The sequence below is a fragment of the Variovorax sp. Soil_C_33 genome, assembly GCF_057656935.1.
Genome location: NZ_JBDGJK010000013.1, coordinates 54,484 through 165,658, shown reverse-complemented (window position 1 = coordinate 165,658; position 111,175 = coordinate 54,484). Strand labels below are relative to the sequence as shown.

Here is a 111,175-nt window from a genome sequence, read left to right as displayed (position 1 = left end):
TGAGATTGCCCGCGCCGTCGTCGACCGCGAACTCGAGCAGCGAACGCGCCACACGGCCGTAGACGTCCATCAGCGCGAGCGATTCGATCTTGCGGTCCGCGTGACGCAGCCGCGCAACCAGGCCCCGCATGATGTTGTAGGACATCGAGGAGTTCTCGGGCAGGCAACGTGCAAAGGCTTCGCGGCCGAGCATCAGCACATCGGTCTGGACCTCAGTGCGCACGGTGGCGGAATGCGGCTCGTCGTCGATCATGCTCATCTCGCCGATGTAGTCGCCGGGATGCAACGTCGCGAGGATGACTTCGCGACCGCGGCTGTCCGTGCTCATGACCCGGGCGCGGCCGGTCAGGATGATGTAGAGCGCGTCCGACTTCTTCCCTTGTTCGACCACCGCCTCGGCCCGCTTGAAGCGCTTCTTGATGATCGCGTCGGCAATGCTCGCAGACTGTGTTGGCGTCAGCGCAGCGAACAAAGGTACGCGGCGGAGCAATTCAAGATTGGACAGCATCGACATTCATCAATCCCCGAATTCCGCGCGATTGAGAAGCCCATGCATTAATACAATCGCACGCATTGAAAACAGCCCACGCCCGGTCTTGAACCGAACGGTGATACTCCATATCTATCACCCTGAAAATGTACACGCTGATGCAGCGTCAATCCTAGGTTTTCTACTCATGTCGTCCTCCCCACGCCACGCGAAGGTTCTCATTCTCGGCTCCGGCCCGGCCGGTTATACCGCCGCGGTCTACGCGGCCCGCGCCAATCTCCAGCCCATGTTGATCACCGGCATCGCCCAGGGCGGCCAGCTGATGACGACCACCGACGTCGACAACTGGCCGGCCGATGTGCATGGCGTGCAAGGCCCCGACCTCATGCAGCGCTTCCTGGAGCATGCCGAACGCTTCAAGACGGAAATCGTGTTCGACCACATCAACAAGGTCGACCTGGGCAAGCGCCCCTTCACCCTGACCGGCGACAGCGGCACCTACACCTGCGATGCGCTCGTGATCGCCACGGGCGCTTCGGCCAAGTACCTCGGGCTCGACTCCGAGCAGCACTTCATGGGCCGCGGCGTCTCGGGCTGCGCGACCTGCGACGGCTTCTTCTACCGCGACCAGGAAGTCTGCGTGGTCGGCGGCGGCAATACCGCGGTCGAAGAGGCGCTCTACCTGTCGAACATCGCCAAGAAGGTCACGCTGGTGCATCGCCGCGACAAGTTCCGCGCCGAGCCGATCCTGATCGACAAGCTCCACGAAAAGGCGGCCGAAGGCAAGATCGAGCTCAAGGTGCACAACACGCTGGACGAGGTGTTGGGCGACGACACCGGTGTGACCGGCATCCGCCTCAAGAACACACAGACCGGCGCGACCGAGCAGATCGACCTCAAGGGCTGCTTCATCGCCATCGGCCACCACCCGAACACGGACATCTTCCAGGGTCAGGTCGAGATGAAGGACGGCTACATCCTCACCCGCGCGGGCCTTCAGGGCTTTGCGACCATGACCAGCGTTCCCGGCGTTTTCGCGGCCGGCGACGTGCAGGACCACGTGTACCGCCAGGCCATCACCAGCGCCGGCACCGGCTGCATGGCAGCGCTCGATGCGCAGCGCTTCCTGGAGCAGGACGGCACGCTTTGAGCCGTTCGCCGGCCATGAGGCTATAATCCAAGGCTTTGCCGAATTCGGCCTCTTCTTGGGGCCGGAAACTCACGGCAAGCCGGGCTACCGCCACCCGTTTATGGCGAGGTCAAGCTGCAACCCACCCCGCAATCACCTTGCGCCCGGTGCCAGCTGTTCAAGAAAGAGTGTCCACATGGCACGCGTATGCGACGTTACGGGCAAAGGCCCGATGGTCGGAAACAATGTTTCCCACGCCAACAACAAAACCAAGCGCCGGTTCCTGCCGAACCTGCAATACCGCCGTTTCTGGGTCGAGACCGAAAATCGCTGGGTACGCCTGCGTGTTTCGAGCGCCGCTCTGCGCCTGATCGACAAGAACGGCATCGACGCCGTGCTCGCAGACCTGCGTGCACGCGGCCAAGCTTAAGGAGCTGAATCATGGCAACGAGCAAAGGCGGACGCGAAAAGATCAAGCTGGAATCCACCGCGGGTACCGGCCATTTCTACACGACCAGCAAGAACAAGAAGACGATGCCTGAAAAGATGTCGATCATGAAGTTCGACCCGAAGGCGCGCAAGCACGTCGAGTACAAGGAAATCAAGCTGAAGTAATTCGGCTGGTTCAAACAAAAAACCCCGCTGCGATCCAGCGGGTTTTTTGTTGTCTGCGTTTCACCAAACAGCAGACTTCAAGAAAAAGCCGGCCCGCAGGCCGGCTTTGATCGAGGTGCGGAGAACGCCGCCTCAGGCACGCGCCGCGCGCAGGCGGGTCGAGAACTCACGCAACCCTGCGATGCCGCTGGCTTCCGCACGATGGCACCAGGCGGCCAGATCGGCGGCCAGTTGTTCGCGCGACTGCGAGGTGTTGAGCCACAGCTGGCGAAGTTCTTCGCGCATCGTCACCATCTTGTCGAGCACCGGGTGCGCAGCACGCGCCTGCACGAGATTCAAGCGCGCCGCCGCCGGCACCTTGTCGTCGTCGCGGTGCAGCCAGCGCTTGGCTGCCTTCAGCACCGACAGGTCGGCACCCTTCGCCTTCATCGATGCCAGCTCTGCCTTGGTCGCGCGACGCATTTCGCGCGCATAGCCGGCCATCACTTCGTACCGATTGGCGATAACGGCCTCGAGAGTCTTCTGGTCGGCTACCGGCCGGATGTCGCCCAGTTGCATCTTGGGGGGCACCTTCTTGACCTTGGCCCAACCGAGCTTCTGCATCATTCGGATATAGACCCAGCCGATGTCGAACTCGTATTTCTTGACGGAAAACTTCGCCGAGGTCGGATAAGTGTGGTGGTTGTTGTGCAGTTCTTCGCCGCCGATGATCAAGCCCCAGGGCATGATGTTGCGGCTGGCGTCGGGCGCCTCGAAGTTGCGGTAGCCCCAGTAATGGCCGATGCCGTTGATGACGCCGGCCGCGGTGATCGGGATCCAGAGCATCTGGACCGCCCACACCGCCATGCCGAGCGCGCCGAAGAGCGCCAGGTTGATCACCAGCATCAGGCCCACGCCCTGCCAGCTGTAGCGCGAATAGAGGTTGCGCTCGAGCCAGTCGTCCGGCGTCCCATGGCCGTAGCGCTCCATCGTCTCCTTGTTCTTCGATTCGGCACGGTAGAGCTCGGCGCCGCGCCACAGCACTTCGTCGATGCCGCGGACCTGCGGGCTGTGCGGGTCTTCTTCGGTTTCGCACTTCGCATGGTGCTTGCGGTGAATCGCAACCCACTCCTTGGTCACCATGCCGGTCCCCAGCCAGAGCCAGAAACGGAAGAAATGCGAAGGAATCGGGCCCAGATCCATGGCCCGGTGCGTCTGCGTGCGGTGCAGGAAGATCGTGACCGCCGCGATCGTGATGTGCGTGGTGAACAGCGTGTACAGCACGACCTGCCACCACGTGAGATCCCACAAGCCGTGTCCGAGCCAGTCGATGGCCGCGCTCAGAACGGCAGAGTCAGGAAGCAACATTGAGTTCAGTACTCCATGGCGCACGAAGGTGCAGCCTTCAGGTAACCCGTGATTTTAAGGCTTCGGCCCTGAAAAGGGGGCTAAATCCTTGATCCATCGCGAGTTATCTGTCTTCTTTGGGTCTTCCTGCCTACTTCCGGTTCCAGACCGCGGCAAAGAAGCCATCGGTAGCATGACGGTGCGGCCAAAGACGCAGATAGCGCTTGCCGCCTTCCCCGCCGGCGGCCAGGCCCTCGGCGCCGGCGACCTTGAGCCCGTTCAACAGGTCCACGGCGTCCTGCGGCTCGAATTCGGGGTTGGCGGCACCGAAGGCCTCGGCGATGGCCTCGTTCTCCTCCGGCAGCACGCTGCAGGTGGCGTAGACGAGGCGCCCCCCCGATTTCACGAGCCGCGCCGCGCTTTGCAGGATTGCCGCCTGTTTCGCGGTCAACTCCTCGACCGACTTCGGCGACTGGCGCCACTTGAGGTCCGGATTGCGCCGCAGCGTGCCCAGGCCCGAGCAGGGCGCATCGACCAGCACCCGGTCGATCTTGCCGGCCAAGCGCTTGATGCGCTCGTCGCGCTCGTGGGCGATGGCGGCGGGATGCACGTTCGAGAGCTTGCTGCGTGCCAGGCGCGGTTTGAGCGCATCGAGCCGGTGCGCCGAGGTGTCGAAGGCGTAGAGCCGGCCGGTGTTGCGCATCGTGGCCCCGATGGCGAGCGTCTTGCCGCCCGCGCCGGCGCAGAAGTCCACCACCATCTCGCCGCGCTTGGCATCGAGCAGAAGCGCCAGCAGCTGGGAGCCCTCGTCCTGCACCTCGACCGCGCCGCGCGCGAATGCATCGAGCTTGGCGAGCGCCGGCTTGCCGTCGACGCGCAGGCCCCAGGGCGAAAACGGCGTCGCGACCGCCTTGATGGCAGCCAGCGCAAGCTCTTTCTGCACGTCGGGGCGCTTGTCGGTGAGTGTGTTGACCCGCAGATCGAGCGGCGCCGGCTGCTGCAGGCTTTCCGCCAGCCGCCAGAATTCGGCACCGAGCTGCGCCTTGAGCGGTGCCACCAGCCATTCGGGCAGGTTATGCCGGTGGCGCTCCAGCAGGTCGTCGGGCTTGACGGCATCGCAGTTGTCGAGCCAGCGCTTCTCCGTGTCGTTGAGTGCGCTCTTCAGAAAATCGCGCGGGCCATGGAATCCGAGGATGGCCATGCGCCGTTCCTTCGGCCCGCTGCCGGAGGGCGACAGATGATCGAACAGCAGCTTCTTGCGCAACACGGTGTAGACCGTCTCGGCCAGCGTGGCGCGCTCGCGCGGTCCGAACTCACGGTGCTCACGAAAGAAGCGGGAAACGACCTGATCGGCAGGATGATCGAATTTCAGGACGAGGCCGACCAGGTCGGCGCAGGCCTCGAGAAGGGCTTTGGGGTGCATGCCCCCATTGTCTCAGCCGGCCGTGCGCGTCCAGACCGGCCCGAAGGCCTGCCGCTCGATCTCCGCGAGAGTGGGCGAATGGCCGGCCCACAGCACCAGCACGGCACCAGGCAGGTTCAAGGCCTGCTCGAGCTGGCGGCACAAGCCCCAGCGCTCCTCGTCGGGCAGCCCCGGCAGCTCGACGAACAGAACGTAGGCGCGACGCCAGGGGAATTCGCGCAAGTTCTTGCGCACAAGCCAGGCCCGCGAGATCGGGCTGCAGCGCACCAGGTCGGCCCGCAATTCGCCGAGCTCGAACTCGCTCAGGTCATGGCGCGCGATCTGGCTGAAGAAGGGCGTGCTGGTGATCTCCTCCCAGGCGCGCTGCTCGGCCGCCTCTGCCGCCCTGGCCCGTTCGCGCCACAGCTTGAGCGCGGGCTCGTCGTGCGGCCCGGCCTCGGGATCCTCGAGCGCGGCGACGGCGGTCTTGGCGGCCCACCAGCGGCTCGCGGTGCTCGACGCATGCAGCCGCTCCAGCACTTCGAGGCGCGCCGCGCGATCCTTGGGCGGAAGCGTCTGCGCCAGGCCGCGCAGCGCGCCCGGATGGTCGGGCGTGATCTGCAAGGCGCGCTCGTAGCGGCCGCGCACATCGGCGGCGGCGTTGATGCGGCGCTCGCAATCGGCCCACTCGACCATCTCGTCGGCATTGTTGCGTCCCCTGCTGGCCGCCAGCGCGACGACACGTTCCCGCACCCGCGCGAGGTAGGCGTGATGCAGCTTCCAGTCGCTCGCATGCGTGCGGCGCCATTCGCCATCGAAGTGCGCGATCCATTTCGTCTTGTCGGCCAGCAGCTCGAGGGCCGACTTCGCCGACCAGGCCGGCAACGCGGCCTTCTCATCGAGCGCTTCGAGCCGGTCGCGCAGCACCGGATGCGTGTCATCGACATCGCTCACGCGCCGCAATGCGCCGCGCAGCGCTTCGCGTGCCAGATCGGGAGCGACGGGCGCGCACAGCTGCGCTTCCATCGCGGAGAAGGGCCCGGCCGGCAACGGCTCCTGGGCAGCGCGCGCCCAGTGCCCGGACCAGAAGGCATCCGCATACCAGGTGCTCTTGACGGCTATCTCGGTCAATGCGGCAGCGGCCACACCGGGGCCGAGCAGGCGAGCCGAGATGCGGTCGGCTTCGTACTCGTCCTGCCGCGCCAGCGCAAAGGTCTTGGCAGCGAAGCGCGGGAAGTACCAGCGAAAAAAGGCCTGCGAGGCAAGCGCCATCACGCCCTCGTCGTTCTGCAGGCTGGCATCGAGCTTGAGCCAGGACAAGCGCGTACGGTAGATCCAGGCGCTCAGCTTGCCGTGGTTCCCGCGCAGGTGGCCGTACTCGTGCGCCAGCACCGACAGCAGGCGCCGCTTGTCCAGCGCCATCAGGAGCGGCAATCCGACGCTCAGGTAGTTGACCGCACCCCCGAAGAGACCGAAGCGCGGCAGCTGGCGGATGCTGGCGTTGAACTCGCTGTCGAGGTAGACGTGATGGACCGGCGGACCATCGATCTTTTGTCGGATACGGTCGAGCGCCTCGAAAAGCGCCGGCGCATCCTCGCGCGCAAGCTGCACGCCCTCGGGCTCGTCGAAGCGCACCCACAGCGCACGCAGCGTGGCCCACAGCAGGCCGAGCGCGAAGAGCAGAAGCCAGCCGCGCGTGAAATTGAAGCGCCCCTGCCCCATCGACGCAACGACCCAGGCGATGATGCCGACCGCGAGCGCCAGGCACGCGATCACCCACAGATAACCCAATGCGGCGAAAGCGGCGACACCACGCCGATAGCCGCTGCTGTCGTCGGCGCTGGCGTGTTCGCTCAGTCGGACGAGATGAACAAAATCGGCACGATCCATCTCGACCTTTCAATCTTTTGAAGAAAACCGCCAACGTGAACGACGACGACCTGCCACCCCTGATCGAAACACCGCCCGGCCGCTATCGCCACTACAAGGGCGGCGAATACGAAGTGCTCGGCACCGTGCGCCACAGCGAGACGCTGGAGCCGATGACGCTGTATCGAGCGCTCTACGGCGCGCGCGGGCTGTGGGTACGCCCGGCGGCGATGTTCGGCGAGACCGTGGAGATCGACGGCTTGCCACGGTCGCGTTTCGTCAGGCTCGACTAGAAGGCCGGAACGTTCAGCCGCAACGCACGGCCGTCACACGGTTGCGCGCATCGACGACGAGATTGAGCCGGCCACCGCTGAATTCCATCGTGACCACCTGGTTGGGCTTGAGGGTGCGCACGCTCTCCGCACCGGCACGAACGCGGGCCGAAGCCTCGAGTTCCGCCGATGCGGATTGGCCGATCGCGAACTTGGCGCCGTCGGCGTTGCATTGCGCTTGCGGCGCGGGCGCCTGGGCGGCAGCCACCGGTGCGGGCGCAGGCGCCGGAGCGGAAGCCGGTGCAGAAGCAGCACAACCGGACAACAGCGCGGCGACAGCCAGCGCGGACAGCAACAGGTGACGGCTTCTCACAAACGACTCTCCAGGCGGGGAAAACCAGATTGTGTCATTTTGTTTCATCAAGCCAGTCCGCGATAGCCTGCGGGTAAACCCTATGTTCCTGCGCCAGCACGCGCGCTGAAAGCGTCTCGGGCGTGTCGTCCGGCAGGACCGGCACGACCGCCTGCGCGAGGATCGGCCCATGGTCGAGTTCGACAGTCACCTGGTGCACCGTCACCCCTGCCACCCGGCAACCCGCCTCGATCGCGCGCCGATGGGTGTGCAGGCCTGGAAAGGCCGGCAGCAGCGAAGGATGGATGTTGAGCAGCCGTCCTTCATAGCGCGCCACGAAGCCCGGCGTGAGAATGCGCATGAATCCCGCAAGCACCACCAGCGCCGGCGCATGCGCATCGACGGCATCGGCCAGCGCCGCATCGAAGGCCTCGCGGGTGGCGAAGTCCTGGTGCGGGATCACCGCGGTCGCGATGCCCTGCGCCTGCGCCAAAGCGAGACCCGGCACCCCCGCCTTGTTGCTGATGACCGCAGCGACGCGCGCACCGAAGCGCTGCGCCCAGCGCTCGCGCGCGGCGGCGTGCACGATAGCCGCCATATTGGAGCCGCTGCCGGAGATCAGGATCACGATGTTCTTCATGGGAGGCGGGATTATCTGTGCTCGTTTCCACCGATCCCATTTGTCGCCGCGCGGACACCGCGAACTAGCACGACCGTGCTAAAACTATTCGGTCCGACGGACGCGCCGCCCCTGCGGCGCTCGATCAACACAGCGAGGCAAGCATGGATTTGAGCTTCACGCCCGAAGAACAGAAGTTCCGCGAAGAGATTCGCGCCTGGGTCAAAGACAACCTTCCCCAAGAGATATCCCACAAGGTGCACAACGCACTGGAACTCACGCGCGACGATCTGCAGCGCTGGGCCAAGATCCTTGGCAAGAAGGGCTGGCTGGGCTACGGCTGGCCGACCGAATTCGGCGGGCCGGGCTGGACCGCGATCCAGAAGCACCTGTTCGAGGAAGAAACCGCGCTGGCCGGCGCGCCGCGCATCGTCCCCTTCGGTCCGGTCATGGTGGCGCCGGTGATTCAGGCCTTCGGCAATGCCGAGCAGCAGAAGCGCTTCCTGCCCGGCATCGCGAGCGGCGAGGTCTGGTGGAGCCAGGGCTACAGCGAGCCCGGCTCGGGCTCCGATCTCGCTTCGGTGAAGACCAAGGCCGAACGAAAGGGCGACAAGTACATCGTCAACGGCCAGAAGACCTGGACCACGCTCGGCCAGTACGGCGAGTGGATCTTCTGCCTGGTGCGCACCAGCAACGAAGGCAAGCCGCAGACCGGCATCAGCTTCCTGCTGATCGACATGAAATCGCCCGGCGTCACGGTGCGGCCGATCAAGCTGCTCGACGGCAGCCATGAGGTCAACGAGGTCTGGTTCGACAACGTCGAGGTGCCGGCCGAGAACCTGATCGGCGAAGAGAACAAGGGCTGGACCTACGCCAAGCACCTGCTCTCGCACGAGCGCACCAACATCGCCGATGCGAACCGCGCCAAGCGCGAGCTGGAGCGCCTGAAGCGCATTGCGAAGCGCGAGGGCGTCTGGGAAGACCAGCGCTTCCGTGACGAGATCGCCAAGCTCGAAGTCGACGTGATCGCGCTCGAGATGCTGGTGCTGCGCGTGCTCTCGGCCGCCACCTCGGGCAAGAACTCCCTCGATATCGCGGGCCTGCTCAAGATCAAGGGCAGCGAGATCCAGCAGCGCTATTCCGAACTCATGATGCTGGCGGGCGGCCCCTTCGCGCTGCCGCTGATCCGCGAAGCGATGGCCGCCGGCTGGCAGGGCGACTTCCCCGGCGGCCACGCCGAAGTGGCGCCGCTCGCGACGACCTACTTCAACATGCGCAAGACCACCATCTACGGCGGCAGCAACGAGGTGCAACGCAACATCGTCGCGCAGACCGTTTTGGGCTGAACGCAGGCATCAAGGATCAAGACAATGGACTTCAATTTCAGCGATGACCAGCAACAGCTTCGCGACGCCGTCGCCAAGTGGGTCGAAAAGGGCTACGGGTTCGAGCGCCGCCGCGGCATCGAAGCCGCCGGCGGCTTCTCGCGCGAAGCCTGGGACGAGCTGGCCGAACTGGGCCTGGGCGGCCTCTACATTCCCGAAGACGAGGGCGGCCTCGGCATGGGAGCGGTCGAAGGCATGGTCGTGATGGAGGAACTGGGCCGCGGCATCGTGCTGGAGCCGCTGGCCCAGTCCTTCATCGCCGGCGCCGTGCTCGCCGGCCATGCCGACGAGGACACCAAGGACAGCTGGCTGCCGCGCATCGCGGGCGGGCAGGCTCTGGTCGTTCTGGCGCATCAGGAGCGCAAGGCGCGCTATAGGCTCGACGTCTGCGAGGCCAAGGCAGTCAGGGACGGCAACGGCTATCGCCTCACCGGCAGCAAGAGCTTGGTGCCGGCCGGCGACGAGGCCGATGCCTTCATCGTGCCCGCGCAACTGGACGGCAAGATCGCCCTCTTCCTCGTCCCGCGCTCCGAAGACGGCGTGGCCGCACGCGGCTATGGCACGCAGGACGGCAGCCGCGCCGCCGAAGTCGTGTTCGACCAGGCCGCCGCCGTTCTGATCACGAAGGACGGCCTGCCCGCACTCGAGCACGCGGTCGACATCGGCATCGCCGCGGCCTGCGCCGAAGCCGTGGGCGTGATGGACAAGACGCTCGCGCTCACGGTCGAGTACATGAACACGCGCAAGCAGTTCGGCGTGGCGATCGCGAGCTTCCAGGCCCTGCGCCACCGCGTGGCCGACATGAAGATGCAGCTCGAACTCGCGCGCTCCATGAGCTACTACGCCACCCTGAAACTCAACGCACCGGCCGCCGAGCGCCGCCAGGCCGCCGCGCGCGCCAAGTACCAGCTGGGCGTGTCGATGCGCTTCATCGGCCAGCAGTCGGTGCAACTGCACGGCGGCATCGGCGTGACCGACGAGTACATCGGGAGCCACTACTTCCGCAAGCTGACGCAGCTCGAGATGAGCTTCGGCGATACGCTGCACCACCTGGGCGAGGTATCGTCGCGCATGCAGGACAGCGCCGGCGTCTTCGCGTGACACACGACGCTGCTATCTTTTCCCGATAGCACGCGCCCGCCAGCCCTGCGCTCGCGGGCGCATTCTTTTGTCTTGGAGCCTGCCCATGCACACTCGCCGTCACCTGATTGCTCTTTGCCTCGCCTCGACCATGCTCGCCGCCTGCAACACCGCGCCTCTTTCCAGCGCGCGGCCGCCGATCGTCTTCATGCACGGCAACGGCGACTCCGCCGCACTGTGGCAGACGACGCTGTGGCGCTTCGAATCGAACGGCTGGCCGCGCGAACGGCTCTTCACCGTCGACCAGCCCTTTCCACTGGCGCGCGACGACGATGCGGTGGCGCAGCCGGGGCGCAGTTCGACCGCCGAGTCGATGGCCTTCCTGAAAGCGGAGGTCGAGCGCGTGCTCAAGACCACGGGCGCCCGCAAGGTCATCCTGATCGGCAACTCGCGCGGCGGCAACACGATCCGCAACTACGTGCAGAACGGCGGCGGCGACCAGGTCGTGAGCCACGTGGTACTGGGCGGCAACCCGGCGCACGGCATCTGGGCCGTCAAGGGGCTGCGCGAGGGCAATGAGTTTTCCGGCCTGAGCCCCTTCATGCAGCGGCTCAACGCACCGAAGAACGGGGCCGGCGACGAAGTCACGCCCGGCGTGAAGTGGCTGACCGTGCGCTCCGACAACAACGACAAGTACGCGCAGCCCGACGGCGTGTGGATCGGCGCCAAAGGCACGCCCACCAACATCGGATTCGACGGGCCGGCGCTGAAAGGAGCGACAAACGTCGCGCTGCCGCGCGTCGACCATCGCGAGACCTCGTTCTCGCCGGCCGCCTTCGATGCGGGCTGGCGCTTCCTGACCGGCGAGGCCCCGCGCACGCTGCAGCCGGTGGCCGAATCGGCGATCACCCTGTCGGGCAAGGTCACGGGCCTGGGGCTCGATCCGCTCAATCCGGCGAGCGGCGCGTTCGTCAACAACCTGCCGCTCGCGGGCGCCCGGCTCGCGGTCTTCGCAGTCGATGCCGCGACCGGCGCCCGCCGCGGCGCAGCCGCGTGGGAACAGACCATCGCGCAGGACGGCCGCTGGGGCCCCTTCAATGCGCAACCGGCCACGGCCTACGAGTTCGTGCTGAGCGCGCCGGGCTATGCCACCACGCATATCTACCGCAGCCCCTTCCCGCGTTCGAGCGCCGTAGTGCAGCTGCGGCCCGAGCGCATCGCCGAAGCCGACCGCGACGCCAAGGCACTGGTCGTCTTCACGCGGCCGCGCGGCTATTTCGACGCTCAGCGGGACACCATGCGCTTCGACGGCCAGGCCGCCCTGCCGGGCGTGTCGCCGCAGGGCGCGGGCGTATCGAGCTCGAAGCTCAAGCTTTCAAGTGACGCGCCGCGCAGCGTCGTGGCCGAGTTCAATGGCGAACGCGTGGCTGGCCAGAGCTGGCCTGCGGCCCAGGGCAACGTCAGCGTGCTGGAGCTGACCTATTGAGGAGCAAGCAATGGACGCAACAGGCGACTTCGTCCTGCGCTCGCGCGATGCGCGCGGCGTGATCACGCTGACCCTGAACCGGCGGCAGTCCTTCAATGCGCTGTCCGAGGAAATGCTCGCGGCGCTCGCCAGTGCATTCGAAGCGGTCGCCGCGGATGACTCGGCCCGCTGCGTGGTGCTGGCGGGTGCCGGCAAGGCTTTTTGTGCCGGCCACGACTTGAAGCAGATGCGCGCGAAACCCTCGCTCGGCTACTACGAAGACCTGTTCGGCCTATGCGGCGAAATGATGCTGGCCATCCAGCGCCTGCCGCTGCCCGTGATCGCGCGCGTGCACGGCATCGCGACCGCGGCCGGATGCCAGCTGGTCGCCGTTTGCGACCTCGCGGTGGCGTCGAGCGAGGCGAAGTTCGCCGTGAGCGGCGTCAATGTCGGCCTCTTCTGCTCGACGCCCAGCGTCACGCTGTCGCGCAACCTGGGCCGCAAGGCGGCCTTCGAGATGCTGGTCACCGGCGATTTCATCGATGCCGAAGAAGCCATGGCCAAAGGCCTTGTCAACCGCGTGGCGGCGCCCGAAGCGCTAGATGCCGAACTCGAATCGCTGGTCGCTCGCATCGTCGCCAAGCCGAGAACGGCGCTAGCCCTGGGCAAAGCCTTGTTCTACCGCCAGCTCGAGACCGGAATCGAAGCGGCCCTGGCCGATGCGAGCCTGATCATGGCCTGCAACATGATGGATGACAGCGCACAGGAAGGCGTGCAGGCCTTCATAGAGAAGCGGACACCTGATTGGCGCTGACTAGCCGTGCAGCCGCGAGCTGTGCGGCAGGTGCGCCATCAGGAACTCCATCTGGTCGGCCAGGATGCGGCGATTGCGCAGGATGAAGTCTTCCCACAGGCTGGGCACGTAGGGCGCGTAGAGCAGCGGCATGTTGGCCTGCTCCGGCGTGCGGCTGCTCTTGCGGTGGTTGCAGGGCTTGCAGGCCGTGACCACGTTCATCCAGGTGTCGATGCCGTTCTGCGCGAACGGGATGATGTGCTCGCGCGTGAGCTCTTCCTCGTGGAAGTGGCCGCCGCAGTAGGCGCAGACGTTGCGGTCGCGCGCGAACAGCTTGCTGTTGGTGAGGCCCGGGCGCTGCGTGAAAGGATTGATGCGCGGCACGCCCTTGGTGCCGATGATGCTGTTGACCGCGATCTGCGATTGTTCGCCCGTGACCGCGTTGTGGCCCCCGCGGAACAGCGCGACCTGCGCGCCGACTTCCCAGCGCACCTCGTCCGCCGCATAGTGGATCACCGCCTGTTCCAGCGAAATCCACGATTGGGGCAGCCCTTGGGCCGACAGCTTCAAGACCTTCACCACACGCCTCCTCAGCAAAGAAGAACCACGGAAAGACCAAGCATCGCGCCCGCCGGAGGGCTTGCGCGCGACGCACTGCGTCACAATATACCGGCTTTGTGACAAAAAGCTCCGAATGGGCCCATTCGGCGGGCGCAAAGCGCTATCAAAAAGATATCAACCCATGCAGGTTTTCCGGGGTTTCAGGCATCCGGGCGTGGCTCCGGCCTGCGCCCTGACCATTGGCAATTTCGACGGCGTGCACCGTGGCCACCAGGCCATGCTGGGGCTGCTCAACACCGAGGCGCGCCTGCGGGGGCTGCCCAGCTGCGTGCTGACCTTCGAGCCGCATCCGCGCGACTACTTCGCCGCCGTCGCCAAGCGGCCCGAGCTGGCGCCGGCGCGCATCGGCACGCTGCGCGACAAGCTCAGCGAGCTGGCGGCCAGCGGCGTGGCACAGACCATCGTGCTGCCTTTCGACGCCCGCCTCGCCGCGCAGACCCCCGACGAATTCATCCAGCACGTGCTGATCGAGGGCCTGGGCGTGCGCTACGTGCTGGTGGGCGACGACTTCCGCTTCGGCGCCAAGCGTGCCGGCGACTACGCGATGCTCGATGCAGCCGGCGACCGGCATGGCTTCGATGTGGCGCGGATGATGAGCTACGAAGTGCACGGGCTGCGCGTCTCGAGCTCGGCCGTGCGCGAGGCGCTGGCCGAAGGCCGGATGGGTGATGTGCAGGCCCTGCTCGGCCGGCCCTACGCGATCTCGGGCCACGTGGTGCACGGCCGCAAGCTCGGCCGCGCGCTGGGCGCCTCGGCGCCGGGCCGCGACGACGGCTTCCGCACGCTCAACCTGCGCTTCAAGCACTGGAAGCCGGCCGCCAGCGGCATCTTCGCGGTGCTGGTCCACGGCCTGGGCGAGACGCCGATGCATGGCGTCGCCAACCTCGGCGTGCGCCCCTCGCTCGACGCCAACGACGTCAACGCCGGCCGCGTGCTCTTGGAGACCCATTGCCTCGATTGGCCGGCCGACCTCGGCGCCGAAGGGGCCTACGGTAAAATCGTGCGCGTGGAACTGCTGCACAAACTGCACGACGAATTGCGCTACACCAGCCTCGAGGCCCTCACCGCGGGCATCGCGAAGGATGGCCGCGACGCACGTGCTTTCTTTGCTTCCACCCACGCCGAGACCCATCGCCAGACCACGCGCGACCGAATTTAGCCCTGCACGCACCGTGCTGCCGCCCTTCGACAAGCTCAGGGCGAACGGCTTTTTATTCGCACCGACGCCTAACCGTTCGGGCTGAGCCTGTCGAAGCCCTGTTTCGAACTCCATCATGTCTGACGTTGCACCCTCCACCGACTACCGCGCCACGCTGAACCTGCCCGACACCCCTTTCCCGATGCGCGGCGACCTGCCCAAGCGCGAACCGGGTTGGGTCAAGGAATGGAACGACGAGGGCCGCTACCACCGCCTGCGCGATGCGCGCCACGGCGCGCCCAAGTTCATCCTGCACGACGGCCCGCCGTATGCCAACGGCCAGATCCACATGGGCCACGCCGTCAACAAGATCCTGAAGGACATGATCACCAAGGCGCGCCAGCTCGAGGGCTACGACGCGCTCTACGTGCCCGGCTGGGACTGCCATGGCCTGCCGATCGAGAACGCGATCGAAAAGAAGTACGGCCGCAACCTGAGCCGCGACGAGATGCAGGCCAAGAGCCGCGCCTACGCGACCGAGCAGATCGCGCAGCAGATGGGGGACTTCCAGCGCCTGGGCGTGCTGGGCGAATGGGACCATCCCTACAAGACCATGGATTTCGCCAACGAGGCCGGCGAGCTGCGCGCCTTCAAGCGCGTGATCGAGCGAGGCTTCGTCTACCGCGGGCTCAAGCCGGTCTACTGGTGCTTCGACTGCGGCTCCTCGCTGGCCGAGTTCGAGATCGAGTACGCCGACAAGAAGAGCCAGACGCTCGACGTCGCCTTCAAGGCGCATGAGCCGGCCAAGCTGGCAGCCGCCTTCGGCCTGCCGGCGCTCGCCAAGGACGCCTTCGTCGTCATCTGGACCACCACCGCCTGGACCATCCCGGCCAACCAGGCGCTCAACCTGAACCCCGAGCTCGACTACGCGCTGGTCGACACCGAGCGCGGCCTGCTGGTGCTGGCCGCCTCGCTGGTCGAGATGTGCATGAACCGCTACGCGCTCGACGGCAAGGTGCTGGCCACCGTCAAGGGCGAGAAGCTCGGCGGCCTCGAGTTCGAGCATCCGCTGTACGACGTCGATGCCGGCTATCGCCGCCTGTCGCCGGTCTACCTGGCCGACTACGCGACGGCCGACGACGGCACCGGCATCGTCCACTCCTCGCCGGCCTACGGCGTGGACGACTTCAACTCCTGCATCGCGCACGGCGTCGCCTACGACGACATCCTGAACCCGGTGCAGGGCAACGGCTCCTACGCGCCTGACTTCCCGCTCTTCGGCGGCCAGAACATCTGGAAGGCCGTGCCGCACATCATCCAGACGCTGCGCGACGCGAATCGCCTGCTCACGACCGACACCATCACCCACAGCTACCCGCACTGCTGGCGCCACAAGACGCCAGTGATCTACCGCGCCGCCGCGCAGTGGTTCATCCGCATGGACGAGGGCGAGGGCGTGTTCACCAAGGACAAGGCGCCGAAGACCCTGCGCCAGACCGCGCTGGAAGCGATCGAGGAGACCAGCTTCTATCCGGAGAACGGCAAAGCCCGCCTGCACGACATGATCGCCAACCGGCCCGACTGGTGCATCAGCCGCCAGCGCAGCTGGGGCGTGCCGATCCCCTTCTTCCTGCACAAGGACTCGGGCGAGTTGCATCCGCGCACGATGGAGATCCTCGACCAGGCGGCCGGCATCGTCGAGAAGGGCGGCATCGAGGCCTGGAGCCGCGTGACGGCCGAAGAGATCCTCGGCGCTACCGACGCGCCCCACTACACCAAGAGCACCGACATCCTCGAGGTCTGGTTCGACTCGGGTTCGACCTTCTTCCACGTGCTGCGCGGCACGCACCCGAACGTGCACCACGAGACCGGCCCGGAAGCCGACCTCTACCTCGAAGGCCACGACCAGCATCGTGGCTGGTTCCATTCCTCGCTGCTGATCGCCTGCGCGCTCGAAGGCCGCGCGCCCTACAAGGGACTGCTGACGCACGGCTTCACCATCGACAGCCAGGGCCGCAAGATGAGCAAGTCGCTCGGCAACGGCCTCGAGCCGCAGGAAGTCAACAAGAAGCTGGGCGCCGAGATCACCCGCCTGTGGGTCGCGGCCAGCGACTATTCGGGCGACATCGCGGGCGACGACAAGATCCTCGCGCGCGTGGTCGACGCCTACCGGCGCATCCGCAACACGCTGCGCTTCCTGCTCGCCAACACCAGCGACTTCGACATCGCGAAGGATGCGCTGCCGCTCGACCGGCTGCTCGAGATCGACCGCTATGCCTTGAGCCGCGCCGCACAGTTCCAGGCCGAGGTGCTTGCGCACTACAAGGTCTACGAGTTCCACCCGGTGGTGGCCAAGCTGCAGGTGTACTGCTCGGAAGACTTGGGCGCCTTCTACCTCGACGTGCTGAAGGACCGCCTCTACACCACCGCGCCCGGCTCGCACGCGCGCCGCAGCGCCCAGACGGCGTTGTGGCACATCACGCAGGCGATGCTGCGCTGGATGGCGCCCTTCCTGAGCTTCACCGCCGAGGAGGCGTGGAAGTTCGTCGGCAACGGCGAGTCGATCTTCACCCAGGTCTTCAGCGATCTGGGCACCCCCGACGAGGCGCTGCTCGCCAAGTGGAGCCGCATCCGCGAGATCCGCGACAGCGTCAACAAGGAAATCGAAACCGTGCGCGCGGCCGGCCAGGTCGGTTCCTCGCTGCAGGCCAACGTGAAGCTGGTCGCGCCGGCCGAGGACCACGCGCTGCTGGCCTCGCTCGGCGAGGACCTCAAGTTCGTCTTCATCACCTCCGCCGTCGAGCTCACGGCCGGCGACAGCCTGTCGGCCCAGGTGACGGCGAGTTCGGCCACCAAGTGCGAACGCTGCTGGCACTGGCGCGATGACGTCGGGCACAACCCCGCGCATCCGGCCATCTGCGGCCGCTGCACCAGCAACCTCTACGGTGCCGGTGAAGGCAGGAGCGTCGCCTGATGGCCACCCGCTCCCTCGCCGCGCCGCGCACCGGCATCTGGCCCTGGCTCGGCCTGGCGCTGGTGATCCTGATCCTCGACCAGTTCACCAAGACGCTGATCCTCGGCTACTACAAGCTCGGCGACGCCACCTACATCACGAGCTTCTTCAACATCGTGCGCGCCCACAACACCGGCGCCGCCTTCTCCTTCCTCGCGGATGCGGCAGGCTGGCAGCGCTGGTTCTTCACTGCCGTCGGGGTGGCCGCTGCCATCTTCATCGTCTGGATGCTCAAGTCGCACGCCGGGCAGAAGCTGTTCTCCTTCGCCATGGCCGCGATCCTCGGCGGCGCGATCGGCAACGTGATCGACCGCCTGATGCACGGCTACGTGGTCGACTTCCTCGACTTCCACCTCGCGGGGCGGCATTTCCCGGCCTTCAATGTGGCGGACAGCGCGATCACGATCGGGGCGATCTGCTTGATCCTCGACGAGCTGCGGCGGGTCCGCAAAGCGCGCTGAACCCCGTTTCCTGAGTCGCCAAGGGTTTGCCCTTGGCCACCCCATGTCATGACGGGGTCACACTGCGGCGCTGAAATGTAATCGATTACATAACAGCAGCGCCGCTCATGAGCATCCAGTCCGTTGCCGAGAAAGCCGGGGTCTCCGTGGCCACGGTCTCGCGCGTCTTCAACTTTCCCGACAAGGTGACGCCGGCCACGCGCGAGCATGTCGAACGCATCGCCGGCGAGCTCGGCTATCTGCCCAATTCGAGCGCCCGCACGCTGCGCACCCAGCGCAGCCGCGTGTTCGGCGTGGTGCTGCCCACGCTGCTGAACCCGGTGTTCGCCGAATGCCTGCAGGGCATCGCCCAAGCGGCGGTGGCGGGCGGCTACGCCATCATTCCGGTCACCACCGGCTACCAGCTCGACGAGGAACAGCGCGCGGTCAATCTGCTCCTGGCCGGCAATGTCGACGGCCTGATCCTGGTGGTCTCCAACCCGGCCACTTCGGCGGCGCTCGAGCGGCTGCGCGGCGCCGGCCTTCCCTATGTGCTGGTCTACAACCGGCACCCCGAGCACCCCTGCATCTCGGTGGACAGCGAGAGCGCGGTGGCAGGCGCCGTCGCGCGCCTGGTCGAACTCGGGCACCGCCGCATCGCGATGGTCAGCGGCACGCTGGCCGCATCCGACCGCGCGCAGCAACGCTGGCGCGGCTTCCTTCAGGGCATGGCGGCGGCAGGGCTCGAGCCGCCTGCGCTGGTCGAAGTGCCCTTCATCGAAACCGCGGTCGACGAATTGACGCGCCTCCTTCTCGAAGCCGCGCCGCGGCCGACCGCCCTCGTCTGCTCCAACGACCTGCTGGCCATCCGCAGCATCCGCGCCGCCCACCTCAGCGGGCTGCAGGTGCCACGCGACCTGAGCGTGATCGGCTTCGACGGCATCGCGCTCGGCGAGGACTTGACGCCGGCGCTCAGCACCGTGACCCAGCCGAACGGCGACATCGGCCGCCACAGCGTGGAGCTGCTCGTGCAGGCGCTGGCAGGCGGCACGGTCCCGAACGCCGGCGCGAGCCTGGAGCTGCCTCATGCCTTTCGCTCCGGCGAATCCTGCGCACCGGTCTCCTGACCCCACCCTTCCCTCCTCAATCAAGGAACTCCCATGTCACTGCCCCTCCATCGCATTGCTCGCGCCGCCCTGCTGGCCGTCGGCCTCGCCGCCGGCTCGGCCATGGCGCAGACCGCCATCTGCTACAACTGCCCGACCGAATGGGCCGACTGGGGCACGCAGCTGCGCGCCATCAAGGCCAAGACCGGCGTCACGGTGCCGCCGGACAACAAGAACTCCGGCCAGTCGCTGGCGCAGCTCGTGGCCGAGAAGGCCAGCCCGGTCGCCGACGTGACCTACCTCGGCGTCACCTTCGCGATCCAGGCGCAGACGGACGGTGTGGTCCAGGCCTACAAGCCCGCCGCGTGGAAAGACATTCCCGACGGCCTGAAGGACCCTGAAGGTCACTGGTTCACCATCCATTCGGGCACGCTCGGCTTCATGGTCAACGTCGACGCGCTGCGCGGCAAGCCGGTGCCCAAGTCCTGGGCCGACCTGCTCAAGCCCGAGTACAAGGGCCTGATCGGCTACCTCGATCCGGCCTCGGCCTTCGTCGGCTACGTGGGCGCCGTCGCGGTCAACGAGGCGCGTGGCGGCACGCTCGACAACTTCACGCCGGCCATGGACTACTTCAAGGCGCTGCAGAAGAACGAGCCCATCGTGCCCAAGCAGACCTCCTATGCGCGCGTGCTGTCGGGCGAGATCGCGATCCTGCTCGACTACGACTTCAATGCCTACCGCGCCAAGTACAAGGACAAGGCCAACGTCGCCTTCGTGATCCCGAGCGAAGGCACGGTGGTGGTGCCCTACGTGATGAGCCTGGTCGCCAACGCGCCACATGCCGCCGAAGGCAAGAAGGTGCTGGACTTCGTGCTCTCCGACGAGGGCCAGGCGCTCTGGGCCAAGGCCTACCTGCGGCCGGTGCGTGCCGGCGCGATGCCCAAGGAAGTCGAGGCGCAGTTCCTGCCGGCGGCCGAATACGCGCGCGCCAAGGCCGTCGACTACGGCCGCATGGCACAGGCCCAGCGCGTCTTCTCCGACCGCTATCTGAAGGAAGTGCGCTGAGAACGAACCAGAGTTGGCTGCTGCCGGCCTGCCTGGCGCCGGCGGCCGTGTTCTTCCTCGCCTTCTGGCTGCTGCCGGTGGCGCGCCTGCTCGCGTTGCCGGCGGCCAAGGGCTGGGAGACCTACTTCGCCGTCCTCACCGACAGCCGCTACCTGGCGAGCATGCTCAACACGGTCGCGCTGTCGCTGGCGGTGACCGTCGCGACGCTGGTCCTGGGCAGCGCGGTCGGCATCTACCTGGCGCGCCGCGCCTTTCCGGGCCGGCGCCTGCTGCTTTCGCTGCTGACGCTGCCCCTGTCCTTTCCGGGCGTGATCATCGGCTTCTTCGTGATCCTGCTCGGCGGCCGGCAAGGGCTGGTCGCCGACCTGGGCGCGGCCTTCGGCCTGGAGCGCATCACCTTCGCCTACGGCCTGCTCGGCCTCTTCCTGGCCTATCTCTACTTCTCGCTGCCGCGCGCCATCGCCACCTACGCGGCGGCGGCCGAGGCGATGAACCTGCAGCTGGAGGAAGCCGCGCGCTCGCTCGGCGCCTCGCGGCTGCGCGTGGTGCGCGACGTGTGGCTGCCGGAACTCGCGCCGACCACTCTGGCCTGCGGCGCGATCCTGTTCGCCACCTCGATGGGCGCCTTCGGCACCGCGTTCACGCTGGCCAGCAAGTTCGAAGTGATCCCGATCACGATCTACAACGAGTTCACCAACTACGCCAACTTCGCGCTCGCGGCCTCGCTGTCGATCGCACTGGGCCTTGTGACCTGGGCGGTGCTCTTCGCGGCCCGGCATTTCGGCGCCGACCCCACACGCTAGGCAGGCGATGCGCACCACCACACCCGCTCCGTTCCTGCTGACCGTCACGGTGCTCGTGAGCCTCTTCATGATCGCGCCGATGCTGCTGTCGATCATGGCCGGCCTGGTCAACAACTACAGCGCCGGCCTCAAGAGCGGGCTGACCTTGCGCTGGCTCGGCGAAGTCTGGGAGGTCTACGGCAACACCGTCGGCTGGTCGATCGCGCTGGCCGTGGGCTGCGTGATCGGTACGCTGCTGCTCGGCGTGCCCTGCGCCTATGCGCTGGCGCGCAGCCGGACGCGTGCCGCCCGTGCCTTCGAGGAACTGCTCACGCTGCCGGTGGCGGTGCCCGGCCTCGCCACGGCACTGGCGCTGATCCTGGCCTACGGCCAGCTCACCGCCTTCCGCCAGAGCTTCGCCTTCATCCTGGTCGGCCACATCGTGTTCACGCTGCCCTTCATGGTGCGCACCGTGTCTTCGGCTTTCCAGCGCGAAGAACTGCGCGCATTGGAAGAGGCCGCGCGCTCGCTGGGCGCGAACTTCAGGCAGCGCTTCCTGGGCGTGCTGGTGCCGGCGGTGTTCCCGGCCATCGTGGCCGGCAGCCTGATGGTGTTCACGCTCTCGGTCGGCGAGTTCAATCTCACCTGGATGCTGCACACGCCGCTGACCCGCACCCTGCCGGTGGGCCTGGCCGACAGCTACGCATCGATGCGGCTGGAGATCGGATCGGCCTACACGCTGGTCTTCTTCATCGTCATCCTGCCGGTGCTGTGGGGCCTGCAGTACCTGGCCCATCAAGTGCAAAAACGCTATGGAACTTGAGCGCATTCCCGTCGATATCTCCAACTGCGCGAAGACCTATGCCGACGGCACGCGCGGCCTGCTGCCGACCACGCTGCATGTCGAGCCCGGCGAGGTGCTGGCGCTGCTCGGTCCCTCGGGCTGCGGCAAGACCACGCTGCTGCGCCTGATTGCCGGGCTGGAGTCGCCCGACGAAGGCAGCCGCATCGTCTTCGGCGAGCAGGACGTCACGGCGCGGCCGGTGGAGCAGCGCGGCGTCGGCATGGTGTTCCAGAGCTATGCGCTCTTTCCCCAGATGACGGTGGAAGCCAACATCGGCTATGGCCTGCGCATCCGCGGCGTCGCGCCGGCCGAAGAGCGACGGCTGGTCGGCGAGCTGGTCGATCTCACCCGGCTCGGCGGCCTGGAGAAGAAGCGGCCCGCCGAGCTCTCCGGCGGCCAGCGCCAGCGCGTGGCGCTGGCCCGCGCGGTGGCCGTGCGCCCGCGCGTGCTGCTGCTCGACGAGCCGCTGGCTGCCCTCGACGCCAAGCTCAAGGAATCGCTGCGCGACGAACTGGCCGAACTGCTGCGCAGGCTGCACATCACTGCGATCCACGTCACGCACGACCAGCAGGAAGCGATGGCGATCGCCGACCGGCTGGCCGTGATGAGCGCCGGCCGCATCGTGCAGATCGGCCGCGGCGAGGATCTCTACCGCGCGCCGCAACATCCCTTCGTGGCCGAGTTCCTGGGCCGCGTGAACCGGCTGGAACGCACGCCCGATGCGGTCGCCGAGGGCGTGCTGCATCTGGGCGGCGCGGCCTTCACTTGCCCGCCGGCGTGGAAGGCGCACACGACGCTGCTCATCCGGCCCGAAGACCTGGAGGTCGGCGTGCCCCAGGCCGGCTGGGGCGCGGCCACGGTCGAGCTGCGCACCTTCCTCGGTGACCGCGTACAACTCAAGCTGCGCGCGGAGGGACAGCCGCTGCTCGTCGCCGATGTCGGCCGCGACATCGCTTTCCGCCCGGGCGACAGCGTCGGCGTCCGCATCGACCCTGCCCGCCTCATGACCTCCCAGGAGCTCGCATGACCACCTTTCTCGTTCAACTGAGCGACCTGCACATCCGCGAACCGGGCCGCCTTGCCTACGGGCGGCTCGACACGGCCCCCTATCTGCAGCACGCGGTGCAATCCGTCCTGCATCTGAAGCAGCAGCCCGACGCGGTGGTGATCACCGGCGACCTGAGCGACTTCGGCCGCGCCGCGGAGTACGCCCATCTCGCCGAGCTTCTCGCGCCGCTTCAGATGCCGGTCTACCTGATGCCCGGCAACCACGACGACCGCGACCAGCTGCGCCGCAGCTTTCCCGCGCATGGCTACCTGGGCAGCGAAGGCTTCGTCCAGTACGCGGTGAAGGTAGGCGAGCTGCGCCTGCTCGCACTCGACACCTGCGTGCCGGGGCACAGCCACGGCACGCTGTGCGAACAGCGGCTGGCCTGGCTCGCGACGCAGCTCGAACTCTGCCGCGACGAGCCGGTGGTGATCGCGATGCACCATCCGCCCTTCGAGACCCTGATCGGCCACATGGACGAGATCGGCTTGCAGGAAGGCAGCGAAGCGCTCGAAGCGCTGATCGCGCAACACCCCAACGTCGAACGCATCATCTGCGGCCACCTGCACCGCGCGATCGACGTGCGCTTCGGCGGCAGCATTGCCTCCACGGCGCCGTCTCCGGCACACCAGGTCGCGCTCGATCTGGCGCCCGACGCGCCTTCGGCCTGGATGCTGGAGCCGCCCGGCTTTCGCGTCCATGCCTGGGCCGGCAAGCGCCTGGTGACCCACCTCGTGCCGTGCGGCAGCTTCGAAGGCCCCTACCCCTTTCACGACAACGGCGCGCTGATCGACTGAGGCGGCTGGGATGCGCGGCGTATAGTCCTCCGCTTCCATGAAGCATCTGTTGAATCTGCTGGCAGCCGTCGCGCTGCTGGTGTGGGGTACCCATCTCGTTCGCACCGGCGTGCTGCGCGTCTTCGGCGCCAACCTGCGCAAGATCCTGGTGCACAGCATGCGCAACCGCCTCACGGCGGCGCTCTCGGGCATCGGCGTGACCGCGCTGGTGCAGTCGAGCACCGCCACCTCGCTGATGACTTCCTCCTTCGTCGGGCAGGGCCTGGTCACGCTGCCGGCCGCGCTGGCGGTGATGCGCGGCGCCGACGTCGGTACGGCGCTGATGTCGGTGCTGTTCTCGGCCGATCTCTCGTGGCTGTCGCCGCTCTTCATCTTCGTCGGCGTGGTGCTCTTCATCACGCGCGCCTCGACCGCGGCGGGGCGCATCGGGCGCGTGCTGATCGGCCTCGGCCTCATGCTGCTGGCGCTGCAACTGGTGGTGGAGGCCACCGGGCCGCTGTTCTCCTCGCCGCCGGTGCTGGCCTTGCTGGCCTCGCTCAGCAGCGACGTGCTGCTCGAGATCACCATCGGCGCCGCGCTCGCGATCGCGGCCTATTCCAGCCTGGCGGTGGTGCTGCTGGTCGCGGCGATGGCCAGCTCGAACGTGGTGCCGCTCGATGTCGCGCTCGGCCTGGTGCTCGGCGCCAACCTCGGCAGCGGCCTGCTCGCGGTGCTGACCACCGCGAAGGCGGCCGTCCCGGTGCGGCAGGTCACGGTCGGCAACCTGGTCTTCAAGCTGCTCGGCGTGGCGATCGCGGCGCCCTTCGTCGGCCTGTACCTGCGCGAGGTCAAGCCCTACATCAGCGATGCAACGCAGCTGGTGGTGCTCTTCCACCTGGCCTTCAACGTGGTCGTCAGCATCGGCTTCATCGGGCTCACGGACGGCGTAGCGAAGCTGGTGACGCGCCTCTTGCCCGTGGCGTCGGAGCCCGCGGCCATGCAGCGGCCGCACCACCTCGACCCCTCGGCGCTGTCGACACCATCGCTCGCGATCTCCAATGCCGCGCGCGAAGCGCTGCACCAGGCCGACATCGTCGAGACCATGCTGATCGGCATGCTCAAGGTGATCCGCGACAACGACCTGCGCCTGGCCGCCGAGCTGCGCAAGCTCGACGACACGGTCGACGAGCTGTACTCGGCCATCAAGTACTACATGACCAAGATCTCACGCGAGGCGCTAGGCGAGGAGGAAAGCCGGCGCTGGACCGACATCATCAGCTTCACCATCAACATGGAACAGATCGGCGACATCATCGAGCGCGTGATCATCGACATCGAGGACAAGAAGATCAAGAAGCAGCGCAACTTCTCGGACGCCGGCGTGCGCGAAATCGTGGAGCTGCACGAACGCCTGGTCGCGAACCTGCGGCTCAGCATGAGCGTGTTCCTGAACGGCAGCGTGCGCGACGCCCAGAAGCTGCTCGAGGAGAAGGCGCGCTTCCGCGACCTGGAGCGTGCCTATGCCACCACCCACCTGGGGCGACTCTCGGACCAGACCGCGTCGAGCATCGAGACCAGCTCGCTGCACATCGACCTGATCAGCGACCTGAAGCGCATCAACTCCCACATCTGCTCGATCGCCTACCCGATCCTCGATTCGGCCGGCGCGCTGGCGCCGAGCCGATTGCGCGAATCGCGCCTCACCGCCCTCGAATAAGGTTCAGAGCGTAAGGATCGTGCAGCCGGTGGTCTTGCGCGCTTCCAGATCGCGATGCGCCTGCTGCACGTCGGCCAATGCATAGCGCTGGTCGATCGGAATCTTCACCGCACCGCTGGTCACTGCCGCGAACAGGTCGTCGGCCATCGCCTGCGTGCTCTCGCGCGTCGCGATGTGGGTGAAGAGCGTCGGCCGCGTCAGGTAGAGCGAGCCCTTGGAAGCGAGCAGGCCGAGATTGACCGGCGGCACCGGGCCCGAGCCGTTGCCGAAGATGGCGAGCAGGCCGAAGGGGCGCAGGCAGTTGAGCGAGCCCTCGAAGGTGTCCTTGCCGACCGAGTCGTAGACCGCCTTCACGCCCTTGCCGCCCGTGATCTGCTTGACGCGCTCGGCGAAGTTCTCGGTGCTGTAGTTGATTGCGTGCGCGGCGCCGTTCGCCAGCGCCAGCTTGCACTTGGCATCCGTGCCGGCGGTGCCGATCAGTTGCAGGCCGAGCGCCTTGGCCCACTGGCAGGCGATCAGGCCGACGCCGCCAGCGGCGGCGTGGAACACGATGAAGTCGCCCGGCTGCAACCCTTCGACCGGCAGCGTCTTCTTGAGCAGGTACTGCGCCGTCAGGCCCTTGAGCATCATCGCGGCGCCGGTCTCGAAGGAGATCGCATCCGGCAGCTTGCACACGCACGTAGCCGGCATCACGCGCAGCTCGCTGTAGGCGCCGGGCGGCTGGCTCGCGTAGGCGGCGCGGTCGCCGGGTTTCAGATGCGTGACGCCCTCGCCCACCGCCTCGACCACGCCCGCGGCCTCCATGCCGAGCTGCAGCGGCATCGCAAAGGGATAGAGGCCGCTGCGCTGGTAGGTGTCGATGAAGTTGAGGCCCACGGCATGGTGGCGGATGCGGATCTCTCCGGGGCTGGGCTCGCCGACCTCGACATCGACGATCTTCAGCTCCTCGGGACCGCCGGGGCGGTCGATGCGGACGGCTTTGCTCATGTGTTTCCTGAATCGGTGTGCGAAAGAGACACATATGTTAGACAGCTTGGACGTCGGCCGCTCGTTCACACCAACGTCACATGGCCTCGTGACCATCGGCGTCGATGTCGCCCCGATTCCACCTGCTGATCGCCGCGCAAGCGGTTTCGGCGCTGGCGGACAACGCCGTGCTGATCGTGACGATCGCGCTGCTGGAGGCGCGCGGCCTGCCCGGCTGGTGGTCGCCGCTGCTCAAGTTCGCCTTCACCTTGTCATATGTCTTTCTCGCACCGCTGATCGGGCCCTTGGCCGATGCGATGCCGAAGGCCCGGCTCATGAGCCTGATGAACGCGGTCAAGATGGTCGGCGTCGCAATGCTCTTCGCCGGCCTGCATCCTTTCGCGGCCTTCGCGGTGATCGGCTTCGGCGCGGCCGCGTACGCACCGGCCAAGTACGGCCTCGTCACCGAGATCGTCGGCCCGCGCCAGCTGGTGGCGGCCAACGGATGGATCGAGGTCTCCGTCATCTGCGCCGCGTTGCTGGGAACAATGTGCGGCGGGCTGCTGGTGGCCGACCTTGTTCGTTCGTCGGGCGCCAGCTTGGCGCTGCAGGCCTGGCTGGCGGCCAGCGTGCCGGGGACTTCAGCGACGACGCTGACGCTCTCGATCGTGGCGATCTTCTTCGTCTACGTGCTGTCCGGATTGCTGAACCTGGGCGTGCCGGACAGCGGCGCGCGCTACCCGGCCAGCCGCATCCATGCCGTCGAACTGGTGCGCGACTTCGAGCGCGGCAACCGCATGCTATGGCGCGACCGCGACGGCGGCCTGTCGCTTGCGGTCACCACCATCTTCTGGGGTGCCGGCGCGACGCTGCAGTTCGTGGTGCTGCGCTGGGCCGCGGACGTCATGCAACTGAGCCTCGAGCACGCCGCCTATCTTCAGGCCGCGGTGGCGATCGGCGTGATCGCGGGAGCCGCCCTCGCCGGCAGGTACGTCAGCCTCGACCAGGCCAAGCGCGTGCTGCCGGCCGGCGTGGTGCTCGGCCTCCTGATGCCGGCGGTCGCTTCCGCCTCCTCGCTGGCGGTCGCGGTGCCTCTGCTGGTGCTCGCCGGCGCGGTGGGCGGCGTGCTGGTCGTGCCGCTGAACGCGCTGCTGCAGCACCGCGGCCATGTGCTGCTGAGCGCCGGCCGCTCGATCGCGGTGCAGGGCTTCAACGAGAACCTCAGCATCCTGCTGATGCTGGCCGGCTACGCCGCGCTGCTCGCGATCGATGTTTCCATCGTGCCGCTGATGTGGGGCTTCGGCCTGATGATCGCCGCGGCGATCGCGTTGCTGATGCGGATGGAGGGCAGCAGGCCGCGGCCGGTCGCGGTGCCCGAAGCCTAGATGGCGCCTGCGACGGCGCGGCTCGCCGCATCGAGCTCGCGCGCTGCGCCGGCGCCTGCCAGGGTCGCGGCGAAGACCGACTCGACCTGCGTGACGATCCGCTCCCAGCCGAGCTCGTTCGCCGTTTCACGGGCCTTCTGCGCCATGCGCAGCGCATGCTCGCGTTCGGTGGCGAGCCGCACCGCCTGGCCGATGAATCCGGCTTCGTCGCCGAACCGGGCCAGCAAGCCGTTCTCGCCGCTTCGAATCAGCTGTCCCGCTGCTGCATAGTCGTAGGCCAGCACCGGCAGCCCGCTGGCCATGGCCTCGAGCGTGACGTTGCCGAAGGTCTCGGTCATGCTGGGAAAGAGAAAGGCGTCGGCCGACGCATAGTGCGCAGCCAGTTCCTCGCCGTAACGCGTCCCCGTGAAGATCGCGTCGGGAATCGCCGACACCAGCGCTTGCCGGGCCGGCCCGTCGCCGACGACGACCAGCCGTGCCGTGGGCTGCGCCTGCCGCATCGCGAAGAAGGCGGAGGCCAGCGCGCCGAGGTTCTTCTCCGGCGCCAGGCGGCCGACGTAGAGGACCGCGACGGTGCCCGGACCCACGCCCCAGGCGCGGCGAAGTTCCTCGCTGCGCCGTGCCGGATCGAAGAGCGCCGTGTCAACGCCGCGCGACACCAGCACCAGCCGCTGGAAGCCTTTGGTCGCCAGCTCCACGCGCAGGCGCTCGCTCGGCACCATGGTGAAGGCGGTGCGGTTATGGAACTTGCGCAGGTAGCCCATGATGGGCCGCTGCAGCCAGCCGATGCCGTAGTGACGGCTGTAGGCGTGGAAGTTGGTCCGGAAATCGGAGCACACCGGCAGCTTCAGCACGGCGGCGGCCTGCAGCGCCGACCAGCCCAGCGGCCCTTCGGTGGCGATGTAGACCAGGTCGGGCCGCCGCCGGCTCCACAAGGAGACCAGCGCCTTCTTCGACGGCACGCCCATCTTCATTTCCGGATAGCGCGGAATGGGGAAGCCGCGCATCAGCACCTCGTGGAAGCGATCGGCGCGCGAAGCCATGTCCTCCACGGTCTGGCGCGGCCGCACCAGCTGGATGTCATGGTGATGCGCATGCAGCCCCTCGACGATGCGCTGAAGGGTCAGCGCCACGCCGTTCACTTCCGGCGGATAGGTCTCGGTCACAAGCGCGATGCGCAGCGAGCGTTGCGCTGCCGGCATGTCGTCGACCAAGATGGGTGAGAGCGAAGAGGCCATGCGCGGGATGCTGCACAGCGATTGCAACATCGGCGTGACAGCGGCGTCACCGAAGTTTCACGCGCGCTCGTCACCATTCCGTCACGCGTCGCGCTTCTCCGCCATCGGCGCTTCACAGGAGAAAACTTGAAAGACTTCTTCCGCGCCCTCGAAATCCAGCGTTGGGACGACCATCGCTACTACCACCACAGCCGCATCAACCAGTCGCTGCACCTGGTGAGCGCGGTCAGTTTCGTGATCGCCTATGCGCTGCTCTTCGTCGATCCGGTGGCCGCGGCGCTCATCGGCTGGCTGGTCTCGATGACCAGCCGCCAGGCCGGCCATTTCTTCTTCGAGCCCAAGGGTTACGACCACGTCAACCAGGCGACCCACGAGCACAAGGAAGAGATCAAGGTCGGCTACAACCTTCGGCGCAAGGTGGTGCTGATGGGGCTGTGGGCCGCGGCGCCGGTCGTGCTGTGGTTCGACGATTCGCTCTTCGGCCTGATGGTGCCGGCGAGCGGCTTCGAAGGCTATGTGCGGCAGCTCGGCATGGTGTGGCTGGCGCTCGGCGCCGGCGGCTTGCTGTTCCGGACCTTTCATCTCTTCTGGCTCAAGGATGTTCGCACCGGCCTGGTGTGGATGACGAAGATCCTGACCGACCCCTTCCACGACATCAAGCTCTACCATCGCGCGCCGCTGCATCTGATGCGCGGCGAGCTGATCGAACAGAAGGCGTGAGGCCTAGTGCCTCTGCCAGCGAAGCGCGAGCATCTCGCGCAGGATTTCGCGCTTGATCGACTTGTTGGTCAGGCCCGCGTCGTCCCACCACCAGCCGTCGGCCTGCATCGCGCGCGCGGCCACCACGAAGCGCTCAACGACCGCATCGAAATCGGCGTCCGAGTAGTTGAGGCTGAAGATCAGGCGGCCGGTGCCGACCCAGCTCAGCGCCAGCCCCTCGGCGCGCAGGTAGTACTGCAGCATCCAGTTGTAGCGCGAGGGCCGGGTGTAGAAGACCGTCCAGATCGACGACAGGTTCGCCACCTGCACCGGCACGCCCGCCTCCTGCAGGCGCGCGTTGAGCACCCGGGCGCGCCCGTTCCAGCGCTCGTCGATGCCTTCGTAGAGCGCGCGCACCTCGGGCCGTTCGAGCCGGTCCAGGAAGGCGTGCATCGCGCCCATCACGTAGGGATGCGAGTTGAAGGTGCCGCGGGCGAAACAGATGTCGGCCGGACGGTCTTCGCGGAAGCGCTTCATCAGATCGCCGCGGCCGCAGACCACGCCGACCGGCAGCCCGCCGCCGAGTGTCTTGCCGTAGGTCACCATGTCGGCGCGCACGCCGAAGTATTCCTGCGCGCCGCCGCGCGCGAGCCGGAAGCCGACGAAAACCTCGTCGAAGATCAGCACGATGCCGCGCTCGGTGCACACCTTGCGCAAGGCCTTGAGCCAGTCGGCGTAGGCGGCGCGGTCGAAGCCGGCGCGCCGGCCGCTGTCCACCAGCGACGAATCGCCCGGCGCGCCGGCGTTCGGATGCAGCGCCTGCAGCGGATTGACGAGCACGCAGGCGATGTCGCTGCGCTTGCGCAGCACGCGCAGCGCGCGCTCGTCCATCTCGCGCAGCGTGTAGGTCTCGCGCGGCGGCATCGGGTTGCCAAGACCGGGCTGCACATCGTCCCACCAGCCGTGATAGGCGCCGCAGAAGCGAACCAGGTGGGTGCGGCGGGTGTGATAGCGGGCCAGCCGGACCGCCTGCATCACGGCCTCGGTGCCCGACATGTGGAAGGACACCGCGTCGAGACCGGAGATGTCGCGCAGGCGTTGCACGTTCGACGTCACGCACGGGTGATAGGCGCCGAGCACGGGCCCGAGTTCCTGCGCCAGCGATGCGCCTTCGGCGATGCACGCCTTGTAGAAGTCGTAGCCGAAGACGTTGACGCCGTACGAACCGGTGAGGTCGTAGAAGACGTTGCCGTCCAGGTCCTCGATCGTGACGCCGTGCGAGGCCTTGAGGAAGGCGCCGACCTGCAGATGCTCGCGCAGATAGGGGCTGTACTGGAAGGGCACGCGGTAGGCGCCGGTGAACTGCAGGTCGGGCAGCCCGGGCCGCGCCTCGGCCGTCGCCGCGAGCGAGCGTGCATAGCGCGTGCGGTAGAGCTCGGCCAGCGCCCCCAGGCCGGCACGCCGCCGTTCGATCACTTCCGCGGGCGCGCCGTCCGAGACGAAGAAGCGATCGGCATCGTAGGCATAGCCCGGCAGCAGCGCGGCGACACGCTTGGCCATGCGCGAATGGCCGGTGAGCGAGGGATGCTTGGCGCGGGAGAGTTCGAGCCGGCGCAGGCCGAGCGGCAGCATGGCCGCGCCCGCGGCCAGCGCCACGGCGGACAGAAGAAATGTTTCGTTCATGGATTCGAGGTCGGACAGGACCTCCCTGTCTACAACAGCTTCTTGACGGCCCGATGAAACTCCGAAAGCTTCGCGATGCGCTGCTGCAGCAGGAAGACCTGAACTTCCTGCTCACCAACCGCGTGCCGCGCATCCTGCTGACGCGCTTCATGGGCTGGTTCAGCAAGCTGCGCCACCCGTGGGTGCGCGACGCCTCAATCGCCGTCTGGCGGCTGTTCGCCGATCTCGACCTGAGCGACGCGAAGAAAACCCGCTTCGATAGCCTGCACGACTGCTTCATCCGCGAGCTCAAGCCGGGGTCCCGTGCCGTCGATCCCAACCCCTCGGTGCTGGCGAGCCCCTGCGACGCCATCGTCGGCGCCTGCGGTGCGGTGAACGGCACCGAGGTGTTCCAGGCCAAGGGCTTTCCGTATTCGGCGGCCGAGCTGTTCGGCGACGCGCAGGCCGTCGAGCCGTTTCGCGACGGCTGCTATGCGACGCTGCGACTGACCTCGAGCATGTACCACCGCTTCCACGCGCCGCACGACAGCCGGGTCGAGCGCGTCACCTACATGTCGGGCGACACCTGGAACGTGAATCCGATCGCGCTCAAGCGCGTGGAGCGTTTGTTCTGCCGCAACGAACGCGCGCTGATCGAGGCGCGCCTGCACGCGGGCGGCCACCCTGTCGCGCTGGTGCCGGTGGCGGCGATCCTGGTGGCCAGCCTGCGCCTGCACTGCCTCGACGTGCTGCTGAACCTGCGCTTCCGCGGGCCGAAGCGCACCGACTGCGCGGCCGACTATCGCAAGGGTGAGGAGATGGGCTGGTTCGAGCACGGCTCGACCATCATCGTCTTCGCCCCCAAGGGCTTCACGCTGGCCGAGGGCATCGAGACCGGAACGCCGATCCGGATGGGGCACGCGCTGATGAAGTTGCCGTCGACGCCGTAGCCCCCCCGGATCGGCGAGCCGGTACAGTCGCGGCATGCAGCGTCTTACCCCGGGCACCGCCCTTCTTCTCACGGTGCCGCCGCTGCTGTGGGCCGGCAATGCGGTCGTCGGCCGCCTGGTGCGCGAAATGGTGTCGCCGATGACGCTGAACTTCGTCCGCTGGCTGCTGGCGTTCGCGCTGCTGCTGCCCATCGCGGCCGCGGTGATGCGTCGCGACAGCCCTCTGTGGTTGCACTGGAAACGCTTCGCTATGCTGGGCCTGCTTGGCATCGGCTGCTACAACGCATTCCAGTACCTGGCGCTTCAGACCTCGACTCCGATCAACGTCACGCTGGTCGGCTCCAGCATGCCGCTGTGGATGCTCGCGACCGGCACATTGTTCTTCGGCGCCAGGGTGAAGCGAAGCGACATCGCAGGCGCTGTGCTCTCGATGCTCGGCGTGCTGCTGGTCCTGAGCCGGGGCCGGTGGAGCGAACTGCTGGCGCTGCGGCTGGTGCCCGGCGATCTCTACATGATGCTGGCAACCATCTCGTGGGCCTTCTACAGCTGGATGCTGGCGCGCACCCACGAACCGGCGGCCGTGCGCCAGAACTGGTCGGCGTTCCTCATGGCGCAGCTGGTTTTCGGCGCCGCCTGGTCGGGCGCCTTTGCGGCCGGCGAGTGGGCGCTCGGCGACGGATACATCGGCGGGGGTTGGCTCTTGGCCGCCGCGCTGGCCTTCATCGTCATCGGGCCGGCCATCCTCGCCTATCGCTGCTGGGGTGCGGGCGTGCAGCGTGCCGGGCCGCAGGTGGCCGGGTTCTTCACCAACCTCACGCCGCTGTTCGCCGCGCTGATGTCAGCGGCATTCCTGAAGGACATGCCGCACTGGTACCACGGGGTCGCGTTCGTGCTGATCGTGGGCGGGATCTGGGTTTCTTCGCGACGATGAATCAATAAGTCCCCGGATAGGCCCCGCCGTCGGCCAGCACGTTCTGCCCCGTCACGTAGCCTGCCTGCACGCTGCAGAGGAAGGCGCAGATGGCGCCGAACTCCTCCGGCGTGCCGAAGCGCCGGGCCGGGATGTTCTTCTTGCGGCTCTCCATAACCGCTTCGACATCCTGGCCGGATTTCTTCGCCGCGCCGGCCATGGTGCCCTTGAGCCGGTCGGTGTCGAAGGAACCGGGCAGCAGGTTGTTGATGGTCACGCCCTTCGCCGCTACGGGCGTGCGCGCGACGCCGGCGACGAAGCCGGTGAGGCCGCTGCGCGCGCCGTTGGAAAGGCCCAGGATGTCGATCGGCGCCTTCACCGAGCTCGAGGTGATGTTTACGATGCGGCCGAAACCGCGCGCGGCCATGCCGTCGACAGTGCCCTTGATCAGCTCGATCGGGGTCAGCATGTTGGCGTCGATCGCCTTGATCCAGGCCTCGCGGTCCCAGTCGCGGAAATCGCCGGGCGGCGGGCCGCCGGCGTTGGTGACCACGATGTCGTAGTCCTTGTGCAGCGCGAACACGGCAGCGCGGCCTTCCGGGGTGGTGATGTCGGCCGCGACGTGCTTGACGAAAGGCTTGGACCCGCCCGCCAGCGCCGACAGCTTCTTCGCCGCAGCCTCCAGCGCCTCGGCGCCGCGCGCGACGATCACCACGTTTACGCCCTCGCGCACCAGCGCTTCCGCGCAGCCGTAGCCAAGGCCCTTGCTCGCGCCGCAAACCAGCGCGGTCCTGCCTGCAATTCCAAAGTCCATGTTGGTTCCTTCTGGGCTCAGCGGCCCGTGCGAGTGAAGACAAAAATGCCGGCGATCACCAGGACGGTCCCGGCCGCGATCCACGCAGTGAAGGGCTCGCCGAGGATCAGCACGCCCATCAGGATGGTCGACATCGGCCCGACCATACCCGTTTGCGCCGCCATCGCGGGGCCGATGCGCTCGATGGCCATCATCACCGCCAGCACGGGCAGCGCGGTGCACAGCGTGGCGTTGAGCACCGAGAGCCAGATCACCTCGGGCGCCACCTGCAGCGCCGCGCTCATCGGCCGCAGCAGGACGAACTGCGCGATGCACAGCACGCAGGCCACGCTGGTCGCGAGCCCCACCAGCCGCAGCGAGCCGAGGCGCTTGACGAACTCGCCGCTGGCGACGAGGTAGACCGCATAGCTCACTGCGCTCAGGAACACCAGCAGCGTGCCCCAGGCCGCGGCCGCGCTCTGGCCCAGCTGCACCTCGTGCCCGAACACCAGCAGCACGCCAGCATAGCTGACGGCCATGCCCGCCACCTGCCAGCGCGTGATGCGCCGGCGGTAGGCGATCCAGCCGAACAGCAGCACCAGCGTGGGGTTGAGGTAGAGGATCAGCCGCTCCAGGCTGGCCGTGATGTAGGCCAGTCCTGCGAAGTCCAGGAAGCTCGACAGGTAGTAGCCTGAAAAGCCGAGACCGAACACGCCCAGCCAGTCGCGCCGCGTCAGCGCCGGCTTGCCGCGCCCGGCCCACCAGGCCATGAGCGCGAACAGCGGCAGCGCGAACAGCATGCGCAGCATGATCAGCGTGACGGCATCGACGCCGTAGCGGTACGCGAGCTTGACGATGATCGCCTTGCCGCTGAACGCGATCGCGCCGGCGGTGGCGAGAGCCAGGCCCGGTCCGATGCTCCTGTGCGCGAGCTGTCCCGGCGCGGCCTGTACAGACGACATCGACCTCAGAATCCAGCAGCGAGGCCGTCGCGGCGTGGATCGCTCGCGGCCACGTAGCCCTCGACCGCCGGATCGCCCGCGCGGCAGATGAACTGGCCGGCGCCGAAGTCCTGGTAGGAGTCGTTGATCACGTCGACCTTGTGACCGAGCTCCGCGAGGCCGCGCGCCGTCGCCGGGTTCATGGCCGCCTCGACGTTGATCTCGAGCCCGCTGTTGAAGCGCCAGCGCGGCGCATCGCAGGCGGCCTGCGGGCTCTGGCCGTAGTCCAGCATGCGCACCAGCGTCTGCATGTGGCCCTGCGGCTGCATGTTGCCGCCCATCACGCCGAAGCTCATCACCGGCTGCCCGTCCTTCGTGAGGAAGGCCGGGATGATGGTGTGGAAGGGCCGCTTGCGCGGAGCCACCACGTTGGGGCTCTTGTCGTCGAGGCTGAAGCCGTGGCCGCGGTTCTGCAGGCTGATGCCGAATCCGGGCTCGACGCAGCCGGAGCCGAAGCCCATGTAGTTGCTCTGGATGAAGCTCACCATCATGCCGCGCTCGTCGGCCGCCGTGAGGTAGATGGTGCCGCCCTTGACCGGGTTGCCCGCCTTGAAGTCCTGCGCCTTGTTCACGTCGATGAGTTTGGCACGCGAGGCGAGATAGGCGCCATCGAGCATTTGCAGGGGTGTCACCTCCATCGACGACGGCTCCGAGACGTAGCGGTAGGTGTCCGCAAAGGCGAGCTTCATGGCCTCGATCTGCAGGTGCTGCGAAGCGACCGAATCGACCGGAATCGATGCCATGTCGAAGTGCTGCAGGATGCCGAGCGCGATCAGCGCCGCGATGCCCTGCCCGTTGGGCGGGATCTCGTGCAGCGTGTGCTCGCGATAGTTCTGCGAGATGGTCTCCACCCACTCGGGCTTCCAGTTGGCGAGGTCGCGCACCTTGAGGCTGCCGCCGTTGGCGTTGGAAAATTTCTCCAGCGCCTCGGCGATCTCGCCGCTGTAGAAGGCATCGCCCTTGGTCGCGGCGATGGCCTTCAGCGCGCGCGCCGCGGCCGGAAAGCGGAACAGCTCGCCGACCTCGGGCGCACGGCCCCAGGGCAGGAAGGCTTCGGCGAAGCCGGGCTGCGATTTGAGGATCGGCGTGGCCGCGGCCCACTTCTGCTGCACCACTGGCGGCATCAGGTAGCCGCGCTCGGCAATCTCGATGGCCGGCGCCATCAGGTCTTCGAAAGGCAGCTTGCCGAAATGTTCGGACAACGCGACCCAGCCGCCCACGGCGCCCGGCACCGTGACCGAATCGATGCCCCGCTGCGGCGGCGTCGCGGCATCGGCGCCGTACTTGCGGCGGAAGTACTCGGGCGTCCAGGCCTGCGGCGCCGTGCCGGAGGCGTTGAGCCCATGCAGCTTCTCGCCGTCCCACAGGATGCAGAAGGCATCGCTGCCCAGGCCGTTGCTGACCGGTTCGACCAGGGTCATCACCGCAGCCGTCGCGATGGCCGCGTCGGCTGCATTGCCTCCCTGCTGAAGAATGCGCAGCCCGGCCTGTGCGGCCAGCGGGTGCGAGGTCGAAACGACATTGCGTGCGAAGACGGGGATGCGGATCGAGGGATAGGGGTTGGCGTAGTCGAATTTCATGGGGTCAGTCGCCCGTAATTTTTCGTTCGGTGATGATCTTTTTCCACTTGGCGGCGTCCTGCGCCACCATGCTTGCGAACTGCGCCGGCGTGCTGGTCGTCGGCGCAATGCCGAGCTTCGACAACTTGTCGCGCACTTCCGGATCGGCCAGCGCCTCGTTGGCGGCCTTGTTGATGCGCGCCGCCATGTCTGCCGGCAAGCCCTTGGGACCGTAAAGCCCGAACCAGGTGTTGGATTCGAAGCCCGGCAGCGCCTCGGCAATCGCCGGCAGCTCGGGCGCGAGCGGGCTGGGCTTCAGCGTCGTCACGCCCAGCGCACGCAAGCGGCCGTCGCGCACATGCGGCATGCCGGTGGGCAGCGAATCGAAGAGCACGTCGATCTTGCCGCTGATCAGGTCGGGGATCGCGAGCGCGGTGCCCTTGTACGGGATGTGCGTGACGAACACGCCGGCCTGCGACTTGAACAGCTCCGCCGTGAGCTGCACGATGGTGCCGTTGCCGCTCGATGCGTAGTTGAGCCTGCCGGGATTCTTCTTCGCGTAATCGATCCACTCGCGCACCGTCTTCGCCGGCGAGCTGTTGGGCACCAGCATGATGCTCGGCGCATCGCCCACGTGGGCGATCGGCGTGAAGTCGCGCACCGTGTCATAGGGCAGCCTGGCGTTGATCGCGGGGCCAATGGCGTGCGTGCTGGTGGTGGCCAGCAGCAGCGTGTAGCCGTCGGCCGGCGCCTTGGCCGCGAGATCGGAGCCGATGGCGCCGCCGGCGCCCGGCTTGTTGTCGATGACCAGCGTGGTGCCGAGCTTCTCGCCCATCTTCTGCGACAGGGTGCGCGCGAACAGGTCCGTCGCGCCGCCGGCCGGGAAGGGCACGATGAGACGTATGGGCTTGCTAGGATAGGCCTGCGCGAAGGCGGCGGGCATGGCGGCCGCACACAGCGCGAGCGCCCCTGCGCGAAGAAAGTTGATTCTTTTCATGGGCATCGATTCTGACGAGCAGGCAAGCCTAGTTGAAAAACGCAAAGGCCGCCCGAAGGCGGCCTTTGCGTTGCGGGCGGCGAGCTCAGTCCGGCTCGACGAAGGCTTCTTCGCGCTTGGACTTCACCGCGGGCAGCAAGACGATCACGACCATCAGCGCGGCCGCCACAAGCAGGCCGGCCGAGATCGGACGCGTGACGAACACGGCCCACGATCCGCGCGAGAGCAAGAGCGCGCGACGCAGGTTCTCTTCCATCATCGGCCCCAGGATCAGCCCCAGCAGCAGCGGCGCGGGCTCGCAGCCGAGCTTGATGAACAAGTAGCCGATGATGCCGAAGATCGCGACCATCCAGACGTCGAAGGTGTTGTTGTTGGTCGAGTACACGCCGATCGCGCAGAACAGCACGATGGCGGGGAACAGCCAGCGGTAGGGAATGGACAGCAGCTTGATCCAGATGCCGATCAGCGGCAGGTTCAGGATGATCAGCATCAGGTTGCCGATCCACATCGAGGCGATCAGGCCCCAGAACAGCTCGGGGTTGCTGGTCATGACCTGCGGACCGGGCTGGATGTTGTGGATGGTCATCGCGCCGACCATCAGCGCCATCACCGGGTTCGGCGGAATGCCGAGCGTGAGCAGCGGAATGAAGGAGGTCTGCGCGCCGGCGTTGTTGGCCGCTTCGGGGCCTGCGACGCCGCGGATGTTGCCCTTGCCGAAGGGAATCTCGCCCGGCTTGAGCTTCATCTTCTTCTCGAGCGTGTAGGCCGCGAAGGCCGACAGCAGCGCACCGCCGCCCGGCAGGATGCCGAGGCAGGAACCCAGCGTGGTGCCGCGCAGCACCGCCGGCGTCATGCGCTTGAAGTCTTCCTTGGTGGGCCACAGGTGGTGCACCTCGGAGGTGAAGACCTGGCGGTCTTCCTCGGGCCGAGAGAGGTTGGAGATGATTTCGCCGTAGCCGAACACGCCCATCGCGATCACGATGAAGCCGATGCCGTCGGTGAGCTCGGGGATGTCGAAGCTGTAGCGCGCCACGCCCGAATTCACGTCGGTGCCGATCAGGCCGATCAGCAGGCCGAGCACGATCATGCAGATCGCCTTGAGCAGCGAGCCCGAGGCCAGCACCACCGCGCCGATCAGGCCCAGCACCATCAGTGAGAAGTACTCGGCCGGGCCGAACTTGAAGGCCAGCTCGGTCAAGGGCGGCGCGAAGGCCGCGAGGATCAGCGTGCCGACGCAGCCGGCGAAGAAGGAACCCAGGCCGGCGGCCGCCAGTGCCGCTCCCCCTCGGCCCTGCTTGGCCATCTGGTGGCCGTCGATCACCGTCACGACCGAGGACGATTCGCCCGGGAGGTTGACCAGGATCGCGGTGGTCGAGCCGCCGTACTGCGAGCCGTAATAGATGCCGGCCAGCATGATCAGCGCGGCAACGGGCGGCAGCGCGTAGGTGGCCGGCAGCAGCATCGCGATGGTGGCGACCGGGCCGATGCCCGGGAGCACGCCGATCAGCGTGCCCAGCAAACAGCCGACGAAGGCATAGATGAGGTTCTGCAGCGTGAACGCCGCAGTGAACCCGATGGTGAGGTTATTGACGAGATCCATGGTGTTGTCGTTCTCAACCGGTGATGAAGGTAGGCCACACCTGGAACTGCAGCTTCAGCAGGACCACGAAGGCCAGGTAGCTGCCGACGGCGAGGATCGTGGCGAGGATCAGGCTGGACCTGAAGCTGTAGTGCTCGCCCGCAAGGCCGGCAATCAGCACCAGCGCGTAGATGGCAGCGATCAGGCCCATGGCCGGCAACCCGATGCTCGGCAGTCCGCCGAGCAGGATCCCGAACACGAGGTTGGAACCGATGATGTAGCCCAGCGGTCGCCATGCGATTCTTCCGATCGGCTCGCCGTCCACCGTCTCGATGGTGAGCGCCGTGAAGATCACGATGATCCCCAGGATGCCCAGCAGGATGCCCAGCATCAGCGGAAAGTAGCCCGGGCCCATGCGTGCCCCGGTGCCCACGCTGTAGGTCGTCGCGCCCCATGCGAAGGCAATGCCGACGATGGTGAACATCAGGCCCGCAAAGAAGTCCTTCTGACTCTTGATTTTCACGAACAGTCCCCTCGAAAAATTCGAACAGCGGATTGTGTGGTCAGGCAGTGGTCAGCTTGATGTGGATTCCACCTAGCGAGAGCCTAGGGTTATCCCGGGGCGCGAGGGCGCCGCGCCGAAGCGCTTACTCGAGCGGCGGGGTCGCGCTCAGGACTTCGTCGATGGTCGTCAGGCCTTCGGCCACGCGCAGCGCGCCCGCGAGGCGCAGCGGCCGCATGCCGTCGGTCACGGCCTGGCGGCGCAGTCCGGCGAGGTTGGGCTCCCTGTTGACCAGCGCCTTGAAGCCCTCGCCCACGGTGAGCAGTTCGTACAGGCCCATGCGGCCGCGGTAGCCCGTCATGCGGCAGTCGACGCAGCCGACCGGCTTGTAGGCCCGCACCGAGCCGGTGATCTGCCAGGGCTTGACGAACTCGCCGAGCTGCTCGCGCGTGATGCTGTCGTCCGGCGCCTTGCAATGCGGACACAGGGTGCGCACCAGGCGCTGGGCCAGCACGCCGAGCATGGTCGCATTGACGAGGTAGTTGGGCACGCCGAGCTCCATCAGCCGCGTGATCGCGCTCGGCGCATCGTTGGTGTGCAGCGTGCTGAAGACCAGGTGCCCGGTGAGCGCGGCCTGCACCGCCATCTCGGCGGTCGCGATGTCGCGGATTTCGCCCACCATGATGATGTCCGGATCCTGCCGCATCAGCGCGCGCAGGCCCTCGGTGAAGCCGAAGTCGAGCTGCGGCTGCACCTGCGTCTGGTTGAAGGAGGGCTCGATCATTTCGATCGGGTCTTCCACCGTGCTGACGTTGACCTCCTCGGTGGCGACGCGCTTGAGCGTGGAATAGAGCGTGGTGGTCTTCCCGGAGCCGGTCGGCCCGGTCACCAGGATGATGCCGTGCGGGCGCGTCACGAGCTGCTCCCAGCGCTGCGCATCGTGCTGCGCGAAGCCGAGCGCGTCGAGGTCCTTGACCGCGGTGTCGGGGTCGAAGATCCGCATCACCATCTTCTCGCCGAAGGCGGTAGGCAGGGTGGAGAGCCGCATCTCGATCTCTTCGCCGCGCATGTTGCGGGTCTTGATGCGGCCGTCCAGCGGCCGCCGCTTCTCGACCACGTCCATGCGGCCGAGCAGCTTGATGCGCGACACCATCGCATTCATCACGCCCATCGGCATCTGGTAGGCCGGGTGCAGCACGCCGTCGATGCGGAAGCGGATCACGCCCTGCTCGCGCCGCGGCTCCAGGTGGATGTCGCTGGCGCGCTGGTCGAAGGCGTACTGCCAGAGCCAATCGACCACCTGCACCACGCTCTGGTCGTTGGCGTCGAGCTGCTTGTTGCTCTTGCCGAGCTCGACCAGCTGCTCGAAGCTGGCGCCGCCTGCACTGCCGCCGGCCTTCTGCGCCGCGCGCACCGACTTGGCCAGCGAGAAGAACTCCGCCGTGTAGCGCTGGATATCGACCGGGTTCGCGACCACGCGCCGCACCGCGCGGCGCGACTGGCGCTCGACCTCGGCGATCCAGTCGGTCAGGAAGGGCTCGGCGGTGGCCACCACCACCTCGGCCGGCGTGACCTGCACCGGCAGCACCTTGTGCCGCTCCGCATAGGCCGCGCTCATGGTGTCGGCCACCTTGCCCACGTCGACCCGCAGCGGATCGATGCGCAGATAGGCCAGGCCCGCGCGGCCGGCGAGCCACTGGCTCAGCATCTCCAGGTCGAGCGGCTTGCCGTCGCTCTCGCGCGTCATCGCGACATTCGCGAGCCTCACCAGCGGATGCTGGCGGCTCTCGGCCTGCGCGCAGCGCGCCAGCGTGCGCTTGGCCTCCACCGGAGAGATCACGCCGTCCTTGGCGAGCCACTCGATCAGGTGCCGCAGGTCGAGCGGTCCTTCGTGGCGGGACAGAGCGGATGGGGTCGAGGAGGAAACAGCGCTCATGAATCAGCAATGGGTTTGAACACCCGCAGCCACTTCGGCGCGGGCAGGCCCCACCGAGTCTGGATGCTTTGGGCGCGATCGGCAAGCACGGGGCGCTTCGGCCGGCTGGGCGTGCGCTGGGCCAGCACCACGGTGTTGCCCTCGCGCGTGGGCTTGAAGGCCCAGAGCGCGTCTTCTCCGAAGGCGGCGGCGATCTTCTCGAGGCTGCGTTCGTAGCTCGAGGAGCGGCCGAACAGGTTGACCGTCACGCAGCCGTCCTCGGTCAGGAGGGCGCGGCAGTCGGCATAGAAGGCTTCGCTGTCGAGCACCGGCGCGGCGGCCTCGTGGTCGTACAGGTCGACCTGCAGCACATCCACATCGCCCTGCCACAGCGGCCGCCGGATCTCGACCGCCGCATCGGCGACGATCACGTGCAGCCTCGCATCGTCGGCCGGCAGCTTGAACCAGCCGCGGCAGGCCGCGACCACCTGCGGATTGAGCTCGACCGCCGTGGTGCGCATGCCCAGCGTCTTGCGGCAGAACTTGGTGAGGCTGGCCGCGCCCAGGCCCAGCTGCATCGCATGGCGGCTGCGCACGCTCGCGGCATCGACGAAAAGCAGCCAGGCCATCATGCGCTGCACATACTCGAGCTCGATCTCGAACGGCGCATCGAGCTTCATCGAGCCCTGCACCCACTCGGTGCCGAGATGCAGGTAGCGCACATCGCCCCAGTCGGAGAAATTGACTTCCGGAAGTTCGGGCGCCGCGGCTTTCTTCGCCGCCATCAGACCAGTCCGTGCTTCAGGAAGACCTCGCGCCAGGCATCGTGCTTGCGCTCGAAGGTCCACGATGCGTTCGCCGCGCTCGAGGACGGCAGCCGATAGACCGGCACGTCGAGGCCCTGGGTGTGGCGCGCGTGCTTGAAGCTTTCGCCGCCGTTGTGCGCGATCGCGGCCAGCCTGGGCAGCGCGAGGCCGGCGATGTCGTTCGCCTCGCCGTTGCGGATCGCCGAATCGAGACTGCCTTCGCGCTCGCAGGCGGCGTACACGTCCCAGAGGCCGAGGCCGCGCTCGAGCAGCCAGTCGCGGCGGGCGGGATAACTGTCTGCGCCCGCCGGGAGCGGGTGGTCGGGCCAAATCGCTTGCAAGATCTTCCAGAAGTGGTTTTGCGGGTGCGCATAGTACTGCCCCTCGGCGAGCGAACGGCCGCCCGGGAAACTGCCGAGGACCAGAACGACGGTGCGATCCGAGACGATCGGATCGAGGCCGGTGAGCCGCAGCCGCGACGCAGGCGATGCTTTGTTCATGCGCGGAGTAGACACAAAAAAACCCACCGCAGCGGGTTTCCGGCGAAAGGCGAGTTCAGGAACTCAGGGCTTCTTGGCGGCATCGTGCTCGGCCGTGCCGGGCACCTTCTCGCCGATCTTGTGGCCGGCGCTGCGCATGCCGTCGGCCGTCTTGTGGCCGGCGGTCGACACGGCCTCGCCGGTCTTCTTGGCCACGTTCTTGGTGGCGGTGCCTGCCTTCTTGACGCCGCGCTCGGTGGCGCCGACGACCTTCTTCGTCGTGCGCTTGGTGGCGTCGACGGCGTCCTTGCCGGTTTCCTTGGCCTTCTCGGTCATGGTCGGCTCCTGCGTCGCCGGGGCGGGCTGAGGTGCGGGCTGGGTCTGCGCCACGGCCGACAGGCCGATGGATGCGAAGGCCAAAGCCAGCACGGCAGGCAGGGTGCGAATGGACGATTTGTTCATGGGAAAGCTCCTTTGATGAGTTGGAGTGACGAACTTGCCACTGGCCAAGAACGAACACTCGAAGCCCGAGGATGACATCCGGATGGCGCCATCAACGCGCTGGCGCGCAAGTCGGGCACTTGGCCTACGCGTGCTGCGGCATGCCGGCCGACGCTTCGATCAGCGATGACAGACGCGGCAGCGCCGAAACCGCATTGCGCGTGGTCGCCCGGGCGAGCGCATCGAGCGTGATGCCGCGCAGCCCGGCCACGACTTCGGCGATGCGCGGCAGCTCGCCCGGCTCGTTGCGACCCTGCGCCTCGCCCGCCGCACGCTGCGCTTCGGTGCGGTAGAGCCAATGCGGCTGGATGTCGGGCGCATCGGTCTCCATCACGATCGACGCGAGCGGCAGCGTGGCGGCAAGACGCCGCAGCTGCAACGCGCGCTCGAAAGTCACGGCGCCGCCGAAGCCCAGCTTGAGCCCGCAATCGATACAGGCCTGCGCCTGCTGCGCGCTGCCGTTGAACGCATGCGCGATGCCCCGCCAGGTCTGGCCGGGCGCGACCTGCCGCAGGTGTTTCAAGACCTTGTCCACCGACCGGCGCACATGGATGATCACCGGCAGTCCGTGTTTGCGCGCGAGTTGCAACTGAGTGTGAAAGAAGCGCTCCTGCTTGTCGGGGTCCAGGCCCGGCACGAAGAAGTCGAGCCCGATCTCGCCCACCGCCACCAGGCGCGGATCGTCGCGGCGCGCGGCAAGTTCCGCGTCGAGCAGCGTCAGGTGCTCGTCCCGCGCCTCGATGGTGCACATCGGGTGGATGCCCAGCGCGTAGGCATCGTTCTGGGCATGCGCGAGTTCGCGCACTGTTGCGAAGTTGGTGGCCGCCACCGCCGGAATCACGCACAGGGCGACGTTGCGCGCCGCCGCGCGTGCCCGGATCGTGGCCATTTCGGTGCCGAATTCCGGTGCATCGAGGTGGCAGTGGGTATCGATGAAGACGGCCATCGCGCAATGATGCCCGAACGCATGCACGGCGGGGGAAAGCGTGCTACCGTGCCTCTCTCACGCGTCGATATTTTTGCCGGAGGTGCCCGATGCGCAGGCCTGCTTTCTATAGTCGCTCGCCCCGCGCGCCGCAGGATGCGGCCGAGTCTCGAACGCCCGAGGCGTCCGACGAAGCCCAGGTGGGCGCGGCAGCCCCGCCGGCAAAAGCCCCGGCCCCGCGCTGGCAGCCTGGACGCCGCAGCTTCGCGCTGCTGCTTGCGGTCTGCTTCGGCGCCTCGGGCACGGCGATTGCGCTGTGGCCGCAGCAGAACATCCGCCAATACACGCAGAAGGACATCGACGCCGCCGTGCTGCGCACGCTGCAGACCGCCACCCTGCCGTCGCCGGCCTCCAAGGCGGCCGAAATCATCCGTCCCTCGGTGGTGCGGGTGGTCGGCTACGGCCCCGAAAAGAAGACGCCGGAAGCCCAGACGCAGAAGCGCGGCAACAACGTTGCCAAGGGCAAGCCGCCCGAGGCCGACGAACCCCCGGGCGAGGTGGAGCGCGGCGTCGGCACCGGCGTGGTGGTCGTCGACAAGGGCATCATCCTGACCAACCTGCACGTGGTCGCGGGCGCCGAGAAGATCAAGGTCACGTTTGCCGACGGTCTCGAGGCGCCCGCCGTGATCACCGGCGTGCAGCCCGAGAACGACCTCGCCGTGCTGCAGGCGCAGAAGCTGCCCGACGACTTGATCCCGGCCACGATGCGCTCGACCGCCGACCTGCAGCCCGGCGACGAAGTGGCCGCGGTCGGCTTTCCCTTCGGCATCGGCCCCTCGGTCTCGGCCGGCGTGGTCTCGGGCCTCAAGCGCTCGTTCCGCTCGCCCGAGGGCAAGCAGGAGCTCGGCAACCTGATCCAGTTCGACGCCGCTGCCAACCCCGGCAATTCGGGCGGGCCGCTCATCAACATGAACGGCGAGGTGCTCGGCATCGTGACCGCGATCCTCAACCCGACCCAGCAGCGCACCTTCATTGGCATCGGTTTTGCAGTGCCGATCGAGAACGCGGCCTCGGCCGCCGGCTCTCCGCCTTTCTGATGGTCTTTCCGATTCCTCACCGAAAGCAGCAAGCATGAGCACAGAGAACGAACCGAGCTCCGCCTCCGCCTCCGCTTCCACCGCCGAGCTGATGGAGCAGATCCTCTACCAGGTGAAGCGCGTCGTCGTCGGCCAGGACCGTTTTCTCGAGCGCGTGATGGTCGCGGTGCTGGCGGGCGGCCACCTGCTGGTCGAAGGCGTTCCCGGGCTGGCCAAGACCCTGACGGTGAAGACGCTGGCCGATGCGGTGCGCGGCCGGTTCAAGCGCATCCAGTTCACGCCCGACCTGGTGCCGGCCGACCTGGTCGGCACGCGCATCTACAACCAGAAGACCGGCGAGTTCAGCACCTCGCTGGGGCCGGTGTTCGCCAACCTGCTGCTGGCCGACGAAATCAACCGCGCCCCGGCCAAGGTGCAGAGCGCGCTGCTCGAAGTGATGCAGGAGCGCCAGGTCACGATCGCCGGCGAGACGCACAAGGTGCCGCGCCCCTTCCTCGTGATGGCGACGCAGAACCCGATCGAGACCGAGGGTACCTACCCGCTGCCCGAGGCGCAGGTCGACCGCTTCATGATGAAGGTGCTGGTCGACTACCCGACCGACGAGGAAGAGTTCGTGATCGTCGAGCGCGTGATCGGCGCGCCCGTCGAGGCCAGCGCGGTCGCCACCACCGACCAGCTCGCGGCGCTTCAGGCAGAAGCTCGGCGCGTCTACGTCGACCCCTCGCTGATCCAGTACGCGGTCAGGCTGGTGTCGGCCACGCGCACGCCCGAGCGTCACGGCCTCAAGGACATGCGGCGCTTCATCACCTTCGGCGCCAGCCCGCGCGCCAGCATCAACCTGACCGAGGGCGCGCGCGCCCTGGCGCTCCTGCGCGGCCGCAGCTATGCACTGCCCGAGGACATGACGGCGCTGGTGCCCGACGTGCTGCGGCACCGCGTAACGCTGTCCTACGAAGGCCTCTCCGAAGGGTTCACGCCCGACGGCCTGATCGACAAGATCATGCGGGCCGTACCCCCGCCAGCCAAGCCGCTCGAACATGAAAAGCTGGTGGCCTAGCCGGCGCGCGCGCGCCGCCAACGACGAACGACTCGCGGGCGAGGCCGCGGCGGGCTCCGCCGAGCGCTTGCTGCGCCGGCTCGAATGGACGGTGATCCGCCGGCTCGACGGCCTGCTGCAGGGCGACTACCGCACGCTGATGCGCGGCACCGGCCTCGACCTGGCCGACCTGCGCGAGTACCAGCACCACGACGACGTGCGCCATATCGACTGGAACGTCACCGCGCGCCTGCAGACGCCGCATGTGCGCGTGTTCACCGAAGACCGCGAGATGGCCGCCTGGTTCATCCTCGACCTGAGCCGCTCGGTCGACTTCGGTTCCGGCCGCAAGGCCAAGCGCGAGATCTCGGCCGGCTTCGTCGGCGTCATCGCGCGCCTCCTCACGCGGCACGGCAACCGCGTCGGCGCGCTGGTCTACGGCAACGACGTCGAGGCCGTGATCCCGCCGCGCAGCGGCCGGCGGCACGTGCTGCACCTGCTGCACGCGATGCAACGCCGCGCCGAAAAGAAGAACGCGCCGGCCCAGAAGGGCATGACCCGGCTCGCCGATCTGCTCAAGTCGGCGGCGGTGCTGATGCCGCGCCGCTCGACCGTGTTCGTGGTGTCCGATTTCCTGAGCGAGCCCGGCTGGGAGCTCCCGCTCGCGCAGCTGGTGCGGCGCCACGAGGTGGTGGCCGTGCGCCTGTTCGACCCGCTGGAGCTCGAGCTGCCCGACCTCGGCCTGGTGCCCCTCACCGATGCCGAGACCGGCGAGCAGCTCTGGGTCGATACGCACGACGCGAGCTTCCGCAAGCGCTTCGCCCGCGTTGCCGCGCAGCGCGAAACAACCCTGCGCGAGACGCTGGCCAAGGTCGGCGTCGACGCGCTCGAACTCTCGACCAACGACGATCTGGTGGAAGCCATCGTGCGCTTTGCCGACATGCGCAAGCGCCGCGTGCGCACCGGGTCGTCCAACCCGAAGGCGGTGGCAGCATGAACTTCCTCTGGCCTCAATTCCTCTGGCTGTTGCTCGCGGCGCCGCTGCTGGTGCTGCTCTATGCCTGGCTCATGCGGCGCAAGAAGAAGCTGGCGCTGCGCTATGCCAGCCTCTCGATCGTGCGCGAGGCGATGGGCGTGCGCCAGAGCGTGCGGCGCCACATCCCGCCCTTCCTGTTCCTGCTCGCGATGGTCGCCATGCTGATAGCCGCCGCACGGCCGATGGCGGTGGTGATGCTGCCCTCGAACCAGCAGACCATCATCCTGGCGATGGACGTGTCGGGCAGCATGCGCGCGGCCGACGTGCTGCCCAACCGGCTGGTGGCCGCGCAGGAAGCGGCCAAGAGCTTTCTGAAGGAGCTGCCGCGCCACGTCAAGGTCGGCATCGTCGCCTTCGCGGGCAGCGCCAACGTTGCCCAGCTGCCCACCACCAACCGCGAAGACCTGATCACGGCCATCGATTCCTTCCAGCTGCAGCGCGCGACGGCCACCGGCAACGCCATCGTCGTTTCGCTGGCCACGCTGTTCCCGGATGCGGGCATCGACGTCTCGAACTTCGGCCCGCAGAGCAACCGCCAGCGCGGCGTGCCGCTCGACCAGGCCGGCAAGGGGCCGCAGAAGGAGTTCACGCCGGTGGCGCCGGGCTCCTACACCTCGGCCGCCATCATCATGCTGACCGATGGCCAGCGCACCACCGGCGTCGACCCGCTCGATGCGGCGAAGGTCGCGGCCGAGCGCGGCGTGCGCGTCTACACCGTGGGCATCGGCACGGTGGACGGCGAGACCATCGGCTTCGAAGGCTGGTCGATGCGCGTGCGCCTCGACGAGGAAACGCTCAAGGCGATCGCCAACAAGACGCAGGCCGAGTACTACTACGCGGGCACCGCGGCGGACCTCACCAAGGTCTACAACACGCTGAGCTCCAGGCTCACGGTCGAGAAGAAAGAGACCGAAATCTCGGCGCTGTTCGCGCTCGGCGCCGCCGTGCTGGCCCTGCTGTCCGCCGGCCTCTCGCTGCTGTGGTTCAACAGGATCCTGTAGCGCTGCGGTCACTCCATGCGGACGGTTTCGGCCACGTCGTTCGCGCGAGCGGGTTCCAGTTGCGCGTCCATCCTCGCCACGGCCTGGTGCATCAGGCCGCGCAGCCAGACCAGCCCCGGATCCTGCGTGCGGTACTTGTGCCATTGCATCGTCTGCTTCATCGCCGGCATCGGCACCGGCACCGGCAGCAGCCGCAGCGGCAGGGACTTCCGGGCCAGCCAGGCGAGCCGTGCGTGCAGCGTGGCGATGCGATCGGTGCCCACGACCAGATAAGGAACCGCGGCGAAGCTGTAGGTGGTGACTTCGATGCGGCGCACCCCGGGGTAGCGCCGTTTCAGCCAGCCGGCTAGCGTGGGCGGGTCCATGCCGGAGGGCTGCATCACGACGTGGCCGGCCGCAGCGTACTGCTCCGCCGTCAGCTTGTCGGCATGCCCGAAGCGGCCGCCGCTCCAGACCACGCAGACGAACTGCTCCTCGAACAGGATGTCGAAGGGATGAGGCTCGGGCGTGCGGTATTCCAGCGGCAGGATGAGCAGGTCGGCCTCGCCGCTCTCCAGCTCCCGGTGCGGCGGCTGCAGCAGCGGCAGCAGATCGAAGCACACGGCGCGCGACTGGCCGCCCGCCAGCGCAAGTACCTGCGGCATCAGGACCATCGAGGTGTAGTCGGAGACGATCAGGCGAAAGCAGCGCTGCGATTCGGCGGGATCGAAGCCCGGCTGGGCCAGGATCGCGGAATCCACCCGCACCAGCACGTCGCGCACGGCCTCCTTCAGCGTCTCGGCGCGCGGGGTCAGCTCGAGCTTGCGGCCGACCTGCACCAGCAACTCGTCGTCGAAATAGGCCCGCAGCCGCGCCAGCGCATTGCTCGTTGCCGACTGGCTCAGGTGCAGGCGTTCCCCCGCCCTGCTGATGCTGCGCTCCGTGAGCAGCGCATCCAGGGCCACCAGCAGATTCAAGTCGAGCTTGTTGAACCGCATGCGGTGACCTCGCCCTTCGAAATCCGTGCCTGCCTCCCGAGCTATTCGCGGCATCGATGCAGCGCATGGACGCAAACCATTTTACGAAGGGGTCCGGCGCCCATAACCTCTGTCAAACCCTCGAATTCGAGCCAGGAGACAAGACCCATGGTCAGACGCCAGGAAGGTGCACCCCATGCCCATTGAGTTGGCCTGCGAGGCCGTGGGCGACGGGCCTCCCGTGGTGATCCTGCATGGGCTCTTCGGCGCGGGGCGCAACTGGGCCCGGATCGCCCGGTCGCTCGGCGACAGGCACCGCGTCTACCTGCCGGATGCACGCAACCACGGCGCGTCGCCCCGGGGCCAGACCATGTCGTACGCCGAGATGGCGCAGGACGTGCTGGCGCTCATCGAACGCGAGCAGTTGCAGCGGCCGCTGCTGATCGGCCACAGCATGGGCGGCAAGACCGCCATGACCCTGGCCCTCGAACATCCGCAGGCGATCTCCGGCGTGGCGGTGATCGACATCGCGCCCGAACGCTACAGCGACCAGTTCTCGCCCTACATGATGGCCATGCGCGGCCTCGACGCGGCCGCCGCGACCGGCCGCAACGAAACCCGGCAGGCGCTGGCCCGGAGCCAGGAAGGCGACACGCCGGTGCTCGACTTCCTGATGCAGAACCTGCGGCGCCACGACGAGCGCTTCGACTGGCGGCTCAACCTGCTGGCGGTGGCGATGTGCATGCAGGAGCTGTGCGGATTTCCGCAGCGGTTCCGGCACCGGCACTACGAAGGGCCGGCGCTGTTCCTTGCCGGGACCGATTCGTCCTATGTGCAGGCCGAGTCGCATGCCGGCATCGCGCGCCTGTTTCCCCGTGCGCACCTGGAACACATCGACGACGCCGGCCATTGGGTGCATGCCGACCAGCCGGGGGCGCTGCTGCGCGTCTTGCGGCGCTGGCTGCATCGGCATGAAGCCGGCACGCCGCGCGCAGCGCTGCCGGCGACGCACTGATCCGACTCTCAAAGAAAGCAATTCGGCCTTTTCATGCTCGATACCGACAACACGCCGGCGACGCCCATCGAGGCCAGACCGGCGCAGCGCGAGCTCGCGCAGGCCTGCCTCGACAATGCGCTCGCCTTGATCGAGTCCGTTCTCAACCATCGCGAAGACGAGTACGCCGCGGCCGGCGAGCGCGCGGCCATGCGCGTCTGCGTTACCTCGGCGCATGTGCTGCTCGGCGCGGCGCGGCAGTTGATGGCCGAGCCGCTTCACTTGCTGGCGCCGAAGGAGCGCGCGCAGCGGCTGAAGGCGCTGGTCGATGAAGCCAAGACGGGCGGCCGTGCGGCCTACCGGGCAGCGCTGATGCTGACGGGACACGAGTGATCGCAACAGCGTGAGAAATGCCGCGCCGACATGGGTAAACCCCAACCCGGCGGCGCCGACGGCTCATTTCAAATAGTTATTCAACTTAACTATCGAAAAAGGGCCTAGTTCATGCAGCGCAGAAGTTTTGTCGCCTCCACCGCGGTATTCGCTACCGGCCTTGCGCAGCTGTCGTCCGCGCACGCCGAGACAGGGGTGAGCGACAGCGAGATCCTGCTCGGCAGCAGCGCCGTGCTGAGCGGCCCGCTCGGCTCGCAGATCAAGGTGGTGCACAACGGCGCCGGGCTGGCCTTCGATGCGGTCAACGAACAAGGCGGCGTGGGCGGACGCAAGATCAAGCTGGTGTCGCTGGACGACGAGCTGAAGCCCGAAAAAGCACTGGAGAACTACGGCAAGCTCTTGAACGACCATCGTGTGTTCGCCTTCTTCGGCTGCGTCGGCTCGGGCACCACGGCTGCCGCGGCCAAGCTGCTGCAGCAAAGCGGCGCACCCAGCGTGGGCGGCTACGGCGTGGGCGACACGGCGCGCGAACGCGTTGCCGGCTCCGCCTACTTCGTGCGCGCCAGCAACGCGCGCGAAGCGCAGGCCCTGGTCGAGCACCTGACGACCGTCGGCGTCAACAAGATGGCGATCGCCCATCTCGACAACCCCGGCGGCGCCGAGGCGGTCAAGCTCATCGAGGCCGCCATGGCGACCCACAAGCTCACGCCGACGGCGGTCGTCCCGGTGAAGGGCGACGGCTCGACCTCCGCCGCCGCCGGCAAGACATTGGCCGACAGCCAGCCGCAGGCAGTGCTCATGTATCTGGCCGGCACGGTGGCCGGCGAGGTCATCAAGGCGACTTACGGCGCCGGCAGCAAGCCGATGTTCTATGGCATGTCGGTCGTCCCGGGCGAAGTCACGGCCAAGGTGGTGAACCTGCAGGCGGGCGGCTTGGCCATCTCGCAGGTCATGCCCTATCCCTGGGGCGAGGTGGAGACCGTCACGCGCGACTACCGACGCCTGGCGGAGCGTGCGCAGGTGCCGGTGGGCTACGGCAGCTTCGAGGGCTACCTGAACGGACTGGTGATGATCGAGGCGCTCAAGCGCGCCGGCCGCGACCTGACGCGTGCGCGCCTGCATGCGGCGCTGCGCGCATTCAAGATGCGGCTGGCCGGCATGGACATCGATTTCACGTCAGGCAGCAGCACGGGGTCGAAGTTCATCGAGATGGTTCGCGTCACGCCCGAGGGCCGCTTCGTGCGCTGACCCGGGCGCTCTTCCCGACCGGTTCTCAGACCCCCCGCGTCAGCATCCGTCCCGCCCGCGCCCGCACCTCGGGTTCTTCTTCGCCGCCGCGAAACGCGCAGGCGCCGTTGACGAACACGCGCTCGATGCCCACGCTGGCGCTCTTCGGCCGGTCGTAGGTGGCGGTGTCGGCGATGGTGCGCGGATCGAACACCACCACGTCGGCCATCGCGCCCGCACGCAGCAGGCCGCGATCGGCGATGCGCAGGTTGCGCGCCGTCATGCCGGTCATCTTGTGCACCGCATGTTCGAGCGTGAACAGATTGCGCTCGCGCCAGTAGCGCGCGAACACGCGCGGGAAAGCGCCCCACAGGCGCGGATGCGGATGGCGGTCGTGCGGCAGGCCGTCGCTGCCGATCATGGTGCGCGGATGGGCGATCACGCGCTCCACGTCCTCTTCCTTCATCTGGAAGTAGCAGGCGCCGCCGGGCTGCAGGCGGCGGCAGGCTTCCTTCTGGTCCACGCCCCATTCGCGCGCAACGTCGGCCAGCATGCGGCCCGTCACCTCGGGATGCGGGTCGGACCAGGTCAGCAGGATGTCGATCACGCCGTCCACCAGGTCTTCGCGCAGCACGGTGGAACCGGCGACGTAGGGGTAGACGTCGAGCGCGATGTCCTGCCGCTTGGCGAGCGCGTCGACCAGCGGCAGGGTTTCGAGCGTGCGGCCCCAGTTGGCGGGGCCGGCGCACTTGTGGTGCGAGATCACGAGCGGCGCGCCGGCGCTGAAGGCGGTGTCGCCGGCTTCGTGCATGGCCTCGATGATGGCTTCCATCTCGCTGCGCAGGTGCGTGGCATAGACGCCGCCGTGGCGCGCGACGATGCGTGCCAGCGCCGTCACCTCCTCGGCCGGCGCCGCGAAGGCCTGCTCGTAGAACAGGCCCGAGGAAAGGCCGTGCGCGCCGTCGAGCATGCAGGCTTCGAGCAGCTGGCCCATGCGCGCGCGCTCGTCCTCGGTGGCGGGGCGGTCGAGCGCATCCATGGTCGCGAAGCGCAAGGTGGTGTGGCCGATCAGCGCGGCGACGTTGAGCGCCGGCTGCGCCGCCTCGACCGCGGCGCGGTAGTCGGCCATCGTGGCATGGCGGAAGGAGTCGATGCCCAGCAGCGTCAGCGGCGGCTGGGCCTCGCGCGTGCGGTAGGGCGCGAGCGAGATGCCGCAGTTGCCGGTGACCACCGTCGTGATGCCCTGCGAGATCTTCGGCAGGCACAGCGGATCGCGCAGCACGATCGCGTCGTCGTGCGTGTGGACGTCGATGAAGCCGGGCGCGATCACCTTGCCGCGGCAGTCGACGGTTTCGAGATCGGCCGCGGCAATGCCTTCGGGCAGGCGCTGGCACAGGCCTTCGCCCAGGGCCGCGATGCGGTCCCCTGCCAGGAGCACGTCGCCGGGCCAGCCCGGGCCGCCGGAGCCGTCGACCACCAGGCCGCCCTCGAGCAAGAAGATCGCCTGTTCAGCCATGCTTCACTCCTCCGCCATCCCAGCTCTGCAGCGCGTGCGTGCTGGCATCGATGCCGTGGCGCTGGAAAGCCTCGCGCGCGCGCTGCAGCCGCTGCACCGCGGGCTCGCCGCGGCGCTGCGCGACCAGCACGGTCAGAATCTCGATCGCCGTCAGGTGCGTGAGGTAGGCATCGATGCCCACGTGCATCACCGCATCGTCGGGCACCGACAGGCCCAGCAGGAAATCGGCCCTGGCCGCGAGCGCCGTGCCGGGCCGCGTGAGCGCGACCACCTTGGCGCCCTGCCCGCGCGCGATGTCCACCGCATCGAGCAGCGAGGGCATGCCGCCCACATGCGAGATCGCGATCACCACGCCGCCGGGGCGCTGGGCCGCGCCCGCCACCTGCTGCAGGTGATAGTCGGCCCAGGCATTGGCTGAGAGGCCGAGGCGGAACAGCCGCGCCTGCAGGTCGTTGGCCATGAACCACGAGGTGGCGCCGGCGCCGTAGAGGTCCACGTGCGGCGCCGCCGCGATGGCGGCCACGGCGCCGTCGAGCACGTCCATGTCGAGCTGGTTGCGCACGCCCGAGACCGAGGCCGCGGCGCTGCGCGCGATCTTGCCGACCACCTCGTCGGCCGCGTCCTCGATGTTCACGCGCCGGTGCAGCGGCGAGCCGCCGAGGGCCAGCTCCTGCGCCAGCGCGAGCTTGAACTCGCGCAGGCCGGCGAAGCCGAGGTCGCGGCAGGTGCGCATGATGGTGGGCACCGAGCTGCGCGAACGCTCGGCCAGCGTCTCGAAGCTTTCTTCGAGCGCGCGGTCCGGGTCTTCGAGGATCAGGTCGAGGATGGCGCGCCGCGTCGCCGAGGCGCCGTCGCGGATCTCGGCCATCTTCTGGAGCAGGGAGCTGGTCATGGCCGCCATCAGAAATGCATGGCCACCGCGTCGCTCACGCGATAGTCTTCTTCGACCACCGGCATCCAGTGCCACTTGTCGAATGTGGTGCAGGGGTGCGAGATGCCGAGGCCGACGCGCTCGCCCACCACGGGCGCCTGTGGCTCGTCGGCATCGTCCCAGCGCAGGTAGGCGTGCTGGTCGTTCAGCGCCGTGATCTTCCAGCCCGGCGGCACCGCGGCAGGCACCAGGCTGCCGCGCGCGGCGCGTGCGATCGGCACCGGCATCGAGAGGTCGAAGGAGATGTCGCGCTTGCCCACCGCGAGGATGGCGAGCTTCGGCTCGGGGCGCGACTGCACCGTGGCCCACACCTCCATCGCAGGGCGCAGGCTCTCGCCGCAATCGCATCCCAGGCGCTGGTCCACTGCGCTCAGCATGCGCTGGTAGAAGCCGTGGTCGTGCGTGACGTAGCAGCCCGAGCGCAGCAGGCCCCGCACCGGGTTCTTGAGCGCCGGCTTCAGGCGGCCGGCCACCAGGTCGAAGATCGCCGAGCCGCCGGCCGAGACCAGCACTTCCTCGGTGTCGAACAGGCCGTTGACGTCGCAATGACGGGCCACGGCCTCGACGCGGTCCATCAGCGCGTTCGCATAGGCCGCATCGGGCCCGCTCTCGCCGGTGGCGCCCTGCCCTTCGTAGCACTCGATGCCGGCCAGCTTGACCACCGCGCTCTCGTGCAGGCGGGTCGCAAGGGTGACCGCTTCCTCGTGCGTGCGGCAGCCGGTGCGCGCGCCGTCGACGCCGATTTCGAGCATCACCTCGAAAGGCAGGTGCTCCGGGTGGCGCTCTGCCCAGGCTTCGATCAGCTCGAGTTGGGCCAGCGAATCGACCAGGAACACGACGCGCAGGTCGATGTGCGCGTGCAGCAGCAGCTGAATGCCGGCCAGGTCTTCGTCGGTCACCACCTGGTTGGCGATCACGGTGCGCCGCGCGCCGGCGGCCACGCCGACGGCGAGCTGGGTCACCGTCGCGAAAGTGAGGCCCCAGGCGCCGGCATCGAGCTGGCGCTTAAAGAGCTGTGGCGACATGGTGGTCTTGCCGTGCGGCGCGAGGTCGACGCCCCACTGGCGCACGCGCGCCTGCATCCACTGGAGGTTGTGTTCCAGCGCCTCGCGCTTGAGCACGGCCAGCGGCAGCGGCAGGTCGCCGGCCAGCACGTGCCAGCCGGCCTGCCCGATCTCGCTGCGGCGCTTCGGCGGCTGGGTGCGCGGATAGCCCTTGAAGCCTGTGTCGAGCAGCGGGTCGGTGAAGTCGTCGTGTTCGGTGGTCATAGGGAAATCAGCTCCTTGCGGATGCAGGCGGAAAAGTGGCCCGCTGCCAGTTCGGAAAGCGGCGGCACGGTCCGGGCGCAAGCCTCGATGGCATGCGGGCAGCGCGTGCGGAAGACGCAGCCGGAAGGCGGCGCGACCGGGCTCGGGATGTCGCCCTTGAGCGCGACGTGTTCGTTGGGCAGCAGCGGATCGGGCTTGGGGCTCGCAGCCAGCAGGGCCCGCGTGTAGGGATGCTGCGGGCGCTCGAAGAGCTCGCTGGTACTTGCCACTTCCATCACCTTGCCGAGGTAGAGCACGACCACGCGGTCGCACAGGTATTCCACCACGTCCAGGTCGTGCGAGATGAATAGCATCGTGAGCGACAGGCGCTCTCGCAAGTCGGCCAGCAGGTTGATCACCTGCGACTGGATCGACACGTCCAGCGCCGACAGCGGCTCGTCGGCGACGATGAACTCGGGCTCCACCGCGAGCGCGCGCGCGACGCCGATGCGCTGCCGCTGGCCGCCCGAGAACTCGTGCGGGAAGCGGCTGGCATGCTCGGGCCTGAGGCCCACGGTCTCGAGCAGTTCGGCGATGCGCCTGTCGCGTGCGGCCGCGCCCTTGTGCAGCCCGTGCGTGGCCAGCGCCTCGCCGAGGATGGCGCTGATGCGCATCTTCGGGTTCAGGCTCGCGTACGGGTCCTGGAAGATGATCTGCAGCTTGCTGCGCAGCCGGCGCAGCGGCCCGGAAGAAAGCTTGCCGATGTCGTCGCCGCGGTAGAGCACCTCGCCCTCGGTGCGCTCGACCAGGCGCAGCAGCGTGCGGCCGATGGTGCTCTTGCCGGATCCCGATTCGCCGACCAGGCCCAGCGTCTCGCCGGCGCGGATGGCGAAGGACACGCCGTCGACGGCGCGCACCGGGCGCTCGCCGGTGCCGAAGTATTTCTTGAGGCCGCGGACCTCGATGAGGGGAGCGATCGAAGCGTTCATGCGGCCCTCGCCAAGGTGTCGTTCGCCGGCACGCGGATGCAGCGCGCCTGCCGATCCGGGTGGGTTTCGACGAGCGGCGGGATGGCCTGCCGGCAGGCTTCCGCCGCATGGTCGCAGCGCGGCTCGAAGGCGCAACCCGGCGGCGGCGCCAGCGGGCTCGACACCTGGCCGCGAATCGCGAACAGCCGCTTGGGCTTGGCCTGCCCGCGCAGATGCGCCTTGCCCGGCAGGCAGGCCAGCAGGCCCTGGGTGTACGGATGCTCGGGCTGCGCGAAGAGCGGCCGCACCGGCGCGCTCTCGACCACGCGGCCCGCATACATCACGACCACGTCGTCGGCATGGTGCGCCACCACGCCGAGGTTGTGGGTGATGAAGAGGATGCTCATGCCCGTCTCGGCTTGCAGCCGGCGCATCAGCTCGAGGATCTGCGCCTGGATCGTGACGTCGAGCGCGGTGGTGGGCTCGTCGGCGATCAGCAGCGTCGGATCGCAGGCCATCGCCAGCGCGATCATCACGCGCTGGCGCATGCCGCCCGAGAGCTGGTGCGGGTATTCGTTGAGGCGCCGCGCCGCGGCCGGGATCTCCACCAGCTCGAGCATGCGCAGCGCATGCGCGAGGGCGGCCTTGCGGTCCAGCCCCTTGTGCAGGCGCACGCTCTCGGCGATCTGCTCGCCGATAGTGAAGACCGGGTTGAGGCTGGTCATCGGCTCCTGGAAGATCATCGCCAGCTGATTGCCGCGCAGCGAACGCATCTCGCGCTCCGCCAGGCTCAGCAGGTCGACCGTCTTGCCTTCGCGCGTGACGAAGGCGGTGCTGCCGTCGACCTGCGCATTCGCCGTTTTCGGCAGCAGGCGCATCAGCGTGAGGCTGGTCACCGACTTGCCCGAGCCCGATTCACCAACCAGCGCGGTGGTCTTGCCGGGCTGGATCGAGAAGCTCACATCGGCGACCGAACGCACGAGGCCGTCTTCGGTGGGAAAGCTGGTGCTCAGGTTCTTGACCGTGAGGCGGGGGATGGTTGTCATGTCAATTGCTCCGCCGCGCGATGGCGCTCGAGGTTCGGGCCGTCCGGGGTGCGTGCCGAGGACACGGGGTATCCCCCTCCGCGAATGTCCCCCGCCTTCGGCTCCTCCTTTATTTCGCTGCGGGGGACACCCCATGCCCTCGGCACGGGAGAAGTCGCGCGAGTTCCGCTGATGCACCACTGCCGTGACGGATCACGCCGATGGTGTGCTCTGCGCAGCGAAACAAAGGAGGAGGCTTGCGGCCCTAGGCCGCGCCGGGGGACATTCGCGGAGCAGAGCATGCCGTCGGCGTGATCCCGCCCCAGGGAAGACGTTTTCATCCTTATGCCGCCTTCTTGAGCTTGGGATCGAGCAAGTCGCGCACGCCATCGCCCAGCAACTGCAGCGAGAGCGCCGTGAAGATGATCGCCAGCCCCGGGAACAGCACGACCCAGAAGGCCCGGTCCGCATACTGCTGGCTGCCCGCGACCATGGTGCCCCAGGTCGGGATCTCGGGCGGCACGCCGACGCCGAGGAAGGAGAGCCCCGCCTCCGCGAGGATGGCGTAGGCAAAGATGAAGGACACCTGCACCAGGATCGGCGACATCAGGTTCGGCAGGATGTGGCGCCACAGGATGCGCGAGGTGCGCACGCCCAGGGCGCGTACGGCTTCGACGAAGAGCAGCTCGCGCACCACCAGCGTGGAGGCGCGCACCACACGCGCCACGCGCGGCGTGTAGACCAATACCAGCGCCAGCACCACGTTGCCCAGCGAGGCGCCGAGGATCGCGACCAGCGCGATCGCGAGCAGGATGTCGGGAAAGGACATCATCGCATCGATCACGCGCATCAGCGGCGCGTCGAGCCGGCGGAAGAAGCCGGCCATCAGGCCGAGGATGGTGCCCGCGATCACCGAGCCCAGCGCCGTCAACGCCGCGATGGCGAGCGAATAGCGCGCGCCGTGGACGATGCGCGAATACATGTCGCGGCCCAGTTCGTCGGTGCCCATCAGGTGCGCGGCGCTCGGCGGCTTGAGTCGGTCGAGCACGGCCGTGTCGTTGGGGTCGGCCGAGGCGAACCATGGCGCACCGAGCGCGAGCACCGCGATCACCAGCAGCACCACGGCCGAGAGCATCACGATGCGGCGGTGCATCAGCTGGCGGAGCATTCTTGGAAGTCGCATGTCAAACCTTCACCCGCGGATCAACGACGGCGTACAGCAGGTCGATCGAGAAATTGATCAGCACGTAGATCGCCGCGATCACGAGCAGCGCTCCCTGGATCACCGGGTAGTCGCGCCGGAGCACCGCGTTCACCACCAGGTTGCCGACGCCGGGCAGGCCGAACACCGTTTCTGTGACGACCGCGCCGCCGATCATCAGCGCAATGGTGAGCCCCAGCACGGTGACGATCGGCACCAGCGCATTGCGCAGCGCATGCTTGAGCACCACCGTGCTTTCCGCCAGGCCCTTGGAACGCGCCGTGCGCACATAGTCCTCGCCCAGCACGTCGAGCATCGAGGCGCGTGTGAAGCGGATGATCAGCGCCGAGTTCAAGAGCCCCAGCACCGTGGCCGGCAGCATCAGCGCATGCAGGCGTTCGGTCAGCGGCGCTCCAGGCGCGCCGTAGCCCGAAGCCGGAAACCAGCCGAGCGAGACCGCGAAGAGCTGGATCAGCACGATGCCGAGCCAGAAGCTGGGGATGCTGGCGCCCAGCATCGCGATGCCGGTGAACACCTGGTCGACCACGCGCCCGCGGAACACCGCCGAGACGATGCCGCAGGGCAGGCCGATCAGCGCCGCGATCGCCACCGCCATCAGCGCCAGCAGCGTGGTCAGCTCCGCGCGCTCCATGAGCGCCTGCGTGACCGGCCGCTGCAGAAAGATCGACTGCCCCAGGTTGCCCTGCAGCACTTCGCGCAGCCAGTAGCCGAACTGCACCGGCAGCGGCTTGTCGAGGCCATAGTCCTTCTGCACGCGCGCGATGTCGGCGGCAGTGGCCTGGTCGCCCAGCAGCACCGAGACCGGATCGCCCGAGGCGGCGCGCGTGAGGATGAAGACCAGCACCGCCACGATGGCGAGCACGACCAGCATGCCCGCGAGGCGGGAGGAGAGATAGCGGACCATGGCTGAAGCGGCAGGTGCTTACTTGATGCGGGTGTTCCAGAAGAAGGGCCAGGTGGCCGGCTGGTAGTTGTCCAGCGCCGGGCTCTTGGCCGACAGCCCGTTGAACTTGCCGACGTTCACGTACGGCACCTCGTCATAGACCACCTGCTGCACCTTGCCCCACAGCGCGCCGCGCTTGGCCGGGTCGCTCTCGACATTGAAGGCGGACAGCGCCGCCTTCTTGGCGGGCGAATCCCACCAGCCCGGCGCGCCGTCGCCGAGCTGCGGCGGCGAGAGCATCGGCTCGGGGAACTGGCCCGAGTGCGTGACGTAGATGTCCCACAGCTTCGGGTCGTTGCGGCGCTGTACCAGCGTGGCCCAGTCGACCACGTTGAGCTCGACCTTGAAGCCAGCGCGCTTGAGCTGCTCGCCCATCAGGAGCGCCATGTTGTGGTGGAAGTCGTACTGGCGGCTGGTCAGCACGCGGATCGGCTCGCCCTTGTAGCCGGCCTTGGCCGCCGCCTCCTTGGCCTTGGGCGCATTGCGCTGGTTGTACAGATCGGTGCCGCCCGTGGCGTAGAAGGGCGAGCCCTTGGGAAAGTGATTGCCTTCAGCGACGAAGAAGCGCGTGTCGCCGAAGCCGGCCGCGAGCATCTCGCCCTCGCCGAGCGCGACCTGGATCGCCTGGCGCAGCGGCTGGCTGGCGGCCACGCCTTCCTTGGTGTTGAACACCAGGTAGGGAAAGCCGAAGGATGGCGTCATGATCGGCAGCGTCTTGCCGCTGGCCTTCTCGAGCCGCGGCAAGGCCTCCACCGGCAGCAGGTCGGCAAAGTCGTACTGGCCGGCCAGCGCACCCTCGACGCGCGTGTTCGCGTTGGGCACCGGCACGAAGCGCAGTTCCTCGATGGCCGCCTCCCGCCTGCCGCCGTAGCCGCTCGCAGGCTCCTTACGCGCGCTGTACTTGTCGAAGCGCGTGAGCAGCAGGTACTGGTCGGGCCGGCGCTCCTTGAACTTGTAGGGGCCGGTGCCGACGAATTCCTTCAGCGGCTGCGCGATCGAGTCCTTGGCCATGATCGCGGCCATGCCGCTCGGCAGCGCCAGCTGGGCGAGCAGCGGCGCATACGGCGCCTTCAGCACCAGCTCGACGCCGAGCGGGCCCTTGGCCCTGAGGCTCTCGAGCTCCTTGCCCACCGCCTTGCCGCGCGGCGACTGCTCGATCCAGCGCTGCAGGCTCGCCACCACGTCTTCGGCGTTCAGTTCGCGGCCGTTGTGCAGCATCACGCCCTTGCGCAGGGTGATGGCGTAGGTCTTGCCGTCGGCCGAGATCTTCGGCATGGTTTCGGCCAGCATCGGCACCACGTTCCATTTCGCATCGAAGGTGTAGAGCGGCTCGTAGACGTGCTGCATGATCGTGCCGATCAGGTCGGCGGTGGAGGCCATCGGGTCCAGCGTCTGCGGCTCGGCCACCATGGCCAGGGTCGCGAAATTGCGCGGACCGTGGGCCTGGGCCGGCGCCACGGCGAACAGCAGGCTGACGAGGAACGCGCCGAGCAGGCTGCGCTTCGAGAAGGCGGGCGTGGGCATCTGAAACTCCTTCATGGGTCGAGGAATATGAAAAATATTTTCTCTTTGGCCGGACTTTGAAGCATCAAACATGCCAAATCACGGGTGTAAACCCTAGGTTCAATGATTTTTGCTGAAATAGAATTTCAAACCCCACTCAACCCAGGAGCTTTTTATGCCGCTCGATTACCTCGGTGCATCCCCCAAGGCCTCGGACAACCAGGTCCGCCCCTTCTCGCCGGCCGTGCGGGCGGGCGATTTCATCTACGTGTCGGGACAGGTGCCCGCCGATGCGAACGGCGAGATCGTGGTCGGCGGGATCGAGGCCCAGACCCGCCAGGTGATGGAGAACCTTAAGTCGGTGCTCGCGCTGGCCGGCGCGACGCTCGACGACGTCTGCAAGAGCACGGTGTGGCTGCAGGACGCGCGCGATTTCGGTGCCTTCAACCGCGTCTACATGGGCTACTTCGGTGCCGGCCGCCCCGCGCGCTCGACCACCGAGGCGCGCCTGATGGTCGACGCCAAGGTCGAGATCGACGTCGTCGCCTACAAGCCGAAAGCCTGACGGCGATGCGCCCGAGCCGACGCGAAGCCCTGTTGTTGTGGGCCCTCGGGCTGAGCGCCCTGCCCGCGGCGCGTGCGGCCAAGGCCGGGCCCGGCGTCGCGCCCGCCGACCCCTGGCCACGCGCGTCGCAGGTCCCCGGCGGCATCGCGCGCCTGTCGCTGGGGCCGGCTGCTGCGCGGCCCGTCGCGCTCACTGACGGCGATGTCCCGTTGCTGGTGCTGGGAGACGCCATCGAATGGACGGCGCTGGTGGGCATTCCGCTCGCGGCGGCGCCGGGCGAGGCGCACATCCGCATCGTCGCCGGGCAAGGCGCCACCGCGCGCGAACTGCGCTACACCATCGCGCCCAAGGCCTACCGGGAGCAGCGCCTGAAGGTCGCCCCCCGCACCGTGGACCTCTCGGCGGAAGACACGGCCCGCTACGAGCGCGAGCGAACGCACCTGCAGACGGTGACGGCCACCTTCAGCCACCCCGAACCGCCCGGCGAGCTGCGCATGCGGGTGCCGGTCCCGGGCCGGCGCTCGAGTTCGTTCGGGCTCCGGCGCGTCTTCAACGGCCAGGCACGCAATCCGCACAGCGGCATGGACATCGCGGCCGCCACCGGCGCGCCCGTCGGGGCACCGCTGCCCGGCCGCGTCATCGACACCGGCGACTACTTCTTCAACGGCCATACGGTCTGGCTGGACCACGGCGGCGGACTGCTCACGATGTGCTGCCATCTGAGCGCCATCGACGTGAAGCCGGGAGATCGGGTGAAGCCCGGCGAGCGCATCGGCGCTGTCGGCGCCACCGGCCGCGCGACCGGGCCGCACCTGCATTGGTCGGTGATGCTCAACCGGGCGATGGTGGACCCGGCCTTGTTCATCTAGGGCCTGTCGACAGGCCCTAACTTCGCAACTCGGCCTTGCGCTGGATGATGCGCGACACCAGGCCGTAGTCGATCGCCTCCTCCGCCGACAGCCATCGGTCGCGTTCGATGTCGGCGAGCACGGCGTCCAGCGGCTTGCCGGTCTCGCGCGCGATCGCCTGGGCGACGCGTGTGCGAGCTCGCAGGATCTCGCGCGCGTGGATGGCAATGTCGCTGGCCGGCCCGCCCGCGCCGCCGCTCGGCTGGTGAATGAGGAAGCGCGTATTGGGCAGGCAGAAGCGCCGCTCGCGCGGCACCGCCAGATAGAGATGCGTGGCGGCGCTGCCGACCCAGCCGGTGCCGATCATGTTCACCGGGGCGGAAATGAAGCGCACGATGTCGTGGATGGCATCGCCCGACTCCAGATGCCCGCCGGGCGAGCTCACCAGGATATCGATCGGTTGCTGGCTGTCGGCGTCGAGGGCGATGAGCCGGCGCGCCACGTCGGCGGCCGACTGGTCGGTGATGGCGCCGAAGATCAGCAGCGTGCGCGATTTGAAGGCCTTCTCTTCCAGGTAGGAGCTGCGCTGCTCGAGCGTGGCGGAAGGCGGGAAGTCCGGGGTTTCCATGGGTCTCCTTGCGCTGTCTTGACGAACGAAACCCCAGTGTGGTGAGCGCGCGCAGCTTTGGCAAGCTGCACCGATGCGCGCCTACTTCGCAGCCGAAGCGGCATGCGCGGCGAAGACCTCGCGCAGCGCCTGCGCGGCGTCGATCGAGCGCGGAAAGCCCGCCGTGACGGTGGTGAGGTAGACGATCTCCTTCAGCTCTTCGGGCTTGACGCCCAGCTTCAGCGCATACCCTGCATGGATCTTCAGTACCTGGATGTTGCCGGTAGCGGCGAATGCGCTGACTGCGGCCAGCTGACGCGTGCGGTCATCGAGGCCGGGGCGCGCCCACACGTCGCCGAGCGAATAGTCGACGATCGCATCCGCAAGGAAGGGAAAGTCCTGACGCATGGCGTTCAACACGGGCTGGCCGGCGCCGCCTGACAACTTGTTCATGGTCGCGTCGCCGCGGGCGCGGCGGGTGGCAGAAGGGTCCTGCGCATGGGCGATGCTGCTCACGGCAAGAAGGCCGGCGACGAAGGCCGTCAAGATGGAACGGATCATGAGATTCTCCAGGCACGGGTGGATGAATCTGCATCGTAGGAAGGGGCGCCTTCGCCGCAGTAGCCCAATGCTCTTGGGAGCTTGCCTGATCGTCCGAGCCGCGCGCTCGCGACTCGGAGGCCGCGACGTTCAGCCCGCGAGGCGTCCCGCGGTGAGCCGCAGCACGCGGTCGCAGCGCTTGGCCAGGCTCTCGTCGTGCGTGACCACGACGAAGGCCGTGCGGCGCTCGTGCGCGAGCTGCAGCATCAGAGCGAATACGCTGTCGGCCGTGTTGCGGTCGAGGTTGCCGGTGGGCTCGTCGGCCAGCACGCAGTCGGGCTGGGTCACGAGCGCGCGCGCGATGGCGACGCGCTGGCGCTCGCCGCCCGAGAGTTCCGCCGGACGGTGGTGGACACGTTCGGCCAAGCCCACCGCGGCCAGCATCAGGCTCGCGGCCCGCGTCGCGGCCTGCGGCTCGGTGCGGCGGATCTTCAGCGGCATCGCCACGTTGTCGAGCGCACTGAACTCCGGCAGCAGGTGGTGGAACTGGTAGACGAAGCCCAGGTGCGCGTTGCGCAGCCGGCCCTGCTCGGCCGCATCGACATGCGCGATGTTCTCGCCGTGCAGCTCCACGCTGCCCGCGGTGGGCGCATCGAGCCCGCCCATCAGGTGGAGCAGCGTGCTCTTGCCCGAGCCCGAGGCGCCGACGATGGCCAGCGTCTCGCCGGCGCGCACGTCGAGGTCGACGCCGTGCAGCACGGTGAGATCGATGCGGCCTTCGTGGAAGCGCTTGGTCAGGCCGCGGACCTTCAGGACGACGCCATCGGCGGCGCCCCCCCCGAAGCCGATGGCGGCCCCCTCGGGGGGCCGCGAGGACACGTCAGTGCCGGAAGCCCTCTTATTCATAGCGCAGCGCCTCCGCCGGATTGACGCGGCTGGCGCGCCAGCTCGGGTACAGCGTGGCGACGAAGGACAGCGCCAGCGAGATCAGCGCGATCGGCATGATGTCGCCGCGCTGCGGGTCGCTCGGCATCTTGCTGATCAGGTAGATGTCCTGCGGCAGGAAGCGCGCATTGAAGAGCCGCTCCAGCGCCGGCACGATGACGTCGATGTTGTAGGCGATGCCGAGGCCCAGCAGCAGGCCGCCCAGCGTGCCGATCACGCCCACCATCGCGCCCTGCACGACGAAGATGCCCATGATGCTCTTCGGGCTCGAGCCCAGCGTGCGCAGGATCGCGATGTCGGCGCGCTTGTCGGTCACCGTCATCACCAAGGTCGAGACCAGGTTGAAGGCCGCGACCGCGACGATCAGCGTGAGGATGATGAACATCATGCGTTTCTCGACCTGCACGGCCGCGAACCAGGTCTTGTTCTGGCGCGTCCAGTCGCGGATCAGGAACTCGCCGGGGAGCGTGACGGCCAGCTGGTCGGCCACTTCGCGCGCCTGGTGCAGGTCCTTGAGCTTGAGGCGCAGGCCGCTGGGCCCTTCGAGCCGGAACACCCGTGCCGCGTCCTGCTCGTGGATCATCGCCAGCGCCGAGTCGTATTCGTAGTGGCCCGAATCGAAGGTGCCGACCACGGTGAACTGCTTGAGCCGCGGCACCACGCCGGCCGGCGTGACCTGGCCGCCGGGCGCGATCAGCGTGACCTGGTCGCCCACGCGCACGAAGAGCGAGCGCGCCAGCTCGACGCCGAGCACGATGCCGAACTCGCCCGGCACCAGCCTGGCCAGCGCACCCTGCTGCGCGGTGGTGGAGATGTCGGTCACCTGCGGCTCCAGCGAGGGCTCGATGCCGCGCACCAGCGTGCCCTTCATGTCCTCGCCGCGCGCGATCAGCGCCTGCGCGGCGATGAAGGGCGCGACGCCGATCACGTTCGGGTTCTTGCGCGCCGCCGCGGCGATCGCGTCGATGTCGGCCAGCGCCTGGCCGTCGCGCGAGAAGATCTCGATGTGCGAGATGACGCCGAGCATGCGGTCGGTCACTTCCTTCTGGAAGCCGTTCATCACGGAGAGCACGATGATCAGCGCCGCCACGCCCAGCGCGATGCCGAACATCGAGACGCCGGAGATGAAAGAGATGAAGCCGTTGCGCCGCGTCGCCCGGCCCGCGCGCGTATAGCGCCAGCCGAGCTGCAGTTCGTAGGGGAGTCGCATAGGGCAACGATTGTGGCATCCCGGACAATAGGCCCATGCCTCCATCGCCTACTTCGCGCCATTTGCTGATTCCATTTGCCGGCCGCAGCTCGCCGGCCTGCCGCGAAGCACTGGCCACGCTGCGCCTGCCGAAGCTCGAAGCGCTGCTCTCGCGTCTGGCGCTGGTGCACGAAGACACGCAGGACGACAACACGCTCTCGCCGCCCCACGAACGTGCATTGGCCGCGGCGCTCCGCATCGAAGCCGCCGATGGGCAGATCCCCTGGGCGGCGCTGGAAGCGAAACAGGCCGGGCTCTCGCCTACCGGCAACGGCGACAGCTGGGGTGTCGCCACCTTGTGCCATTGGCAGGTGGGCATCGACGACGTGGTGCTGGGCGACCCGGCCGCGATCCGGATCGACGCGGCCGAATCCGACGCCCTGCTCGCAGCCGCACGCCCCTTCTTCGAGGAAGACGGGATCGCGCTGCACGGGTCGGCGGCGCCCGGCCGCTGGCTGCTGCAGGGCCACGTGTTCGACGGCCTGGCCACCGCCTCGATCGACCGCGCGATCGGCCACCCCATTTCGCAGTGGTCGCCGCTTGCCGACGGCGCCCGCTCGCTGCGCCGCCTGCAGAACGAGATGCAGATGCTGCTCTACACCGAGCGCGTGAACGACGAGCGCGCGGCGCGCGGCGTGCCGCCGATCAATTCCTTCTGGCTCAGCGGCACGGGCCGCCTTCCCTCGTCCTACGCCGACGCATGGCCCACCGTGGCCAACGCGCTGCGCGCGCCGGCCCTGCGCGACGATGCCGCCGGCTGGAGCGCCGCCTGGACCGCGCTCGACGAAGGTCCCGTGGCCGAGCTGCTGGCCGTGTGCACGGAAGGCGACGACGTGACGATCACGCTGTGCGGCGACCGCGGTGCCCGGCGCTTCGGCGTGCAGCAGCGCGGCCTGGCACGCTGGGCCAAGTCCTTGTTCCAGCGCGAGGGCGCGCCGGCCGTGCTGGAGGCGCTGTGATGAAGATCGTCGCCCGCGACATACCGCCGCGCAGCGCCTGGGCACTCGAACAGGCCGGCGTGCATCCCTTGCTGGCGCGGCTCTATGCCGCGCGCGGCGTGCAGGGCAAGGACGAGCTCGACGACGGCCTCGTGCGCCTGCTCGCCCCCGGCACGCTGCGCGGCGCGCGCGAAGCCGCGGTGCTGCTGGCCGACGCCATCCGCGACGACAAGCGCCTGTGCGTCGTGGCCGACTACGACTGCGACGGCGCCACGGCCTGCGCGGTGGCGGTGCGGGGCCTGCGCCTGCTCGGCGCGAAGCAAGTGAGCTACCTGGTGCCCGACCGCGTGATCGACGGCTACGGCCTCACGCCGCCGATCGCCGAGCGCGTGGCCGCGAGCGGCGCCGACGTGCTGATCACGGTCGACAACGGCATCGCCAGCGTCGAGGGCGTGGCCGCCGCCAAGGCGCGCGGCCTCGCGGTGCTGGTGACCGACCACCACCTGCCCGGCCCGGCGCTGCCCGCGGCCGACGTGATGGTGAACCCCAACCAGCCCGGCTGCGAATTCGAGAGCAAGAGCATTGCAGGCGTCGGCGTGATGTTCTATGTGCTGCTGGCCTTGCGCTCCGAGCTGCGCGCGCGCGCGGTGTTCGACGTCGCCACGCAGCCCAAGCTGGATGCCTTGCTGCCGCTGGTTGCGCTCGGCACCGTGGCCGACGTGGTCAGGCTCGATGCCAACAACCGCCGCCTGGTCGCACAGGGCCTGCGCCGCATCCGCGCCGGGTCGATGCCGGCCGGCGTGGCGGCGCTCTTCAAGGCCGCGGGGCGCAACGCGGCAGCGGCCACCACCTTCGACTTCGGCTTTGCGCTGGGGCCCCGCATCAACGCGGCCGGACGCCTGGCCGACATGACGCTGGGCATCGAGTGCCTGCTGACCGAGGACGCGGCGCGCGCCGACGAGCTCGCGCGCCTGCTCGACGGCATCAACCGCGAGCGGCGCGACATCGAGGGCGGCATGCGCGAGCAGGCGCTGATGCTGGCCGAGACGCTGTTCGACGAGAGCCAGGCGCCGCCCGCCGCCATCAGCGTGTTCGGCGCGGATTTCCATGAAGGCGTGGTCGGCATCGTCGCCTCGCGGCTCAAGGACCGCTTCCACCGGCCCGCCTTCGTCTTCGCGGCCAGCGCCGCCGATGGCAAGTCGCACGAACTCAAGGGCTCGGGCCGCTCGATCCCGGGCTTCCATCTGCGCGATGCGCTGGACCTCGTGGCCAAGCGGCATCCGGGCGTGCTGCTGCGCTTCGGCGGCCACGCGATGGCGGCCGGCTGTACCGTGGCCGAAGAACATTTCGAGACCTTCGAGCGCGCGCTGGCGCAAGTGGCCATGGAATGGCTCGATGCCGCTGCGCTGACGCGCCGGCTCGACACCGACGGGCCGCTCGCGCCCGAATACCTGCGCGTGGACCTGGTCGACACCTTGCATCGCGAGGTCTGGGGACAAGGCTTCGCGCCGCCCACCTTCAGCGAAGAGGTCGAGGTCATCTCGCAGCGGCTGGTCGGCGAGAAGCATCTGGCGCTCAAGCTCAAGCACCAGGGCAAGCCGGTGGACGGCATCTGGTTCGGCCGCACCGAGCCGCTGCCGCCGAAAGTGGTGATCGCCTTCCGGCTCGATGCCGACGAGTGGCAGGGTGTGCGGCGCGTGCGCTTGCTGGTGGAAGGCGCCGAAGGCTGAAGCATGCAAGCCGAGCGACCCGATGCGACGCCGGTGCCGGTCCGGCCCGCGGCCACCGTGCTCATCTGCCGCGACAGCGCCGCCGGGCCCGAGGTGCTGATGATCCAGCGCCACGCGCTGTCGGACGCGCACGGCGGCTCCTACGTCTTTCCCGGCGGCAAGGTAGATCCGGCAGATGCTCGGCTCGACATCGACGCCCACCTTGATCAGCCGCCAGAGCGCCTGCACGCGCTGCTGTGCGAGGAGGACATCGACACCGCGACGGCCGCGGCCATCCACGTCGGCGCCGTGCGCGAGGTGTTCGAGGAATGCGGCCTGCTGTTCGCCCGCGAAGCCGGCGGCGAAATTCTTCGGCAGGCCGCGACGCTGGCGGCGGGCGGCGTTTCGTTCAACGACATGCTCGGCCGGCTCGCCGTTCGGCTGGACACGCGCGCGCTGCGCCCTTGGTCGCGCTGGATCACGCCGCTGCTGTCGCTGTCGTCGCCCGGCAAGCGCTTCGACACGCGCTTCTTCATCGCCCGCGCGCCCGCCGGACAGGATGCGCTCCATGACGCGCACGAAGCGGTGCACAGCGCCTGGCTGCGGCCGCGCGCGGCGCTGGAGAGCTACTGGCGCGGCGACATCGTCCTGGCCGCGCCGCAGATCATGAGCCTCGCCCACCTGGGCCGTTTCGAAAGCGTCGATGCGATGCTGGCCGAGGCCGACAGCCGCCCGCCCTGTCTCGTGCGTCCGCACACCTTCGAGTTCGAGGGCACGCGCGCCACCGCCTACCCCGGCGACGAACGCCATCCGGAGCGCGCTCGCGTCATGCCAGGCCCGCTGCGCCTGGTGATGCGCGGCAAGCGGCTCGAGCCGCCCGACGGCTTCGAGGGACTCTGGCGTTGAGAATCGGGTGATGGAAATTCTCACCCTGACGGCCCTGATCCTCTTCGGCGCCTATTTGATCAAGACCCGCGAGCAGAAACGGCGCGTCGCCCTCCTGGCCAGCCACCTCGGCAACTACCAGATCGAGCATCTGATGGAGAATCTGACCGAGGGCTACCTGCGCTGCCTAGGCGAAAACGATCCCGAGCGCCGCGACCAGATCTGGAGCCTGCTCGCCACCAGCGAGCAAACGCTTGCCGCCCAGTTCACGCGCTTCGCCGCGAAGTTCTCGAAGGTCGGCGAGGCCGATGCGCGCGTGAGCAAGTTCCCGATCGCGCTGCCCTTTGCGCAGACGCTGTTTCCCGGCAGCAGCTTTGACATGCGCGAGGCGCTGGCGATCCATGCGCGCGGCATCGCCGACGCGGTGGCGAACAGCGCCCAGCGCACGCCCAAGAGCAAGGCCTTCACGCTGTCGGCGGAGCTCTTCCTCATGCAGCACACCTGCCACTGGTTCTGCAGGTCGAAGGCAGTCGCCTCGGCACGGCTGCTGGCGCGCCACAAGACCTCCTACGCGCAGGTGCTCGATGCGGTGGCGCCGGCGACGCGGCGCACCTACCAGGCGCTGGTCGGCGACTGACCCGTCCTAGCGGCTGAACTCGCGGTTCAGCCCGATCGCCACACTGCGCACGCCCTCGGGCCCGGTGCGCGCCGCACTCACGTCGATGCTGATCAAGGGCGTCAGGCTGAAGCGCGCGCCGACGCGCGAAGTCCAGAGCCCGAAGGCACGGTTGCGCTCGGCGATCAGGGACACGGCGTCGTTCAGCGCCCATTCGCCGGCCAGTCCGCCGCGGCCGCTGCGCGCGCCGGTGCCGGGCGCCCAGTCGGCGCCCAGGTTGGCATGGACCTGCAGGCTGTCGGTCGCGCGCCAGGTCAGGGGAAGGACGAACTGTCCGCCGGCGCGGCCGCCGCGGCGCGGCAGCTCGAAAGTCGCGCCCATCGAGACGGCAGCGCTCCACTGCGCATCGGGGCCCTGCCCGAGAAAGGTCCACTTGAGCTGAGGCCCCAGGCTGTGCCTGCGCTCACCCGCCACCGCGATGCGGTCGATATTGAGGCCCAGCTCGACCGGGCCAACGCGGCAAGCCGGGCCCAGATGCCACAGCGTGGTCTGCTGGCCGCGGGTGCGCGTGCCCCACAGCTCGTACTGGCACTGGCCCGGATCGAGCGTGCCCGCATCGTCGACGTCGAAATGGCCGCCGGCCTGCACGGAGGCTGCAGCCAGCCACAGCGGCGTCATCGCGATGCGTCGGATCATGGCCGCGGATTCTAGGAGCGGCCGGTGTCCTTCAGATTTCGAACTGCGGCTGCAGCTCGCGAATGCGTTTCATCGCCACGCCGGCGGCCGCGGTGCGGGTTTCGACACCCAGCTTCACGTACACGCGCTCCAGGTGCTTCTTGGCGGTGGCGGGGCTCGCGCCGAGGATCTCGCCGATGTCCCTGTTGGTCTTGCCCTTGACCACCCAGTACAGCACCTCGGCCTCGCGCGCGGTGAGCTTCAGGCAGAGGCTCATGGCCTCGATCACCGCGGTGCCGGAGACCTCGCGCATGATGATCAGCCAATCGTCGCCCTCCTCGTCGTGCCCGGTCTGCTGGTGCAGGCGCAGGTTGAGCGAGGCGGCGCCCTGTGCGATCGAGAGCACGGGCGGCTCGACCTGGCGCTGCAGCGCGTCGGGCAGGTGCTGGCGCAGCCATTCGAGCACCACCGGGGGCGTGGCCGGCGCGGCCGTGGCGCAATAGCGCTGCAGCAGGTCGCGCGCCAGCGCGGTCTGCCAGACGAGCCGGCCCTCGGGCATGCGCACGGTGAAGCTCGCATAGCCGAAGGCGTCGAGCGCATTGCGCGCCTGGCCGGCCTGCTGCGCCGCCTGCCGCGCGGCGCGCGCGCCCTGCAGGTGCACGTTCATGCGCGCCAGCACTTCCTTGGGCTTGATCGGCTTGGTGACGTAGTCGACGCCGCCGGCCTCCAGCGCGGCGACCAGGTGTTCGGTCTCGGTGAGGCCCGTCATGAAGACGATCGGGATGTGGGCGGTCGCCGCATCGGCCTTGAGGCGGCGCGCGACCTCGAAGCCGTCGATGCCCGGCATCATCGCGTCGAGCAGCACGATGTCGGGGCGCGCCTGGGCCGCGCGCTGCAGGGCCTGCTCGCCGCTGGTCGCGACCAGCACCGCATAGCCGGATTCGTCGAGCGCATCGTGCAGCACCGCGAGGTTGTCGGGCACGTCGTCGACGATCAGCACCAGATCGCCGGTGCCCGCGTGCTCGCGCAGGCTGTGCACGAGGGGGCGCGTGAGTTCGCTGCTCATGGCGTACCCGCCGCTGCAATCAAGGCAAGGCTGATCGCGTCGAACTGGAACTGCCGTGCCAGCGCGCGCTGCGCGGCGGTCCAGCCCGCGCATTCCGGCTGGGCCGCGTCGATGGCATCGAGCTGGTTCATGATGCCGCGAAAGTAGCCCAGGCCGACGGCCTCTTCGAGTGCACGCAGGCTGGCCGCATCGGGCAGCACGGCCGCCTGCTGCGCGGGCGCCGGCAGCGGCGCCGCGGCCTTGTCGGTCCAGCGCAGCGCGAGCCGGCGCTCGAGCCAGTCGAGCAGCTCGCTGTGGCGCACCGGCTTGACGAAGAAGTCCTCGGGCGCGATGCCGACGTCGTTGTCCAGCCGCTTGTCGAAGGCGTTGGCCGAGACGATCGCGACCGCCGCCCCGGCAAGGCCGAGCGCGCGCGAGCGGCGAATGGTTTCCCAGCCGTCGATGCCCGGCATCGCGAGGTCGACGAACATCGCATCGGGGTGCCAGCCGGCGGCGATCAGGTCCAGCGCATCGTGGCCGCTGGCCGCCGTGCGCAGCTCGAAGCCCAGCGGCGCGAGCACATGCACGAGCAGGTCGCGATCGGCCTCTTCGTTGTCGACCACCAGCAGGCGGCGGCGCGGGCCTTCGTAGCCGCGCCGCAGCCGGGGCGCGGCCGCGGTCGTGCGCCGGCCGCCGGTGGCCGGCGCCTCGTGCACGCGCGGCAGGAACAGCCGCACCCGGAACACCGAGCCGGCGCCGGGCGCGCTCTGCACGTGCATCTCGCCGCCCATCAGGTCGATCAGCATCTTCGCGATGGTGAGGCCCAGGCCCGCGCCGGGCGCGGATGGGCCGGCGCTCGTGCCGCGCGCGAAGGGCTCGAAGATGCGGCTCAGTTCCTCGGCCGACATGCCGGGCCCGGTGTCCTCGACCTCGATCGCCGCGAACTCGCGCGCATAGCGCAGGCGCAGCGTGACCTGCCCGCCGGCGGTGAACTTGATCGCATTGCCCAGCAGGTTGATGAGGATCTGCCGCACGCGCCGCTCGTCGGCGCGCACCAGCTCGGGCAACTCGCCGGCGGGCTCGAAGCAAAAGGCCAGGCCCTTCTCGGCCGCCTGCAGCTCGAACATGTCGGCCAGCTCGCTCATGAGCTCGGCGAACTGCATGGGCTTGGCATGGAGCGTCAGCTTGCCGGCCTCGATGTGGGCGATGTCGAGCGTGCCCTCGATCAGCGACAGCAGGTGCTCGCCGCCGCGCTTGATGACCGCCACCGCCTGCTGCCGGTGCGGCGGCACGGCCGCATCCTCGCCCATCAGCTGCGCATAGCCCAGGATGCTGTTGAGCGGCGTGCGCAGCTCATGGCTGATGGCGCTGATGTAGCGGCTCTTGGCCTGGTTGGCCTGGTCGGCCTGTTCGCGCGCCTGCTCGGCCGTCTGCTTGGCGGCCTGCAAGGCGCGGTCGGTCTCGCGGTGCAGCTCGATCTCGCGCACCAGCAGGTGGGTCTGACGGTTCGATTCTTCCTGCGCCACTTTGCGGCTCTGGTGCGCGAGCACGAGCCACCAGGCGACGATGCCGGCAATCAGGAGCAGCGCCATGTAGGCCTTGAGAAAGCCCGAGCGCAGGTGCGCGGGCTGCACCGCTTCGGCCAATGCTCCTTCGCCCAGGCCGCGCAGTTCCTGCTGGTAGAGCACGCCGAAGACCGCGGCCAGGAGCGGCACCACGATCAGCATCAGGAGCAGGAAGTGGCCGAGCCCGGTGTCGAGGTAGGGCCAGACGCGGCGCGGCAGCAGCCAGCGCAGCGCGCCCGACCATTGCGCCGACAGGCTCGCCTGCGGCTTGCAGAGATCGCCGCAGCGCGCGTCGAGCGTGCAGCACAGCGAGCAGATCGCGCCCTGGTAGGCCGGGCAGTGCGCCATGTCCGGGCCTTCGTATTCGCGCTCGCAGATCACGCAGCGCTGCGTCCTCAAGCGCCGGTAGCTGCCGGCCTCCGATTCGACGCGCGCCCAGCGCACGGCCGCGCGGCCGGTGGCCGGTGCGAAAGGTGCCGAGCAGCAGTCGTCGGAAACCCGCGCGATGTAGTACTTGCCGCGCGTCGCCCAGGCGATCAGCGGCGCCGCGACGAAGGCCGTGCCCAGCGCGATCAGCGCCGAGAAGGCCTGCGCCATCGGCCCGAACACGCCCAGGTGCGCGGTGATCGACAGGGCCGAGGCCAGTGCCATCGCGCCGACGCCGACCGGATTGATGTCCCACAGGTGCGCGCGCTTGAACTCGATCCCGGGCGGCGAGAGGCCCAGCGGCTTGTTGACGACCAGATCCGCCACCACCGCCATCATCCATGCGATCGCGATGTTGGCGTAGAGGCCGAGCACGTCGCCCAGCGCCTCGAACACGTTCATCTCCATCAGCATGAAGGCGATCAGCGCATTGAACACCACCCACACCACCCGCCCCGGATGGCTGTGCGTGACGCGCGAGAAGAAATTGCTCCAGGCGAGCGAGCCTGCATAGGCGTTGGTGACGTTGATCTTGAGCTGCGAGATCACGACGAACAGCGCCGTCGCGGCCACCGCCCAGCCGTATTTGGGGAACACGTACTCGTAGGCCGCCAGGTACATCTGATTGGGGTCGACCGCACGCTCGGGCGGCACCATGTGGCCAATGGCGAGGTAGGCGAGCAGCGCGCCGCCCAGCATCTTGAGCACGCCCAGCACCACCCAGCCCGGCCCGCCCACGAGCACGCCGGCCCACCAGCGGCCGCGGTTGGCGGCTGTGCGGACCGGCATGAAGCGCAGGTAGTCGGCCTGCTCGCCCATCTGCGTGATCAACGCGATGCCGACGGTGAGCGCGGCACCGAACAGGTGCATATCGAAACCGATGGCGCCGGGCTTGATGCCGTTGTAGTGCACGATGCCTTCGAACGCACCAGGATCGCGCACCAGCACATAGCCAAAGGGCACCACCAGCATCACGAGCCAGATCGGCTGGGTCCAGACCTGCAGCCGGCTGATGGCCGAGATGCCGTGCGTGACCAGCGGAATCACCACCAGCGCGCAGACCAGGTAGCCCCACACCACGGGGATGCCGAGGGCGAGCTCGAGCGCATAGGCCATCACCGCCGCCTCGAGGGCGAAGAAGATGAAGGTGAAGGAGGCGTAGATCAGCGAGGTCAGCGTGGAGCCGATGTAGCCGAAGCCGGCGCCGCGCGTGAGCAGGTCCATGTCGACGCCGTAGCGCGCCGCGTAGACGCTGATCGGCAGGCCGGCCAGGAAGATGATCAGCCCGGTGACCAGGATGGCCCAGGCCGCGTTGATGAAGCCGTACTGCACCAGCAGCGTGGCGCCGACCGCCTCCAGGATCAGGAAGGAGGCCGCGCCGCCGAAGGCCGTGCTCGCCACGCGCCACTCCGACATGCGGCGGAAGCGCTGGGGCGTGTAGCGCAGGGCGTAGTCCTCCAGCGTTTCGCGCGCCACCCAGCTGTTGTAGTCGCGCCGGACCTTGACGATGCGCTGCGGTGCATCGTCGCTCGGGAGCGGGGGAACGGCGGTAGAGTCCACGGGTTCAAAGTGCAGCTTTCATGCCATCGCAACAGGCCGGCGCCGGGCCGCCCCAAGGCGGCCTGAGGCCTCCTCGGGGGGCAGCGAGTACACGCAGTGAAGGAGCGTGGGGGCCATGACGACGGCACGAGTGTTGCAATATTGCTGCCCATGGAACTGACACCGCGAGAAAAAGACAAGTTGCTGATCTTCACGGCCGCCCTGCTGGCCGAACGGCGCCGCGCACGCGGGCTGAAGCTCAACTACCCCGAGGCCGTGGCGCTGATCTCGGCCGCCGTGATGGAGGGTGCGCGCGACGGCAAGAGCGTTGCCGCCCTGATGAGCGAGGGCCGCAGCGTCCTGTCGCGCGCGGACGTGATGGACGGGGTGGCCGAGATGATCCCGGACATCCAGGTCGAGGCCACCTTTCCGGACGGCACCAAGCTCGTGACCGTGCACCAACCCATCGTTTGAAAAACCAACCGTCACCACCATGCGCCTTCTTCGCCAAGCCCCTCTGCTCCTGATCGCGGCACTGCCGCTGGCCGCGGCCGCCCACACCGGCGCCGATGCCGGCCTGCACCACGGATTCCTGTCCGGCTTCCTGCATCCGCTGACGGGGGTTGACCACCTGGCCGCGATGGTGGCGGTCGGCCTGTGGAGCGCACTCACGGCACGCCGTGCCTGGCCCGATCTTCTGTGGGCGCCTCTGGGCTTTGCACTGATGCTGCTGGCCGGCGCATTGCTTGGCCTGGCGGGCGTGCAGCTGCCGGCGGTGGAGCCGATGATCGCCGCCTCGCTGCTGGCGCTGGGCCTGCTGGTTCTCACGCAGCGTCGCCTGCCGGCGCTGGCCGCGGCAGCGCTCGTCGGCGTATTCGCTGTCTTCCACGGCGTGGCACACGGGCAGGAACTGCACAGCGAATCCGGCGCCGCGCTCACGCTGGCCGGCATGCTCATCGCCACCGGACTTCTTCATGCGGTCGGCATTGCGATCGGCTGGTCGCTGCGCCATGCCAACCGCTGGGTGCCGCGCGTTGCGGGCGCAGCGGTCGCGATCTTCGGCGTCGCCCTGCTGGGCGGACTCGCATGACGCCCGGCGAACTCATCACCGACGAGGGCGACCACGTTCTCAACCCCGGCCGCCGCGCGGTCACGCTGGTGGTGCAGAACACCGCCGACCGGCCGATCCAGGTCGGCTCGCACTACCACTTCGCCGAGACCAACGGCGCCCTGGGCTTCGACCGCGAGGCCGCGCGCGGCATGCGCCTGAACATCGCCTCGGGCACTGCGGTGCGCTTCGAGCCGGGCCAGCAGCGCACGGTCGAGCTGGTCGATTTCGCCGGCGACCGCGTGGTCTACGGTTTCCGCGGACTGGTGCAAGGAAAGCTCTGAACATGGCAACCATCGGCCGGCGTGCCTACGCCGAAATCTTCGGCCCCACCGTGGGCGACCGCGTGCGCCTGGCCGACACCGACCTGGTGATCGAGGTGGAAGAGGACTACACCCTGCGCGCCGGCGGATACGGTGAAGAAGTCAAGTTCGGCGGCGGCAAGACCATCCGCGACGGCATGGCGCAATCGCAGCGCACGCGCGCCGAAGGCACGGTCGACACGGTGATGACCAACGCGCTGATCCTCGACCACTGGGGCATCGTCAAGGCCGACATCGGCCTGAAGGGCGGGCGCATCGTCGCGATCGGCAAGGCCGGCAATCCGGACGTGCAGCCGGGCGTGGACATCGTCATCGGCCCGGGCACCGAGGTCATCAGCTGCGAGGGCAACATCGTCACCGCCGGCGGCATCGACAGCCACATCCACTTCATTTGCCCGCAGCAGATCGAGGAAGCGCTGGCCTCGGGCGTCACCACCATGCTCGGCGGCGGCACCGGCCCCGCGACCGGCACCTTCGCGACCACCGCGACGCCCGGGCCCTGGCACATCGAGCGCATGCTGCAGGCGGCCGATGCCTTCCCGATGAACCTCGGCTTCCTCGGCAAGGGCAACGCGAGCCTGCCGGCCGCGCTGCACGAGCAGATCGATGCCGGCGTGATCGGGCTCAAGCTGCATGAAGACTGGGGCACCACGCCGGCCGCGATCAGCAACTGCCTCGACGTGGCCGACGCCACCGACACGCAGGTCGCGATCCACAGCGACACGCTGAACGAATCGGGCTTCGTCGAGAACACCATCGCGGCGGTGGGCGGCCGCGCGATCTGCGCCTTCCACACCGAAGGCGCCGGCGGCGGCCATGCACCCGACATCCTGCGCGTGGTGGGCGAGCCGAACTTCCTGCCCTCCTCCACCAATCCGACCATGCCCTACACCGTGAACACACTCGACGAACACGTCGACATGTTGATGGTGTGCCACCATCTCGATGCCGGCATCCCAGAGGACCTGGCTTTCGCCGAAAGCCGCATCCGCAAGGAGACCATCGCGGCCGAGGACATCCTGCACGACCTCGGCGCGATCAGCATGTTCAGCTCCGACAGCCAGGCCATGGGCCGGGTCGGCGAAGTCGTCATCCGCTGCTGGCAGACGGCGCACAAGATGAAGGGCCAGCGCGGCAAGCTGCCGGAAGACGGCGCGCGCAACGACAACTTCCGAGCCAGGCGCTACGTCGCCAAGTACACGATCAACCCCGCCATCGCCCACGGGATCGCGCACGAGGTGGGCAGCATCGAGGTCGGCAAGTGGGCCGACCTGGTGGTGTGGAAGCCGGCCTTCTTCGGCGTCAAGCCCTTCACCATCATCAAGGGCGGCACCATCGCGATGGCCGCGATGGGCGATCCCAACGCCTCCATTCCGACGCCGCAGCCGGTGCACTACCGCCCGATGTTCGGCGCCTTCGGCGGCTCGCTGGCGAAGAGCTCGCTGACATTCGTCTCGCAGGCCGGCCTGGCCGCCGGCGTCGGCGAGCGCTACGGGCTTGCCAAGACCCTGAGCGCGGTGAAGAACATCCGCGGCATCCGCAAGCAGCACATGGTGCACAACGCCTACACGCCGAAGATGGAGATCGATGCGCAGACCTATGCGGTGCGGGCCGACGGGCAGTTGCTCACCTGCGATCCGGCGGTTTCGCTGCCGATGACGCAGCGGTACTTTTTGTTCTAGCTCGGGTCCTGCGTGTCGCTCTTGGCTAGCGCGCGCAATACGCCCCAGCGCTCGCGCATGATCTCTCGGCCGATCTTCATCTGCTCCTCGAACTCGTCAGCTGAAGTCGACAATGAAAAGCCATTGGCGTTTTCGGTAAGCAACACCCTGTCGCCGGCTTTCCAGTTCAGCCGCACGAGCAATTCCTCAGGCAGGATCAAGCCCACCGAGTCTGCACCGACTTGAGTCAACTGCAGAATAGTCATCGTCGTACAGCCGCTGTTAGGGTTCGCCATTATCGAATGGCCGCAGCACACACTCCACATTGATCCCCATGCTCACAGCCAACAAACTCATGCCCCAGGGCGGCGGGCTCGCGCCCGTGTTGCGGAAGCGCGCCGCCACCGTCGAACTCGACTGGGACGTGCGCCAGAAGAGCCGCTTCGACGCCACCGATTCGCAGGGCCGCCAGATCGGCGTGTTCCTGCCGCGCGGCACGGCGGTGCGCGGCGGCGACGTGCTGGTGGCCGAAGACGGGTCGCTGATCAAGGTGATCGCCTCGGCGCAGCCGGTGCTGGTCATCACGCATTGCAGCCAGCACGGCACGCCTTTCGACCTGATGCGTGCGGCCTACCACCTGGGCAACCGGCATGTGCCGATCGAGCTCCAGCCCGATCACCTGAAGATCGAACCCGACCATGTGCTCGCCGGCATGCTGCGCGCGATGCACCTGATCGTGCGCGAAGCCGAGGCCGCCTTCGAGCCCGAAGGCGGCGCCTATGGCGCGCAGGGCAGCGGTCACGGACATTCGCACGGCGCGGCGCCCGTGGGACCGGTGCTGCATCCCGACGCCTACGCGGGGTCGCACGACCACGACCACGGCCACGGCCACGATCATTCGCACGGCCACTCGCACTGATGGACGACGCGCCGGGCGCCCTGCCCGCTAGCAGCCTGCTGCAGCTGATCTGGCTGGCCTCGCCGGCGCTGCCCGTCGGCGGCTTCTCCTATTCGGAAGGCCTGGAAGCGGGCATCGAATGGGCCGGCCTCGCCACCGAAGAGGCGGCCTCCGACTGGCTGGCCGACCAGCTCCACCTGAGCCTGGCGCGTGCCGACCTCGCCGTCGTGGCGCAGGCCATCCCCGCTTGGCGCAACGGCGACGCGGCACGCGTCCGCGCGCTCAACGACTGGGTGTTCCAGACCCGCGAATCCGCCGAGTTCCTGCTGCAGACCGAGCAGATGGGCCGCTCCTTCGTCGAATGGCTCAAGCTGCACCATGCCGATACTGCGAGCGTCTTCGATGGTCTGCCCGCAAGCTATCCCGTCGCCTTCGCCTTCGCCGCCAGCCGCACCGCAGCGCCGGTGCGCGACGCCTGCCTGGCCTTCGCCTTCGGCTGGGCCGAGAACATGGTGGCGGCGGCGGTCAAGGCCGTGCCCTTGGGCCAGAGCGCCGGCCAGCGCATGCTGGGCCGGCTGGCCGCAGAAATTCCCACAGCGGTCGAGAGTGCGCTCACACTGGAAGATGATGAACGCCAGGCCTTTTCCCCCATGCTCGCCGTGCTGTCGGCGCGCCATGAAACCCAGTACTCGCGCCTCTTTAGAAGCTAGAAGCTGAACCACCATGTCCTCCGCCCTGCACCACATCCCCCATCGCACCAAGAGACTGCCGCCGTTGCGCGTGGGCATCGGCGGACCGGTCGGCTCCGGCAAGACCACGCTGCTCGAGATGCTGTGCAAGGCGATGCGCGACAAGTACGACCTGATCGCCATCACCAACGACATCTACACCAAGGAAGACCAGCGCCTGCTGACGGTGGCCGGCGCGCTGCCGGCCGAGCGCATCATGGGCGTGGAGACCGGCGGCTGCCCGCACACCGCGATCCGCGAGGACGCCTCGATCAACCTCGAGGCCATCGACCGCATGCTGGGCGAGTTCCCCGATGCCGACGTCGTCTTCGTCGAGAGCGGCGGCGACAACCTGGCCGCCACCTTCAGCCCCGAGCTCAGCGACCTCACGATCTACGTGATCGACGTTGCGGCCGGCGAGAAGATCCCGCGCAAGGGCGGCCCGGGCATCACCAAGAGCGACCTGTTCGTGATCAACAAGACCGACCTCGCGCCCTACGTCGGCGCCGACCTCGGCGTGATGGAGGCCGACACCAGGCGCATGCGCAAGCAGCGGCCTTTCGTGATGACCAACCTCAAGACCCACGCCGGTCTGGCCGATGTCGTGGCCTTCATCGAAGAGCGGGGCATGCTTGTCGAGCACTGAGCGCGCCAGGGCCAAGGGACTTCCGGCCCCATTTGTCGAAGCGATTCGAGAAATGCTTCACATCTTCGGGACGTCATAGAGCTTCGGGCTTATTTCTTGCTGAGCCCGGAAATCCGATACTTCCGTAACGAATACGAAAGTTCCCATGACCTCCGAAGCCACTTTCCATCCCGCGACCGGCAGCGTCCAGTTCGCGATCTACCCCGACGGGTACGACGGCGCACGCATCATTGCCCGGATCGACGAAGAGGCGCTGCACGCCCGCTTCCATGCACCGGAGGGCGACACCGAACTGGTGCGCGCCTACGCGGAGAACGCCGACTCCATCGATGCGCTGGCGACCGCGCGCTACCGAGAGAACCCGATGGCCGCCATCTGCCTGCACAGCACGGACTTCCAGGCCAGCGGCCTTTGACAGCCAGCGGCCTTTGACAGGAAGGCGGCTCAAGCCCTCGCCGGTGGAAAATCCGGCCATGCCCCAGCACATCGGAATCGTCGGCTGCTCCGCCGAAGGCGCGGCGCTTTGCTACAAGACCATTTGCGCCGAAGGCGCGCAGTTCCTGGGCCCGCACGCCCATCCCGAGGTCTCGATGCACACGCCCTCGCTCGCCGAGTACGTCGAGTGCCTGGACCGCAGCGACCTGCAGGGCGTGGGCGAACTGATGCTCGCTTCGGCGCACAAGCTCGCGAAGACCGGCGCCGATTTCCTGGTCTGCCCCGACAACACCATCCACCAGGCGCTGCCGCTCATCGAAGCTCGCTCACCACTGCCCTGGCTGCACATCGCCGAAGTGGTTGCTGCGGAAGCGGTCGAACGCGGCTTCCGCCGGCTCGGCCTGACCGGCACGCGCTGGCTGGTCGACAGCGAGGTCTATCCCGAAAAGCTGGCGGCGCGCGGCCTGGTCTGCATGCGGCCGAACGATGCCGAACGCGACGACATCCAGCGCATCATCATGGACGAGCTGGTCTACGGCGTGTTCAAGCCCGAGGCGGTGTCCCGCTTCCAGCAGGTCATCGGGCGCATGAAGGACGAGGGCTGCGATGCCGCCATCCTCGGCTGCACCGAGATTCCGTTGATCATCGACGACACGAATTCACCGCTGCCGCTGCTCGACTCCACGCGCCTTCTGGCGCGGGCCGCGCTGCGGCGGGCGGTGCAGGCCTAGGGCCCCTCGATCGCGAGCTCCACCACCACGCGGCTGGCCGCGACCTGGTCGCCGGTCTTCACGTGCAATGCCGTCACCCGGCCCGACGACGGCGCCGCGTGCACGTGCTCCATCTTCATGGCTTCCAGCGTCACCATGGGCTGGCCGGCCTCGACGGTGTCGCCGACGGCCACCATCACCGCGACCACGCGGCCGTTCATCGATGCGCGCAGCTTGCCGTCGCCGCCCGCGTCGCCGGCCTTGAGCGCGGTTGCGCGCGTGTGGTCTTCGACGCGCAATTGCCGGCCGCGGTAGTGAAGCAGCAGCAAGCTGCCGTCGCGATGGCAGGCCGCGCGTTCGGCCAGGCCGTTGCAGGCGAAGCGCACCGAGGCCGGAGACCGTTCGATCCGATCGATCTCGAAGACGCCTTCGTCGATGCGCACGCTGAACCGATCGGGATGCGCACGCACCACGCCGGCGTGGAGCATCCGGCCGTCGAGCATGAAGCGCAGCGAGATCGGCAGCGCATGCGCCATGCGACGGCCTTGAGGCGAGCGGTCGCCGCTGTCGCAGAGCAGCACGGCCGCAAGCGCGGCGGCACGGTCCTGCGTGGCGCTGTCCGGTGCGAGCAGTTCTTCCTGGTGCTGCTCGATGAAGGCGGTGCTCGCCCCGCCGGCCGCGAACACCGGGTGCGCGAGGCAGCGCTGCAGGAAGAGCTGGTTGGTCGTCACGCCCAGCGCCACCGCATCCTCGAGGCCGCCCATCAGCTTGCGGCGCGCCTCCTCGCGCGTGCGCCCGTGCGCGACGAGCTTGGCGATCATCGAGTCGTAGAAGGGCGGGATCTCGGCGCCCGAACGCAGTGCATCCTCGACGCGCAGCTGCGCCGGCATCTGCCACAGCGCCATGGTGCCGCTCTGCGGCATGAAGCCCTGCGCGGCGTCCTCGGCGCAGAGGCGGACTTCGATCGCATGGCCGTCGAAGCGCACCTCCTCCTGCGCTACGGCCAAGGTCTCGCCGGCCGCGACGCGCAGCTGCAGTTCCACCAGGTCGAGCCCGGTGATCGCCTCGGTGACCGGATGCTCCACCTGCAGCCGCGTGTTCATCTCCATGAAGTAGTAGTTGCCCTCGCGGTCGAGCAGGAATTCGAGGGTGCCCGCGCCCTCGTAGCCGATGGCCTTCGCCGCCGCGACAGCGGTCGCGCCCATGCGCTCGCGCAGCGCAGCGCTCACCGCCGGCGAGGGCGCCTCCTCGATGATCTTCTGGTGGCGGCGCTGCACCGAGCAGTCGCGCTCGCCGAGGTGGATCGCATGGCCGTGGCGGTCGGCGAAGACCTGGATTTCGATGTGGCGCGGCGCGACGATCGCGCGCTCGAGAATGAGCTCCGGATTGCCGAAGGCGCCCTCGGCTTCGGAGCGCGCACTCTGCAGCAATTCTGGAAATTCCTTCGCCGAGGGCGCCAGCCGCATGCCGCGCCCGCCGCCGCCGGCCGCGGCCTTGATCATCACTGGGAAGCCGATGCGCTCGGCTTCCGCGGCGAAACGCGCATCGCTCTGGTCGCTGCCCTGGTAGCCGGGAACGCAGGGCACCCCAGCGGCCTGCATCAGCGTCTTGGCGCCGGCCTTGTGGCCCATCGCGGCGATCGCCTCGGGCGAAGGGCCGATGAACACCAGGCCGGCCTCCTTGCAGGCCCGAGCGAAGGCTTCGTTCTCGGCCAGGAAGCCGTAGCCTGGATGCACCGCGTCCGCGCCGCTCAGGCGTGCGGCCTCGACGAGGGCCGGAATGCACAGGTACGACTGCGACGGCAAGGGCTCGCCGATGCAGACCGCCTGGTCGCCCTCCTGCACATGGCGTGCACCGGCATCGGCGGTGGAATACACGGCCACCGTGCGATAGCCGAGGGCGCGCGCGCTGCGCATGACGCGCAGCGCGATCTCGCCGCGGTTGGCGATGAGGATCTTGCGAAACGGTGTGGACTGCATGGCCATGACTCAAGGGCGGGCCACGGAGAACTGCATCGGCTGCGGTCGGCGCAGCTCGGCATCGCGGCAGATCGAGAGCACCTGCGCGATCACGGCGCGCGTGTCGCGCGGATCGATCACGCCATCGTCGAGCAGGCGCGCGCTGGTGGTGAACACGCTGGTCTGGCTCTCGAAGCGCTCGATGATGCGGCGCTCGAGCTCGTCGAGCTTGGCCTGGTCCACCGCGCCTTTGCGCTTCATCGCGGCCTCTGTGACCATGACCATGGTGCCGGCCGCCTGCTCGGCGCCCATCACCGCCGTCCTGGCGTTGGGCCACGAGAAGCAGAAGCGCGGATGGAAGCCGCGCCCGCACATGCCGTAGTTGCCCGCGCCGTAGGAGGCGCCGCAGTAGAGCGTGATCTGCGGCACCGTCGCGTTGGTCACGGCCTGGATCATCTTGGAGCCATGCTTGATCATGCCGGCCTCTTCGTGCGCCTTGCCGACCATGTAGCCGGTCGTGTTGTTGAGGTAGAGGATCGGCGTCCGTGCCTGGCAGCAGGCCTGGATGAAATGGGTCGCCTTGTTGGCGCCAGCGCTGTCGATCGGTCCGTTGTTGGTGACGACGCCGAGCGGCAGCCCCTCGATCTTGATATGGCCGACCACGGTGGCACTGCCGTAGTCCTCGCCGAAGGGCAGGAAGTCGGAGTCGTCGGCGATGCGCGCGATCACCTGCCGCATGTCGACCGGGCGCTTGGGGTCCATGGGCATGATGCCCAGCAGCTCCTCGGCGTCGTGGCGCGGCGGCTTGAAGCGGCGCGGCGGCGCGGCCGGCAGATCGCGGTTCCAGTCGATGTGGGCGAGGATCTCGCGCGCGATGCGGATCGCGTCGCGGTCGTCTTCGGCCAGGTAGTCGCCGAGGCCCGAGATCGAGGTGTGCATGAGGGCGCCGCCCAGTTCTTCTTCGGTCGCGATCTCGCCGGTCGCGGCCTTCAGCAGCGGCGGCCCGGCGAGAAAGGCGCGCGAGCGGCCCCGCACCATCACGATGTAGTCCGAAAGGCCCGTCTGGTAGGCGCCGCCGGCGGTGGAGGAGCCGTGCGTCACCGTGATCACCGGCAGGCCGGCCGCCGACATGCGCGCGAGATTGCGGAACAGGCTGCCGCCCTTGATGAACTCCTCGACCTTGTAGGTGAGCAGGTTGGCGCCGGCGCTTTCGACCAGCTGGACATAGGGCAGCCTGTTCTCGAGCGCGAGCTCCTGCATGCGCAGCGCCTTGTCGAGGCCCATGGGCTGCAGCGCGCCGGCATCGATGCCGGAGTCGGAGGCATTGACCATCACGCGCACGCCCGAGACCCAGCCGATGCCGCCGATGATGCCGCCGCCCGGCACGCTCTGGTCGAGCTCGGGCTTGTCCAGGCCCAGGCCGGCCAGCGACGCGATCTCGAGAAAGGGCGAGCCCGGATCGAGCAGCAGCGAAACCCGATCGCGCGGCAGCAGCTGGCCGCGTTGCTCGAAGCGCTCGCGCGATCGGGCCGAGGTCGCCGCGCTGCGCCGTTCGCAGGCGCGCACGCGTTCGAGCAGGGCCAGCATGCCCTCGCGATTGGCCTGGAAGGATTCGCTGTCGGGATGGATGGTCGACTCGATGCTTGCCATGTTCTTCTCCTTGCGCCTCAAAGGCCCAGCTGCCGCGCGGCCAGGTCCTTCATGACCTCCTCCGATCCGCCGCCGATCATCATTACCTTGACCTCGCGGTAGATGCGCTCGCTCTTGCTGCCGCGCATGTAGCCCATGCCCCCCAGCAGCTGCACCGCCTGGTCGGCGCAGAACTGCATCGCCTGCGTTGCCTGCACCTTGGCCAGGCAGATGCGCGCCACCAGCTGCGCCGGATCGGCGAGGCGGTGCTCGATGCGGTAGGCCAGGTCGTAGACGAGGGTGCGCGCGGCTTCGATGCGCAAGGTCATGTCCATCAGCTTGTGGCGCACCACCTGCCGCTCGGACAGCGCCGTGCCGCCGATCGTGCGCTGGCGCGCCCAGTCCACGGCTTCTTCGAGGCACACCTCGGCATAGCCGCAGGCCAGCGACGCCATGAGCAGGCGCTCGTTGTTGAAGTTGCGCATGAAGAGCTTGAAGCCGCGGTTCTCCTCGCCCACCAGGTTGGCCGCCGGCACCCGGCAGTCGTCGAAGCGCAGGTGCGCGGTGTCGGAGCTCCACCAGCCCATCTTCTTGAGCGGGGTGCGCGTGAGCCCCGGCGTGCCGCCCTCGATCACGAGCGCCGAGATGCCGCCGGCGCCCAGGACCTTCGGGTCGGTGCGCGCCGCGGTCGTGATGAAGTCGGCGCGCAGGCCCGAGGTGATGAAGGTCTTCTCGCCGTTCACGATGTAGTGATCGCCGTCGCGGATCGCGGTGGTCTTGAGGTGGGCCACGTCGGAGCCGCCTGAGGGCTCGGTGACGGCCAGCGCGGCGATCTTCTCGCCCGCGAGTACCGGCGGGATGACGCGGCGCTTCAACGCCTCGCTGCCCGCGGCCAGGATCGGCGGCAGCGCGATGCCGTGCGAGTTCATCGAGGCCTGCACGCCGCCCGAGCCGCAGCGCGCGAACTCCTCGGCCACCACGAGCTGATAGAACAGGTCGGCCGGCGTGCCGCCGTATTCCTCCGGATAGCCCAGCCCCAGGATGCCGAGCTCGGCCGCGCGCGCATAGAGCGAGCGCGGAAAGGTCTCGGCCTCGTCCCACGCGTTCACGTGGGGCGTGATCTCGCGCGAGATGAAGTCGCGGACGCTGGCGCGGAACTGCTCGTGATCGGGACTGAAATAAAAAGGCAGCGGCGGCGCATCGAGAAAATCCATGAACGGAGGCTAGCGGCGCGGCGCGCCCAGGTCTTGTGCGAAGTGGCTGCGGCCCTGGCCCATTAGCGAGTTGACGCAAGCGCGGCGCGCGGCGGATCGCTAAGCTGCATCGCCATGACAAGCAGCAGCAAGATCGTCCGCATCGGCGGCGCCTCGGGTTTCTGGGGCGACAGCATGGTGGCCGCGCCGCAACTGGTGAAGGGGGGCCGGCTCGACTACCTGGTGTTCGACTACCTGGCCGAAACCACGATGGCCATCCTGGCGGCGGCGCGCGCCAAGCAGCCCGAGCTGGGCTGGGCCACCGACTTCGTCGACATCGCGATGAAGCCGGTGCTCGGCGAAGTAAAGCGGCAGGGCATCAAGGTGGTCAGCAACGCGGGCGGCATCAACCCGCACGGATGCGCGGCGGCGCTGCAGGCCTTGGCCGAATCGGAAGGCATCACGCTGCGCATCGCGGTGGTCGAGGGCGACGACGTCGGCGCGCAGATGCCGGACTTGCGCGCGCGCGGCGTCCGGGACATGTTCAGCGGCGAAGTCCTGCCCCAGAAGGTGCTGAGCGCCAGCGCCTACCTCGGCGCGGCGCCGATCGCCGCCGCGCTCGCGGCCGGTGCCGAGGTGGTGATCACCGGACGCTGCGTCGACAGCGCCGTGACGCTGGGGCCGCTGATGCACGAGTTCGGCTGGACCGCCTCGGATTTCGACCTGCTGGCCTCCGGCAGCCTGGCCGGCCACATCATCGAATGCGGCTGCCAGGCGACCGGCGGCCTGCACACCGACTGGGAAGACATCCCTGACTGGGCGAACATCGGCTATCCGATCGTCGAGTGCCATGCCGACGGCAGCTTCGTCGTGACCAAGCCCGAGGGCACCGGCGGCAAAGTGATCCGCGCGGCCGTGGCCGAGCAGCTGCTCTACGAGATCGGCGACCCGGGCGCCTACCTGCTGCCGGACGTGAGCTGCGACTTCCGCGAGGTCACGATCGAGCAGCAGGGAGAGAACCGCGTGCGCGTGAGTCCTGCCAGAGGACGCGCGCCGACGCCGAGCTACAAGGTGTCGGCGACCCAGCTCGAGGGCTACCGCTGCGCCGGCAGCCTGGTGATCGTCGGCATCGATGCCGAGAAGAAGGCGCGGCGCACGGCGGAGGCGATCGTCGAGCGCACCGGCCGCATCCTGAGCGATGGCGCCCTGCCGCCCTTCACTTCCACCCATATCGAAGTGATCGGCGCGGAGTCGCTCTACGGCCCGCACGCGCGCACGCGGGCGTCGCGCGAGGTCATGATGCGCGTGGTGGCCAATCATCCGCAGAAGGCCGCGCTCGCGATGTTCGCGCGCGAGATCGCGCCGGCCGGCACTTCGTGGGCGCCCGGCACCACGGGCCCGGGCGGCGGACGGCCTGCGGTGTCGCCGCTGATCAAGCCCTTCGCCTTTCTGCTGGAGAAGCAGGCGGTGCCCGTCGCCTTCGTGCTCGATGGCGAGCGCCATGCGGTGGCCGTTCCGGCGTGCGACGGCGACGGCGATGGCGTCGCACGCGATGCGCCCACGCCCTCCCCATGGATCGATCCCGACGAGCCGATGGAAGAAGTCCGCCTCCTCCAGCTCGCCTGGGCGCGCAGCGGCGACAAGGGCAACCTCTCGAACATCGGCTTGGTCGCGCGCCGCCCCGAGTGGCTGCCGCTGCTGTGGGAGCGCGTCACGCCGGAGGCCGTGCGTGCCTATTTCGCGCACCTGGTTCACGGCAGGGTGGAACGCTTCTGCCTGCCCGGCATCGCCGCGATGAACCTGCTGCTGCACGACGCGCTCGACGGCGGCGGGCCGTCCTCCATGCGCATGGACCCGCTCGGCAAGGGCATGGCGCAGATGCTGCTGGACATGCGCATCAGGGTTCCGCGCTCGCTGGCCGCGGGGCTTTAATGCAGAGCAGGCCCGACACCCGCTTCGTCCCCGCCGCCGAGTTCGGCCGCAACGAGCTGACCGCGCTCTGGAATCGCGCCTACGAGAACTACTTCGTTCCCATTGCCTTCACCGAGGCGCTCTTCGACAGACACCTGCGGCGCGCAAACGCCGACCTTGCGCTCTCCAGGGTGCTCGCGATCGATGGCGCGCTCCACGGCATCTCGCTCACGGGCCGCAGGCAGGGGCGCGCCTACCTCGCCGGCTTCGGCATCGCCGGTGCGCAGCGGGGCCAAGGGCTGGCAAGGGCGCTGCTCGAGGCTCAGCTTTCGATCCTGCGGGACGCGGGGATGCGCGAAGTCATCCTCGAGGTCATCGAGCAGAACCCGGCCCGCCTGCTGTACCGCAAGGCAGGCTTCGCCGAACTCCGGCCCCTGGTGGTACTGGATGGAACACTCGCCCAAGGCCGCGCATTTGCCGGCGTTGCGCTCGACGCGGCCGCCCTCGCATCTGCGCATGCGCTGTGCAATGCGAACACACGTCCGACCTGGCGCCGCGACATCCCCACGGTGCTGGACGGCGTCGCGGCCGAGGGCGCGGCTGCTCTCGGCGTGAAGCGGGGCGGCGCCGTCGTCGGCTATGCCGTCTATCTCGAAGGCGCCGGGAACAGCGCGCTGCTCGATGCCGGCGCGCTCGACGACGCCGCGGCTTCCGATCTGCTGGATGCCCTCGCCTGTGCGCGCGCCGGCACGGCATGGCGGCTGGTCGACGAGCCGGCGGACAGCGCGCTGTTTCGCGCGGCGACCGCGCGCGGGCTGGCACCCGGTATCCGTCAGGTGGAGATGCAGCTCGCGCTCTCTGAGAGAATGCCGCCCCCATCCCTGATCCCGCATCCATGAATATCGTCGTCAACGAAGAACTGAGAACCTATATCGATCCGTTGACCCCCGAGGAACACGAAGCGCTGGAGCGAAGCATCCTGGCCGAAGGCTGTCGCGATGCACTGGTGCTGTGGGGCGATGTGCTGGTGGACGGCCACAACCGGTACGGCATCTGCCGGAAGCACGGGCTGCCGTTCCAGACGGTGCAGAACGCGCGCTTCCAGACCATCGAGGACGTGCACCTGTGGATGATCGACCAGCACCTGGGCCGGCGCAGCGTCTCGGACTTCCTGCGCGGCGTGCTGGCGCTGCGCAAGAAGGAGATCGTGGCCGAGCGGCAGGCCCGGATGTCGGCAGCGACCGCGCCGGCAGCGACGCAGGCCCCGGCGGAGGCGACCGCGCCCCTGAACAGCCGCGAAGCCGTCGCCAAGGCGGCGCGCATCAGCAGCAGCCAGGTCGTGATGATCGAAAAGATCCGCAAGCAGGCTGCGCCCGAGGTGGTGGCGGCGGTCAAGTCCGGCACGATCTCGATCAATGCCGCGGCGGCCGTGGCGAGCTTGCCGGCCGAAGAGCAGGTGGCGGCCGCCGTCGCCGGCAAGGATGAACTGAAGCAGGCCGCCAAGCGCGTCCGCGAGGCCAGGCGCAAGCCGCGCGAGGAATCGACGCCATCCGACGACTCGCCAAAGCCCGACCTCGTGCAGCAGCTGGAGCAGCGCGTGGCCGAACTTACGGCCGAGAACGAAGCCTTGCGCAGGCAAGTGGCCGATCTGCTGCAGGCGCAGCGGACGGGCTAGCCGAAAGGCTGGTGCCCCTCTGGTGCGCCGGCCGTTCTGCTACAGCGGATTCAACCGCCCCGCTCTCACACCACCGGCGCGAGGAATGCGATCAGCTTGCCCGTGTTGGCGACGAAGTCGCTGGTCGAGATGCCCAGCGGCCGCTCGCGCGGCTGGTAGGGCTCGATCTCGGGCGGGGTGAGCGGGTCGTACGGCGAGGTGTCGTAGATATCGCCCACGTGCCTGCTGCGGTAGGCGTCGCCCGTGTACGGCGTGGTGGGGCCGTTGCCGCGGAACGGGTTGGTGACGAAGGAGATCGGCGAAAGCCAATAGTCCCTATCGCCGAGCGCATCGACCACCGCCTGTGCCTGCGCCTCGGTGACCGACGGGCTGGTCATGGTCGCGCCCGCGAACAGGTCGGGGAAGTCGACTTCGCGCAGCGAGAAGTACTTCGGCAGATCCCTCGGCCTGGTGGCCTTCAGGGGCGAGCCCGCAGTCATCTCGGCGATCGCGGCATCGCTCATTGCGGCGAGCTGGTCGTAGGTGGCCTGAAGACTGCCGATGTTGACGCTGCGGCCCGCCGAATAGTGGCTGAGCGTGGCGCGATGGTCATGATCGAAGTAGTACGCACCGTTCCAGATGTTCGAGCCGTAGCGGTGGACGAAGCGCGGCTGGTTCGTCCCCAGCTCGATGAAGGTGGGATGGGTGCGTCCGGCGAGCTGCGGGTTGTCGGCAATCATCTCGGGCGTCAGCTTGCAGCTGTTGAGCCACGCGATCGCTTCCGGCACGCGCGCGAGGAAGGTCCTGTCGCCGGTCAGCCGGAAGTAGTGGAACAGCTGCAGCACGTTGGTCTGCGTCGTGTGCGTCGCGAGCGAGCGCGGTTCGTAGGTGCGCGCGCCGGCCGGCGCCCCGGCCGGGCGGCCGTCGCGGGGCTCGGTCAGGTGCTGCAGCGCCCAGCCGGCCTGCGGCCCCGGCTGCTGCAGGCGTCGCAGGCATTGCATCGCGCGCTGCACCGGCTCGATCAAGCGGGTCTCGCCGAGTCCCACCACGCACATCAGCATGAACTTGATGTTCTCGCCGGCCACGTCGTCGTTGAACGTGATCTGGCGCGTGTAGTCGCCGTCCTCCATGCCCTGGGTCGCGCCGGGCGGCAGCTGCTGCGGATTGGGCAGCGGCATCGACGAGACCGAGCCCGGGAACGGTGGATAGCGTTGCGGCCAGCCGCCGTCGGCGACGCCGCTGCTGAACTGCGCGCTGGTCACGAAGTCGATCGCCTTGTACAACGGGCCGCGGAAGCGCCAGTCGCGCTTCTCGAGGTACATGCGCAGCAGGAACTGCGACGCCACCGCGGTGCCGGCATCGTCGAAGGTCGCATTGCCGTAGTAGTGCTGGAACTCCTCGAGCCGCCAGCCGTTGGCGCCTATCGTCTCGTACCAGTGCTTGAGCGACGCCTCGCCGGCGAAGTCGTAGATGTAGTTCCAGCCGCCCGCCGGATGCTGGGCCGCGACCAGCGCGCGCGCGGTACGCTCGGCAGCCTTGTAGAAGAGCTCGTCGCCGGTCGCGTGGTAGGCGTCGAGGAAGGCGTGGCCCGCCGAAGGCGTGCCGGGCGGCTGGATCCAGCACATGGTGCGCTTGGCCTCCATCTCGCCCCAGCTGACCGACAGGTCGGGCAGGTAGGCCCAGACGTAGCCGCCTCGGTAGGACACTTCTTCGTCCATGAAGCGGACCGCTTGCCGCAGCGCCGAGCGGACGCGCTTGCGGAACTTGTCCGCAGCATCGGGTTTCTCGTCCGCGACGGCGTCGGGTTTCGAGCTTCCGGCGCTGGCAAGGGCCGGGGCCCCGCCATCGCCGCCGCCACCGCAGGCGGCCAGGGCCAACGGGCTGAGTCCGGACATCACGAATCTTCTGCGTTTCATCGCTGCTCCTCAAAAGGTGGATTCGCCCACCTCCGGTGACACCGGGGAATCTCACGCCCTGATGGCCGGGGATCGGGCCGTGGACGAGACCCGGCCGGGCGGCGAGCGCACGGCACGGTTTCGGCGGCATGTGCGCTGGAACGCCTGTTGTCATGGTTCTTGGCGCTACGGCACAAACATGTCGTCTGTCATCGTATGACTTGAGTTCCCCATGAGGACTGGTGGAAACCATGATTGGCATGTCGCGATGAGGCGATCGTCGCTGGGAGTCGCCAGCGACGGTTGCGCATCCGGTTCATCTGCACACCTATGACATCAGACGACACGCGTACTGACAGAGCATCGCTGTCGCCCACGTCAATGGCGCCTCAAGTACGGGTTTGCCCTATTTTTTAGTTATCAAAGAAAACTACATTGATTATTTGAAATAACGTTATGACCACCCGGGGTCCACCCCGGTCCAGGAGACAACCATGGGTCAGATCGCGTTCTCTTCATGCCGTCCGGGATGGGCAGCGCTGGCTGCGGCATCCTTGCTTTCCGCCTGCGGCGGGGGTGGAAGCGGAGGTGGCTTGGCGTTCGTTCCGACAACGCCGGCGACGCCGTCGGAAGCGCGCCCCGGCACGCTGCAGTCCTGTACCGACCTCGCAAGCAAGGCGGCGTTCAACAGTACGGTCTACACCAGCACCACTTCCGTGGCTGCTGGCGCGCTCGCCGTAGCCGGCGTGAGTACGCCGGCGCCGGAGCACTGCCTCGTGCAGGGCCAGATGAATCAGCGAACCAGCAGCGTCGACGGCAAGACCTACGCGATCGGCTTCGAGATGCGTCTACCGGTCAACTGGAACGGCCGCTTCTTCTATCAGGCCAACGGCGGGCTCGATGGGAACGTGGTTCCGGCCACGGGGAGCATCGGCGGAGGATCGCCGAAGACCACGGCCCTGCACATGGGCTTCGCCGTGATCAGTTCGGACGCAGGGCACTCCGGCACGCAGAATCCGACTTTCGGCATCGACCCGCAGGCGCGCCTGGACTATGGCTACAACGCCGTGGCGCAGCTGACGCCAATGGCCAAGAACCTGGTCGCCAAGGCCTATGGCCGCGCACCCGACCGCTCCTATTTCGGCGGCTGCTCGAACGGCGGCCGGCACGCGATGGTGGCAGCGGCGCGATTCGCCAGCCAGTACGACGGCATCCTGGCCGGCAATCCCGGCTTCAACCTGCCGAAGGCTGCAGTGGCGCAGCTCTATGGCGTGCAGCAATACGCCAAGGTGACGACAGCCAATACAGCGGCCGGCAAGCCGGATCTGCAGACCGCCTTCACGCAAGCGGAGATGACCACCGTGGCCAACGCGGTGCTCGCGCGCTGCGACGCACTGGACGGAGCGACTGACGGCATCGTCGCGGACGTCCAGATGTGCAAACAGGCATTCGACCTGGCCACTGCAGTGCCCACATGCGGCGGTGCGCGCGACGGCAGCTGCCTCACGGCCGTGCAGAAGAGCGTGCTCGACAACGTGTTCTCCGGCGCGAAAAACAGCGCGGGCACGGCGCTCTACAGCAGCTTTCCCTACGATGCCGGCATCAACCGCGCCGATTGGCGCCAGTGGGAGTTCTCCAATTCGCAGAGCCTGGACACCGCCGCGGTCGGCTTTGTATTCAGCACCCCGCCGCTGGGAACGAGCCGGCCGTCCGGTATCGATTTCGCGCTCGGATTCAGCATGGACATCGATGCGCCGAGCATCTTCACGAGCACGGCGCTCTACACCGAGTCGGCTATGTCCTTCATGACGCCGCCGAACCCGAGCAAGCTTTCGGCGCTTCGCGACCGCGGCAGCAAGCTCATCGTCTATCACGGCACCAGCGACGCGGTGTTCTCGTCGGACGACACGACCAGTTGGTACGAACAATTGCGCGCGGAGAACGGTGGCGATGCGTCCGGCTTTGCCCGCTTCTTTCCGGTGCCCGGCATGAATCATTGCGGGCGCGGCCCGGCCACCGACCAGTTCGACATGCTGACGCCGCTCGTCGCGTGGGTGGAACAGGGCAAGGCGCCTGCGTCGATCATCGCCGCGGCTCGCGGGACGGGCGCCAATGTGGTCAACACCGAATTGCCTGCAGACTGGTCGGCCGATCGCACGCGGCCGCTGTGCCCGTATCCCAAAACAGCGGCCTACATGGGCGGCAGCATCGAATCGGCTTCCAGCTTCGCGTGCCGATAGCAGGCGGCGCGCAGCTGGTCGGCGGAGAGTGTGAGATTCGAACTCACGGACGGTTGCCCGTCGGCAGTTTTCAAGACTGCTGGTTTAAACCACTCACCCAACTCTCCGGGCTGTCTTCGCCTTGCACGAAGGCATTCGAGCGATTTTAGTCGCCGGGCGGAGTCGGGCCCCAGCCGCGCATCACCAAGTCGACGATGCCCTGGGCCCACGCGCGGCGCTCCTCGGGGCCGGCGAGCGGCTTGGAGATGAAGAAACGCACGCCGCCGAAGGCCAGGGTGGAAAGCTGCACCGCCGCCAGCTCGGGCGCGGGCACATGCAGCTTTCCGGTGCGGTGCGCCTCGGCCAGATAGTCGACCACCGGTGCGAGCACATAGCTGTTCTCGGCATAGAGCGACTTCGCAAGCTCGGGAAAGCGCACGGCTTCCGCGATCACGAGGCGCAGCAAGGCCAGCGTCTTCGGCTCGGTGGCGCCGAGGTACATGCGCTCGACCAGGTCGAGCAGAACTTGCCTCTCGTCGGCGTCGTGCCGCACGAGCGTGGCCTGCATCGTCTCGCGCGCATTGCTGACGGCACGGTGCACAACCTCCCGGAACAAGGCTTCCTTGTTCTCGAACTGCCGGTAGATGGTGATCTTGGCGACGCCCGCCTCGCGCGCGATGGCCTCGATGCTGGTGGCGGCATAGCCGTTTTCGAGGAAGGACTTCAACGCCGCGGCGAGGAAGGATTCGCGCAGTGCTGCAGCCTGCTCGGGACTGGGCCGTCCGCGCGATCTGCGCTGCGTCTCTTCCGGCGAAGTTCGGTTCGGCATGGCTTTCCTCTCAAGCATCCGGCAGGAAGATGGCCTGCAGATCGCTCAGGAAGTCGAAGCCGCGCGCTGTCGGCCAGACGCGCGCGAGGTCGCGCTCGATCAGGCCCTTGCGCTCGGCTTCCTCGAGCCCGCGCTGGATGGCAGTGATGGCCAGCCCGGTGCGCTCACCGAACTGGGCGAGCGTGAAACCCTCCTTGAGGCGCAGGGCGTTGAGCATGAATTCGAAGGGCAACTCGGCCAAGCCGACCTCGTCGCTCTGCGCGACTGCCTGGCCGGCGAGCGCACTGTCCATGTAGAGACGCGGTTCCCGAAAGCGGACCTGCCGCACCACGCGGTGCGCAAAGCTCAGCTTGCTGTGCGCGCCGGCGCCGATGCCAAGGTAGTCGCCGAACTGCCAGTAATTGAGGTTGTGCGCACAGGCGTGGCCTGCGCGCGCATAGGCCGAGATCTCGTAGCGGCCGAGGCCGTTCTGCGCGGTGCGCTCGGTGATGCGGTCGAGCATCGCGTAAGCGGCGTCGTCCTCCGGCACCGCCGGCGGGAACTTGGCGAAGTAGGTGTTGGGCTCGATCGTCAAGTGGTAGACCGAGAGATGCGGCGGCGCCAGCGCCAGCGCCTGGTCGAGGTCCGCGTCGAGGCCTTCCAGGGTCTGGCCCGGCAGCGCGTACATCAGGTCGAGGTTGAAGGTGTCGAAGGCGAGCGCGGCCTCCTCGACCGCGGCGATGGCCTGTGCGCGGTCGTGCACGCGGCCGAGTGCTTTCAGGTGCTCGTCGTCGAAGCTTTGCACGCCGACCGACAGTCGCGTGACACCGGCCGCCCGGTAGGCGCGGAAGCGATCACGCTCGAAGGTGCCGGGATTGGCCTCGAGCGTGATTTCGCAGTCGGGCGCGAGCTTGAGCCGGGCGCGCAGATCGCCCACCAGGCGGTCGATGGCGGCCGGCGAGAACAGGCTGGGCGTGCCACCGCCGATGAAGATGGTGTTCACGCTGCGGCCCCAGATCAGGGGCAGCGCAGCATCGAGGTCCGCGATGAGCGCGTCGAGGTAGCGCTGCTCGGGCAATGCATCGCCGTCGCCGCGCCATTCGTGCGAATTGAAGTCGCAGTAGGGGCACTTGCGCAGGCACCAGGGCAGATGGACGTAGAGCGACAACGGCGGCAGCGCCGGCAGTTGCAGCGGCCCCGGCCGCATCAGGTGCAGCACGTCGTTGGCGTGGGCCGCACCGCCGGCGGGCTCCCCTGCGTTGCTCGCGATCGGAACGACGACGCTCACAGCCAGCGCTCCCGCATCAGGGCCAGCATCGCGCGCGCTGCCTGGCCACGATGGCTGTTGGCGTTCTTCACTTCGGTCGGCAGCTGGGCGAAGGTCTTGCCGAACTGCGGCACCCACATGACGGGATCGAAGCCGAAGCCGTTGTCGCCGATTGGCTCGCGCACGATTTCGCCGGCGGCGCGGCCCACCGCAATCAAGGGTTCGGGATCGTCGGCGCGGCGCAGCGCCACCAGCGTGCTGACGAGCGCAGCGCGACGGTCGTCGACGCCGGCCATCTGCTCGAGCAACGCGCGCACGTTGTTCGCGTCACCCTTCTCGTAGCCGAACTGGGTGGCGTAATAAGCGGTGGCCACACCGGGCAGCCCGCCGAACGCCTCGACGCAAAGCCCCGCATCGTCCGCGATGGCCGGCAAGCCAGTCGCCGCCGAGGCGTGGCGCGCCTTGGCCAGCGCGTTCTCGACGAAGGTGAGGAAAGGCTCCTCGGCCTCGCCGACCTGGAGTTCCGACTGCCGCACCAGCTCGACGCCGAGCGGCATAAACAACACCTGCAGCTCGGCGAGCTTGCCGGCGTTGTTGGAAGCCAGAACCAGTTTCATCCGTTCGACAATGCCTGCGCCTGCAGCGCAGTCAATTCGGCGATACCCTTTTCGGCCAGCAGGAGCAGCGCACTCATCTCTTCGCGAGAGAAGGCCGCGCCTTCGGCCGTGCCCTGAACTTCCACGAAATGGCCGGCGCCGGTCATCACGACGTTCATGTCGGTGTCGCAAACCGAGTCTTCGATGTATTCGAGATCGAGCAAGGGCGTGCCCTCCACGATGCCTACGGAGACCGCAGCCACGTGGCCGCGAATGGGCGAGGCCGCGATCTTGCCCGCCGCCAGCAGCTTGTCGACCGCATCCTGTGCCGCCACGAAGGCGCCGGTGATGGCAGCCGTGCGCGTGCCGCCATCGGCTTGCAGCACATCGCAGTCGAGATGGATCGTGCGCTCGCCCAGCACGGCCAGGTCGAACACGGCGCGCATGGAGCGGCCGATGAGTCGCTGGATCTCCTGCGTGCGGCCGCTCTGCTTGCCGCGCGCCGCCTCGCGATCGCTGCGCGTGTGGGTGGCGCGCGGGAGCATTCCGTACTCGGCCGTGACCCAGCCCTCGCCGCTGCCGCGCTTGTGCGGCGGCACCTTTTCCTCGACCGAGGCGGTGCACAGCACACGCGTCTGGCCGAACTCGATCAACACCGAGCCCTCGGCGTGAATCGTGAAACCGCGCGTGATGCGCACGGCGCGCAACTGGTCGGCGGCACGGCCGCCGCTTCGTACGAAAACTGTCATGTGGTGCGAAAAAAGAAGAAAGAAAAATCAGCCTTTGCGCGCAGCGGAACGCCGAATCGCCTCGTTGATCTCGGCGATCGAGCGTTCGATCGCGTCCTCGTCGAGGTCGTCGAGTTCGCTGTCGGAGGGCATGCCGGCCTGGATGGTCGAGGCGAACACGCCATCGCTGATGCTGTCGGTCGACACGCCGCGTGCCTGCCCCGTCGCCTCGGGCATCTCCCACTCGAGTGCGATCAGCGTCACGTTGTCGCTGTGGGTGCCGCCGTTGCGCAGCGCCATCTCGGCGAGATCCGGCGCGGCATCGGAGACGGGCTTGCCTGAGGAGAGCGTGTGCACGATGAGGGCTTCGTCCAACACGCCCCAGAGGCCGTCGGAGCACAGCATGATGCGGTCGCCGCGCTGGAGCTGCAGCGGCGCCGAGACGTCGAACAGCGGCGTGGTCGGAGAGCCCAGGCAGGTCAGCAGCAAGTTCCGGTTGACGATCTCAGCGCCGGCGTTGACGCGCGGCCGCTCGGCATGCGAGTGGTCGCGCGTGCGGGTGAGCAGCGCGCCGTCGCGCACCACGTACAGCCGCGAGTCGCCGCAATGGATCCAGGTGGCGGTGGTCCCCTGCAGAACCGCAACGACCACCGTGGTGCGCGGGGTGTCGAGCATGCCCTTGTTGCCCGCGTAGCGCATGATCTGCTGGTGCGCGGCCATCACCGATGCGGTCAGGAACGCCTTGACGTCCTTGAGGACCGGCCGCGCTTCGCGCTGGTACAGCGCCGCGATGGTCTGCAGCGCCAGCTGGGCCGCCACCTCGCCTTCGGGATGTCCGCCCATGCCGTCCGCCAGCACGAAGAGCCCCGATTCGCGCGTGTAGCAGTAGCCCATGCGGTCTTCGTTCTTGAGGCGGCCACCCTTGCGGCTGACCTGGAAGACGGAGAATTTCACAGTGCCCGCCCGGCCGCCCGAAGGCCACTGAGCCTCCCCCGGGGGGGCAGCGAATACACGAAGTGATGAGCGTGGGGGGTCGTCATGCCGGACGCGTCGTCGGTGCGGCCGCCTTGGGCAGGCCCTTCTTCTCGAAGGACCGCATGTTGTCGATCGACAGGCGGACCTTCTCGCTCACCGTGAGCTTGGTGTAGCGGCGTTCGCCTTCGCGGCTCAGCTCCTTCTGCAGCGCGAAGACCGACTGCGGGCGCGAGAGCGGGTCGAGCGACATGCACCACTCGACCACTTCGATCAGGTTGTCCGAGTAGATGCCGCGCAGGCGCGACAGCGACAGGCCGAGCCGGTCTTTCTCGATGCGCTGCGGAGCATCGTTCGGGGGATAGCCCTGCATGCAGGCATAGATGCAGGCGCCGATGGCGTAGATGTCGGTCCAGGGGCCCATCGACGAATCGCGGCGGTACATCTCTGGCGCCGCGAAGCCGGGGGTGTACATCGGGCGGATGAAGTTGCCTTCCTTGGAGAGCACTTCGCGCGCGGCGCCGAAATCGATCATTACCGCCCGGTCGTCGTCCGTCACGAAGATGTTGGCGGGCTTGATGTCCAGATGCAGCATTTTGTGCTGGTGCACGATGCGCAGGCCGCGCAGGATCTCGTCGAACAGCGAGCGAATGGTGGACTCGCGAAAGACCTTCTGTTTCTTGAGGTCCCGTGCGGTCACGATGAAATCCTGCAGGGTGGCGCCCTCCAGGTAGTTCATGACCATGTAGACGGTTTCGTTCTCTCGGAAGAAATTGAGCACGCTGACCACCGAGGCATGCGAGATCTGCGCGAGCGACCGCCCTTCCTCGAAAAAGCTCTTCAGACCCAGCCGGTAGAGCGACAGCTTTTCGGGCGGCACCTGGGGCGCGAGTTCGCCGGTGCCCCGGGTTGCCAGCGAGGAGGGAAGGTATTCCTTGATCGCCACCTGCTGGCCGCTTTGATCGACGGAGAGGTAGACGACACCGAAACCACCGGCAGAAAGCCGACGCACGACGCGATAACCGCCGATGACCGTATCAGGCAGCAGGGGCGAAGGTTTGACCTTTGACATAATCCGGGAGTTTCGCCCGAAGGCGATGGTGCGGCAAGCGAACGCCGTGCCGTCGTCTCGGTGCGTACACACAAATTCACAGCGAGGCGCAATGCCAGTTTACAGCATGACCGGCTATGCCAGCGGCCAGAACGGCCCCGCGGGCAGTCACGCCGACACCGAGTCGCGGACCCATGGCGCGGGCCGGCTCGGGGTCGAGATCCGCTCGGTCAACAGCCGCTTTCTCGACCTCACTTTCAAACTGCCCGAGGAGTTGCGCCAACACGAGCCGGCCTTGCGCGAACTGCTTGCAGGACAGCTCAAGCGCGGCAAGATCGAGCTGCGCGCCGCGATCGAAGGCAGCGGCAGCGCTGGCATCGGCGAACCCTCGCCCAAGCTGCTGCAGCGGCTCAACGGCGTGCAGGACAGCATCAAGTCCTGGCTGCCGGCTGCCCGCGAACTCAGCGTGGCGGACGTGCTGCGCCTGGCGGCCGGCGACACCCAGGCGAAGGGGGACTGGGGGCCCGAGCTGACCGACGTGGCGGAGAAGACGCTCAAGGCTCTTGTTTCGGCGCGCGAGCGCGAAGGCGCCCGCCTTGCCCGGATGCTGCAGGACCACCTTGCCCAGCTGCGCAAGCTGGTCGAGCAGGCGCTGCCGCTGGTGCCGCAGCTCGTCGAGCAGCAGCGCACCCGCTTTCTCGAGCGCTGGCAGGAGGCCATGGGCCTGGCCGCCGGCGGCACGCCGCCGGAAGCGGCGCAGGACCGGGCGATGACCGAAGCCACGGCCTTTGCGATCCGCATCGATGTCGCCGAAGAGCTGACGCGCCTCGGTTCGCACCTCGACGAGATCGAACGGCTGGTCAAGAAGGGCGGCGAGATCGGCAAGCGCCTCGATTTCCTGATCCAGGAAATGCATCGCGAAGCCAATACCCTGGGCTCCAAATCGGCAACGCTCGAACTCACCCGCATCGGCGTCGACATGAAGGTGCTGATCGAGCAGATGCGCGAGCAAGTCCAGAACATCGAATAGATAGAGAACGAGCGAATGGACTACCCCGGCAACATTTTCGTGGTCGCAGCGCCGAGCGGCGCCGGCAAATCAAGCCTGGTCAAGGCCCTGATGGAACTCGATTCCGCCGTGCAGCCATCGGTGTCGCACACCACCCGCCCCCCGCGCGGCCAGGAAAAGCATGGTCGCGAGTACTTTTTTGCCTCGTCTTCGGAGTTCGATGCGATGGTCGCCTCCGACGCCTTCGTCGAATGGGCACACGTGCATGGCCAGCGCTACGGCACCTCGAAGAAGGCGATCGAGGAGCGGATCGCCCAAGGCGCGGACGTCATCCTCGAAATCGACTTTCAGGGCGCGCTCCAGATCCGAAAGACCTTTGCCAATGCGGTGACGATCTTCATCCTGCCGCCGAGTTGGGAGGAGCTGCGGTCCCGGCTTGAGCGGCGAGGAGAGGACAGCGCCGCGGTCATCGAGTTGAGGCTGCAGAACGCCGCCGAAGAGATGGCACGCGCCAGCGAATTCGACTTCGTTATAATTAATGAGTTATTTGAGCGCGCGCTTTTTGACCTCAAGGCGATCGTCCACGCTCAGCGGCTTCGGTATTCCGCACAGCGCCGCGCGCGTGCCGACACTTTCGCCGCGTTGAACATCCCCTGATCTCGCTCACCTGTAAGCCGAAAGAACCACATGGCCCGCATCACCGTCGAAGACTGCCTGCAACACATTCCGAACCGCTTCCAGCTCGTGCTGGCCGCCACCTATCGTGCGCGCATGCTGAGCCAGGGCCACGCGCCGAAGATCGAGAGCAAGAACAAGCCCGGCGTCACGGCATTGCGCGAAATCGCAGAGGGCAAGATCGGGATCGAGATGCTCAAGAAAGTGCCCGGCTGAGCTGACGCACCCATGCAACAAAGAGCACCGCCTTGCGGTGCTTTTTTTATGCCCGAACGCGTCGAATCGGCTGCCACGCTAAAGTGGAAGCCATGAGCGTGGTTGTCAAGTCCCAGTCAGATGCCCCCCGAGGCACGCCACGGCCGAGTCCGGCGGCGTTGAACGCGGCTGCCGCCAGCTTCGCTGCGCTGACCGACCGGCTCGACTACCTGAGCGCCGAAGACGTCGAACAGGTGCGCCGCGCCTACCGCTTCGCCGATGAGGCGCACCTGGGACAACTGCGCAACAGCGGCGAACCCTACATCACGCATCCGATCGCGGTGGCGGCGCAATGCGCCGAATGGAAGCTCGATGCGCAGGCCCTGATGGCCGCCCTGCTGCACGATGCGATCGAGGATTGCGGCGTGACCAAGTCGGAATTGATCGAACGCTTCGGCGCTCCGGTCGCCGAACTCGTCGACGGCCTCACCAAGCTGGACAAGCTTCGGTTCAATACGCGCGAGGAGAACCAGGCCGAGTCCTTCCGCAAGATGCTGCTCGCCATGGCGCGCGACGTGCGGGTCATTCTCGTCAAGCTGGCGGATCGAACGCACAACATGCGCACGCTCGACGACGCGCCGCGCGAGAAGTGGGCCCGGATTTCGGGCGAGACGCTCGAGATCTATGCACCCATCGCGCATCGGCTCGGACTCAACCAGACCTACAGGGAACTGCAGGACCTGTCGTTCCGCCATCTCCGGCCCTGGCGCTATGCGATCCTCGCGAAAGCAGTCACCAAGGCTCGCGGCCGGCGCCGCGATCTGATTCAGAAGGTGCAGCAGGAACTCGAAACCGCCTTTGCGGCGGCCGGCATGAGCGTGCGGATGGCCGGCCGCGAGAAGACGCTCTATTCCATCTATCGCAAGATGGAAGAAAAGCATTTGAGCTTTGCGCAGGTGACGGACATCTACGGCTTTCGCCTGATCGTGCCGACGGTGATCGCCTGCTACACCGGGCTCGGCATCCTGCACCAGATGTACAAGCCCTTGCCCGGCAAGTTCAAAGACCACATCGCAATCGCCAAGCTCAACGGCTACCAGTCGCTGCACACCACACTGGTGGGTCCGGCCGGCGTCAACGTCGAGTTCCAGTTGCGCACCGAAGCCATGCACGTGGTCGCCGAATCCGGCGTGGCTGCGCACTGGCTCTACAAGGCCGCCGAACCCAGCGCGGCGACCAGCGACCGGCTGGGCGCCAAATGGCTCCAATCGCTGCTCGACATCCAGGATGAAACGCGCGATGCCGCCGAATTCTGGGATCACGTCAAGGTCGACCTGTTTCCCGATGCGGTCTACGTGTTCACGCCCAAGAGCCAGATTCTGGCGCTGCCACGCGGCGCGACCGTGGTCGATTTCGCCTATGCCATTCACAGCAACATCGGCGATCACACCTCGGCCGCGCGCATCAACGGCGACCAGGTTCCGCTGCGCACCGAGCTCAAGAACGGCGATGTGGTCGAGGTGATCACGGCGCCGGTGTCGACGCCGAACCCCGCGTGGCTCGGCTTCGTGCGCACCGGGCGGGCCCGCTCCAAGATCCGCCACTATCTCAAGACCCTGGCGCATGCCGAATCCGAAGGCCTGGGCGAGAAGCTCCTGGCGCAGGCGTTGCGCGCCGAGGGGCTCGGCAACCTGCCGGACGACGACGAGGAGCATCAGCAGATCTGGGAAAAGCTGCTGCGATTCACCGGCAATCGCACGCGTTCGGAACTGCTGACCGACATCGGCCTCGGCAAGCGCATCGCCAGCATCGTAGCAAAGCGCCTCATGGCGCTCCTGGCAGAACGCGGCGAGAAGCCCGACGCGTTGATGCTGAGCCGCGAGCGTTTCACTGCGCACGAGGCCGTTTCGCAAGGGGCCGTCACGCTGGACGGCAGCGAGAACTCCTCGGTGCGCTTCGCGCTTTGCTGCCGCCCCATTCCGGACGACCCGATCGTGGGCTACCTCGGCCATGGCGAAGGACTGGTCGTGCACACCGAAGCGTGCGGCGTCGGTCAACGCTTGCGCCACAAGGACAGCGAGCGGTTTTTTGCCGTGGAATGGGCCGACGATCCGGTCCGCACCTTCGAGACCGGCGTCGTCATCACGGTGCGCAACGACAAGGGCGTGCTGGCGCGCGTCGCCGCAACGCTGGCAGACGCGGAAGCCGACATCACCCACGTGGAGATGGCCGACGAAACTCCGCAGGACTCCACCGATCTGCGTTTCGTGATCGCAGTGCGCGACCGCACGCACCTCGAAGCCGTACTGCGAGCCGCGCGGCGCACGCCATCGGTGCTCGCGGCCGCACGGACAGTTCCGGCCCCTTAAGCCGCAGCGGGCGGCGGATAGCTCACCGCCAATATCTCGATCTCGTGCACGCCGCCCGGCGTCGCAAGCTTGACCACATCGCCCTCCCGCGACTTCAGCAGCGCCCTCGCAATCGGAGAGATCCAACTGACTTGCGCCTGCGCGCTTTCGGCCTCGTCGATGCCCATGATGGTCACGACGCGCTCTTCGCCAGTCTCGTCGGCGTAGCGCACGGTGGCGCCGAAGAAGACCTGGTTGCGACCGTGGTGGACCGAAGGGTCCGTCACCTCCGCCACCTCGAGCCGCTTGGTGAGAAAACGGATCCGCCGATCGATCTCGCGCAGCCGCTTCTTCCCGTAAAGGTAGTCGCCGTTCTCCGAGCGATCGCCATTCTTGGCCGCCCAGTGCACGGCCTCCACCACCTTGGGCCGCTCGACGTCCATCAATTCGAGCAATTCGGCACGCAGGCGCGCGAAGCCCTGCGGGGTGATGTAGTTCTTGCTCCCTGCGGGTAGCGGCGGCGCGACGCCGGCCGTACCGTCGTCATCATCGCCTGCATCGTTTTCTTTGGTGAATGCCTTGCTCATCGCAGAAAGCTCCAAATGAAAAAAGCCCGCAACTTTCGTTGCGGGCTTTCCTGATGATGGTGCGGCTGGCAGGAATTGAACCCACGACCCCTTGGTTCGTAGCCAAGTACTCTATCCAACTGAGCTACAGCCGCACAGCTTGCGATTATAGCATCTTCGCAACACCCGGTGGCTCGGCGGCGAAAGAAAGAGAGCAGTCGACGCGATGGGCTCGAGCCATCGATCAACTGCCTGCGAGTCTACGTCGAGCCAAGTCTGCATCAAAGTTTTGGTGAAAATGTGAACTAAATCATGACACCCAGCTTACATGGGCACTGCACCTACAGCGCCGCTTGGTCGACTGGCGCTAAAAACGGTTCTCATTGGTTTATTGGATGGAGGTCCCGATGTTCAGCTTTTTCCAGCCCAGTCGAAACGGCCACCTCAGGCGAGTCATGGCGCTTCTCGAAGAAGCCCACCTCGCACGTATCGAGCATCAGGCTGCCGCCGAACATCATGGTGCCCTGGCCCGGATGTACTCCGAGCGCGCCAAGAGACTGGAGCGCGAGCTCTACGGCTCGGCACAGATACCGCTCGGGGACACATCCGCCAAAGGCCAGGACGAGAAAGCGGTCCTCTATGCCTTGGATCCAAGTCGCCGGATCGAGACACAAGCAAAGGCTTGAGGATTGGCCCGCGACTGCGGGCGCCAAGGCGTGGTGGTAGGCCGTGATGGGCTTGAACCATCGACCAACGGATTATGAGTCCGCTGCTCTAACCAGCTGAGCTAACGGCCCGCACATCAAGGATTCTAGTGGGCGCAGGGCGCCGCTATTTGCGGTGGCTCAGCGCATTGGTGACCAGCCGCGACGTGATGTCGACGATCTGGATCATGCGCTCGTAGGGCATGCGCGTCGGACCGATGACGCCAAGCGTGCCCACCACCTCGCCGTCGACCTCGTAGTTCGCGCTCACGATCGACAGGTCGTCGAAGGGCACCACCTGGCTTTCTCCACCGATGAAGATGCGCACACCGTCTGCCTTGCTCGACACGTCGAGCAGGCGCATCAGTTGCGCCTTCTGCTCGAACAGCTCGAACGCACGGCGCAGGTGGCTCATGTCGCTGGAGAAATCGGTGACGGCCAGCAGATTCCGCTCGCCCGCGATCACCACTTCGTCCTGGGCTTCCGTCAGCACCTCGGAACTCACCTGGACTGCGGCCTGCATCAGCGCAGCGATCTCGCCGCGCAATTGCTCCATCTCGGACTGAAGCCGGTCGCGCACCTGCTCGATCGACAAGCCCGCAAAGTGCGTGTTGATGTAGTTCGATGCCTCGACCAGTTGCGACTGCGAATAGTCGACCTCGGGGAAGATCACCCGGTTCTGCACATCGCCGTCGGGCGACACGATGATCACGAGCAGGCGGCGGTCGGAAAGGCGAAGAAACTCGATCTGACGAAAAACGGATGCGCGGCGCGGCGCCATCACGACGCCGACGAACTGCGACAGGTTCGACAGCAGGTTCGCCGCGTTCGCGATCACCTTCTGCGGCTGGTCGGGAGCGAGGCTCGGCGGCGTGAACTGCTCGCGCTGCGCAGTCAGCATGGTGTCGACGAAAAGCCGATAGCCGCGCGCAGTTGGAATGCGGCCTGCAGAGGTGTGCGGACTGGCGATGAGCCCGAGCCCTTCGAGGTCGGACATCACGTTGCGGATGGTCGCAGGCGAAAGCTCCAGCCCCGAAGCCCGGGAAAGCGTGCGCGAGCCTACCGGCTGGCCCTCGGCGATGTAGCGCTCGACCAGCGTCTTGAGAAGCAACTTGGCGCGATCGTCCAGCATCGACTGATTTTAATGTTGTAATTTGTACATGACATCCAGCTTTCGGCACGTGGCCCTGATAGGTAAATACCAGGCTTCGGGCGCGCGGGCGCAGGCCGGCGCGTTGGACGAGGTCATGGAGGGCATCGGCGCCTTCCTGGAATCGCAAGGCTGCGAGGTCTTTGTCGAACAGCCGCGCGACGGCGAATGCGGCCAGACCCGCTACCCCGCACTGACTGTCGAACAGATCGGCCAGCGATGCGATCTGGGCCTGGTGGTCGGCGGCGACGGCACCATGCTCGGCATCGGGCGCCAGCTGGCGTGCTACGGCGTTCCACTGATCGGCATCAACCGCGGCCGGCTCGGCTTCATCACCGACATTTCCCTCGACAACTACCAGGCGACGCTGATCCCGATGCTGGCCGGCGAGTGCGAGGAAGACCACCGCAGCCTCATGCACGCCCAGGTCATGCGCGACGGCGTGTCGGTGTTCGATGCGCTCGCCATGAACGATGTGGTGGTCAATCGCGGCGCCACCTCAGGCATGGTGGAGTTGCGTGTCTCGGTCGGCCGCCATTTCGTGGCCAATCAGCGCGCCGACGGCATGATCATCGCCTCACCCACTGGTTCCACCGCCTACGCGCTGTCGGCGGGCGGACCGCTGCTGCATCCGGCGGTCCCGGGATGGGTGATGGTTCCCATTGCGCCCCACACGCTCTCGAACCGCCCGATCCTGCTGCCGGATGCCGACGAGGTCCTGATCGAGCTGGTGGGCGGCCGCGATGCGAGCGCCAGTTTTGACATGCAATCATTGGCTTCTCTTGCCATCGGCGACCAGGTCGTGGTGCGCCGCTCCGACTACCGGGTGCGTTTTCTGCATCCGAAAGGCTGGAGCTACTTCGACACATTGCGCAAGAAGCTGCACTGGAACGAAGGAGGTTCCTGACATGGCATTGCGCCGCATCGCCCTGCGCGACTTCGTGATCGTGCGCGCGCTCGAACTCGATCTCTCCACGGGCTTCACCGTCCTCACCGGCGAAACCGGCGCGGGCAAGTCGATTCTGATCGACGCGCTCCAGCTGGCGCTCGGCAACCGTGCCGATGCCGGCGCCGTGCGCGAAGGCGCCGAGCGCCTGGACGTGAGCGCGGAGTTCGACACCGATCCTGCCTTGGCCGCCTGGCTGGACGAAGGCGGCTTCGAAGCGGGCGATGTCCTGCTTCTGCGCCGCACGGTCGACCTTCAGGGTCGCAGCCGCGGCTGGATCAACGGCAGCCCCGCCACCGCGACCCAATTGCGCGAGCTCGGCGACCGGTTGCTGGACATCCACGGCCAGCATGCATGGCAAAGCCTCACCCGGCCCGAAGCCGTGCGCGGCCTGCTCGATGCCTATGCCGGTGTGGACACTGCCGTGCTCGATAGCGCCTGGCAGAACTGGCGGCAAGCGATCGCTGCGCTCGACAAGGCGCGCTCGGCGCAGGATTCGCTGCAGCGCGAGCGAGAGCGCTTGCAGTGGCAGGTGGGCGAGGTGATGAAGCTCGCGCCCGGCGCCGACGAGTGGGAGGAGCTTTCGGCCAGCCACACCCGCATCTCCAATGCGCAGGCGCTCATCGATGCCGCCGAGGGCGCGTGCAGTGCCCTGGAAGACGATGACAGCGGAGCGCTCGCCGCGTTGAGCCGCGCCGTCACGCTGCTGCAGAACTGCGAGCACATCGAGCCGGAGTTCAAGGCGCTGGGCGAGGTTCTGGCCTCGAGCGTGGCGCAGGCCTCTGACGCTGCGCATTCGCTGCATGGCTACCTGCGCCAGGCCGACACCGATCCCGAGCGACTCGCCGAATTGGACGAGCGCATGGGACTCTGGATGTCGCTCGCCCGCCGCTACAAGCGCACGCCGGCTGAACTGCCGTCCTTGCTGGCCGGCTGGCAAACAGAGTTGCAGGCCCTCGACGCGCAGAGCGACCTCGAAGCCCTCGAGCGTGCCGAACAGACGGCACAGCAGGCTTACATGAAGGAAGCCAAGACGCTGGGCAAGGCACGCAAGCAGGCGGCGCCCCGGTTGGCACAGGCCGTGACACAGGCCATGCAGGGCCTCGGCATGCAAGGCGGCCGCTTCGACGTCGCGCTGGAGCCGCTCGCCGAACCGGGCCGCGCGGGGCTCGAAGACATCGCTTTCCTGGTGAGCGGCCACACCGGCAGCACGCCGCGGCCCATTGGCAAGGTGGCTTCGGGTGGCGAACTCTCGCGCATCGCCCTCGCGATAGCGGTCACGACCAGCCAGCTCGGCGCGGCACAGACGCTGATCTTCGACGAGGTCGACGCAGGCGTCGGCGGCGCGGTGGCCGAAACCGTCGGCCGCCTCATGAAACAGCTCGGCCGCGACCGCCAGGTGCTGGCGGTCACGCACCTGCCGCAGGTGGCGGCCTGTGCGGACCACCACCTGCTGGTCGCCAAGCACCAGACCAGCGCCAAGAGCCAGGACGGCATTCGCACCGAAAGCGGCGTCTCGGTGCTCGACGAGGACACCCGGCCGCGCGAGATCGCGCGCATGCTGGGCGGCGAGCGCGTTTCGCAGACATCGCTCGCGCACGCGCGTGAAATGCTGGGCAAGAAGACGCCGGAGACCTCATCGTGAGCCTCGAACTGGTGCTGATCACCGGCATGTCCGGCTCGGGAAAATCCGTAGCACTGCATGCCCTCGAAGACGCGGGCTATTACTGCGTCGACAACCTGCCGCCCGAGTTGCTTGCACCCTTCATCGCGCTGCAACGGCAGCAGCAGACACCGCGCGTCGCGATCGCCATGGACGTGCGCAGCGGCGTGTCGTTGCCGCTCGTTCCCCAGCAGCTCGACGGCCTGCGGCGCGACGGCATATCGCTGCGCTCGCTGTTCCTCGATTCGACCACCGACGCGCTGGTGCGCCGCTATTCGGAAACCCGGCGCCGCCATCCCCTCTCACGCCAGGAAGGCCGGACCGATTCCCCCGATCAGCAGCGGGCGCTGATTCAGGCCATCGAACTCGAGCGCGAGCTGCTGGCCGATCTGCGCGACGGCGCCGACGTGATCGACACCAGCATCATTCGCCCGGCCCAATTGCAGAGCTACATCAAGGCGCTGATCGCGGCGCCGGAGAGCACGCTCACGCTGGTGTTCGAATCCTTTGCGTTCAAGCGCGGCGTGCCGCTCGATGCCGACTACGTGTTCGACGTGCGCATGCTTCCCAATCCGCACTACGTGCCCGCGTTGCGACCGCTGACCGGGCGTGACGCGGCCGTGATCGACTGGCTGCGCGAACACGAGGATGTCGCACGCATGTACGGCGACATCGAACAGTTCCTCGATCGCTGGCTCGATGCGCTGGCCCGCGACCATCGCAGCTACGTCACCGTGGCGATCGGCTGCACCGGCGGCCAGCACCGCTCGGTCTTTCTCGTGGAGCAGTTGGCGCGCGGCTTCGGCGCACGCTGGGCGGCGCTCAAGCGGCACCGCGAGCTCGAAAGCGTCTAGGTCGTCAGGAGTTTGCGCACGGGCGCCGGCAAACCGAGAGCCGACCACCGGCCGGCCTCAAACCATTCGCCGGCATCACTGAGGGGCTGCGCGGCGGTGCACTCGACCGATACAGGATGCAGGTGCAGATCCTTGTGCGTCAGCACATGCACGAAAGCCGCGTCGTCGCGTGCGGTCTGGCGGTCGTCGGGCGCCAATTCGTCCAGCAGCGAGGCCCGGCTCTCGTAGACCGGCAGGCAGTACAGCCCTGCCCAGATGCCGCGCGAGGGACGTTTCTCGAGCCACACGCGGCCGTGCGCATCGCGCGCCTGCAGCATCCACAACGACTGGGCACTGCGCCGAAGCTTGCGCGTCTTGACCGGGAAGCGCTCGGGCTCGCCCTCGCGCCGCGCCGCGCACAGGTCACTGACCGGACAGATCATGCAACTCGCCTTGCGCGGCAAGCAGACGGTGGCGCCCAGATCCATCAGGCCCTGGGTATAGCGTGCGATGGCACGCCGATGCGCCGCCGCTGGCAGCAGCGCCGTGGCCATGGCCCACAAGGCCCGCTCCTGCGCAGCGGACGAAAGATCGCCCTCGAAAGCCAGCATCCGCGCCAGCACCCGCTTCACGTTGCCATCGAGAATGGCGACCCGCTCGCCAAAGCAGAAGGCAGCAATCGCGGCGGCCGTCGAACGGCCGATGCCCGGCAATGTCTGGAGTTCGGCAGCGGTGCGCGGAAATGCGCCGCCGAAGCGCGACACCACCTCCTGCGCGCAGCGGTGCATGTTGCGCGCACGGCTGTAGTAGCCCAGGCCGCTCCACAAGCCGAACACCTCGTCCTCGGCGCCGGCGGCGAGCGCCTGCACCGTCGGAAATCTTTCGAGAAAGCGTGCGAAATAGCCCAGCACCGTCGACACCTGCGTCTGCTGGAGCATGACTTCGGAAAGCCAGACGCGATAGGGATCGTGCGTGTTCTGCCATGGCAGCTCGCTGCGCCCATGGCTGCGTTGCCAATCGACAATGCGCGCTGCGAAACTCGACGCCAGCGCCTGCAGTGCTCCCTCCGGATCTTCAGGCGGCACTGAGTTCGTTGCGCGCCGCGGCAGCAGTGGGCGCTTCATTGCTCGTCAACAGGCCGGTGAATTCGCGCAGTCGCGCGTGGAGTTCGGTGAGGCCGCTTTCCTGGGCCGCGAGTTCGGCGAGGCGCTCGTCGAGGTTGCCTGCCGCGCCCT

At 67.8% G+C, this 111,175-nt stretch carries 108 protein-coding genes and 3 tRNA genes (2 of these 111 running past the window's edge); 56 read left to right on the top strand and 55 right to left on the bottom strand.

The genetic code is table 11. The features are described 5' to 3' along the window. Positions 1-514 carry the 5' portion of a Crp/Fnr family transcriptional regulator gene (locus tag AC3A6B_RS20565; protein WP_093108931.1) on the bottom strand. It extends 161 nt beyond the left edge of the window, so 514 of the gene's 675 nt are visible here — the first part of the coding sequence; its start codon is at positions 512-514; the stop codon falls past the left edge of the window. A 163-nt stretch (positions 515-677) separates the two neighbouring features. Here AC3A6B_RS20565 and trxB point away from each other — a divergent pair, with 163 nt between their 5' ends. The 3 genes from trxB to rpmG all read left to right on the top strand — a co-directional run bounded on the left by trxB (position 678) and on the right by rpmG (position 2,234). Beyond that, positions 678-1,640, top strand: coding sequence for a thioredoxin-disulfide reductase (gene trxB, locus AC3A6B_RS20560; RefSeq protein ID WP_487838508.1), 963 nt, complete (start codon positions 678-680; stop codon positions 1,638-1,640). A gap of 175 nt (positions 1,641-1,815) precedes the next feature. Next, complete coding sequence (gene rpmB, locus AC3A6B_RS20555) at positions 1,816-2,049, top strand: 50S ribosomal protein L28 (RefSeq protein ID WP_007830293.1); 234 nt, start codon at positions 1,816-1,818, stop codon at positions 2,047-2,049. A gap of 11 nt (positions 2,050-2,060) precedes the next feature. Then, positions 2,061-2,234, top strand: coding sequence for a 50S ribosomal protein L33 (rpmG, locus tag AC3A6B_RS20550; protein ID WP_007830291.1), 174 nt, complete (start codon positions 2,061-2,063; stop codon positions 2,232-2,234). A gap of 132 nt (positions 2,235-2,366) precedes the next feature. Here the strand turns inward: rpmG and AC3A6B_RS20545 are convergent, their stop codons facing one another. From AC3A6B_RS20545 to AC3A6B_RS20535, 3 genes are all read right to left on the bottom strand, one after another. Next, a complete protein-coding gene (locus AC3A6B_RS20545) occupies positions 2,367-3,581 on the bottom strand; it encodes a DesA family fatty acid desaturase (protein ID WP_487838507.1) in 1,215 nt (404 codons plus the stop codon). 130 nt (positions 3,582-3,711) lie between these two features. Then, positions 3,712-4,983 (bottom strand): RsmB/NOP family class I SAM-dependent RNA methyltransferase, encoded by a 1,272-nt coding sequence (locus AC3A6B_RS20540; protein WP_487838506.1) that lies wholly within the window; start codon positions 4,981-4,983, stop codon positions 3,712-3,714. Positions 4,984-4,995: 12 nt separating this feature from the next. Then, complete coding sequence (locus AC3A6B_RS20535) at positions 4,996-6,852, bottom strand: M48 family metalloprotease (protein WP_487838505.1); 1,857 nt, start codon at positions 6,850-6,852, stop codon at positions 4,996-4,998. A 35-nt stretch (positions 6,853-6,887) separates the two neighbouring features. Between AC3A6B_RS20535 and AC3A6B_RS20530 the strand changes: the two genes are divergently transcribed. Beyond that, a complete protein-coding gene (locus tag AC3A6B_RS20530; protein WP_487838535.1) occupies positions 6,888-7,124 on the top strand; it encodes a DUF1653 domain-containing protein in 237 nt (78 codons plus the stop codon). Between the two features lie 13 nt (positions 7,125-7,137). Here the strand turns inward: AC3A6B_RS20530 and AC3A6B_RS20525 are convergent, their stop codons facing one another. After that, positions 7,138-7,524 (bottom strand): I78 family peptidase inhibitor, encoded by a 387-nt coding sequence (locus tag AC3A6B_RS20525; protein ID WP_487838504.1) that lies wholly within the window; start codon positions 7,522-7,524, stop codon positions 7,138-7,140. After that, positions 7,511-8,095 (bottom strand): phosphoribosylglycinamide formyltransferase, encoded by a 585-nt coding sequence (gene purN, locus AC3A6B_RS20520; protein WP_487838503.1) that lies wholly within the window; start codon positions 8,093-8,095, stop codon positions 7,511-7,513. The genes AC3A6B_RS20525 and purN overlap by 14 nt, the downstream gene beginning before the upstream one ends. Positions 8,096-8,238: 143 nt before the next feature. Between purN and AC3A6B_RS20515 the strand changes: the two genes are divergently transcribed. The 4 genes from AC3A6B_RS20515 (at position 8,239) to AC3A6B_RS20500 (ending at position 12,818) form a co-directional block, all read left to right on the top strand. Further along, positions 8,239-9,420 carry an acyl-CoA dehydrogenase family protein gene (locus AC3A6B_RS20515; protein WP_487838502.1) on the top strand — a complete coding sequence of 394 codons (1,182 nt, stop codon included), beginning with the start codon at positions 8,239-8,241 and terminating at the stop codon, positions 9,418-9,420. 24 nt (positions 9,421-9,444) lie between these two features. After that, positions 9,445-10,560 (top strand): acyl-CoA dehydrogenase family protein, encoded by a 1,116-nt coding sequence (locus tag AC3A6B_RS20510; RefSeq protein ID WP_487838501.1) that lies wholly within the window; start codon positions 9,445-9,447, stop codon positions 10,558-10,560. 85 nt (positions 10,561-10,645) lie between these two features. Then, positions 10,646-12,025 carry an alpha/beta fold hydrolase gene (locus AC3A6B_RS20505; protein ID WP_487838500.1) on the top strand — a complete coding sequence of 460 codons (1,380 nt, stop codon included), beginning with the start codon at positions 10,646-10,648 and terminating at the stop codon, positions 12,023-12,025. A 10-nt stretch (positions 12,026-12,035) separates the two neighbouring features. Continuing rightward, positions 12,036-12,818, top strand: coding sequence for an enoyl-CoA hydratase (locus tag AC3A6B_RS20500; protein WP_487838499.1), 783 nt, complete (start codon positions 12,036-12,038; stop codon positions 12,816-12,818). Here the strand turns inward: AC3A6B_RS20500 and AC3A6B_RS20495 are convergent, their stop codons facing one another. Continuing rightward, on the bottom strand, positions 12,819-13,376 hold the full coding sequence (locus AC3A6B_RS20495; RefSeq protein WP_214697456.1) for an HNH endonuclease: 558 nt from the start codon (positions 13,374-13,376) through the stop codon (positions 12,819-12,821). A 163-nt stretch (positions 13,377-13,539) separates the two neighbouring features. Between AC3A6B_RS20495 and AC3A6B_RS20490 the strand changes: the two genes are divergently transcribed. The 10 genes from AC3A6B_RS20490 to AC3A6B_RS20445 all read left to right on the top strand — a co-directional run bounded on the left by AC3A6B_RS20490 (position 13,540) and on the right by AC3A6B_RS20445 (position 25,347). Beyond that, positions 13,540-14,577 carry a bifunctional riboflavin kinase/FAD synthetase gene (locus AC3A6B_RS20490; RefSeq protein ID WP_487838498.1) on the top strand — a complete coding sequence of 346 codons (1,038 nt, stop codon included), beginning with the start codon at positions 13,540-13,542 and terminating at the stop codon, positions 14,575-14,577. A 115-nt stretch (positions 14,578-14,692) separates the two neighbouring features. Beyond that, a complete protein-coding gene (ileS, locus tag AC3A6B_RS20485; RefSeq protein WP_487838497.1) occupies positions 14,693-17,530 on the top strand; it encodes an isoleucine--tRNA ligase in 2,838 nt (945 codons plus the stop codon). Next, positions 17,530-18,030, top strand: a complete 501-nt coding sequence (gene lspA / locus AC3A6B_RS20480; RefSeq protein ID WP_487838496.1) for a signal peptidase II — start codon at positions 17,530-17,532, stop codon at positions 18,028-18,030. Before ileS ends, lspA begins: the two co-directional genes overlap by 1 nt. Before the next feature lie 107 nt (positions 18,031-18,137). Then, on the top strand, positions 18,138-19,136 hold the full coding sequence (locus AC3A6B_RS20475; RefSeq protein ID WP_487838495.1) for a LacI family DNA-binding transcriptional regulator: 999 nt from the start codon (positions 18,138-18,140) through the stop codon (positions 19,134-19,136). Between the two features lie 33 nt (positions 19,137-19,169). After that, positions 19,170-20,180, top strand: coding sequence for an ABC transporter substrate-binding protein (locus AC3A6B_RS20470; RefSeq protein ID WP_487838494.1), 1,011 nt, complete (start codon positions 19,170-19,172; stop codon positions 20,178-20,180). Beyond that, entirely contained in the window at positions 20,177-20,983 is an 807-nt protein-coding gene (locus tag AC3A6B_RS20465) for an ABC transporter permease (RefSeq protein ID WP_487838534.1), read from the top strand. The genes AC3A6B_RS20470 and AC3A6B_RS20465 overlap by 4 nt, the downstream gene beginning before the upstream one ends. 7 nt (positions 20,984-20,990) lie before the next feature. Next, positions 20,991-21,785, top strand: coding sequence for an ABC transporter permease (locus AC3A6B_RS20460; protein WP_487838493.1), 795 nt, complete (start codon positions 20,991-20,993; stop codon positions 21,783-21,785). Then, complete coding sequence (locus AC3A6B_RS20455) at positions 21,775-22,833, top strand: ABC transporter ATP-binding protein (protein WP_487838492.1); 1,059 nt, start codon at positions 21,775-21,777, stop codon at positions 22,831-22,833. Before AC3A6B_RS20460 ends, AC3A6B_RS20455 begins: the two co-directional genes overlap by 11 nt. Continuing rightward, complete coding sequence (locus tag AC3A6B_RS20450) at positions 22,830-23,651, top strand: phosphodiesterase (protein WP_487838491.1); 822 nt, start codon at positions 22,830-22,832, stop codon at positions 23,649-23,651. The genes AC3A6B_RS20455 and AC3A6B_RS20450 overlap by 4 nt, the downstream gene beginning before the upstream one ends. A gap of 37 nt (positions 23,652-23,688) precedes the next feature. After that, positions 23,689-25,347, top strand: a complete 1,659-nt coding sequence (locus AC3A6B_RS20445; protein WP_487838490.1) for a Na/Pi cotransporter family protein — start codon at positions 23,689-23,691, stop codon at positions 25,345-25,347. Between the two features lie 3 nt (positions 25,348-25,350). On the opposite strand, the gene AC3A6B_RS20440 is transcribed toward AC3A6B_RS20445, so the two are convergent. After that, positions 25,351-26,334, bottom strand: a complete 984-nt coding sequence (locus tag AC3A6B_RS20440; protein ID WP_487838489.1) for a quinone oxidoreductase family protein — start codon at positions 26,332-26,334, stop codon at positions 25,351-25,353. Between the two features lie 104 nt (positions 26,335-26,438). Between AC3A6B_RS20440 and lplT the strand changes: the two genes are divergently transcribed. Next, the gene (lplT, locus tag AC3A6B_RS20435; protein ID WP_487838488.1) at positions 26,439-27,698 is read left to right on the top strand and encodes a lysophospholipid transporter LplT; all 1,260 of its coding nucleotides are present in this window, start codon (positions 26,439-26,441) and stop codon (positions 27,696-27,698) included. Here lplT and AC3A6B_RS20430 read toward each other — a convergent pair. Further along, the gene (locus AC3A6B_RS20430) at positions 27,695-28,936 is read right to left on the bottom strand and encodes a glycosyltransferase family 4 protein (RefSeq protein ID WP_487838487.1); all 1,242 of its coding nucleotides are present in this window, start codon (positions 28,934-28,936) and stop codon (positions 27,695-27,697) included. The two genes, lplT and AC3A6B_RS20430, sit on opposite strands and share 4 nt — an antisense overlap. A 126-nt stretch (positions 28,937-29,062) precedes the next feature. On the opposite strand from AC3A6B_RS20430, the gene AC3A6B_RS20425 reads away from it, so the two are divergent. Continuing rightward, entirely contained in the window at positions 29,063-29,656 is a 594-nt protein-coding gene (locus AC3A6B_RS20425) for a hypothetical protein (RefSeq protein ID WP_487838486.1), read from the top strand. A gap of 3 nt (positions 29,657-29,659) precedes the next feature. On the opposite strand, the gene AC3A6B_RS20420 is transcribed toward AC3A6B_RS20425, so the two are convergent. After that, positions 29,660-31,318, bottom strand: coding sequence for an aminotransferase class III-fold pyridoxal phosphate-dependent enzyme (locus tag AC3A6B_RS20420; protein ID WP_487838485.1), 1,659 nt, complete (start codon positions 31,316-31,318; stop codon positions 29,660-29,662). Between the two features lie 53 nt (positions 31,319-31,371). Between AC3A6B_RS20420 and asd the strand changes: the two genes are divergently transcribed. Continuing rightward, positions 31,372-32,247 carry an archaetidylserine decarboxylase gene (gene asd / locus AC3A6B_RS20415; protein ID WP_487838484.1) on the top strand — a complete coding sequence of 292 codons (876 nt, stop codon included), beginning with the start codon at positions 31,372-31,374 and terminating at the stop codon, positions 32,245-32,247. A 34-nt stretch (positions 32,248-32,281) separates the two neighbouring features. Beyond that, complete coding sequence (locus AC3A6B_RS20410; protein WP_487838483.1) at positions 32,282-33,178, top strand: DMT family transporter; 897 nt, start codon at positions 32,282-32,284, stop codon at positions 33,176-33,178. Position 33,179: 1 nt separating this feature from the next. Here AC3A6B_RS20410 and AC3A6B_RS20405 read toward each other — a convergent pair whose 3' ends face one another. The 11 genes from AC3A6B_RS20405 to AC3A6B_RS20355 form a co-directional block, all read right to left on the bottom strand. Continuing rightward, a complete protein-coding gene (locus AC3A6B_RS20405; protein ID WP_487838482.1) occupies positions 33,180-33,971 on the bottom strand; it encodes an SDR family oxidoreductase in 792 nt (263 codons plus the stop codon). A gap of 17 nt (positions 33,972-33,988) precedes the next feature. Further along, positions 33,989-34,912 (bottom strand): DMT family transporter, encoded by a 924-nt coding sequence (locus AC3A6B_RS20400; protein WP_487838481.1) that lies wholly within the window; start codon positions 34,910-34,912, stop codon positions 33,989-33,991. A 5-nt stretch (positions 34,913-34,917) separates the two neighbouring features. After that, complete coding sequence (locus AC3A6B_RS20395; RefSeq protein ID WP_487838480.1) at positions 34,918-36,531, bottom strand: gamma-glutamyltransferase family protein; 1,614 nt, start codon at positions 36,529-36,531, stop codon at positions 34,918-34,920. A 4-nt stretch (positions 36,532-36,535) separates the two neighbouring features. Then, entirely contained in the window at positions 36,536-37,507 is a 972-nt protein-coding gene (locus AC3A6B_RS20390; RefSeq protein WP_487838479.1) for a tripartite tricarboxylate transporter substrate binding protein, read from the bottom strand. Positions 37,508-37,592: 85 nt separating this feature from the next. Next, positions 37,593-39,107: a tripartite tricarboxylate transporter permease gene (locus AC3A6B_RS20385; protein WP_487838478.1), complete on the bottom strand. Its 1,515-nt coding sequence runs from the start codon at positions 39,105-39,107 to the stop codon at positions 37,593-37,595. A 13-nt stretch (positions 39,108-39,120) separates the two neighbouring features. Next, positions 39,121-39,609, bottom strand: coding sequence for a tripartite tricarboxylate transporter TctB family protein (locus AC3A6B_RS20380; RefSeq protein ID WP_487838477.1), 489 nt, complete (start codon positions 39,607-39,609; stop codon positions 39,121-39,123). Positions 39,610-39,733: 124 nt separating this feature from the next. Beyond that, the gene (tfpB, locus tag AC3A6B_RS20375) at positions 39,734-41,524 is read right to left on the bottom strand and encodes a type IV pilus assembly ATPase TfpB (protein WP_487838476.1); all 1,791 of its coding nucleotides are present in this window, start codon (positions 41,522-41,524) and stop codon (positions 39,734-39,736) included. Beyond that, positions 41,521-42,288: a class I SAM-dependent methyltransferase gene (locus tag AC3A6B_RS20370; RefSeq protein WP_487838475.1), complete on the bottom strand. Its 768-nt coding sequence runs from the start codon at positions 42,286-42,288 to the stop codon at positions 41,521-41,523. Before AC3A6B_RS20370 ends, tfpB begins: the two co-directional genes overlap by 4 nt. Further along, on the bottom strand, positions 42,288-42,809 hold the full coding sequence (locus tag AC3A6B_RS20365) for a DNA-deoxyinosine glycosylase (protein WP_487838474.1): 522 nt from the start codon (positions 42,807-42,809) through the stop codon (positions 42,288-42,290). The genes AC3A6B_RS20370 and AC3A6B_RS20365 overlap by 1 nt, the downstream gene beginning before the upstream one ends. 63 nt (positions 42,810-42,872) lie before the next feature. Next, entirely contained in the window at positions 42,873-43,250 is a 378-nt protein-coding gene (locus tag AC3A6B_RS20360; RefSeq protein ID WP_487838473.1) for a hypothetical protein, read from the bottom strand. 124 nt (positions 43,251-43,374) lie between these two features. Further along, positions 43,375-44,235 carry a TatD family hydrolase gene (locus AC3A6B_RS20355; RefSeq protein WP_487838472.1) on the bottom strand — a complete coding sequence of 287 codons (861 nt, stop codon included), beginning with the start codon at positions 44,233-44,235 and terminating at the stop codon, positions 43,375-43,377. Between the two features lie 89 nt (positions 44,236-44,324). Between AC3A6B_RS20355 and AC3A6B_RS20350 the strand changes: the two genes are divergently transcribed. Genes AC3A6B_RS20350 through AC3A6B_RS20335 form a run of 4 tightly spaced genes read left to right on the top strand, consistent with a single transcriptional unit; the run spans position 44,325 to position 48,384 of the window. Beyond that, positions 44,325-45,311 carry a S1C family serine protease gene (locus AC3A6B_RS20350; RefSeq protein ID WP_487838471.1) on the top strand — a complete coding sequence of 329 codons (987 nt, stop codon included), beginning with the start codon at positions 44,325-44,327 and terminating at the stop codon, positions 45,309-45,311. Positions 45,312-45,345: 34 nt separating this feature from the next. Next, entirely contained in the window at positions 45,346-46,368 is a 1,023-nt protein-coding gene (locus AC3A6B_RS20345; RefSeq protein WP_487838470.1) for an AAA family ATPase, read from the top strand. Continuing rightward, positions 46,349-47,344 (top strand): DUF58 domain-containing protein, encoded by a 996-nt coding sequence (locus AC3A6B_RS20340; protein ID WP_487838469.1) that lies wholly within the window; start codon positions 46,349-46,351, stop codon positions 47,342-47,344. The genes AC3A6B_RS20345 and AC3A6B_RS20340 overlap by 20 nt, the downstream gene beginning before the upstream one ends. Next, a complete protein-coding gene (locus AC3A6B_RS20335) occupies positions 47,341-48,384 on the top strand; it encodes a VWA domain-containing protein (protein ID WP_487838468.1) in 1,044 nt (347 codons plus the stop codon). The genes AC3A6B_RS20340 and AC3A6B_RS20335 overlap by 4 nt, the downstream gene beginning before the upstream one ends. 8 nt (positions 48,385-48,392) lie before the next feature. Here the strand turns inward: AC3A6B_RS20335 and AC3A6B_RS20330 are convergent, their stop codons facing one another. Continuing rightward, positions 48,393-49,361: a LysR family transcriptional regulator gene (locus tag AC3A6B_RS20330; RefSeq protein ID WP_487838467.1), complete on the bottom strand. Its 969-nt coding sequence runs from the start codon at positions 49,359-49,361 to the stop codon at positions 48,393-48,395. A gap of 175 nt (positions 49,362-49,536) precedes the next feature. Here AC3A6B_RS20330 and AC3A6B_RS20325 point away from each other — a divergent pair, with 175 nt between their 5' ends. The 3 genes from AC3A6B_RS20325 (at position 49,537) to AC3A6B_RS20315 (ending at position 51,975) form a co-directional block, all read left to right on the top strand. Next, positions 49,537-50,355, top strand: a complete 819-nt coding sequence (locus AC3A6B_RS20325) for an alpha/beta fold hydrolase (RefSeq protein WP_487838466.1) — start codon at positions 49,537-49,539, stop codon at positions 50,353-50,355. A 33-nt stretch (positions 50,356-50,388) separates the two neighbouring features. Further along, positions 50,389-50,727, top strand: a complete 339-nt coding sequence (locus tag AC3A6B_RS20320) for a hypothetical protein (protein ID WP_487838465.1) — start codon at positions 50,389-50,391, stop codon at positions 50,725-50,727. Between the two features lie 111 nt (positions 50,728-50,838). Continuing rightward, entirely contained in the window at positions 50,839-51,975 is a 1,137-nt protein-coding gene (locus AC3A6B_RS20315; RefSeq protein ID WP_487838464.1) for an ABC transporter substrate-binding protein, read from the top strand. A gap of 25 nt (positions 51,976-52,000) precedes the next feature. On the opposite strand, the gene AC3A6B_RS20310 is transcribed toward AC3A6B_RS20315, so the two are convergent. The 8 genes from AC3A6B_RS20310 to AC3A6B_RS20275 form a co-directional block, all read right to left on the bottom strand. Next, a complete protein-coding gene (locus AC3A6B_RS20310; protein WP_487838463.1) occupies positions 52,001-53,470 on the bottom strand; it encodes an N-acyl-D-amino-acid deacylase family protein in 1,470 nt (489 codons plus the stop codon). Beyond that, positions 53,463-54,362 (bottom strand): MurR/RpiR family transcriptional regulator, encoded by a 900-nt coding sequence (locus AC3A6B_RS20305; RefSeq protein ID WP_487838462.1) that lies wholly within the window; start codon positions 54,360-54,362, stop codon positions 53,463-53,465. The genes AC3A6B_RS20310 and AC3A6B_RS20305 overlap by 8 nt, the downstream gene beginning before the upstream one ends. Before the next feature lie 8 nt (positions 54,363-54,370). After that, entirely contained in the window at positions 54,371-55,669 is a 1,299-nt protein-coding gene (locus tag AC3A6B_RS20300; protein WP_487838461.1) for an amino acid deaminase, read from the bottom strand. Then, a complete protein-coding gene (locus tag AC3A6B_RS20295) occupies positions 55,666-56,637 on the bottom strand; it encodes an ABC transporter ATP-binding protein (protein WP_487838460.1) in 972 nt (323 codons plus the stop codon). The genes AC3A6B_RS20300 and AC3A6B_RS20295 overlap by 4 nt, the downstream gene beginning before the upstream one ends. Then, positions 56,634-57,662, bottom strand: a complete 1,029-nt coding sequence (locus tag AC3A6B_RS20290; protein WP_487838459.1) for an ABC transporter ATP-binding protein — start codon at positions 57,660-57,662, stop codon at positions 56,634-56,636. Before AC3A6B_RS20290 ends, AC3A6B_RS20295 begins: the two co-directional genes overlap by 4 nt. A gap of 322 nt (positions 57,663-57,984) precedes the next feature. Further along, on the bottom strand, positions 57,985-58,824 hold the full coding sequence (locus AC3A6B_RS20285; protein ID WP_487838458.1) for an ABC transporter permease: 840 nt from the start codon (positions 58,822-58,824) through the stop codon (positions 57,985-57,987). A gap of 1 nt (position 58,825) precedes the next feature. Continuing rightward, positions 58,826-59,767 carry an ABC transporter permease gene (locus AC3A6B_RS20280; RefSeq protein ID WP_487838457.1) on the bottom strand — a complete coding sequence of 314 codons (942 nt, stop codon included), beginning with the start codon at positions 59,765-59,767 and terminating at the stop codon, positions 58,826-58,828. A gap of 18 nt (positions 59,768-59,785) precedes the next feature. Continuing rightward, the gene (locus AC3A6B_RS20275) at positions 59,786-61,330 is read right to left on the bottom strand and encodes an ABC transporter substrate-binding protein (protein ID WP_487838456.1); all 1,545 of its coding nucleotides are present in this window, start codon (positions 61,328-61,330) and stop codon (positions 59,786-59,788) included. Positions 61,331-61,484: 154 nt separating this feature from the next. On the opposite strand from AC3A6B_RS20275, the gene AC3A6B_RS20270 reads away from it, so the two are divergent. Then, positions 61,485-61,874, top strand: coding sequence for a RidA family protein (locus AC3A6B_RS20270; protein ID WP_487838455.1), 390 nt, complete (start codon positions 61,485-61,487; stop codon positions 61,872-61,874). Positions 61,875-61,879: 5 nt separating this feature from the next. After that, entirely contained in the window at positions 61,880-62,743 is an 864-nt protein-coding gene (locus tag AC3A6B_RS20265; RefSeq protein WP_487838454.1) for a peptidoglycan DD-metalloendopeptidase family protein, read from the top strand. 16 nt (positions 62,744-62,759) lie between these two features. On the opposite strand, the gene AC3A6B_RS20260 is transcribed toward AC3A6B_RS20265, so the two are convergent. The 4 genes from AC3A6B_RS20260 to AC3A6B_RS20245 form a co-directional block, all read right to left on the bottom strand. Continuing rightward, positions 62,760-63,350 (bottom strand): ATP-dependent Clp protease proteolytic subunit, encoded by a 591-nt coding sequence (locus AC3A6B_RS20260; protein ID WP_487838453.1) that lies wholly within the window; start codon positions 63,348-63,350, stop codon positions 62,760-62,762. A gap of 81 nt (positions 63,351-63,431) precedes the next feature. Further along, positions 63,432-63,890, bottom strand: a complete 459-nt coding sequence (locus AC3A6B_RS20255; protein ID WP_487838452.1) for a carboxymuconolactone decarboxylase family protein — start codon at positions 63,888-63,890, stop codon at positions 63,432-63,434. Positions 63,891-64,019: 129 nt separating this feature from the next. Continuing rightward, the gene (gene lolD, locus AC3A6B_RS20250; protein WP_487838451.1) at positions 64,020-64,775 is read right to left on the bottom strand and encodes a lipoprotein-releasing ABC transporter ATP-binding protein LolD; all 756 of its coding nucleotides are present in this window, start codon (positions 64,773-64,775) and stop codon (positions 64,020-64,022) included. Beyond that, positions 64,768-66,024: a lipoprotein-releasing ABC transporter permease subunit gene (locus tag AC3A6B_RS20245; protein WP_487838450.1), complete on the bottom strand. Its 1,257-nt coding sequence runs from the start codon at positions 66,022-66,024 to the stop codon at positions 64,768-64,770. The genes lolD and AC3A6B_RS20245 overlap by 8 nt, the downstream gene beginning before the upstream one ends. A gap of 35 nt (positions 66,025-66,059) precedes the next feature. Here AC3A6B_RS20245 and AC3A6B_RS20240 point away from each other — a divergent pair, with 35 nt between their 5' ends. Genes AC3A6B_RS20240 through AC3A6B_RS20225 form a run of 4 tightly spaced genes read left to right on the top strand, consistent with a single transcriptional unit; the run spans position 66,060 to position 70,232 of the window. Further along, positions 66,060-67,022 carry a hypothetical protein gene (locus tag AC3A6B_RS20240; RefSeq protein ID WP_487838449.1) on the top strand — a complete coding sequence of 321 codons (963 nt, stop codon included), beginning with the start codon at positions 66,060-66,062 and terminating at the stop codon, positions 67,020-67,022. Next, on the top strand, positions 67,022-68,731 hold the full coding sequence (gene recJ, locus AC3A6B_RS20235; protein WP_487838448.1) for a single-stranded-DNA-specific exonuclease RecJ: 1,710 nt from the start codon (positions 67,022-67,024) through the stop codon (positions 68,729-68,731). The genes AC3A6B_RS20240 and recJ overlap by 1 nt, the downstream gene beginning before the upstream one ends. 3 nt (positions 68,732-68,734) lie before the next feature. Continuing rightward, entirely contained in the window at positions 68,735-69,616 is an 882-nt protein-coding gene (locus AC3A6B_RS20230) for an NUDIX hydrolase (protein WP_487838447.1), read from the top strand. Between the two features lie 10 nt (positions 69,617-69,626). Continuing rightward, a complete protein-coding gene (locus AC3A6B_RS20225) occupies positions 69,627-70,232 on the top strand; it encodes a hypothetical protein (RefSeq protein ID WP_487838446.1) in 606 nt (201 codons plus the stop codon). Between the two features lie 6 nt (positions 70,233-70,238). On the opposite strand, the gene AC3A6B_RS20220 is transcribed toward AC3A6B_RS20225, so the two are convergent. The 3 genes from AC3A6B_RS20220 to AC3A6B_RS20210 are packed head-to-tail and all read right to left on the bottom strand — an operon-like array spanning position 70,239 to position 75,482. Beyond that, positions 70,239-70,907 (bottom strand): hypothetical protein, encoded by a 669-nt coding sequence (locus AC3A6B_RS20220; protein ID WP_487838445.1) that lies wholly within the window; start codon positions 70,905-70,907, stop codon positions 70,239-70,241. Between the two features lie 31 nt (positions 70,908-70,938). Beyond that, complete coding sequence (locus AC3A6B_RS20215) at positions 70,939-71,952, bottom strand: response regulator (protein WP_487838444.1); 1,014 nt, start codon at positions 71,950-71,952, stop codon at positions 70,939-70,941. Continuing rightward, positions 71,949-75,482, bottom strand: a complete 3,534-nt coding sequence (locus tag AC3A6B_RS20210; protein WP_487838443.1) for a hybrid sensor histidine kinase/response regulator — start codon at positions 75,480-75,482, stop codon at positions 71,949-71,951. Before AC3A6B_RS20210 ends, AC3A6B_RS20215 begins: the two co-directional genes overlap by 4 nt. A gap of 150 nt (positions 75,483-75,632) precedes the next feature. On the opposite strand from AC3A6B_RS20210, the gene AC3A6B_RS20205 reads away from it, so the two are divergent. From AC3A6B_RS20205 to ureC, 4 genes are read left to right on the top strand one after another with little or no spacing between them, the layout of a single operon-like run. Beyond that, positions 75,633-75,935 (top strand): urease subunit gamma, encoded by a 303-nt coding sequence (locus tag AC3A6B_RS20205; RefSeq protein WP_093108993.1) that lies wholly within the window; start codon positions 75,633-75,635, stop codon positions 75,933-75,935. 19 nt (positions 75,936-75,954) lie between these two features. Further along, positions 75,955-76,551: a HupE/UreJ family protein gene (locus tag AC3A6B_RS20200; RefSeq protein WP_487838442.1), complete on the top strand. Its 597-nt coding sequence runs from the start codon at positions 75,955-75,957 to the stop codon at positions 76,549-76,551. Continuing rightward, a complete protein-coding gene (locus AC3A6B_RS20195) occupies positions 76,548-76,853 on the top strand; it encodes an urease subunit beta (protein WP_487838441.1) in 306 nt (101 codons plus the stop codon). The genes AC3A6B_RS20200 and AC3A6B_RS20195 overlap by 4 nt, the downstream gene beginning before the upstream one ends. A 2-nt stretch (positions 76,854-76,855) precedes the next feature. Then, on the top strand, positions 76,856-78,574 hold the full coding sequence (gene ureC, locus AC3A6B_RS20190) for an urease subunit alpha (RefSeq protein ID WP_487838440.1): 1,719 nt from the start codon (positions 76,856-76,858) through the stop codon (positions 78,572-78,574). On the opposite strand, the gene AC3A6B_RS20185 is transcribed toward ureC, so the two are convergent. Beyond that, entirely contained in the window at positions 78,571-78,819 is a 249-nt protein-coding gene (locus AC3A6B_RS20185; RefSeq protein ID WP_487838439.1) for an AbrB/MazE/SpoVT family DNA-binding domain-containing protein, read from the bottom strand. The two genes, ureC and AC3A6B_RS20185, sit on opposite strands and share 4 nt — an antisense overlap. Positions 78,820-78,887: 68 nt before the next feature. Here AC3A6B_RS20185 and ureE point away from each other — a divergent pair, with 68 nt between their 5' ends. From ureE to AC3A6B_RS20160, 5 genes are all read left to right on the top strand, one after another. Beyond that, complete coding sequence (ureE, locus tag AC3A6B_RS20180; RefSeq protein WP_487838438.1) at positions 78,888-79,472, top strand: urease accessory protein UreE; 585 nt, start codon at positions 78,888-78,890, stop codon at positions 79,470-79,472. Next, the gene (locus AC3A6B_RS20175) at positions 79,472-80,161 is read left to right on the top strand and encodes an urease accessory protein UreF (RefSeq protein WP_487838437.1); all 690 of its coding nucleotides are present in this window, start codon (positions 79,472-79,474) and stop codon (positions 80,159-80,161) included. Before ureE ends, AC3A6B_RS20175 begins: the two co-directional genes overlap by 1 nt. 13 nt (positions 80,162-80,174) lie before the next feature. Next, entirely contained in the window at positions 80,175-80,825 is a 651-nt protein-coding gene (gene ureG, locus AC3A6B_RS20170) for an urease accessory protein UreG (RefSeq protein ID WP_487838436.1), read from the top strand. 145 nt (positions 80,826-80,970) lie between these two features. After that, the gene (locus AC3A6B_RS20165) at positions 80,971-81,240 is read left to right on the top strand and encodes a hypothetical protein (protein ID WP_487838435.1); all 270 of its coding nucleotides are present in this window, start codon (positions 80,971-80,973) and stop codon (positions 81,238-81,240) included. A gap of 58 nt (positions 81,241-81,298) precedes the next feature. Then, positions 81,299-81,991, top strand: a complete 693-nt coding sequence (locus AC3A6B_RS20160) for an aspartate/glutamate racemase family protein (RefSeq protein ID WP_487838434.1) — start codon at positions 81,299-81,301, stop codon at positions 81,989-81,991. Here AC3A6B_RS20160 and AC3A6B_RS20155 read toward each other — a convergent pair. Genes AC3A6B_RS20155 through AC3A6B_RS20145 form a run of 3 tightly spaced genes read right to left on the bottom strand, consistent with a single transcriptional unit; the run spans position 81,988 to position 86,771 of the window. Next, complete coding sequence (locus AC3A6B_RS20155; RefSeq protein ID WP_487838433.1) at positions 81,988-83,955, bottom strand: acetyl/propionyl/methylcrotonyl-CoA carboxylase subunit alpha; 1,968 nt, start codon at positions 83,953-83,955, stop codon at positions 81,988-81,990. The genes AC3A6B_RS20160 and AC3A6B_RS20155 overlap by 4 nt on opposite strands. 3 nt (positions 83,956-83,958) lie before the next feature. Then, complete coding sequence (locus AC3A6B_RS20150) at positions 83,959-85,578, bottom strand: acyl-CoA carboxylase subunit beta (protein WP_487838432.1); 1,620 nt, start codon at positions 85,576-85,578, stop codon at positions 83,959-83,961. Positions 85,579-85,595: 17 nt separating this feature from the next. Further along, on the bottom strand, positions 85,596-86,771 hold the full coding sequence (locus AC3A6B_RS20145) for an acyl-CoA dehydrogenase family protein (protein ID WP_487838431.1): 1,176 nt from the start codon (positions 86,769-86,771) through the stop codon (positions 85,596-85,598). A 114-nt stretch (positions 86,772-86,885) separates the two neighbouring features. Between AC3A6B_RS20145 and AC3A6B_RS20140 the strand changes: the two genes are divergently transcribed. From AC3A6B_RS20140 to AC3A6B_RS20130, 3 genes are read left to right on the top strand one after another with little or no spacing between them, the layout of a single operon-like run. Next, the gene (locus AC3A6B_RS20140; RefSeq protein ID WP_487838430.1) at positions 86,886-88,682 is read left to right on the top strand and encodes an acyclic terpene utilization AtuA family protein; all 1,797 of its coding nucleotides are present in this window, start codon (positions 86,886-86,888) and stop codon (positions 88,680-88,682) included. Then, a complete protein-coding gene (locus AC3A6B_RS20135; protein ID WP_487838429.1) occupies positions 88,682-89,560 on the top strand; it encodes a GNAT family N-acetyltransferase in 879 nt (292 codons plus the stop codon). The genes AC3A6B_RS20140 and AC3A6B_RS20135 overlap by 1 nt, the downstream gene beginning before the upstream one ends. Continuing rightward, positions 89,557-90,336, top strand: a complete 780-nt coding sequence (locus AC3A6B_RS20130) for a plasmid replication/partition related protein (protein ID WP_487838428.1) — start codon at positions 89,557-89,559, stop codon at positions 90,334-90,336. Before AC3A6B_RS20135 ends, AC3A6B_RS20130 begins: the two co-directional genes overlap by 4 nt. Before the next feature lie 65 nt (positions 90,337-90,401). On the opposite strand, the gene AC3A6B_RS20125 is transcribed toward AC3A6B_RS20130, so the two are convergent. Beyond that, positions 90,402-92,231, bottom strand: coding sequence for a pectate lyase (locus tag AC3A6B_RS20125; RefSeq protein WP_487838427.1), 1,830 nt, complete (start codon positions 92,229-92,231; stop codon positions 90,402-90,404). Positions 92,232-92,704: 473 nt separating this feature from the next. Here AC3A6B_RS20125 and AC3A6B_RS20120 point away from each other — a divergent pair, with 473 nt between their 5' ends. Next, the gene (locus AC3A6B_RS20120; protein WP_487838426.1) at positions 92,705-94,450 is read left to right on the top strand and encodes a tannase/feruloyl esterase family alpha/beta hydrolase; all 1,746 of its coding nucleotides are present in this window, start codon (positions 92,705-92,707) and stop codon (positions 94,448-94,450) included. Between the two features lie 22 nt (positions 94,451-94,472). Here the strand turns inward: AC3A6B_RS20120 and AC3A6B_RS20115 are convergent. The 7 genes from AC3A6B_RS20115 to AC3A6B_RS20085 all read right to left on the bottom strand — a co-directional run bounded on the left by AC3A6B_RS20115 (position 94,473) and on the right by AC3A6B_RS20085 (position 99,872). Further along, positions 94,473-94,557, bottom strand: a tRNA-Ser gene (locus tag AC3A6B_RS20115). A 38-nt stretch (positions 94,558-94,595) separates the two neighbouring features. Then, the gene (locus AC3A6B_RS20110; protein ID WP_487838425.1) at positions 94,596-95,258 is read right to left on the bottom strand and encodes a TetR/AcrR family transcriptional regulator; all 663 of its coding nucleotides are present in this window, start codon (positions 95,256-95,258) and stop codon (positions 94,596-94,598) included. Between the two features lie 10 nt (positions 95,259-95,268). After that, the gene (gene hemW / locus AC3A6B_RS20105; RefSeq protein WP_487838424.1) at positions 95,269-96,525 is read right to left on the bottom strand and encodes a radical SAM family heme chaperone HemW; all 1,257 of its coding nucleotides are present in this window, start codon (positions 96,523-96,525) and stop codon (positions 95,269-95,271) included. Continuing rightward, positions 96,522-97,121 carry an RdgB/HAM1 family non-canonical purine NTP pyrophosphatase gene (rdgB, locus tag AC3A6B_RS20100; RefSeq protein ID WP_487838423.1) on the bottom strand — a complete coding sequence of 200 codons (600 nt, stop codon included), beginning with the start codon at positions 97,119-97,121 and terminating at the stop codon, positions 96,522-96,524. Before rdgB ends, hemW begins: the two co-directional genes overlap by 4 nt. Beyond that, complete coding sequence (rph, locus tag AC3A6B_RS20095; RefSeq protein WP_487838422.1) at positions 97,118-97,849, bottom strand: ribonuclease PH; 732 nt, start codon at positions 97,847-97,849, stop codon at positions 97,118-97,120. The genes rdgB and rph overlap by 4 nt, the downstream gene beginning before the upstream one ends. A gap of 27 nt (positions 97,850-97,876) precedes the next feature. Next, on the bottom strand, positions 97,877-98,782 hold the full coding sequence (locus AC3A6B_RS20090) for a PP2C family protein-serine/threonine phosphatase (RefSeq protein ID WP_487838421.1): 906 nt from the start codon (positions 98,780-98,782) through the stop codon (positions 97,877-97,879). Between the two features lie 82 nt (positions 98,783-98,864). Further along, positions 98,865-99,872: a serine/threonine protein kinase gene (locus AC3A6B_RS20085; protein ID WP_093109014.1), complete on the bottom strand. Its 1,008-nt coding sequence runs from the start codon at positions 99,870-99,872 to the stop codon at positions 98,865-98,867. Positions 99,873-99,963: 91 nt separating this feature from the next. Between AC3A6B_RS20085 and AC3A6B_RS20080 the strand changes: the two genes are divergently transcribed. From AC3A6B_RS20080 to AC3A6B_RS20065, 4 genes are all read left to right on the top strand, one after another. Further along, complete coding sequence (locus AC3A6B_RS20080; RefSeq protein ID WP_487838420.1) at positions 99,964-100,881, top strand: YicC/YloC family endoribonuclease; 918 nt, start codon at positions 99,964-99,966, stop codon at positions 100,879-100,881. Positions 100,882-100,896: 15 nt separating this feature from the next. Beyond that, on the top strand, positions 100,897-101,517 hold the full coding sequence (gene gmk, locus AC3A6B_RS20075) for a guanylate kinase (RefSeq protein ID WP_487838419.1): 621 nt from the start codon (positions 100,897-100,899) through the stop codon (positions 101,515-101,517). Positions 101,518-101,547: 30 nt separating this feature from the next. Then, on the top strand, positions 101,548-101,751 hold the full coding sequence (gene rpoZ / locus AC3A6B_RS20070) for a DNA-directed RNA polymerase subunit omega (protein ID WP_093109017.1): 204 nt from the start codon (positions 101,548-101,550) through the stop codon (positions 101,749-101,751). 92 nt (positions 101,752-101,843) lie between these two features. Beyond that, entirely contained in the window at positions 101,844-104,099 is a 2,256-nt protein-coding gene (locus AC3A6B_RS20065; RefSeq protein ID WP_214698929.1) for a RelA/SpoT family protein, read from the top strand. On the opposite strand, the gene greB is transcribed toward AC3A6B_RS20065, so the two are convergent. Both greB and AC3A6B_RS20055 read right to left on the bottom strand, forming a co-directional pair. Then, complete coding sequence (gene greB / locus AC3A6B_RS20060; RefSeq protein WP_487838418.1) at positions 104,096-104,665, bottom strand: transcription elongation factor GreB; 570 nt, start codon at positions 104,663-104,665, stop codon at positions 104,096-104,098. The genes AC3A6B_RS20065 and greB overlap by 4 nt on opposite strands. Positions 104,666-104,722: 57 nt before the next feature. Beyond that, a tRNA-Arg gene (locus AC3A6B_RS20055) sits at positions 104,723-104,799 on the bottom strand. 252 nt (positions 104,800-105,051) lie between these two features. Here AC3A6B_RS20055 and AC3A6B_RS20050 point away from each other — a divergent pair. Then, entirely contained in the window at positions 105,052-105,330 is a 279-nt protein-coding gene (locus tag AC3A6B_RS20050) for a hypothetical protein (RefSeq protein ID WP_487838417.1), read from the top strand. Between the two features lie 34 nt (positions 105,331-105,364). On the opposite strand, the gene AC3A6B_RS20045 is transcribed toward AC3A6B_RS20050, so the two are convergent. Then, positions 105,365-105,441, bottom strand: a tRNA-Ile gene (locus AC3A6B_RS20045). A gap of 34 nt (positions 105,442-105,475) precedes the next feature. Further along, positions 105,476-106,480 (bottom strand): heat-inducible transcriptional repressor HrcA, encoded by a 1,005-nt coding sequence (gene hrcA / locus AC3A6B_RS20040; protein ID WP_093109021.1) that lies wholly within the window; start codon positions 106,478-106,480, stop codon positions 105,476-105,478. 28 nt (positions 106,481-106,508) lie between these two features. On the opposite strand from hrcA, the gene AC3A6B_RS20035 reads away from it, so the two are divergent. Genes AC3A6B_RS20035 through rapZ form a run of 3 tightly spaced genes read left to right on the top strand, consistent with a single transcriptional unit; the run spans position 106,509 to position 109,961 of the window. Then, entirely contained in the window at positions 106,509-107,405 is an 897-nt protein-coding gene (locus AC3A6B_RS20035) for an NAD kinase (protein WP_487838416.1), read from the top strand. Position 107,406: 1 nt separating this feature from the next. After that, the gene (gene recN / locus AC3A6B_RS20030; protein WP_487838415.1) at positions 107,407-109,089 is read left to right on the top strand and encodes a DNA repair protein RecN; all 1,683 of its coding nucleotides are present in this window, start codon (positions 107,407-107,409) and stop codon (positions 109,087-109,089) included. Continuing rightward, entirely contained in the window at positions 109,086-109,961 is an 876-nt protein-coding gene (gene rapZ / locus AC3A6B_RS20025; protein ID WP_487838414.1) for an RNase adapter RapZ, read from the top strand. Before recN ends, rapZ begins: the two co-directional genes overlap by 4 nt. On the opposite strand, the gene mutY is transcribed toward rapZ, so the two are convergent. Both mutY and AC3A6B_RS20015 read right to left on the bottom strand, forming a co-directional pair. Continuing rightward, complete coding sequence (mutY, locus tag AC3A6B_RS20020) at positions 109,958-111,064, bottom strand: A/G-specific adenine glycosylase (RefSeq protein ID WP_487838413.1); 1,107 nt, start codon at positions 111,062-111,064, stop codon at positions 109,958-109,960. The genes rapZ and mutY overlap by 4 nt on opposite strands. Next, a protein-coding gene (locus AC3A6B_RS20015) for a dynamin family protein (protein ID WP_487838412.1) crosses the window boundary here: on the bottom strand, positions 111,015-111,175 show its 3' portion. The gene runs 1,801 nt beyond the window's last position; only the last 161 of its 1,962 coding nucleotides appear in the window; the start codon falls outside the window, past its right edge; the stop codon is at positions 111,015-111,017. Before AC3A6B_RS20015 ends, mutY begins: the two co-directional genes overlap by 50 nt.

Coding starts and splice junctions, on each gene's coding strand:
- AC3A6B_RS20475 (WP_487838495.1), top strand. CDS start 18,138: ATGAGCATCCAGTCCGTTGCCGAGAAAGCCGGGGTCTCCGTGGCCACG.
- AC3A6B_RS20160 (WP_487838434.1), top strand. CDS start 81,299: ATGCCCCAGCACATCGGAATCGTCGGCTGCTCCGCCGAAGGCGCGGCG.
- AC3A6B_RS20360 (WP_487838473.1), bottom strand. CDS start 43,250: ATGAACAAATCGTCCATTCGCACCCTGCCTGCCGTGCTGGCTTTGGCC.
- mutY (WP_487838413.1), bottom strand. CDS start 111,064: ATGAAGCGCCCACTGCTGCCGCGGCGCGCAACGAACTCAGTGCCGCCT.
- AC3A6B_RS20365 (WP_487838474.1), bottom strand. CDS start 42,809: ATGAACAAAGCATCGCCTGCGTCGCGGCTGCGGCTCACCGGCCTCGAT.
- AC3A6B_RS20310 (WP_487838463.1), bottom strand. CDS start 53,470: ATGGCTGAACAGGCGATCTTCTTGCTCGAGGGCGGCCTGGTGGTCGAC.
- AC3A6B_RS20455 (WP_487838492.1), top strand. CDS start 21,775: ATGGAACTTGAGCGCATTCCCGTCGATATCTCCAACTGCGCGAAGACC.
- AC3A6B_RS20410 (WP_487838483.1), top strand. CDS start 32,282: ATGCAGCGTCTTACCCCGGGCACCGCCCTTCTTCTCACGGTGCCGCCG.
- AC3A6B_RS20420 (WP_487838485.1), bottom strand. CDS start 31,318: ATGAACGAAACATTTCTTCTGTCCGCCGTGGCGCTGGCCGCGGGCGCG.
- AC3A6B_RS20165 (WP_487838435.1), top strand. CDS start 80,971: ATGACCTCCGAAGCCACTTTCCATCCCGCGACCGGCAGCGTCCAGTTC.
- AC3A6B_RS20205 (WP_093108993.1), top strand. CDS start 75,633: ATGGAACTGACACCGCGAGAAAAAGACAAGTTGCTGATCTTCACGGCC.
- ureG (WP_487838436.1), top strand. CDS start 80,175: ATGTCCTCCGCCCTGCACCACATCCCCCATCGCACCAAGAGACTGCCG.
- rph (WP_487838422.1), bottom strand. CDS start 97,849: ATGACAGTTTTCGTACGAAGCGGCGGCCGTGCCGCCGACCAGTTGCGC.
- AC3A6B_RS20215 (WP_487838444.1), bottom strand. CDS start 71,952: ATGAGCAGCGAACTCACGCGCCCCCTCGTGCACAGCCTGCGCGAGCAC.
- AC3A6B_RS20345 (WP_487838470.1), top strand. CDS start 45,346: ATGAGCACAGAGAACGAACCGAGCTCCGCCTCCGCCTCCGCTTCCACC.
- AC3A6B_RS20290 (WP_487838459.1), bottom strand. CDS start 57,662: ATGACAACCATCCCCCGCCTCACGGTCAAGAACCTGAGCACCAGCTTT.
- AC3A6B_RS20155 (WP_487838433.1), bottom strand. CDS start 83,955: ATGGCCATGCAGTCCACACCGTTTCGCAAGATCCTCATCGCCAACCGC.
- AC3A6B_RS20175 (WP_487838437.1), top strand. CDS start 79,472: ATGGACGACGCGCCGGGCGCCCTGCCCGCTAGCAGCCTGCTGCAGCTG.
- AC3A6B_RS20255 (WP_487838452.1), bottom strand. CDS start 63,890: ATGATCCGTTCCATCTTGACGGCCTTCGTCGCCGGCCTTCTTGCCGTG.
- AC3A6B_RS20135 (WP_487838429.1), top strand. CDS start 88,682: ATGCAGAGCAGGCCCGACACCCGCTTCGTCCCCGCCGCCGAGTTCGGC.
- AC3A6B_RS20125 (WP_487838427.1), bottom strand. CDS start 92,231: ATGAAACGCAGAAGATTCGTGATGTCCGGACTCAGCCCGTTGGCCCTG.
- AC3A6B_RS20145 (WP_487838431.1), bottom strand. CDS start 86,771: ATGGATTTTCTCGATGCGCCGCCGCTGCCTTTTTATTTCAGTCCCGAT.
- AC3A6B_RS20295 (WP_487838460.1), bottom strand. CDS start 56,637: ATGAACGCTTCGATCGCTCCCCTCATCGAGGTCCGCGGCCTCAAGAAA.
- asd (WP_487838484.1), top strand. CDS start 31,372: ATGAAACTCCGAAAGCTTCGCGATGCGCTGCTGCAGCAGGAAGACCTG.
- AC3A6B_RS20275 (WP_487838456.1), bottom strand. CDS start 61,330: ATGCCCACGCCCGCCTTCTCGAAGCGCAGCCTGCTCGGCGCGTTCCTC.
- AC3A6B_RS20445 (WP_487838490.1), top strand. CDS start 23,689: ATGAAGCATCTGTTGAATCTGCTGGCAGCCGTCGCGCTGCTGGTGTGG.
- gmk (WP_487838419.1), top strand. CDS start 100,897: ATGGACTACCCCGGCAACATTTTCGTGGTCGCAGCGCCGAGCGGCGCC.
- tfpB (WP_487838476.1), bottom strand. CDS start 41,524: ATGAGCGCTGTTTCCTCCTCGACCCCATCCGCTCTGTCCCGCCACGAA.
- AC3A6B_RS20430 (WP_487838487.1), bottom strand. CDS start 28,936: ATGGCCTCTTCGCTCTCACCCATCTTGGTCGACGACATGCCGGCAGCG.
- AC3A6B_RS20065 (WP_214698929.1), top strand. CDS start 101,844: ATGAGCGTGGTTGTCAAGTCCCAGTCAGATGCCCCCCGAGGCACGCCA.
- AC3A6B_RS20305 (WP_487838462.1), bottom strand. CDS start 54,362: ATGACCAGCTCCCTGCTCCAGAAGATGGCCGAGATCCGCGACGGCGCC.
- rpoZ (WP_093109017.1), top strand. CDS start 101,548: ATGGCCCGCATCACCGTCGAAGACTGCCTGCAACACATTCCGAACCGC.
- AC3A6B_RS20080 (WP_487838420.1), top strand. CDS start 99,964: ATGCCAGTTTACAGCATGACCGGCTATGCCAGCGGCCAGAACGGCCCC.
- rpmB (WP_007830293.1), top strand. CDS start 1,816: ATGGCACGCGTATGCGACGTTACGGGCAAAGGCCCGATGGTCGGAAAC.
- AC3A6B_RS20395 (WP_487838480.1), bottom strand. CDS start 36,531: ATGAAATTCGACTACGCCAACCCCTATCCCTCGATCCGCATCCCCGTC.
- AC3A6B_RS20320 (WP_487838465.1), top strand. CDS start 50,389: ATGCTCGATACCGACAACACGCCGGCGACGCCCATCGAGGCCAGACCG.
- AC3A6B_RS20355 (WP_487838472.1), bottom strand. CDS start 44,235: ATGGCCGTCTTCATCGATACCCACTGCCACCTCGATGCACCGGAATTC.
- trxB (WP_487838508.1), top strand. CDS start 678: ATGTCGTCCTCCCCACGCCACGCGAAGGTTCTCATTCTCGGCTCCGGC.
- greB (WP_487838418.1), bottom strand. CDS start 104,665: ATGAGCAAGGCATTCACCAAAGAAAACGATGCAGGCGATGATGACGAC.
- lspA (WP_487838496.1), top strand. CDS start 17,530: ATGGCCACCCGCTCCCTCGCCGCGCCGCGCACCGGCATCTGGCCCTGG.
- AC3A6B_RS20515 (WP_487838502.1), top strand. CDS start 8,239: ATGGATTTGAGCTTCACGCCCGAAGAACAGAAGTTCCGCGAAGAGATT.
- AC3A6B_RS20185 (WP_487838439.1), bottom strand. CDS start 78,819: ATGACTATTCTGCAGTTGACTCAAGTCGGTGCAGACTCGGTGGGCTTG.
- AC3A6B_RS20340 (WP_487838469.1), top strand. CDS start 46,349: ATGAAAAGCTGGTGGCCTAGCCGGCGCGCGCGCGCCGCCAACGACGAA.
- AC3A6B_RS20505 (WP_487838500.1), top strand. CDS start 10,646: ATGCACACTCGCCGTCACCTGATTGCTCTTTGCCTCGCCTCGACCATG.
- AC3A6B_RS20335 (WP_487838468.1), top strand. CDS start 47,341: ATGAACTTCCTCTGGCCTCAATTCCTCTGGCTGTTGCTCGCGGCGCCG.
- AC3A6B_RS20280 (WP_487838457.1), bottom strand. CDS start 59,767: ATGGTCCGCTATCTCTCCTCCCGCCTCGCGGGCATGCTGGTCGTGCTC.
- AC3A6B_RS20400 (WP_487838481.1), bottom strand. CDS start 34,912: ATGTCGTCTGTACAGGCCGCGCCGGGACAGCTCGCGCACAGGAGCATC.
- AC3A6B_RS20285 (WP_487838458.1), bottom strand. CDS start 58,824: ATGCGACTTCCAAGAATGCTCCGCCAGCTGATGCACCGCCGCATCGTG.
- AC3A6B_RS20370 (WP_487838475.1), bottom strand. CDS start 42,288: ATGGCGGCGAAGAAAGCCGCGGCGCCCGAACTTCCGGAAGTCAATTTC.
- AC3A6B_RS20510 (WP_487838501.1), top strand. CDS start 9,445: ATGGACTTCAATTTCAGCGATGACCAGCAACAGCTTCGCGACGCCGTC.
- AC3A6B_RS20325 (WP_487838466.1), top strand. CDS start 49,537: ATGCCCATTGAGTTGGCCTGCGAGGCCGTGGGCGACGGGCCTCCCGTG.
- lolD (WP_487838451.1), bottom strand. CDS start 64,775: ATGAATAAGAGGGCTTCCGGCACTGACGTGTCCTCGCGGCCCCCCGAG.
- AC3A6B_RS20440 (WP_487838489.1), bottom strand. CDS start 26,334: ATGAGCAAAGCCGTCCGCATCGACCGCCCCGGCGGTCCCGAGGAGCTG.
- AC3A6B_RS20460 (WP_487838493.1), top strand. CDS start 20,991: ATGCGCACCACCACACCCGCTCCGTTCCTGCTGACCGTCACGGTGCTC.
- ileS (WP_487838497.1), top strand. CDS start 14,693: ATGTCTGACGTTGCACCCTCCACCGACTACCGCGCCACGCTGAACCTG.
- AC3A6B_RS20315 (WP_487838464.1), top strand. CDS start 50,839: ATGCAGCGCAGAAGTTTTGTCGCCTCCACCGCGGTATTCGCTACCGGC.
- AC3A6B_RS20385 (WP_487838478.1), bottom strand. CDS start 39,107: ATGGATCTCGTCAATAACCTCACCATCGGGTTCACTGCGGCGTTCACG.
- AC3A6B_RS20240 (WP_487838449.1), top strand. CDS start 66,060: ATGCCTCCATCGCCTACTTCGCGCCATTTGCTGATTCCATTTGCCGGC.
- AC3A6B_RS20130 (WP_487838428.1), top strand. CDS start 89,557: ATGAATATCGTCGTCAACGAAGAACTGAGAACCTATATCGATCCGTTG.
- AC3A6B_RS20230 (WP_487838447.1), top strand. CDS start 68,735: ATGCAAGCCGAGCGACCCGATGCGACGCCGGTGCCGGTCCGGCCCGCG.
- AC3A6B_RS20220 (WP_487838445.1), bottom strand. CDS start 70,907: ATGATCCGACGCATCGCGATGACGCCGCTGTGGCTGGCTGCAGCCTCC.
- AC3A6B_RS20525 (WP_487838504.1), bottom strand. CDS start 7,524: ATGAAACAAAATGACACAATCTGGTTTTCCCCGCCTGGAGAGTCGTTT.
- AC3A6B_RS20120 (WP_487838426.1), top strand. CDS start 92,705: ATGGGTCAGATCGCGTTCTCTTCATGCCGTCCGGGATGGGCAGCGCTG.
- lplT (WP_487838488.1), top strand. CDS start 26,439: ATGTCGCCCCGATTCCACCTGCTGATCGCCGCGCAAGCGGTTTCGGCG.
- AC3A6B_RS20470 (WP_487838494.1), top strand. CDS start 19,170: ATGTCACTGCCCCTCCATCGCATTGCTCGCGCCGCCCTGCTGGCCGTC.
- rpmG (WP_007830291.1), top strand. CDS start 2,061: ATGGCAACGAGCAAAGGCGGACGCGAAAAGATCAAGCTGGAATCCACC.
- AC3A6B_RS20450 (WP_487838491.1), top strand. CDS start 22,830: ATGACCACCTTTCTCGTTCAACTGAGCGACCTGCACATCCGCGAACCG.
- purN (WP_487838503.1), bottom strand. CDS start 8,095: ATGAAGAACATCGTGATCCTGATCTCCGGCAGCGGCTCCAATATGGCG.
- recN (WP_487838415.1), top strand. CDS start 107,407: ATGGCATTGCGCCGCATCGCCCTGCGCGACTTCGTGATCGTGCGCGCG.
- rdgB (WP_487838423.1), bottom strand. CDS start 97,121: ATGAAACTGGTTCTGGCTTCCAACAACGCCGGCAAGCTCGCCGAGCTG.
- ureC (WP_487838440.1), top strand. CDS start 76,856: ATGGCAACCATCGGCCGGCGTGCCTACGCCGAAATCTTCGGCCCCACC.
- AC3A6B_RS20225 (WP_487838446.1), top strand. CDS start 69,627: ATGGAAATTCTCACCCTGACGGCCCTGATCCTCTTCGGCGCCTATTTG.
- AC3A6B_RS20535 (WP_487838505.1), bottom strand. CDS start 6,852: ATGGATCGTGCCGATTTTGTTCATCTCGTCCGACTGAGCGAACACGCC.
- AC3A6B_RS20390 (WP_487838479.1), bottom strand. CDS start 37,507: ATGAAAAGAATCAACTTTCTTCGCGCAGGGGCGCTCGCGCTGTGTGCG.
- AC3A6B_RS20350 (WP_487838471.1), top strand. CDS start 44,325: ATGCGCAGGCCTGCTTTCTATAGTCGCTCGCCCCGCGCGCCGCAGGAT.
- AC3A6B_RS20270 (WP_487838455.1), top strand. CDS start 61,485: ATGCCGCTCGATTACCTCGGTGCATCCCCCAAGGCCTCGGACAACCAG.
- AC3A6B_RS20110 (WP_487838425.1), bottom strand. CDS start 95,258: ATGCCGAACCGAACTTCGCCGGAAGAGACGCAGCGCAGATCGCGCGGA.
- AC3A6B_RS20140 (WP_487838430.1), top strand. CDS start 86,886: ATGACAAGCAGCAGCAAGATCGTCCGCATCGGCGGCGCCTCGGGTTTC.
- AC3A6B_RS20085 (WP_093109014.1), bottom strand. CDS start 99,872: ATGTCAAAGGTCAAACCTTCGCCCCTGCTGCCTGATACGGTCATCGGC.
- AC3A6B_RS20050 (WP_487838417.1), top strand. CDS start 105,052: ATGTTCAGCTTTTTCCAGCCCAGTCGAAACGGCCACCTCAGGCGAGTC.
- ureE (WP_487838438.1), top strand. CDS start 78,888: ATGCTCACAGCCAACAAACTCATGCCCCAGGGCGGCGGGCTCGCGCCC.
- AC3A6B_RS20150 (WP_487838432.1), bottom strand. CDS start 85,578: ATGGCAAGCATCGAGTCGACCATCCATCCCGACAGCGAATCCTTCCAG.
- AC3A6B_RS20490 (WP_487838498.1), top strand. CDS start 13,540: ATGCAGGTTTTCCGGGGTTTCAGGCATCCGGGCGTGGCTCCGGCCTGC.
- AC3A6B_RS20195 (WP_487838441.1), top strand. CDS start 76,548: ATGACGCCCGGCGAACTCATCACCGACGAGGGCGACCACGTTCTCAAC.
- hrcA (WP_093109021.1), bottom strand. CDS start 106,480: ATGCTGGACGATCGCGCCAAGTTGCTTCTCAAGACGCTGGTCGAGCGC.
- AC3A6B_RS20300 (WP_487838461.1), bottom strand. CDS start 55,669: ATGACCACCGAACACGACGACTTCACCGACCCGCTGCTCGACACAGGC.
- AC3A6B_RS20540 (WP_487838506.1), bottom strand. CDS start 4,983: ATGCACCCCAAAGCCCTTCTCGAGGCCTGCGCCGACCTGGTCGGCCTC.
- AC3A6B_RS20500 (WP_487838499.1), top strand. CDS start 12,036: ATGGACGCAACAGGCGACTTCGTCCTGCGCTCGCGCGATGCGCGCGGC.
- AC3A6B_RS20035 (WP_487838416.1), top strand. CDS start 106,509: ATGACATCCAGCTTTCGGCACGTGGCCCTGATAGGTAAATACCAGGCT.
- AC3A6B_RS20405 (WP_487838482.1), bottom strand. CDS start 33,971: ATGGACTTTGGAATTGCAGGCAGGACCGCGCTGGTTTGCGGCGCGAGC.
- AC3A6B_RS20545 (WP_487838507.1), bottom strand. CDS start 3,581: ATGTTGCTTCCTGACTCTGCCGTTCTGAGCGCGGCCATCGACTGGCTC.
- AC3A6B_RS20200 (WP_487838442.1), top strand. CDS start 75,955: ATGCGCCTTCTTCGCCAAGCCCCTCTGCTCCTGATCGCGGCACTGCCG.
- AC3A6B_RS20330 (WP_487838467.1), bottom strand. CDS start 49,361: ATGCGGTTCAACAAGCTCGACTTGAATCTGCTGGTGGCCCTGGATGCG.
- recJ (WP_487838448.1), top strand. CDS start 67,022: ATGAAGATCGTCGCCCGCGACATACCGCCGCGCAGCGCCTGGGCACTC.
- AC3A6B_RS20260 (WP_487838453.1), bottom strand. CDS start 63,350: ATGGAAACCCCGGACTTCCCGCCTTCCGCCACGCTCGAGCAGCGCAGC.
- AC3A6B_RS20245 (WP_487838450.1), bottom strand. CDS start 66,024: ATGCGACTCCCCTACGAACTGCAGCTCGGCTGGCGCTATACGCGCGCG.
- AC3A6B_RS20265 (WP_487838454.1), top strand. CDS start 61,880: ATGCGCCCGAGCCGACGCGAAGCCCTGTTGTTGTGGGCCCTCGGGCTG.